Raw genomic sequence first — 115,343 nt, 5'->3', positions numbered from 1 at the left:
GCCTGGCCCTGGCTCGGCGAACACTTCAGCGTGTGGTGGCTGGCCGCATTCACCGGCGTCATCATCGTGATCACCTGTCTGTCACAGTACCTGGCACTGCGCCGCGCCTCGGTGCGGTAGCACGGGTTCCGCTGTGCAGGATGCCCTGGGCAGAGGCATCTTGCACAGCGGCGCACCTGCGCGGATTGGCCGAGACCGCCACTGTTTGGAGGAAAACGCCGATTCTCCCGCAAACGGTGGCGGCCTGGACCAATCCGCGCAGGTGGGTATTTGAGCAGCAGCGCTGGCAGATGATTCAGGAGCAGCGCAGCTGCACCAGCATCGGCACCAGCACCAGCACCAGCACCAGCACCAGCGGCACCGCCAGCAGCACCAGCACCACCAGCACCAGCATCGGCACCAGCACCAGCGGCACCACCAGCACCAGCGGCACCAGCGGCACCAGCACCAGCACCAGCACCAGCACCAGCGGCACCGCCAGCAGCACCAGCCGTCACACCAGCTTCAGCAGCTGCTCATGCACCGTGGTGTCACCCGTGAGCTCGGGATGAAACGCCACCCCGATGAGGTTCCCCTGTGTGACGGCGACGATCTCACCCCGATGACGCGCGGCCACGGTCGCTCCCCCGAGCTGCACAACCCTCGGAGCTCTGATGAACGCCGCGCGCACCGGCCCCCAGATCGTCTCGACCGTGGCCTCTTCAGACACCACCTGCGCCCCGAAGGCGTTGCGGTCGACCGTAACGTCCAGACCCCCGAGGGAACGCTGCCCCGGCGCCGGGTTCTCGATGCGATCGGCCAGCATGATCAGCCCCGCGCAGGTGCCGAGCGTCGGCAGTCCGGCGGCAATGACTTCACTCAGCGCATCCGTGAGGCCGAGCGCGCGAGTGAGCCGATCGAGCACCGACGATTCCCCGCCGGGCAGCACCATGGCATCCACCCGAGGGCCGTCTGGGCCGATGAGATCGGCCGAACGCCGAATCGGCACGGGCAGCACCTGCATCGATGCCAGCAGATCGACGTGTTCGCGCACGCCACCCTGCACCGCGAGCACGCCCACACGACGGATGCTCGGATCTGGTCTCGAGCGCACAGCCCGGTCTGCCGTGCGACGGATGCTCGGTTCAGGCCGCACGTGCACCTCCAGGTGGCTCCCGGTCAGGTGACTGCCCGTCGGGTCAGGCATTGTCACCATCCTCGTTCGGCGAGGCGGTGCGGCGCGGGCAGGTCGGCCACATTGATGCCGACCATCGCCTCGCCGAGACCGCGTGAGGCCTGGGCGATCGCCGCCGGATCGTCATACTGGGCGGTTGCGCGCACGATCGCGGCTGCGCGCTTTGCGGGCTCGCCCGACTTGAAGATGCCCGAGCCGACGAACACGCCGTCGGCACCGAGCTGCATCATCATCGCTGCGTCTGCGGGCGTGGCGATGCCGCCAGCGGTGAACAGCACGACCGGCAGTTCGCCGTGCTCCGCGACCCACTGCACCAGCGGCAGCGGCGCCGCCAGCTCTTTCGCCGCGACGTAGAGCTGCTCCGGCTCTGTGGCGGCGAGCGCCTGCAGTCGGGCGATGTCTCCCCTGATCGTGCGGATGTGCTTGGTCGCCTCTGACACATCCCCCGTGCCGGCCTCGCCCTTCGACCGGATCATCGCCGCCCCCTCGGCGATACGGCGCAGCGCCTCGCCCAGATTGGTGGCACCACACACGAAAGGCACGGTGAACCGCTGCTTGTCGATGTGATTCACGTAGTCGGCGGGGCTCAGCACTTCGGATTCGTCGATGTAGTCGACGCCGAGCTCCTGCAGCACCTGCGCTTCGACGAAGTGCCCGATGCGCGCCTTCGCCATCACCGGAATCGACACCGCCGCGATGATCGAATCGATCAGGTCGGGATCGCTCATGCGCGCCACACCGCCCTGCGCGCGGATGTCTGCCGGGACGCGTTCGAGCGCCATGACGGCGACGGCTCCGGCGTCTTCGGCGATGCGCGCCTGCTCGGCAGTCACGACGTCCATGATGACGCCGCCTTTGAGCATGTCGGCGAGCCCGCTCTTGACGAGGGGCGTGCCGAAGGCGGATGCGATGGTCGTGTCGGCAGCAGCGGTCTGGTCAGCGAGGGTCTGGTTCTCAGTCATGGCCTCAACTGTCGCCCGAGGAGTGGCATGCGACAAGATCCAGTATCCTGCGATTTCTCTGGACCACTTTGCCGATCATAGGTCACACTGGAGTGCATGCGCGCCGCTCAGCTTCTCGAACTGCCGATCGATCTGCGCCCCGAGCGCGCCGAGTCGCTGCCGGCGCAGCTGGCCTCGGCCGTTCGAGAGCTGATCGACACCGGCGTGCTCGATGCGGGCGACGCGCTGCCGTCGACGCGAGCCTGGGCCAGGCAGCTGAGCGTGTCTCGGGGAACGGTCGTGACCGCCTTCGAACAGCTCGGTGCCGAGGGGTATCTCGAAGCTCGGCGGGGGTCGGCCACGCGAGTCAACCCGCGTCTGGCCGTGACGCATCCGCGCCCGCCGGCGCCTGACCGCGCCCAGGTGTCACTGCCCTCGCAGCAACGGCCGACTCCGCCCTCGCCGCCAAGCGGCGCGCATGCACAGGCGCACACACAGACCTCGTCCCGGACGCCACGCATCGTTCACGACCTCACACCCGATCGACCATCGACCGAGCACCTGATCACGCCGGCGTGGCGCGCGGCCTGGCGAACGGCGACTGAGACGGTCCCGGCCCCCGTGCCACCAGCCGGACTGCCAGAACTGCGCAGGCAGATCGTCGAGCATCTGCGCCGCATGCGCGGGGTCAGGCGCGACGCCGATGCGGTCATCGTGACTGCGGGAGCACGCGAAGGGCTGGCCCTGCTGATGCTCGCGTCGTTCGGCAGCACCGCTGCCCCGGTCATCGGAGTCGAGTCGCCGGGCTACCCGTCGCTGCGACGCGTGGTGACCCGTCTGGGCGCGCGACTCCAGCGTCTGCAGGTCGATACGTCGGGGCTGCTCACCGACCGACTGCCGCGGCCTCCCGCGGCGATGCCAGACGCGGTGATCGTGACCCCCAGCCATCAGTATCCGTTGGGCGGGTCGCTGCCTGCCGACCGTCGCCGCGAACTGCTCGACTGGGCCCGCCGTCACGAGGTGATCGTCATCGAAGACGACTATGACTCCGAGCTGCGCTACGTCGGCCAGCCGCTGCCTGCGCTCGCCGCCCTGGACGATCCGCACGACGGGGTGGTCGTCACCCTTGGCACGTATTCGAAGACGGTCGCCCCCGAGGTCGCGACCGGTTTCGTGATCGCCGGCGATCGGCTGCGCAAACGGATGCTGCAGGTGCGCCGCGATCTCGGCTCACCGGTGTCGGCCATGACGCAGACCGCCTTCGCCGAGTATCTGTCGTCAGGCGAGCTGCGCCGGCACACCGCTCGGATGCGTCGCATCTATCGCCAGCGACGCAGCCGCGTTCTCACGCAGCTGCAGGGGCTCGCAGGCATCACGGTGTTTCCCATGGACGGCGGCCTGCACGCCGTCATCGAGGTGACATCTGACGGCGACACCACGGGTGCGTTGCGAACGAGGGATCCGGACGACGCGAGCGATCAGATCGACGCGAGCACGGCATCCCCCGACCGCGAAGCCGATCTCATGCGCCGCTGCACCGCAGCGGGCATCGCCGTGTCAGCACTGTCGACCTATTGGAGCGGAGGCGATCAGAGCGAGTCACGACACGGGCTGGTCATCGGCTACGGGCACCTCGACGACCGCGAGCTCGACGCCGCGCTGCGCGCTCTGGCGCGAGTGCTGGTCGAACGATCAGTGTGAGAAGCCGCCGATGACGATGTTCCACTCCTGCACGTGACGCTCGGCGACCAGACCGTTGGCGACCATCGGGTCGTCGTCGCTCAGTGCGGCGGCCTGCTCGATGCTGTCGGCCTGGAAGATCAGCAGCGCGGTGTTCGGGCCTGCTGTGGTCAGCGGCCCCGAGGCAAGGTTCTGCCCGTTCTCAAGCAGCCCGGTGAGGTAGGCGCGATGTGAGGGACGCACCTCGCCGAGCTTCTCCGCGTCGTCGACGTACTTGTAAGTGATCGCGTACAGCGCCATGCCTTGCTCCGTTCGATGGGGTGAGTCGGTCGGCTGCGGCAGCCGACCTGAAGACATTATGCCCCGCGTTTCGAAGAACCCGCACGATCAAGGCGCGACGGCCACCAGAGCACTCGACGCATCGAGATCGCGAGCGCAGGCACCAGCAGCGACCGCACCAGAATCGTGTCGAGCAGTACGCCGAAGCTCACGATGATGGCGAGCTGCAGCAGAAAGAGGATGGGGATCACGCCGAGTGCGGCGAACGTCGCTGCGAGCACGACGCCGGCCGAGGTGATCACCGAGCCGGTCTGCACCAGTCCCTCGTCGATGCCCCGTCGGGTGCTGAGATGTGCATCATGCTGCTGCCTTCTCGTCAGGTCTGCATCGGGCACGCCGTTCTCGGCGAAGAACCGGGTCTCTTCGCGCACCCGCGTCATCAAGAAGATGTTGTAGTCGACGCCGAGCGCGACCAGGAACACGAACCCGTAGAGCGGCACCGAGGGGTCGGCACCGGGCAGGTGCAGCACGTGGTCGAAGATCAGCGACGAGACGCCGAGAGCTGCCGCGAACGAGAGCACCGTGGCGCCCAGCAGCATGATCGGCGCCACAATCGAACGCAGCAGCAGCATGAGGATGATCGTGATCACCACCAACACGACCGGAATGATCAGGTTGCGGTCGTGCATGGCGGCGTCATTGGTGTCGACCGCCGTCGCAGTGACCCCTCCGACCAGCGCGCTCGGGGCGGCAGTGGCCAGGTCGGCGCGCAGCTCGCGCACGGCCTGTTCCGAGCTCGGGTCGTCGGCGCCGTGCTCAAGCGTCGCACGCAGCTGCACATGCCCGTCGACCTCGAGCGGCTGCGCCCCCGGAATAGGCGCCCCACTCGGACCGTCCGTCACCTGGTACGCACCGCTCATGCCGTCGGCCGCACGCAGAGCGTCCAAGGCAGCCGACGCATCCGTCGCGTCTGCGATCACGGTGACCGGGCTGCCTGTGCCGCCTGCGAAGTGCTGCTCAAGCAGCGCCTGACCTGTCGACGACTGATTCTCGGTGAGCACCAGGTCGCGCTGCTGCACGCCGTTCGCGTTCAGCCCGAACAGCCCGGTCGCACCAGCGGCGAGCAGCACGACGCTCGCGATCCACACCGTGCGATGACGACGGTCGACGAATCGGGCCACCGCGGGCCAGAGCCGACCGGTGCGCTCGTTCGAGACATGTGCGGCCCGCAGTCGCGGCACGTTCGGCCAGAAGCCGGCTCGGCCGACCAGCGCGAGCAGTGCCGGCAGCAACGTCATCGCGGCGAGGAACGCCCAGACGATGCCGATCGCGGTCACTGGGCCGAGGCTGCGATTCGAGTTCAGGTCGCTCAGCAGCAGACAGAGCAGCCCGGCGATGACGGTGCCGGCCGAAGCCGCCACCGGTTCGAGATTCGCGCGCAGGGCGGCGAGCACCGCCCTCCACACGCTCGGCTCTGTGGTGAGCAGCTCGCGATATCGGTGCACGATGAGCAGCGAATAGTCGGTGCACGCGCCGATCACCAGAATGCAGAGAATGCCCTGCGACTGCCCGTTCAGCTGCACGACACCCGCCTTGGCGAGCCAGAAGACAGTGAGGATCGAGGCGCAGAGAGCGAACACAGAAGTGAGCAGCACCAGCAAAGGCAGCAGCAGCGACCGGTAGACCAGCACGAGGATCACCAGCACGGCGCTCAGAGCCACGATCAGCAGCACTCCGTCGATGCCGGCGAAGGCTGCGCTGAGGTCTGCGGCGTAGCCGGCCGGCCCCGTCACGTGTGCCTCGATGTCGGTGGATGCCGGGCCAGCGTCGGCGAGAGCCTGCTGCAGCTGCTGCACGGGAGCCTTCGGTCCGTCGCCGCGGTCGAGCTCGATGACGACCTGCGCCGCCTGCCGGTCTTCGCTGGGGATCACCGGAGAGGCGGTGGCGCCGTCTGCGGCGGCGGCGACGCGATCAGTGATCTGCTGCAGGTCGCCGGCCGTGAGCTCGCGGTTGTCTTCAGTGGTGAAGACGACGACCGCAGGAATCACGTCGGGGTCGTCCGCGAAGCGCTGCTGCCACTGCTGCACCTGCGTCGACTGTGAGCTGGCAGGCAGAAATGTGGTCGCATCGGTCGAGGCGACCTGTGAGATCTTGCCGAAGGTCGGCCCGCCCAGCCCTCCCAACACCAGCCACAGCAGCGTGAGCACGACGGGCAGCCCGATGCGCAGCCAGCGGCTCGGCTGACGGCTCGGCCGACGCGAGTCGGTCTTTCCGCCCTGCAGAGTCGGCGAGCCGGTACGGTCAGAGCTGTCGGGCGAGGTGCGCATGAACTGATCGTAACACCGCATGCTTACCAAGTAAGCTACTTGCAGGTATGGTCGGTGAAACACAGGCATCACCAGTGAAACAGGCATCACCAGTGAAGAGGAGTGACTATGAAAGTGCTCATCGCGGGAGCCAGCGGACTCATCGGGTCCGAAATCCGTCGACAGCTGGCCCACACCGGCCACGAGGTCGGCATACTCACACGCCCCGGCTCGCACAGCGATTCAGGTTCGACCCCCACATGGCAGTGGCAGCCGACGACCGCTGAGATCGACCCCGAGTCCGTCGAATGGGCCGACGCCGTCATCTCTCTGAACGGAACCAGCATCGCGAAGCTGCCGTGGACCAAATCGCGTCGCCGCAGCATCCTTGAGAGCCGTGTCTCGAGCACTCGTACGCTCGCCCGGGCCATAGCGGCCTCGACAGAGCCCCCGGCCGCCTGGGTCTCGGCGTCGGCGGTCGGTTTCTACGGCAGCCGCCCCGGCGAACGGCTCACCGAGCAGGCCGCCCCCGGCGAAGGCTTTCTCGCTGCCGTCACACGCCGCTGGGAGGCCGCGACGCGTGCTGCGGCAGACAGCACACGCATCGCACATGCACGCACCGGAATCGTGCTCTCGACACGTGCCGCTCTCGGCCCGTTGGTCACCCTTGCGAAGTTCGGCCTCGCCGGCAGGCTCGGCTCGGGGCGACAGCACTGGCCATGGGTGTCACTGAGCGACGAGGCGGCTGCCTATGTGCATCTGGCCACCGAGAGCGAGATCGCCGGGCCGGCCAACATCGCAGCGCCCAGCGGTGCCACGAGCGAGCAGGTCACCCGTGCGGTCACCCGGGCGCTGCGACGCCCACATCTGCTGCCGGCGCCGGCATGGGCACTGCGCATGGCACTCGGCACCGCAGCCGACGACCTGCTGCTCGCCGATCAGCATGTGGTTCCCCAGCGACTCACCGAAGACGGCTTTGTCTTCGGCGACGACGATCTGGTTCGCGCCGTGGACGAGGCTGTGGCGGCCCGCGGGGAATAGGCTGCGCACAGCTGCGTTCTCTAGAATGTGTATGCGCCGCGGCACCGCTGCCGATCAGCGACATTGACAGCGCGGCTGACCACGACACGACAATGAGGAGGCCTTCGTGGCTCTGGACAACCCCGTTCTCTCGAGAAACCCCTATTTCAACGGCAAGACGCCGCAGGTGGGTGAGACCGCAACGGCAGATCAGCTGCGCCAGATGTACGATCGCCCGGCCGGGGCCGAACCCCAGACACAGCAGACGCAACAGGGACTTCCTCAGCAGACTCAGCCGCAGGCCTTCCCGGCCGCGGGCTCGGCGCTGCCAGCCTCGGAGCGCATGACCTACGACGGCGTCATCGTGAAGACCGCGATGCTCTTCGGCACGATTCTCGTCGGTGCCGTCGTCGGCTGGATGTTCCCGGTGCTGCTGCTTCCCGGCGTCATCGTGGGCCTGGTGCTCGGCCTGGTCAACTCGTTCAAGAAGCAGCCGTCCGTGCCGCTCATCCTCGCCTACGGCGTCTTCGAAGGGCTCTTCGTCGGAGCGATCTCGCAGGTGTTCGCGACGACGTACTACGGTGGCATCGTCGTTCAGGCGGTGCTGGCGACGCTCAGCGTGTTCGCCGTCACATTGGTGCTCTTCTGCAGCGGCAAGGTGCGCGCGTCGGCCAAGGGCGCCAAGATCCTGATGATCGCCATGGGCGGCTACCTGCTGTTCAGCCTGATCAACGTGGGCATGATGGTCTTCGGCGCGACGTCGAACCCCTTCGGCGTGTTGGGCATGCAGATCTTCGGCATCCCGGTCGGCGTCATTGTCGGCATTCTGGTGGTCATCATGGCCGCGTACTCACTCGTTCTCGACTTCGACATGGTCAAGACTGGTGTGCAGCAGGGAGCGCCGGCCAAGTTCGGCTGGACCGCAGCCTTCGGCATCGCCGTCACGGTCATCTGGCTCTACGTGGAGTTCCTGCGTCTGTTCGCGATTCTTGCCAGCAGCCGCGACTGACTCTGTTCAGCGCGACGCGCCTGTGACTTTGCGCCAGCCCTCGGCGGGTGTACAATCCTAGATACATCTTGTATCTATGTTGTATACCCGAAGGGGGCTGGTTGTGGCGGCGTTGGCGTCAGAACGCGTCTACAGCGATCTCAAAGAGCGCATCATCCTCGGCGACATTGCGGGGAACACACTGCTCAGCGAAGGCGAGATCGCCGAACAGCTCGGCGTCAGTCGCACTCCGGTGCGCGAGGCGTTCCTTCGGCTGCAGGCCGAAGGCTGGATGCATCTCTATCCCAAGCGCGGAGCCCTTGTCGAAGGCGTCGACAGCAGCGAGGGCAATGAGATTCTCGAGGCTCGTCGTCTGATCGAGTCGTGGGCGGCAAGCCGACTCGCCGCGTCTCCCGCCTTACTCAAAAAGGTGGCCGACGAGCTCGAGGCAACGCTGGTCAGCCAAGAGGCCGCACTCGCCGACGACCCCGACCTGCAGGCGTTCATCGTCGCCGATCTGCACTTTCACCAGGTTCTCGTCGAGTCGGCCGGCAATCGTATTCTGACTGCGGTATATCAGCAGCTCAGCGACCGCCAGCGTCGTATGACGGCCTATGCCGTCAAGACCGGCAGCGACCGCCCCTACCGCGTGCTCAAGCAGCATCACGATCTGCTCGAGGCGCTGCGCACCGGCGATCCACATCAGTTCGTCAAAGCGCTCGACCACCATTTCAGCGACATTCATGGAGCCAGCCCCCGTTGATCGCACGCTGAACTCAGCCCGCTTCGTCTCAGCTCGGCCGTATGCCGGGCCGACACATCCGCACTCCGCCGACTGCGACATCCGCCGCACCGGCATTCGCCACCTCAGTCGCTCGGCAGTGTCGCCGACGCAGCACCCCTGCAGCGTCGCAGAAGTCCACCAGCCATCAAGTTCGATTCGTCGAGTGAAAACGAGAAACACCACACGCATGTCTCAGCACAATCCGTCCAACGCATCCGCCGCAGCCGCACTACCGGGCCGGCACCCACGCTGGCAGCCGAAGCGCCCCGACTGGCTTGCCGCCGCCGGGGTGCTCTTCGCCGTGGCGTGGGGTGGCAACGAGTTCACCCCGCTGCTCGCGATGTATCGCATCCACGAGCACATGAGCGTGCAGAGTGTGAACGTACTGCTTGGGGCATATGTCGTGGGCATCATTCCCGCCCTGCTGATCGGCGGCCCGCTCTCTGATCTGCGCGGCCGTCGGCCGTTGATGCATCTCGCCCCTGCTCTGTCTATCGCGGGCAGCATCCTGCTGATGCTGGGCGGCGACGATCACGTGCTGCTCTTCGTCGGCCGCATCTTCTCGGGCCTCGCGCTCGGCTTGGTGATGGCAGTCGGGTCGAGCTGGATCAAAGAGCTGTCGACCAGGCCGTACTCGAATTCCGGGGATGCTGGCGCAGGTGCCCGCCGAGCCACTATGGCGCTGACGGTCGGGTTCGCTCTCGGCGCCGTCGTCGCTGCGCTGCTGGCACAGTTCACCCCGATTCCCGAGATCGCCCCCTATGCCGTGAACATCGTGCTGACCGCGGCGCTGTGGCTGATGCTGATCGGCACACCCGAGACCAACCCGACGGTCACCGGCGTGCCCCTGGGCGACGAGACCAAGGTGTCGACCAAGCACGAGTCGCTGGGGCAGGCGCTGAAGCTCAAAGAGGCGGTCTCACCGCGTTTTCTGCTCGTCGTGCTGCCGATGGCCCCGTGGGTGTTCGGCGCTGCCGCGAGTGCCTATGCCGTGCTGCCGTCGCTCGTGATGGATCAGGTGCCTGGCTTCGAGGTGGCCTTCGCCGGGATCCTCTGCTTCGTCGCACTGAGCTTCGGCGTGCTCAGCCAGCAGATGGCTCGCAAGTTCATCAAGCCGCACAGCCAGCGGGCCATCGCCTCGGCGATGTGCGCCGTGATCGTCGGTGTGCTGATCGCCGCGCTCTCGGCATTCACGCACAGCATGGTGATCACCGTCATCGCTGCCGCTGCCCTCGGCTTCGCATACGGCCTGCTGCTGATCGCCGGACTCCAGGAGACTCAGCGCAATGCCCGGCCGGAGCACCTCGGCGGCATGGTCGGCGTGTACTACTCGCTGACGTATCTGGGATTCTTCATTCCCGCCATTCTGTCGGCGCTGGCGCCGATGATCACCTACGGCGTCATGTTCGTGATCGGTGCGATCATCGCCGCACTGAGCGTCGTGCTCATCGTGTTCGGCACACGCAAGCACTGACTGCGCCTGAGAGGGCTCAGTCCTCCTGCTGCCCAGGCAGCGGCCGTTCGGAGTCACCGATGATTCGAGCGCGATGATCGATGCCGAGTCTCAGCAGCATGCGCTGCACGTGGCCTTCGACCGTGCGCGGTGACAGCACCAGATGTGCTGCGATCTCCCGGTTGGTGAGGTGCCGAGCCACCAGCGGAGCGATCTGCTGCTCTCGATGCGAGAACCGTGGATCGTTCCAACGCACTCTGTTCAGCAGCGGTGTGTTCACCGGCCCCGCCGCCAACAGCAGATCGTGCATTCGCCAGAGTTCTGCGTCGGATTCCGACCGCTGACCCTGCTCGCGCAGCAGCCCCGCCCGTGCTGCCAGTGCCTCGGCCTGCGGGACGATCCGCCCCACCGCCCCGAAGGCCTCGGCAGCACGCCCGATCATCGCTGCATCTCCGAGCGCCCTGCCCTGCACAAAGAGCACCATCGCGCGCGCCAGCTCGCCGTCGAGTTCGTCTGCCTGCCGCTCGGCCAGTTCAGCAGACTCGGTCGTGACCGGTCCCGGCAGCAGGCGAGCTCGATCGTGCAGCAGCTGCAGAGCCGCCCATGCGTGTCTGTGTGCAGTCTCGACCTCGATCGCCGCATCATAGGCTGCGCGCACCGCGTCCCAGTCTCCGAGCATGCTCTGCTGGCCGTCGCCGTCCGAACCCGCAATGCGATCGGCTCGCCACGTGCGCATGGCATGAGTGAGCAGATCTCGGCGCACGATGTCCATGCGAAACATCCGCGAGACGCCGTAAGACCGTGCGCCCTCCCGCTTCGGCACTCCTCGCCGGGGCTCAGCCGCATATGACAGGTCGTCAGCCGGTGGCGGTCCCTCATCGAGCTGCAGCTGCACGGCTTCGAGCGCAGACTCCGCGTAGGCGGCGAGCCCGGTCGGATCGGAGTCGTCGAGCAGCACCAACCCCTGTCGCAGCATCCGCCGCCCCGCGCGCAGATCACCCGTCTCGCTCGCGATCACCCCGAGTCCCAGCGACGCATTCGCATTGCTGACCGAGGTCACTGCCATCCCGTTGAGCACCATCGCTGCAGACTGCGCCGCCCAGGGGCGGCGGTGGCTGAGCAGCCCGAGCACGTGTGCGTGGGTCAGATCGTTCGCAATCCATCGGTCGATGCGGCTGGCCTGCACAGACATCTCGGCGATCGCCGATTCCACCCGTTCTACTCGTACGAGTGGCACGCCAGACTCGAGCCCGGCCAGAAGCGCATACGCACATGCGAGCCAACGCAGCCGTGAGGGGGCAGCAGGATCGGCTGCCAGCGCATCGAGCTGCGAGACGTCGACCATCTGTCCCTGTCGCACTCCACGCACCGCGTTCAGCAGCCGCACTGCGGCCGCGTCGACACCGGTATGCACCGTCTCCGACTCGTCGAACCACAGCCCGGCGAACGCCGCCGTCAACGGATCGCCCAACTGGCCGACCATCGCACGCGCGCCATCCTCATGGCCTGTGCGCAGCAGAGCGTAAGCCAGTTGGAACCGTGCCTCATCGAGCTCCGCACTGCTGAGCTCGTCACTGCCAATCACCTGCTGAAGCAGCGGCACCGAGGCATCGAGCGCCCCGCCTTCGACAAAGGCGCCGACAGCCGCGAGCAGCTCTGCGGCAGAGACCGTCTCAGGCTCGAGATCAAGGCGCTGCCTGATCACCTCGGCCTCGTTGTTCGGTCCCCACGCTGAGCGCAGCACCGCTGGCACATTGTCCAGATGCCGCAGCGCGCGATGTCGAGCGGCCCGCCCCGAGACGTCGAGCAGCGTCTGCCGAGTCACCTCGGGGCTCACCGACAGCCGTTGACCGCTCACGCCGAATCCGTCATGCTGCTGCAACAGGCCGTCGGCCAGACTGCGGTCGACCACGGCGGGTGCGCTGAGCACCTCGACGGAGCGCACCGGCAGGTCGCCGGCCATGGCGATCGCGAGCAGCAGCTCGACCTCGGCGTCGTCTCGACTGCGCAGCAGCCGTCGCAGGTGTTCCCGCAACCTGTGCCCGACCGACACCCCGTCGCGCAGCAGCCGGATGCCGCGAACGACCCGCCACCCGTCGGCGTCGTCGAGATCTGCGAGCACCGCATCGAGCAGCTCCGGGTTGCCCGCGGTGAGGGCGTGCAGCTGGGCCGCCGCCTGCCAATGCGTCTCGCCGCCGAGATGAGCATCGACGATCTCACGCGTCTCGTCGCCGTCGAGGGCCGCGAGCCGCCACGAAACGGCGTCCGACCGACGCGTTCGCTCGTAGAGCGGTTCAGGCAGCGCGGCGCGATCTCGTGTCGTGATGAGCAGCGCGATGGCAGCTGCGTCGGCGGCCTCCGCGATCAACGCGGCGGATGCCGGATCGAGCCCGTCCGCGTTCTCAAGTCGAAGCACAAGGCCGGGTTCGCTGAGCGCTTCCAGCGCATGGAGGATGGCACGGTCGTCCCCGCCTCGTTCGATGGTGGCGAGGTCGACCCGCTCGAGTCGAGCCTCGCGTGCTGCGCGCAGCAGCTGCCGTCGAAGCCATCTCCGGTCGGTCTGAGCGTCGCCAGATGAGACGACGCCTGGCGAGACTTGGAGCGTGAACACCCTCGAGTCGGGGTGGGCAGAGTCCTGTGTCCGCATCCGCCGCTGCACCTCGGCGGCGACCAGCGTCTTGCCGACGCCGGAGGCTCCGGTGATGAGCACTGTGCGATCAGGTGTCTGCAGCGCACGACGGGCGAGCTGATCGGCAAGTTCGGCTCGCCGTCGGGTGAGTGTCTGAATCGCCACAGTGCGAGGTTCCGTTCTGATCGAGGGTGTGCGAATGCGCCCTCTCCCCCAAGTGCATCTGCACAGGGATTGTAAACCCTCGACCAGAGCGAATGGCGACGATCACTGCGGCAGGTCCATCTTTCCCTCTCCGTGCCAGATGTCGAGCCGTCGAGAGAATTCGACCAGCAGGAACGACTTCAGGCGAAAGTCGACCACAGGAATGCGAATTTCGGCCGATCCCTGGGCACCGGCTGCCAGGTAGGCTGACGCCGAGTACTTCAGCCGGTTGAAGGGCTGGCCGTCCACGACCCCCTGCTCCCACGCTCCCTGTGCAGTCGCTCCCGCGGCAAGGCTCAGCTCGGCCTGCAGTCCGAGTGCCCCGTACAGCAGCACTCCCGCTTCGAGTGACGGCCCTGCCGAGGCGTCGATCTTGACCGACTTTGTCATGGTCACACCAGAACTGGTGGCTTTGACCGGGTCTCCGGACTTCTCCGTGACGGCGACCTTCGTCACTTTTCCATTTGCATAGGTGAAGCCGTACCTTGATTTGGTGGTGGTGGAGCCCGACATGATCAGGCTTCCCGTCAACGAGATCTGAGCGCCGACGTTGACATTCACATACGGTTTGAAAATGACCGGAACAGGGCCGGCCATCACGGTGATCGCCGAGATGGGCAGCTTCACGAGACGATACTTCGCCTTCGCCGAGGCACTCGCCTTCAGCCATGCTTTCAGTGAGTAGCTCACCTTCGTCTGATTCTCGATGATCGCATGCAGGTCTTTGACGAACGGCTTGGGCACCCACCCCCATCGGAGTCCGACTTTCAGCCCGACGTCGACACCGAGCGTCATTTCGCCAGTGAACCCGAGAGAGACTCCTCCGTCGAGCGCAGTCTTGGCCTCCCGTGAGGCTCGTTCCTGTGGAGCGAGCTGGGAGATGTCTTTCACGTCATCGACCAGTACGTCTCCCCCGAAGGGGTCTTTCTTGGTGTCCCAGGCAAGCTGGACGGTGGCCTTGAAGCCCTGTTCGACGTGCGCTCCGACGCCGTCACTCAGCGACCCGTGCTCGTCAGAAGACTCCGGACACACCGGAGCGGTCTGATCCTGTCGACCGGTCAGGTCGTCGTCCACGTTCTCAGTGACCGTGCAGTCGGTCGTCTCGTGGCCTTGGCTGCCCGACGACACGTCGACGGAGGGCACGACCTGCAGCGGCTGCACGCCCTCGCCAGACGCCGGTCGTTCAATGGTGACCGGGTCGCTGTCGGCAACTGGCTGCGACGCGGTCTCGGCTTTCACCTTCGCGGGGTCGACCAAGGGTGCCGTGTCGGTCTGCTGCGCGACATCCACCTGTTGGAAGACATCGGTCAGAGCAGCATCGGCAGTATGCACCCGCCAACCCTGTGGAGTGCGATCGATCGACTGCACCGTGCGCAGCACACCGCTCTGTTCTGCGTCGATCGAGCCAGTGACGAACACGTCGCCCGGCGCGAACGGCGGCTGGTCGGTGACCAGCACGCTGTCGGCCTGCACCTCGTCGATCTGCGCAGACGAGCTGCTCGGATTCTCCTCGAGCAGGCCGTTGCCCGGGGTCCCCCCAGTCTGGTCGGGCGCGGCCAGCGCATCCTCGGCCTTGACGAACGTGCCGCTGCGCAGCACCCAGGCGTCATTGGACACCATCGGCGTCGACGTATCGCTCTGCAGTTCGATGTGCAGGGTGATCTCCTGTGTGGCAAGCGTTCCGTCGGCGTCCTTGCCCACAGCGGTGAACACGTAGTCGCCGCCTTGGGGCGCACTCACCTCTGCCTGCCAGGCGAGCGTCTCGGGGTGATCGGGGTCAGGGGCGACCTCTGCCGTGGCGACCAGACTGGGAGCACCGCCAGACGCCTTGCGCGCATGGATCTCAATGCGGTCGAGCGAGCTCTGCCCCTGTGTATAGAGCCCCTGCATCGTGAACGTCGCGCTGTGCTCAAGGTGCTGCGTGCTGCCATTATCAGGGCTCGTGATGAGCATGCGATCGTTCTCGTCCGGGCGAACGTCTGAACCGTCGTGATCTCTGAGCACATACTGCCGCACGGTCAGAGTGACGTCGGCTGCGCCCTCTCGCATCGTGATGACTCCGCCGACGACGGGCACGATCATCAGCTCGCTCTCAGTCCTCTGCGGCTGTACGGCGAGCCCCCGCCCACGACCAAGGTAGAAGTCGCCGACCTCGAGCTGGCTGCGGGTCGTGACCCCTGTGACGTCGGCCTGCACGAACGCGAACGCCGCGTCGCTCGGAGCCCCGGTGAGGTCGATTGCCTGCGCATCTCCGGCCTCGACGTGATAGCTGCGAGGCTGACCGTCGCCCGGCTCGTCGCTGCGCACCGCAGCCGCGCCGAGGCTCATCAGCCCGGAGCCGGCGTTGAGCGTCTCGGCGTTCTGGCCGCCGTTGTCGACCCAGCCGCGCACGGCGGCGCGCACGCTGGTCGGCTGTTCGGTCTCGATCGTCACGTTGCCCTGTGCGTCGGGGTCTGCGAACACGTTGAGCACGTCCTCCCCCGGCGAGGTCTGCAGACGCTGGCCGGCGACGGTGACCGTCTGCCCGACGTTCGACTGCAGACGGATGCTCAGCGACACCGAGCGCACACCGGCGCTCGGCACCCCGCCCTGACCGGTGACGCCGAACGTCAGCGATCCGCCGAGCCCGGACGTCGGGGCGGACGCCCCCAGCATCCCCGGCTCGGTCTCGCCGGGCACGGCACGCAGCTGCGGCGCGCTTGTACCCACGGCCGCATCGGCGCGCACCACAGGCTGGTCGACCGCCTGAAGCCCGCCGGGTGTTCCGGTCTTGCTGCTGAACGTGGCCATCTTCTCGATGCGCAGATTCGTCTCGGTGGTCGTATGCAGCGCGATCGCCTTGTTCTGCACGGGCATGACGACCATCGTGCTGCGGCTCTCGCCTGCTGGCACAGACAAGAAGGCGTCGCCGCCGGCGAGCACTTGGGTCGGCGCACCGCCCGGTGCACCCGGTGCGGTGAGCACCGTCACGCGCACGACGGCATCCTGTGGGTCGGTCTCGGCGGGAGTGCCCTGGGCAGCGAGCTCCAGCGGCACGGACACGTCTGCGCCGGCGGTGTGAAAGCTGCGCACGGGAGCGGCACCGTCTGCCACTTTCGGCCATTTGCCGGCTTCGGTGTCGACCATCGGAATGTACGTTTCACCCGGCCCCATGGTTGAGACGCCCGTCGCCGGGGTCAGCGGCGTGTCGTTCGGGTTGGTCGAGGTGTCGGCCGCGGCGAGCGATGCCTGGCTGAGGCCGACTGCGAGGGCTACGCCCGCCGCGACCAGCGTCTGGGCCAGCGTGCGGATGCGATGTGTGCGAACGAGTGCAGAGGTATCGGTGCGGTGTCTCATCGGTCGTTCTCCTGATCGGTGTTCGTCGGATGTGACGCCGCGCTGGCCTCGATCGTGCGTCGGCGGTTTGCCCAGAGCAGTGCGAGCCCTGCGATCAGCAGGGCGGCGACGATGCCGAGGGTCCAGCCGATGGCGATGCCGGTGCGCGCGAGGGCTCCGTCGTTGGCGGTGTCTGCAGCAGAGTCATGCGCGGCATCGGAGTCGGAGTTCGAGCCGTCGGTGGCCTTCTCTGCCCCACCCGCGTTCTGGCCACCGCCGTGGTCGGGATCTTCGCATGCCCCGTCATCCGGCCCAGGTTCGTCAAGCGCGAGCGGCATCATGCGCTGTTGCGCATCGACCCAGACGCCGTTCTGGTCGAGTGTGGTCAGTGCGACGGTCGACTGCTCGAGATCCGTCTGCGGCGTGCTGACCCGAAGCTGGTAGTCGCCGACGGTCAGCGGAGTCACGATGGTCACACCCCACGTGGTGGCGTGCACTGATGCAGAGGCATCGCCCGAGCCGGAGCCCGCAGTGCCGTCGATCACGGTCGTCGCGGGAGCCCCATCCGCGCCCTCTTTCTCGAGCGTGATGTGCAGTTGTGCCGGATCGAGGTCGGAGCGCTCGATGTCGATCCATGCAGAGGTGACTTCCTGCCGATCGACGACCAGCGACGCTGTTCCTCGACGCAGAGAACTCACTGTTGCGGCATCCGCTGTTTCACTCTTCGAGAGCGCGCACAGCACCTGCTGCGTGCTCTGCGTCGTGAGCAGCTGATCGGGGTGTCTGCTGTCGTCTTCGGCAAATGCGGCAGGGGCGGTCGATGTCACTGCAGCCGGGCCGCAGAGCAGTGCCCCGGCGGCAAACAGGGCGATTCGATGAAGGTGTCTTCTCATAGGTGAACTCCTCGGAAGTCTCGACAGCCTGAAGTCGGCTGCCAAAGGCATTCGTGATCAAGTGAGTTCAGTGTGCCGGGCGATTCATCGGTTCTGACCCGGTTCAGGCCCGGTCACGTAGGGGTCTGCGGCAAATCGAGTACCCCATCAGCGCAGACAGCGACTGCTCAGCGCAGAAGCGGCGTCAGAAGTCACTTCTGCACTGAGCAGTCGCTCACGTGCGCCCGATACGCGCCCCGCGTGCTGTCAGGCGCTCACGCCTCGCGCTTTGCGCGTTCCGGGCAGAACCGCCAGCGAGATCACCACGAATGCGAGCACGAGCACGAATCCGTGCAGAATCCCGAAGTGCTCGGCCAGCATGCCCAAAGCGGGGGGCCCAGCGAGCGAAGCCGAGTACCCGAAGATCGAGACCATGCTCACCCGGCGGGTCGCATCCGTCGGATGGTCGGCGGCCAGCGACATGCCGACCGGGAACCCGAGCGACGCACCCAGCCCCCACAGCGCGGTCGCCACGAAGATCAGCGGCGTTCCCGCGCCGAAGATGAATGTGGCCAGCCCGATCGATGCGATCGTGGCGCAGCCGAGCAGCACTCGCGTCGTGCCCAAACGGTCGACGAGAGGGCCTCCCACGAGGCGGCCGAGCGTCATCGCCGAGACGAACGTCGCGTACACCAGTGCCGCAGCAGAGTGATCGAGGCCGTGCCCCTCGACCGCCGCGAGGCTGAGCCAGTCGTTGGCCGAGCCCTCGACGAATGACATGCCGACCATCATCACACCGATGAGCAGCAGCCGTCGGTCAGCCAGCAGCCCGAAGCGTGCGCGCAGTCGTGCCCGCATGCCGGTTGATGCCTCGCCCTCGCCCGAGTCCACAGACAGTCGCGCAGCGCTGCCGGCACCGTTCTGTGCCGCATGGGCGGTCGACGAACCACGTGCATCGGGGGCCTCGAAATGGATGCGCTGCGGAGCCGACGCGCCCGGCACTGTCCGCAGTGTGCCCAGGCCGGCGACGAGCAGGAACACCGCCGCCAGAGCGAGGTACGGCAGCAGGCCCGTGCCGCGCGAGGCGGCAAGCGCACCGACGAGTGCGCCGGTGATCGTGCCCGCGCTGTAGCAGGCGTGCATCATCGGCAGAATCGTGCGGCCGACGCGCTTCTCGACGGTAGTGCCTTCGAGGTTCATCGTGACCGATGCCGAGCTCAGGCTGAATCCGAAGAGCATCAGCGCCGCGAAGGCGAATCCGGTCTGCGCGAACACATCGACTGCCACGCCGATCGCGGTGAGGCCGAGCCCGATGCCGATGATCGCGGCGGTGAGCATGCGTCGCGCGCCGAGGCGGCCGATCAGCCCCGGTGCCACGGCGAGCCCGGTGATCGAACCGCTCGAGAGTCCGACGAGCAGAATCGCGACGCCGCCGCTGCCGATGCCGAGCTGTGCGCTCACTTCGGGGATGCGCGCGACCCAGACCGCCGTCGCCACCCCCGCGAGCGCGAAGATCACGCAGATCGCATTGCGCCAGGCTGCGAGTGTGCTGTGTCGTGTGGTGACGGCGAAGTCGAACAGGCGGTGTGCGGCGGATGCCGTGGCAGCGACCCCGCTCGCCACGCGCCGCGAGGGTGCGCCGGCACGGTCGGCGATGCGTGTGATGTCGATGGCGCGAGTGTCGACCGAGCGCTCGTGACTTATGGGAGAAGCAGCGACCGGGCGCGCGACATCGTTCGCATCGAACTCAGCGAGTTGCGACTCAGGATGCCGTGGCTCTGGGCGTCGTGACTCAGAGTGTCGTGACTCAGAGTGTCGTGGCTCAGAGCTTCTTGAGGGCGCGATCACGCGGATCGATCCGGTCAGCACGGGGATGGAGCTCGTCACGGCGGTCAGTTCGGTCACTGCTTTCCTTTCTGAATGTTCGGGTTGGGGCTGCTGCTGTCACTCCGGCGGGCGTGACGCTGTTCGGTTGTGGTGGTGGTCTGTTCGGTGTTCCGCACCCGTGGTGTTTTCGGGCGAGCGAGGGCGAGACCGAACACATCCGTGTGACCGGTTACTGCTCTGATGGATGCACAGCGCAACCCCGCGACGATGCGGTTGACTGCCTGTGAAAGAAATGACCACTGACGTTGTGATCGAGATGCCGAGCACATTCTCGGCGAATTGTTTTCGATGCTACGGCGAGGAATCCGATCGCTGCAACTGTCTACTCAGACTACTTTTTTGATCGGCGTGTCGCGCTCCGACCAGCTCGTTCACAACGCGCGCGGCGGCTCGTTTTTGTCGCTCGCTCGTCGCTCGCTCGCCTCACCGGCGCATGCCCCTCTGCACCAACGCACGCTCGACCTCGGCCACGAACTCCTGCCCTGCACGTGCATCGGTCAGCGTGCGCAGATCGGCCTGAACAACCTCGTACCCTTCGTTCCGAAGTGCCTTCAGCCGTTCCCGATCACGAGCATGCTGCGCACGCGACGTGCGGTGCTGATCCCCGTCGAATTCTGGAATCACCCTCTGCACCCGATACAGCAGATCGGCCCGCGCCAAGTGGCCTCCAGCCCGGTCGTAGATGTCGGCGTTGAGCTCAGGCTCCGGCAGCCCCGCTTCCAGCAGCAGCAGCCGAGTGAGCGATTCCATGGGCGACTGCGAGCCGTCATGCACGAGACGGGCGACCTGGCGCATCCTTCTGCAGCTTCGACCCGACAGCGACCCCGTCCACTCGACGAGCTCCCTCGGCCCGGCGAACGGCTGCCGGCCGTCTGCACGCAGCTCGGCGCGACAGACCAGAAAATCGCCGACGGCCACGAGATCAGCGTCGGAATAATGCGGCACATCGGCCAGCATCCTCCAAGTCGTCCGCACATCGCAGACCGGCAGATCGCCGAGTGTGTAGACATGAGCTGTCGGGGGCATGCGCCTGCTGCGGATGCCGCGGTGCCGCGGACGCGAAAGGGTCGCAGCCGCTGCAACGTCGAGTCCGTCGGGTTCGAGCGCCGAAGCAATCATGCTGAGAGGCAGCGGCAGGCCCCATATGATCGCCGCGGTCAGGTGGCTGAAGGCGAGCCCCGGCCTCATCAGAGGCAAATACTGCCGCGCGCGATGCGTCACTTCTGCGTAGAGGCGCTGGGATTTCGGGATCTCTGGCGGTGAACCCGCATGGTTCTGGGCCGATTCTGCTGTGCGCGTTTCGGTTCGTGCGCAGCGCACCCCTCGGTAGGGCTGTGCGAGGTCGTTTGCCCGCAGGCGAGACTGGGTGACTCCCAGGTCTCGTGCTTCTGCCACCGTGAAGGGTCGATGCCTGATCTGAATCGGCAGCGGCTGCGGTTTGGACGGTGACATGGCTTCAGCATGAGCGATCGGCCTGCCCCGGGTCTCCCCCGATCAACCCGATGTGGAGAACTTCGTGCTGCACCTGCAGCTATGCGTAACAGGTTCTGCGCACTCGGTGAGTCATCGCCAGGTTCTACACACTCGGTCAGCCATCAGCAGGGTGAGCCATCAGCAGGTTCTACGCACTCGGCGGGTCATCAACAGATTCTGCGCACTCACACCATCCAAAAGTGCCTCCACCCACCGAAAGCACAGAACACGCGACCAACAACAGCAAACACCCACAACAACTACACACTCAGTGAGCCATCAGCAGATTCTGCGCACTCAGTGGGTCATCAACAGATTCTGCGCACTCACACCATCCAAAAGTGCCTCCACCCACCGAAAGCACAGAACACGCGACCAACAACAGCAAACACCCACAACAACTACACACTCAGTGAGCCATCAGCAGATTCTGCGCACTCAGTGGGTCATCAACAGATTCTGCGCACTCACACCATCCAAAAGTGCCTCCACCCACCGAAAGCACAGAACACGCGACCAACAACAGCAAACACCCACAACAACTACACACTCAGTGAGCCATCGCCAGGTTCTACACACTCGGTGGGTCTTCAACAGATTCTGCACACTCGATCCCGCGCTTCAGGCGGCTTCTACACACTCGCACGCCGCCCCGCCCGGTTCAAGACAGAACTGCCCTGAGACACGACACCCACAAGACAAACGCACGACAGAACAGCCGAGAGACCAACAGCCCAAAACAGAAACAGACCCCGCCGCACACTGCGACGAGGCCTGCCTGACTCACTCCCACTCGATGGTGCCCGGCGGCTTGCTCGTGACATCGAGAACCACTCGGTTGATCTCACGCACCTCGTTCGTGATGCGGTTCGAGATCACTGACAGCACGTCGTACGGCAGCCGCGACCAGTCAGCCGTCATCGCGTCTTCGCTCGACACCGGGCGCAGCACGATCGGATGCCCATACGTGCGCCCGTCACCCTGCACACCCACCGAATGCACATCGGCCAGCAGCACCACCGGGCACTGCCAGATCTGATCGTCGAGCCCTGCCTTGGTGAGCTCCTCGCGCGCGATCGCGTCGGCCTCGCGCAGAATGTCGAGGCGCTCCTGCGTGATCTCGCCGATGATGCGGATGCCCAGGCCGGGCCCGGGGAACGGCTGACGGCTGACAATGACCTCGGGTACGCCCAGCTCGCGACCGATCGAGCGAACCTCGTCTTTGAACAGCGACCGCAGCGGCTCGACGAGTTTGAACTGCAGATCATCGGGCAGGCCGCCCACGTTGTGGTGGCTCTTGATGTTGGCCGCACCTTCGCCGCCGCCTGATTCGACAACATCGGGGTAGAGCGTGCCCTGCACCAGGAATTTGATCTCTTCGCCGTCGGCCGAGGCCTCATTCTGCAGGTCGCGAGCCGCACGCTCGAACGTGCGGATGAACTCGCGGCCGATGATCTTGCGCTTGCGCTCCGGCTCGCTGACGCCCTTCAGCGCAGTCAGGAACTGCTCCGACGCGTCGATCGTCACCAGACGGATGCCGGTCGCGGCGACGAAGTCCTCCTGAACCTGCTTGACCTCATCTTTGCGCAGCAGACCGTGGTCGACGAAGATGCAGGTCAGCTGATCGCCGACCGCACGCTGCACCAAAGCCGCGGCGACAGCCGAGTCGACGCCGCCCGACAGCCCGCAGATCACCTTGCTCGCACCGACCTGGGCACGAATCTTCGCGACCTCCTGGTCGATCACGTTCTCGCTGGTCCACTCCGGCTTCAGCCCGGCGCCGTGATACAGAAAGTTCTCGAGCGCCTGCTGGCCGAGCGGAGTGTGCTGCACCTCGGGATGCCACTGCACGCCGAAGAGTCGACGGCCGCGATCCTCGATCGCCGCCACGGGCGCGCCTACGGTCGACGCCAGCACGTCGAACCCCTCGGGCGCGGTCTTCACCGCGACGCCGTGGCTCATCCACACCGACTGCTTCGCAGGAGAGCCCTCGAGCAGCGTGCCTGCTTCGTGAATCTCAGACTCGGTGTGTCCGTACTCGCCCACCGCCGCCTGATCGACGATGCCGCCGAGCGCATACGACATGGCCTGAAAGCCGTAGCAGATGCCGAACACCGGCACGCCGGCTTCGAACAGCGCGCGGTCGACGTGCGGGGCGCCCTCTTCGAAGACGCTCGCGGGGCCGCCCGAGAGGATGATCGCCGCAGGCTTCTTCGCGAGGATCTTCTCGACGCTCCAAGTGTGCGGCACGACCTCGGAGTACACATGCGCCTCGCGCACGCGCCGTGCGATCAGCTGCGCATACTGCGCGCCGAAATCGATGACGAGCACCGTGGGTGTCGTCGCGTCAGCGCCTGCCTCGTTCGAGGCCGCTGCCGCAGTGGGGGTCTGCTGGGTCACTTCGTCTCGCTGCTTTCGTCGGTGTCGGTCGTGGTCTGTGCGGCGTCGCCTGAGGTCTGACGGATGCCGTGCTCGCCCGGCTGCGTCGCCGGATGACGGGCGTCGGCCGCGTTCTCAGCGGCTGCGCCAGGTGCAGCGGTCGTTGCCGCACGGGCCTCGTCATCGGCGACCTGCTTGCGCAGTGCCAGGATGGCCTCGTCGTGAGCCTCGGCACGGGCGTTGTGCTCGGCAAGATCTTTACGCGCAGCGCGCGACATGCGGTGCTCGACGAAGAACGAGAGGAACGGGACGATGCCGCCCAAGGCGATCGCGACGAAACGCCGCAGCGGCCACCGCAGCAGCGTCCACAGACGGAAGTCGCTGATCAGATAGACAACATACAGCCAGCCGTGCACGATCAGCACGCCGATCGAAAGGTTCAGACCGCCGGCGCTGTCGATGTACTCGGGCAGCGAGGGCACGAAGTTGAGCACGTGACCGCCGCCGGCGAAGACCTCGTAGCCGACGCCGAGCTCGTGATTCCACGGAATGTACTTGAGGATCATCTCGGCGCAGAGCAGCAGCAGGAACACACCGGTGATGTAGGCGAAGATGCTGTAGAACCTGATCGCACCGGGTATGCGCTGCCGATCGCGCTTCGGCAGAATCGGCTGACGGGTCATGGGTTCCATCCTAACGCGGGCGCTCATCGCACTGCGACACGACGCAGCAGCTCGAGCTGTTCGCGTTCCTGCGCGGCATATTCGAGACCGTGCTCGTACTCGTCACGGCCGAGACGCCACCACAGGAACAGAGAGAAGGCTGCGAAGACCACCCACTCGGCGGCGTAGAAGATGTTCATCCAGTTGATCTGCGCTTGAGTCGAGGGCGGCGGCGAGTAGATCGTCTGCAGGCCGCTGCCGACCACCGTGGGAACGCCGTCTGAGGCGACCAGGTACCCCTCGAACCATGGGCGGTCGTCGGTCTGCCACACGTTGATCAGTTCGGGTCCGGAGACCACCTGCGTCAGGTAGTCGGCGGCCGTGGTCTGCTGCTTCTCGACGCCTTCGAACGGCATGATGCGCCCGCTCAGCTGCAGCGGCCCTGCGCTCAGGGCCATCGCATCCCCGTCAGCGCCGGCTGCGCCGACCTCTCCTGGCGCGGCATTCGCCAAAGCCTCGGCGCGGTCACGTGTCGCTCGGGCCTGGTCGAGGTCGGGCGCCCACCCGAGGGCCACGGGCAGCACGGCTCCGGCGGGCGCTTGGGGAGCCTCCACCGAAAGGCCCACCACGACCCAGTAGCCGAGCGCGTTGCCCTCGCGGTCACGGGCCTCGCCGGTCTCACCCGACGCGTTCTGCTGGGTGCGGTTCGCAACGATCGTGGCCGTTCCCGGAAGCACCGTGCCCGACACGGTCGCACGCTGCTCGATGGCCTGCACGTTCATGGTCTGACCGGGCGTGAGCAGATCGGTGAGAGGCCGCGCGGTCTCGGTGTGACGACTGCCGTCGTCTCCCGGAGTCACCGCACGCATCGCCTGCCACCAGCCCAGCCCGAGAAACCCGGCCACGATCAGAAGCACGACGAACAGCGCGCCGAGCCACTTCGCCGTCAGCAGCACCGACAGCGTCGAGCGCGGCGGCTCTGAGAGCTCTGCCTCGAGCTCGTCGATCAGAAGATTGGCCTCGGCCGCCCCGATGCGTCGCGGCGTCTGGATGCCCGGCACAGCGGACTCCGACTGTGTGTTCGAGTCGGGCACAGATTCGGACACGTCTGGTTCAGGCCTCGTAGTGCGAGACGGTGACTGCGACCTTCTGGAACTCCTTGAGCTCGGTGTATCCGGTGGTCGACATCGACTTGCGCAGCGAGCCGATCAGGTTCGTCGTGCCGGTGGCATCGTGCGCCGGCCCAAAGAGCACCTGCTCGAGCGGCCCAACGCTGCCGACCTGCACGCGACGACCGCGGGGCAGCTCAGCGTGATGTGCCTCGGCACCCCAGTGGTAGCCGCCGCCGGGAGCCTCGTTCGCACGGGCGAGCGCCGTGCCGAGCATGACCGCGTCGGCACCGCAGGCGAAGGCCTTCGGAATGTCACCGCCGAAGCCCAGGCTGCCGTCACAGATGATGTGCACGTAACGACCGCCCGACTCGTCGAGGTAGTCGCGGCGGGCGCCGGCGACGTCGGCCACGGTGGTCGCCATCGGCGTGCGCAGGCCCAGCGTCTTCAAAGAGGATGACGTGGCGCCTCCGCCGAATCCGGCCAGCACGCCGGCCGCACCGGTGCGCATCAGATGCAGAGCAGTCGTATAGGTGCCTGCACCGCCCACGATGACCGGCACGTCGAGTTCGTAGATGAACTTCTTGAGGTTCAGCGGCTCAGTGGTCGCCGACACGTGCTCTGCCGAGACCGTCGTGCCGCGGATGACGAAGAGGTCGACGCCCGCATCGAGCACCGTCTGGTAGAACTGTTGCGTGCGCTGCGGCGAGAGCGCCCCGGCAACGGTCACGCCGGCGGCACGAATCTGCTCGAGCCGCTCAGTGATCAGCTCGGCCTTGACCGGCTCTGCGTAGACCTCCTGCAGCACCCGCCCGGCCTGATCGTCGTTGGCCTCGCGAATGCGACGGTAGGCATCGGTCGGGTCTTCGTAGCGCGTCCACAGGCCCTCGAGATCGAGCACGCCGAGCCCGCCGGCGCGCCCGAGGGCGATGACGGTCTCAGGCGAGGCGGCCGAGTCCATCGGCGCGCCGACGACAGGCAGATCGAAGTGGTAGGCGTCGATGCTCCAGTTCACCGACACGTCGCCGGCATCACGGGTGCGCCGATCGGGCACCACTGCGATGTCACTGAAGCCGTAGCCTCGCCGACCGGTTTTCGACACGCCGATCTGCACTGTCTCACTCATGATTCCTCGTTCATCCCTCGTCTGTTTGCTGCGACTGCGGCGTTCGGTCTACCGACCGTGGTAGTTCGGGGCCTCGATGACCATCTGCACATCGTGCGGGTGGCTCTCTTTGAGGCCGGCCGGCGTGATGCGCACGAACTTGCCGTTCTCTTTGAGCTGCTCGATGTTCTCGGCACCCACATAGAACATCGACTGGCGCAGACCGCCGATGAGCTGATAGGTGACGGCCTCGAGCGGGCCACGGTAGGGCACCTGCCCTTCGATGCCCTCGGGAATCAGTTTGTCGTCGCTGGGCACATCGGCCTGGAAGTAGCGGTCGCGTGCGTAGCTCGTGCGCTGGCCGCGCGTCTGCAGCGCACCCAGCGACCCCATGCCGCGGTACTGCTTGAACTGCTTGCCATGCTCGAACACGAGCTCTCCCGGGCTCTCATCGGTTCCGGCGAGCAGCGAGCCGAGCATCACAGTGTCGGCGCCGGCGACCAACGCCTTGGCGATGTCGCCCGAATGCTGCAGGCCACCATCGGCGATCAGCGGCACACCGGCCGGGATGGTCGCCTTCGACGCCTCGTAGATTGCCGACACCTGCGGCACGCCCACACCGGCGACGATGCGGGTGGTGCAGATCGAGCCGGGTCCGACGCCGACCTTGACGGCATCGACACCGGCGTCGACCAGCGCCTGCGCACCCTCGCGGGTCGCGATGTTGCCGCCCACGACCTGCACGTGTTTGGTCGCCGGGTCGGTCTTCAGACGTTTGACGATGTCGTGCTCGCCCTTCGAATCACCGTTGGCGGTGTCGGTGACGATGACGTCGACGCCGGCCTCGACCAGTGCGCAGGCGCGTTCCCAGGCATCGCCGAACACACCGATGGCCGCACCGACGAGCAGACGGCCCGAGCCGTCTTTGCTCGCGTGCGGGTACTTCTCGGCCTTGTCGAAGTCTTTGACGGTGATCAGGCCTTTGAGGTGGCCCTCGTCGTCGATCAGCGGCAGCTTCTCGATCTTGTGCGTGGCGAAGGTTCGGTAGGCCTCTTCGCGGCTGATGCCCACCTTGCCGGTGAACAGCTTGCCTTTGGTCATGACGTCTTTGACGAGGGTGTTCTCACGCTCGTCGACCGGCACCCAGCGGATGTCGCGGTTCGAGATGATGCCGACGAGCACGTTGTCCTCGTCGACCACAGGCAGGCCTGAGACCTTGAACTGGCCGCAGATGTCGTCGACCTCCTGCACCGTCGCCTCAGGAGAGGTCGACAGCGGATCGGTGATCATGCCCGACTCTGAACGCTTCACGAGGTCGACCTGGCGGGCCTGGTCTTCGATCGAGAGGTTGCGGTGCAACACGCCGATGCCGCCCTGGCGGGCCAGAGCGATCGCGAGACGTGCCTCAGTGACGGTGTCCATCGCTGATGACAGCAGGGGGATGTTGATCGACAGCTCACGGGTCAGGCGGGTCTTGGTGTTGACCTCGCTGGGAATGACGTTGGTGTGGCCGGGCAGCAGCAGCACATCGTCATAAGTGAGACCGGTGTAGGCAAAGGGGTCGTGTGCCATTTCTTCCTTCCAGACGCGGTGCGCTCAGTCTACCCCGACTCCTGTGTAACATTGGCGACACAAAAGCGAGGTAGCTTGTGTGCCACCCGTCGCAACCCCCTGAGGGTGGTGACGGTGACGCGTGCGGCATCCCACGCGTCCATCGCCAAACGGGGAGGCTCAGTTGACAACGGCCTTGACAGCAAGTGCGCTCGCTCACGCGGCGCCCACAGTCGTGCTCGCACAGGAGGGCGGCGGTTTTCTCGCCGACCAATTCGTGCCGAGCCTGATCAACGGGGTGATCTTCGGACTCATCCTCGCGCTCGCATCGATCGGGGTGTCGCTGATCTACGGAACGACGAAGCTCAACAACTTCGCACACGGTGAGCTGGTCACATTCGGCGGCTTCGTCGCCGTGACCGCGATGACCACGCTGGCGCTGCCGGCCTGGATCGCCGTGATCCTGGCCTTCGTGGTCGGCGGCGTCTTCGGCTGGGTGCAGGATGCCGCCCTCTGGAAGCCGCTGCGCAAGAAGCGAGTGGGTATCATCCCGCTGATGATCGTGAGCATCGGCCTCTCGCTCGCACTGCGCTACCTCTACGCCTTTCTCTTCGGCCCCGACCGCATCGTGATGCCGGTGTCGAGTGACGCGTGGCTCGTGCTGGGTTCGGTGCGGCTTCGCCAATGGGACGTGCTCGGTTCGCTGGTGGCCATCGTGCTACTCATCGTCACCGCGGCTCTGCTGACGAAATCCCGCATCGGCAAGGCCACGCGCGCCGTCGCCGACAACCCGGCGCTGGCATCCGCATCAGGCATCGACGTCAACCGGATCATTCGGGTGGTGTGGACGGGCGGCACCGCACTCGCGGCCGTCGCCGGCGTGCTGCTCGCGTTCTATCAGACGCAGCAGTGGGACACCGGCGCGTCGATTCTGCTGCTCATCTTCGCATCGGTCGTGCTCGGCGGTCTCGGCACCGCATACGGCGCTCTCGTCGGTGCCCTCATCATCGGCATCGCAGTGAATCTCTCCAGTCTGTTCCTGCCGGGCAGCCTCAAGTACGTCACGGCGCTCGTGATCATGATCGTGGTGCTGCTGGTTCGCCCGCAGGGCATCCTCGGTCGCAGAGAACGCATCGGATAAGGGGCAACCATGGATCTGTCGTTCATCTCACAGGCTCTCGGCGAGATCATCTCGCCGACCACGGCGGCCTACGCGCTCGCCGCACTCGGTCTTTCGATTCACTTCGGCTACACCGGGCTACTCAACTTCGGCCAGGCCGGCTTCATGGCCGTCGGCGGGTACTTCTTCGCCATCACGTCGAACACCTTCGGGGTGCCGTTCTTCGTCGGGCTGCTGTTCAGCATTCTCGGAGCCGTGCTCTTCGGGCTGCTGCTCGGCATACCGACGCTGCGCCTGCGCGCCGACTACCTCAGCATCGTGACGATCGCAGCCGCCGAGATCATCAGGCTGGTGGCCAAGACCCCGGAGCTCTCGTGGCTCACCGGCGGTTCGGCCGGCATGCAGAGCGGCTCCGACTCGTTCCAGTCGCTCAACCCGATTCCCGTCGGCCTCTATGAGATCGGCCCGCTGACCTACACCGAAGAGGATCTCTGGACGATCATCTTCGCGTGGGTCGTCGTCGCCCTCTCGATGCTCTTGGTCTGGCGTCTGGTGCGCAGCCCCTGGGGCCGCGTGGTCAAAGCCATCAGAGAAGACGAGGATGCCGTTCGCTCGCTCGGCAAGAACGTCTTCGCCTACAAGATGCAGGTGCTGATTCTCGGCGGCGTGCTGGGCGGCCTCGGAGGCATGATCTTCGTGCTGCCGCGGTCGGTGCAGCCGGACAACTTCGGCACGCAGACGACGTTCTTCCTCTGGACCATCATGCTGCTCGGCGGCGCCGCCACGGTCTTCGGCCCCATCGTCGGCTCGATGATCTTCTGGGTGGTCATCGTCGCGACCGACGGCATCGTGTCGCTGCTGGTCAGCGAAGAGATCCTGCCGATCACCGGCGTCCAAGGCGGCCAGGTGCGCTTCATCCTCGTGGGCGTCGCGCTCATGCTGCTCGTGATTTTCAGACCCCAGGGTCTGTTCGGAAAGAAGTCGGAGGTGTACTTCAATGCCTGACACTCCCCTCACACCAGTGCCCGAGCCGCAGCCGTCAGATGCCACGGTGCACGCCGTCGGCGAGACGTCGCAGGGCGGTTCGACTGTGGCAGCCTCCTCAGGTGGCGCACGCCCGATCGCAGCAGAGCCCGCCGCGCCAGGATGCAAGAAGACCGACCCGATCGTCGTCGCAGACGACATCACCCGCTCATTCGGCGGCAACACCGCCGTCGATGTGGAGCACGTCGAGATTCCGCGCGGCGTCATCACCGCACTGATCGGCCCGAACGGCGCCGGCAAGACCACGCTGTTCAACCTGCTCAGCGGCTTTGACAAGCCGAACACCGGCCGCTGGTCGTTCGACGGCACCACGCTGTCGGGCATCCCCTCGTTCAAAGTGTCGCGTCTGGGGCAGGTTCGCACCTTCCAGCTGACCAAGTCGCTGGCGATGCTGAGCGTGCTCGAGAACATGAAGCTGGGCGCCAAGGATCAGCGTGGCGAGCACTTCTGGAGCGCCTTGTGGCCGCCGGCGTGGAAGAGCCAGGAGAAGGCGATCGAGGCGAAGGCCATGGGCCTGCTCGAGAAGTTCCTGCTTGACAAGAAGAAGGACGACTACGCTGCGGCGCTCAGCGGTGGGCAGCGCAAACTGCTCGAGATGGCGCGTGCGCTGATGAGCGACCCGCAGTTCGTCATGCTCGACGAGCCGATGGCGGGTGTCAACCCGGCGCTGACGCAGTCTCTGCTCGGTCACATCGTGCGGCTGAAAGACGACGGCATGACCGTGCTCTTCGTTGAGCACGACATGCACATGGTGCAGGCGATCGCCGACTGGGTGATCGTGATGGCGGAGGGCCGCATCGTGGCCGAGGGCGAGCCAGGTGTGGTCATGCAGGATCCAGCTGTGATCGACGCATACTTGGGATCGAACAAAGATCGCGACCTCGGTGAGGTGGTGGCCGAGATCCGCGCCGAGCACCGTGCGACCGAACGGCCGCAGGACGGTGCGAGCACGGCATCCGGCGTTGACTCAGCACCGCACGCAACCGACGGTTCGCAGGTCGACGCGAGCACGGCATCCGGCGTTGACTCAGCAGACACCACCGAGGAGGACCCACGATGACCGAGCGCGTGCTTGAGACGAAGGATCTGGTCGCAGGTTACCTGCCCGGCGTGAACATTCTGAACGGGTGCAATACCTATGTCGAGCGGGGCGAACTCGTCGGCATCATCGGCCCGAACGGCGCTGGCAAGTCGACGTTGCTGAAGACAGTGTTCGGCATGGTGAGCGTGCGCTCGGGCAGCGTCGTGCTCGACGGGCGCGACATCACCGGTCTGAAGGCCGACAAGCTGGTGCGCGCCGGCGTCGGGTTCGTGCCGCAGACCGAGAATGTGTTTCCGAGTCTGACCATTCGCGAGAACCTCGAGATGGGGTGCTTTCAGAAGCCGAAGCTGTTCGGGCCGCGGCTGGAGTTCGTGACTTCGCTGTTCCCGGAGCTGTCGAAGCGTCTGGGGCAGCGTGCCGGCGGGCTCTCTGGCGGTGAGCGCCAGATGGTCGCGATGTCGCGGGCGCTGATGATGGATCCGAAGGTGCTGCTGCTCGACGAGCCCTCGGCGGGGCTGTCGCCGGTGCGGCAGGACGAGACGTTCCTGAATGTGGCGCGCATCAATGCCGCCGGGGTGTCGGTGATGTTGGTCGAGCAGAATGCGCGGCGCGCGCTGCAGATCTGCGACCGCGGATATGTACTCGATCAGGGCAAGGACGCCTACGTCGGACCTGGTCATATGCTGCTGAATGACCCGAAGGTGATCAAGCTGTACTTGGGCACCTTGGCCGAGGACCACACCGCGGGGTAGGCGTCGGGCGCGGTCGTCGCTGAATGTGTGCCGGACGGTAGCTGGGCGGTAGCCGGGCGGCAGCTGGGCGATAGCCGGACAAGCAGCTAGACGGCAGCTGGGCGGTAGCTGGGGGTGGTTGGGTACAGTCTGGCTGGCATCGGTCGGTGGTGGCTGTGCACGCAGTCGACTGAGCAGGTGCATACTTTGCACACAGTCGACTGAGCAGCTGCAGCTTTACACAGCCCCCTGAGCAGCTGCAGCTTTGCCCCCCCTGAGCAGCTGCATGCTTTGCCCACAGTACGCCGCACAGCAGCTGCGACTCCGCAGTCAGGAGTACCGGCCGGCCAAGCATCCTCACCCAACAGGAGCATTTCGCCAAACAGGAGCATTTGCACCAAGCAGGAGCAGATTGAGGCTTTCTCCAGGTCCTGTTTAGTGCATTTGCTCCTCTTCGACGCATTTGCTCCTGCTCGGCAGAGGCGATGTCGAGCACCATGCGCGAATGCTCCGAATCCGACGCATCTCTACGGGCAAATGCTGGCCTCAAGACGTGGCAGCCCGCAGTCAGCTTCGCGCTGCCTGCACAGACCTTCATGATGATGAGGTGAGAGAACGAAGATGTGAGGCCTTTGCATGCTCATCGCCCAGGCAGCAGTGCCGATGTCGTCAGTGCCGCAACACAGAAATGGGGCCGCCCCGAAGGACGACCCCATCAGATCAAGTGCCTGCCGAGAGTCAGCTGGCCGAGACCTCTTCCTGACGCTTGAACGTCGTGGTGTTGTTCGCATCAGTGACCCCGTAGAACGAGATCGTCGCCTTGGTCACATCACCGTTGCCATCGAAGTCGATTGGCCCTGAGAAGCCGTCGTAGTCGATGTCCTTGCCATCTTTGATGAGCGCCGCGCAGTCCTTGAACGACGTGCACTTCTCGCCGCCTTCTGAGACCGACTGCAGGTTGTCTTTGATGGTGGTGCCGTCGGTCTTGCCGCCCTGCAGCGCCGCAAGCGCCGCGAGCACCGTCGCGTCGTACATCTCGGGTGCGTAGACGGTCGAAGTCAGAGAGCCACCGGCCTGCTGCTTGACGCGGTTGATGAAGTCATCGAGGCCCTCGTACGGACCGGGCTGCGAGAAGGTCGCCCCCTGGATTGAGGTGTCGCCTGACTTCATGATGCCGTTGTTGCCGTCTGTGCCGTACAGCTTGGCAAAGTCGAAACCGTTCGTCTGCAGAGTCTGCACAACACCCTTGAACTGGTCGAACGAGATGGCCACGAGAGCATCGGGGTTGCCGCTGATCGCCTGTGAAACCTCGCTCGAGATGTCCTTGGCAGCAGGATCGAACGACTGCTCCTTCGACACGGTGCCGCCCTCGGCCTCGATCGACGCCTTGACCGCATCCTTCAGCCCCGAGCCGTAGTCGTCGTTCATGAACAGAATCGCCACGTTCTTCTTGCCGTCGGCGACAATCTGCTTGCCGAGGCTCTTGCCCTGCAGCAGGTCAGAGGGAGCAGTCCTCCAGTAGTATCCGCCGTTGTCATCGATGTTCGTGAAGCTGGGCGAGGTGTTCGAAGCCGAGATCTGCACGACCTGACGCTTCGAGACCGTCGGCAACACGTTCTTCGAGGCCGCCGAAGAGGCCGCGCCGAGAATCACGGAGTTCTTCTCGATGAGTGACTTCGCCGACGTCGTCGCGGTGTCGGTGGTCGAGTCGCCCTCGTCTTTGATGTCGGTCTTGACAGTCAGCCCGGCGTCTGCGGCATTGATGTCTGACGAGGCAAGCTCGATGGCTGCGGTAAGCGTCGGCCCCATGAACGACAACGAACCGGTCTGCGGCACCAGACCGCCGATGTTCAGGGTCGAGTCGTCACCACTGCCCGTCGAGCCTCCCGACTTCGCGCATCCGGTCAACGCGAGCGCTGCAACAGCGCCAATGGCGATGAACTGGGCTCCGCGTCGCATGAACGTCGACCCGAACTTCCGTGCGTTGGATTCTGTTGTCATATGTACTCCTGCTCCTTTGCATCGAGTTTTCCTCGTGCGCTCATGACGTTATGTGCGCAGAGTTACGCCAGTATATCCAAGTGTTTCGTCCTGATTTCGCCATGTCGTCGGCTACGCCCGAATGCGTTGGCGAGTCGTATATGTTCTGGGTCTGCGGATGCTTACCCGGCTAAGATTTCTTGCCTCACCCGCGAGGGCGAATCGGCACCCCAGAGGCACAGAACGCAGAAGCAGGCGGGGCGACGAGTACACAGCAGGGCGCATGCGCCAGCCGAGACACAGACGTGCAGACATACACGCAAGCAGGCAGGCGCAGGCACACAGGCCTCACAGACACACATGCTCACAGACACACATGCTCACAGACACACATGCTCACAGACACACAAAGGGCGGAGACGCCGAAGCATCTCCGCCCTCTGCACGGCGAGGCGCGCTCTGCACGCCTCAGCCGAAGAGTCTCAACCGTTCAGACTCGAGTGACCAGTCTCAGTCAACGATCGCGAGCAGATCGCGAGCCGACAGCACGAGGAAGTCCTCGCCGCCGAACTTGACCTCGGTGCCGCCGTACTTGCTGAAGAGCACCTTGTCGCCGACCTTGACGTCGACCGGGATGCGATTGCCCTTGTCGTCAACGCGGCCGGGACCCACAGCGACGACCTCAGCCGTGCTGGGCTTCTCTTTCGCGGTGTCGGGGATGACCAGACCTGAAGCAGTGGTCTGCTCCTGCTCGACCAGCTTGACAGCAACGCGATCTTCGAGTGGCTTGATGGAAACCGACACTTGTGACCTCTTCCTTTTCATCCATTTCATTGGACTGAATGAACACAACTGAGGCACCCTCCATGGGTGCAATTAGAACTGTAGCCACGTGTTAGCACTCGTGCAACCCGAGTGCTAATCGTCGTCACACGAACCCGTGTCAGCGGCTCGTGCCACAATTGCAGCGTGACTCCCGAAGACGCCCGCACCCTACTCACGCCAGAAGCGCTCGCGCTGCTCGACAGCCTCCCACCGCTCGAGTCGCCCGAAGACGTGCTGCGCATCTCGACCCGCCTGCATAAAGAGGGCATCGCTCCGGCGCTGATCGCCGCCGCGCTCACTCAGGCGAAGCTGCGCCGCCGTGCTCGGGCCAAGTTCGGCGAGTTCAGCGACCGCATGCTGCTCACCGAAGACGGCGTGCAGCAGGCTACGCGGCTGCCCGTCGCAGCAGCGCATGCCTCTCGACTGACACGAGCCGGCATCCGCCGAGTGGCTGACCTGGGGTGCGGCATCGGCGCTGATTCGCTTGCCTTCGCCGCCGCCGATGTGGATGTTCTGGCCGTCGACGCCGACCCGGTCACCGCCGCCTTCGCGGGCTTCAATCTCGCGCCCTGGCCGAACGTGCGGGTGCGACAGGCGCGGGCCGAAGACGTCGATCTCGCACGAGAGATCGGCGGCCTCAGTGACAACCACTCGCTCGATGAGACCTCGTCAGACGGTCGCGACGACAGCGCAGAGAGGTGCTCTGACAGCGGCCGCGCAGCAGATGACAGCAATGCACGCAGCAGCCGCGAGGCAGACGGCGGCACTGACATGAGACGCGATTCGGGCAGCAGTAATGCACGCAGCAGCGATGCACACAGCCGCACACAAGGTCAGTGCACTGGCGCAGTGTTTCTCGACCCGGCTCGGCGCGTCGCAGAGACCTCTGGCAGTACGTCGCACGAACACGCACACAACCGTGCCCCAGGGCGCGGGCGCGGATCGCACCGCACGTGGAACCCCGAGCAGTTCTCCCCCAGTCTCGACTGGGTGTTCGAGGTCGCACACCAGTGGCCGACCGGCGTCAAACTCGGGCCGGGTCTGCCCCACGAGCTGATCCCATACGACGCCGAGGCCGAGTGGGTCTCTGACAACGGCAATGTCGTCGAGGTGTCGCTCTGGTTCGGCGCCCTGACCGAGCAACCCGGAGCGCGCAGCGCGCTGCTGCACGACGACACCGGCTGGCACCGCATCGTCAGCGACGGCAGCGACCCACAGGTGGGGTCACTGCAGCGCTGGCTCTACGAGCCCGACGGAGCGGTCATCCGAGCGCGTGCATTGGGCACCCTCGCACAGCAGCACAACCTCTCGACGATCGACGAGACGATCGCCTATCTGACCGGCTCAGAGCGCGTTGAGAGTCCGTTCATGCGCGGGTTCGAGGTGCTCGACGACCTGCCGTTCGACGAGCGCAAGGTGAAGGCCCGACTCGTCGAGCTGGGAGTTCCCCGGGTGACGGTGAAGAAGCGCGGTGCCGATATCGACCCCGCCGCGCTGGCCAAACAGTGGAACAGACAGCTCGGCAAGGCACTGGGCAAGAGTGACTCCAACGCCACGATCATGACGGCAAACGAACAGGCCGACAGCGGCCCAGCAGACAGATCTGCCGGTGCTGACGCTGCAGACGAGTCAGGCACGACAACGACATCGGCGGGGCCGACGGATCGATCAGGCCGGACGACCGGCGAGGCCATCGTGTTCGTCACACGAGTGGCCGGCCGTCACCGGGCGATCATCGCTCGCCGCGCCTGAGCGTACGAGCAGAGAAGAGCACGACTGCTCCGCCGACCAGAGCCAGCGAACCGAAGACCGCGAGCGGCTGCAGAAGTGCAGCGGATGCTCCGGTCGCTGCGAGCGCGCCCTGGCCGTCGGTCGTCGCCTCTGTCTGCTGCTGAGTCTGCGACTGCTGCCGGTTCTGCGACAGGTCAGCGCCTGCTGCCGGCGTCTTCGCTTGGTCTTGACCGTCTGGCGCGGTGTCTTGGCCATCTGGCAGGAGCGTACCTGCGTCGGCACCCTCATCAGGTTTCTTACCCGAGACGGTGAGCTTCGCGCTGCCGACCAGACCGCTGTCTGCAGCCGTGGAGTCGAGGCCGCGCAGCCACGCCTGCAGCTCATGCTCCCCAGCGGCGAGCCCCTGCGGCAGGGTGACCTGCGCGGTGAAACGGCCCGCATCGTCAGTGACCACCGTGCCGAGCACGGTCGGGTCGGAGTGCACCTCGAGCGCCAGCGGCGAGTTCGTGACGAATCCGCTACCGGTGATCGTCACCGCAGCGCCCGACGCGAAGCCGGCAACGGCATCCGTCTGCGATGTCGTCGACTCAGCCGCACCTGCGGCACCCGCCACATGTCCAGCTGCACCGGAAGCCGCGCGGCTGGGCGTCGCCACGATCGTCAGCTTGCCGGTTACCTTGGTCTGGTCGGCGAGCGTCGCGGCCTGATCAGGATCAATTCCCTGCGTGCGCAGCGCGGCACGATGCTGCAGCATGTAGGCGATCTTGCCGGGCTTCTCTTCAGCGTAGGGCACACTCAGATCGCCGAAATCTCCCTTCGTAGCTTTCTTGCCGTTGTTCCACTGGCTCAGTCGTCCGAGGTCTTTCGCGGTGAATCCGCCCGGCATCGATTCGCTGTCGGCGAGCGCGACCTGTCGTTCAGTCATGGCTTTCACAGTCGTCAGCGCAGTATCGGCGTCAGCATCCCACCCGGTGAGGCTGCCTGTCTCGCCGCGCACCCCGAACTGGCCGTCACGCAGCCATTGTCCCCAGTAGAACTCCTGGAAAGGAATCGTGCCTGCCGTGTAGCCGATATCGCGGCCGAAGTAGAGCAGGCTGCGGTACTCGTCGTTCTCGAAGCTGCGCAGCCCGACCGTGGTCGGCAGCATCTTCGGCTCGATCGACCTGCCGTTCGCGTCCTGCAGCCACGTCCATTTGTTGGCCTTCATGACGTTCCAGAACTCGGCGGGCGTCTTGTCACTGAGGTTGCCGAGCACTTTGAGTCGGACGTGAATGTTCATGCCGCCGTCAGCCGTCAGCTCTGCGAACGAGGTGAGTGTGTGGTGCCCGTCGGTGAGGTACAGGCTGCCACCGGGGCCGATCACGACGGTCTTCATGGCTGCGGTGCTGTCTTCGGTCTCGGCTCCCAGTGCGATCTCGCAGGTGAAGCTCGTCGGGTCGTCAAGCCGGGCACCGGCGGGTGCCGCTTTGGCCTCGCCCTGTCCGTTGGTCTCGCACCAGTCGTCGAACTTCTTGTTGAGCTTGCCACGCGCTTCGTCTTTTCCCTGCGTGTAGCGGCCGAGCTTGTAGTACACCTCGTCGAAGCCCAGCGACGGCTGCGTCGGATGCACATCGCCGATGCGCACATCGACCAAATCGCCCGGCTTCGCGGCGAGGTAGCCGGTGCGATCCGGCGCCGACGAGACGATGTGCCCGCCCTGCACGTCTGCCGCAGGCTCAGCCGCCGCGGCGATGGTCGTGCCGATCACACCGGCAGCAGCGCCGCCAGAGATGAAAGCCGCCGCAGCCAGCGTGGCGAGCAGACGCCCGATCACAGAGCGTGCTGCCCGGCTCGGCCGGCGAGCGCCTGTCGCGTGGGTCGGCTGGGCGATGATGCCCGCATCGGGATGCGATGGTGCGGCTGGTGGGCGGATCGTCATTGCGCTCTCTCTGCCGCGCGTCACACACGCACCGGCTCCGAGAGCATAAGTTAGCCGAGTGAGCGCGGTTCAGCCGCGCAGTGAACGTTCCGTGAACACACGGCGATCCCGAATCTGCGTGCGGCGTCACACATTCAGATTGTCGAGCTCGTCTCGCAGCTGATTGAGCTGATCCGGTGGCACGACGCCGTTCAGCGACGAGGGGTCGTTCATCAGCATGATCACCAGGATGATGCCCAGAATCAGAAATAGCAGCCCCACGGCGACGGTGATGTAGCCCATGATGAGGCCCGCGAGCCCCATGCCGCGGCCTCGTTCGCCGCGCCGCTTGATCTGGCTCAGACCGATGTGCCCGGTGATGATCGCGACGATGCCCGGCAGACCGATCAGCTGAAAGAACGTGACGACAGAGAGCAGGCCGCAGATCAGGCTGATGATCGAGAGCACGTTGGTCTTCGCATTCGGCAGCACCGAGCTGCCTTGGGGTGAGAAGCGCTGGGCAGGCACCGGCGTGCCGTACGGGTTCTGCTGCCCGTACTGCCCCGGCTGCCCGTACGGGTTCTGCTGCCCCGGCTGGCTCTGACCAGGCTGCCCGTACTGCCCGTACTGTCCGTACTGCGGCTGCCCGACGGGCTGCTGCCGCGGATCCTGCTGCCACCCCTGCTGATCATTGCCAGCGGGCTGTGTCTCGGCGTCGTAGCCGGGCGCGTACTGCCCGTACTGCGGCGCCGGACGCGGGCGCGACAGCGCCTGATCGCCAGGCGTGCCCGATGCCGCCGCAGCGTCGTCTCGAGGTGAGCTGTTCGGGGTGTTCTCGCTCATGTGCATCCTTTCGAGGCCGATGCCTCGTCGGTTCTCTGGGTCAGTCTATGCGCGCTGCGATTCTGAGCGGCGCACATGGGCCGCGGGTGCTGATCTGTGCCAAGTGATGGTGACGCCAGCCTAGCCTCGCGGTGCGACGTAGGCGTCGGTCACCGGCAACGTCGAATCGGCCCCGAAGTCAAACCCGGTCGGCGGTTTTCCGGCCATCACCAGCTGCGCGCCGAGCGAGGCGATCATCGCGCCGTTGTCTGTGCAGAGCGACAGTGCCGGAATACGCAGACTCACGCCGGCATCCGCCGCACGCTCGGTCGCCACATGACGCAGACGGGCGTTCGCGACCACACCGCCGCCCAGCAGCAGTCGCGGCACGCCGTGGTCGGCGCAGGCCTTCAGCGCCTTGGTGACCAGCACGTCGACGACAGCCTCCTGAAAGCTCGCCGCGATGTCGGCGACCGGCAGTCCGGTCTCGGCCGCCGCGCGCGCGGCATCGTCGAGTTCGCCGCCCACCTGCTGCGCCTCCGCCTGCGAGACCCAGCGGGCCACGGCGGTCTTCAGCCCCGAGAACGAGAAATCGTACGGATGCCGACGCAGGTCTTTCGCCGTGCTCAGGCCGCGAGGAAAACGGATGGCCTTCGGGTCGCCCGCCTCGGCCGCTCGCTGGATGCGCGGGCCTCCTGGGTAGCCGAGACCCAGCAGGCGTGCGGTCTTGTCGAAGGCCTCGCCTGCCGCATCGTCGATGGTCTCGCCGAGCAGCTCGACGTCGTCGACCAGGTCGCGCACGAGCAGCAGCGACGTGTGCCCGCCCGAGACGAGCAGGGCGATCGTCGGAGTCTCGAGGTGACCGCTGTCGAGAATCTCGGCGCCGACATGGCCGACGAGGTGGTTCACCGCATAGAGCGGTTTGCCGCTGCCGAGCGCGAGGCCCTTGGCCGCCGAGACGCCGACCATGAGAGCGCCGGCGAGCCCCGGGCCGCTCGTGACGGCGATCGCATCGACGTCGTTCATGGTGATGCCTGCGGTCTCAAGCGCCTGACGCAGCGTCGGGCCGAAGGCCTGCACGTGCGCGCGAGCCGCGACCTCGGGCACCACGCCGCCGAAGCGTGCGTGCTCCTCCATCGACGAGGCGACGGTGTTGGCCAGCAGGGTCGTGCCCTGCACGATTCCCACGCCGGTCTCGTCGCATGAGCTCTCGATGCCGAGCACGATGGGAGCGTCTGCTGCAGGTTTCGCAGGAGGCACAGCTGCCCCCGCAGAAGCTGCAGAGAGTATGGGTTCAGTCATTCGAGACTCCAAGTCTGCTGACGGTCTGGTTCACTGCCTCGTCGCGATCTGTGGGCTGTGCGGCAGTCGGTCCTGCTGCGTGCGCATCTGCTGAGCTCAGAGCCCGAGCGGCGGACCAACGGTGCAGGTCGAGCCGCATCACGGTCGCATCCTCACCATCAGGCTGGTAGTAGCGCGGACGCGTACCGATCACGCCGAAGCCCTCGCTCTCATAGAGTCTGCGAGCGACGGAGTTGTCTGCGCGTACCTCGAGAAAGAGCTGGTGCGCTCCCCTGGCTCTGGCCGTGGTGGCGAGGGCGGTCAGCAGGCGGCGGCCGATTCCCAGCCCGCGTGCTGCGGCATCCACCGCGATGGTGAGCACGTCGGCGTCTGATGCCCCGCGAGCCGCGAGCACCGCTGCGAACCCGAGTATCTCGGTCTCGTGCGACTCCGCACGCCGCTCGGCCACCCACACGGGGCTGTCCGGGCTCGCGACTGTCTCGGCGAGCATCGTCGGAGTCCACGGGTCGTCGGGAAAGCTCGCCTGCTCGATGCGGCTGATCGAGGTGAGATCGGCCGTCATCGCCTCGCGCAGTGTCACGCCGTTCTGAGACGCTGCGGGCAGGGCGGTCTCGACCCGGGCCACCTCGTCCACGGTCAGAGCACCTGCTTGGGCTTCGCGCGGCCCACGTCAGGCTGGCGCACGTAGATGGGGTCGGTGCCGCGCTGGTCGAGGCCTGCCTCGTGCCGCAGCCAGGCGATACGGCCGAGGCCGGCAGCCGACACGTTCGGCGACATGACGACCTGTTCGCAGGTCTCTGGCCAGGTGTTGGGCTCGGTTCGGGCGGCACGGGTCTCATGCGGAATGCCATGCTGGTCAAGGCAGTCGTACTCGGTCACGAAGACCTCATGGCGACGCGCGTCGGTAGCCACCGAGATGGGGCAGGGCTCAGCTGGAGCGAGCGCATCGACGGCGACGGCGTCATGACTGGGCACGCCGACGACCGGGCAGCCGACGCCTGCGGCGAACCCGACCCCAGCGGCGATGCCGACGCGCAGACCGGTGAAGGGGCCCGGGCCGACGCCCACCACTACGAGGTCGATCTCTTCTGCGGCGACGTCTGCCTCGTCGAGAGCCTCAGTGACGAGCGCACCCACGGCCTCGGCGTGCCCGCGGGTGTTCTGGTCGTCGCGCACAGCGATCGGAGTGCCGTCGCGCAGCAGCGCGATGCTGGTGCCGGCAGAGGTGTCGAGGGCGAGGATGATCATACGGCCTTCGATTCTACCCGTGCGGCGAGGTCGTGCGCACTGCGAGGCCCACGCGCTGCGATGATCACGGTGCGGGTCTGCGGTGCGGCAAAGAGATCGTCGGCGTCGTTCGACGCTTCGGCGGATGCTGCCTCGCCATCGTCGCCGGGTGCGGCTGTGGGGTCGTCGGGTCCGTCCTCCTCAGGGATCAAGTCGATCGACACCCAGCTGTCGGCGAGCTGCCCGACCCAGTCTCGCCCCCACTCGATGACGGTGGCCGAGCCTTCGAGATCGAGGTCGAGATCGTCCAGCTCGATGCCGCTGGTGAGGCGGTAGGCGTCGACGTGTACGAGTGGCGCGCCGCCGACCTGTGAGGGATGCGTGCGAGCGAGCACGAACGTGGGACTGGTCACCGGACCGCGCACGCCGAGGCCTTCGCCGAGCGAACGGGTCAAGGTGGTCTTGCCTGCGCCGAGCGGGCCGTTCAGCACGAGCAGATCACCGCGCTGCATGATCGAGCCGATGCGGCGACCGAGGTCTGCGATGTGCTGCTCGTCGACGCCGTGCAGCGTCGCGATGATGTCACACACCGTGGGCCTGACTGCGGTCTGCGGTACCGAGACGACTTTCGGCATCGCCCTCGGCCGCACTGGCACGAGCCGTGTCGTTCTGATCCACACCGTCCTGGTCGACATACACACGCTGCGGACGATCGCCGATGCGGGTCACGATCTCGTAGTTGATCGTTCCAGCAGACTCGGCCCAGAGCGTCGCCGAGGGCTCGCCGCGTTCGGGGTCACCGAGAATGACCGCTTCGTCGCCGATGTGCACGTCGTCGTCGCCCACGTCGATCACGAACTGATCCATCGCGATGCGTCCGGCCACGGGATAGATCTTGCCTCCGACAAGCACGCCGCCACCCTCTGACGCCTGGCGCGGCAGACCGTCTGCATAGCCGAAGGGCACGAGAGCGAAGGTGGTCTCGCGCGGGGCCCGGTAGAGGTATCCGTACGATGCCGGAGTTCCCTCGGGCACACGTTTGATCTGCGCCACCTGCGTCGAGACGCGCATCACCGGTGTGAGCCCGAGGTCGGCACTCGTGCGCTCGTCGGGCGACAGCCCGTACGAGCCGATGCCGATGCGAACCATGTCATAGCGGGCCTCGGGGCGGTCGAGCGCGACGCCGGTTGCGGCGATGTGCCGCAGACGCGGGTGGATGCCGTACTCGGCTGCCGTTTGCAGGGCGTCGTCGAACACGCGCAGCTGGTCGGTGTCGTCGTCGACGCTGGTGTTCGACAGGTGCGACATCATGCCTTCGACGTCGATCTGACCGGCGGACTGGAGCCGGGCTGCGGTCTCGAAGAAGTGCGGCCACTGTGCACGCGTGGCACCGTTTCGGCCCAGGCCTGTGTCGATGGCGAGATGCACGGTGCGCGCCCCTGCGGCTGCCGCAGCCTCGATCTGATCAGCGGTCGAGAGACCAAGTGTGATGTTGTGGCGCGCGGCATCGGTGAAGTCGGTGCCGGGCAGGTGCAGCCAGGCGATGATCGGTTTGCCGATGCCTGCTTTGCGGAGTCGCAGCGCCTCTTCGAGCGAGACCACGCCCAGATACGAGACGTCTGTCTGGTCAGCGACCTTGGCGAGTTCGACGGCGCCGTGTCCGTATGCGTTGGCCTTGAGCACGGCGAGCACTTTCGCGGGCTGCACCCGCTGCAGAATGGTCTCGAGGTTATGCCGGTAGGCTGCGCGATCGACGCGCACCTCTTGCAGAGAAGTCATGAACTCTATTGTCGCACTGCCGTGGACTGGTGAAGACATTTTCTCTCCGTCTGCGACGACATCCTTCGCCCCGCAGCGGCCGACTCTCGGCGGGGTTAGCCCAATGGCTCCCCGACGCCTCAGCCCAGCGTCTCAGCGACCACGAACGCCTGGGCCACCGGTGCGTCGTGCGTCAGCGACACGTGCAGGTGCAGCCCCCGGCTTTGCACATGCGAGGCGATCGCCCCCGTCAGCTCGAACCGAGGGGCACCATGGGCATCATTCAGCACTGAGATGTCTGCGAAACGAAAACCTCGCACACCGCCGCCCAGCGCTTTGATCAGGGCCTCTTTCGCGGCAAAGCGAGCCGCCAGCTGCTCGGGACGCAGGCCCCTCTTCACCTGCGGAGGATGCAGCCCGACCGTTCCAGCATCCGTCGTCTCTTGATCTCGGTCGCCGCTCTGGCCGTCTGCACCACGAGGCTCGCCTGAACCAAGAGGCTCACCTGTGCCAAGAGGCTCGCCTGAACTCCGAAGCTCGAGAGGCGAGAACAGACGCTCACGCAGCCTTGGGGTGCGCTGCAGATGCTCGGCAAACCGATCGAGGTTGACCGTGTCGATGCCGATGCCTGCGATCATGGCGTATGCCTGCAGCCGTTACTCGACCGTGACCGACTTCGCGAGGTTGCGCGGCTGGTCGACGTCGAGCCCCTTTGCCTCGGCGAGCTCCATGGCGAACACCTGCAACGGCACCACTGCCACAAAGGGCTGCATTAGCGCGGGCACCAGCGGCAGTGCGATGACCTCGTCGGCAAAGGGCAGCACCGCTGTGTCGCCCTTCTCGGCGATCGCCAACACGCGAGCGCCGCGAGCGCGGATCTCCTGAATGTTCGAGATGACCTTGGCGTGCAGCACAGGCGACTCGCGCGGGCTCGGCACCACGACGAACACCGGCAGGCCGGGCTCGACCAGCGCGATCGGCCCGTGCTTGAGCTCACCCGCGGCGAACCCCTCGGCGTGAATGTAGGCGAGTTCCTTGAGCTTGAGCGCGCCTTCGAGCGCAACCGGGTAGTCCACATGGCGGCCCAAGAAGAGCACCGCACGGGTGTCTGCCATCCAGTGGGCCAGGTTCGGAATGACCTTGCTGGCCTCAACCGCCTCGGCGATCGCCGGCTGCAGCTGTGCGAGCTGCTCGGTGATCTCGGCGACATCATCGCCGGTCAGCGTGCCGCGCACCGCAGCCAGGTGCAGCCCGAAGACATAGAGCGCCGCGATCTGAGCCACGAACGCCTTGGTCGAGGCGACGGCGACCTCGGGGCCGGCATAGGTGTAGATGACGCCGTCAGACTCACGTGGAATCGTCGCCCCCTGGGTGTTGCAGATCGAGAGCGTCTTGGCCCCCTGCTCGCTGGCCCAGCGAATGGCCATCAGTGTGTCCATAGTCTCGCCCGACTGCGAGATCGAGATGACCAGCACACGGTCGTCGAGAATCGGGTCGCGGTAGCGGAACTCATGCGAGAGTTCGACGCTGACCGGCACGCGGGTCCACTGCTGCAGAGCATAGGCCGCGGTCTGGCCGGCGTACGACGCAGTGCCGCAGGCCACGATGATGATGCGGTCGATGTGTCTCAGCAGGTCGGCATCCACCCCACCCAGCTGGTCGACGACCACGTGCCCGTCGGCGATGCGGCCGAGCAGCGTGTTGGCGACGGCCTCGGGCTGCTCGGAGATCTCTTTCGCCATGAAGCTCTTCCAGCCGCCCTTCTCGGCTGCCGTGGCATCCCACTCGACCTCGAAGGGTTCGGGCTCGACTGAGTTGCCCTCGAAGTCGGTCACGTCGATCGAGTCGGCGGTGATGATCGCGATCTGATCCTGGCCGATCGCATAGGCGTGTGTCGTGAACTCGACGAACGCGGCGACGTCTGAGGCGAGGAAGTTCTCGCCGGTGCCGCGGCCGATCACCAGCGGCGAATTTCGACGGGCGCCGATCACGGTGCCCGGCTGGTCTTGGTGCACGGCGAGCAGTGTGAAGGCGCCTTCGAGACGCTGCACTGTGGCGAGAAATGCCTGGTACAGATCGCCCGTGCGACGGTACTCGCGGCCGAGCAGCACGGCTGCGACCTCGGTGTCGGTCTCTGAGATGAACTCGTACCCCTCGTCGACGAGCTCCTGCTTGAGCTGCGCAAAGTTCTCGATGATGCCGTTGTGAATCACGGCGAGGCGGCCGTCGTCACCCAGGTGCGGGTGTGCGTTCACGTCTGTGGGGCCGCCGTGGGTCGCCCACCGAGTGTGACCGATGCCGGTGCTGCCAGCCTCCAGCGGAGCATCCTCGATCGAGTCGACCAGATTCTGCAGCTTGCCGGCGCGCTTGCGCACACCGAGCGTGCCGTCTTCGGCGACGATCGCGACGCCTGCCGAGTCGTAGCCGCGATACTCGAGCCGGCGCAGGCCGTTGAGCAGAACGTCAAGGGTGTTTCCGGGGCCGACATAGCCGATGATTCCGCACATGGTGCAAATCTTACGGCATGGCCGAGAGGCATCTGCGCAGTCTGATGTCGGCCCCACCCTGCCGCGGTGGCGGTGGGGATGCGATCGCGCCTGGCAGCGGAGGCTGCGGTCGAAGAATGCTGAGATGTGCGGGAACGCTCGCAGGTGAGGCATGATGGAGGTCATGCCAGCCAATGACGCCAAGACGGCTGCGGCCGTCGAAGAGCGTGTCTCGCCTGCCGCTGCCACCGAAGAGCGGCCTTCGCCGTTCTGGCAGATTCCACGCCACTCGTGGTCAGAACTCGCTCCGAAAGTGTCGAACCCGCTGACAGCAAGCGAGGTACAGGCGCTGCGCGGGCTGGGCGATCCGCTCGATCTGCGTGAGGTCGCCGAGGTCTACCTGCCGGTGAGCCTGTTGCTGAAGAACTTCGTGGTGAACCGGCAGGGGCTCAATAACCGACTGCAGAACTTTCTGCGCACCCGTGGCAGCGGAACGCCCTTCGTCATCGGCGTCGCCGGCTCAGTCGCCGTCGGCAAGTCGACGGTGGCCCGCCTGCTGCGCGAGCTGCTGTCACGTTGGGGCGAGATCGACAGCGTCGATCTGGTCACCACCGACGGATTCCTGATGCCCAACGCCGAGCTCGAACGCCGTGGGCTGCTCGCACGCAAGGGCTTTCCCGAATCGTACGACCGCCGTGCGCTGCTGCGCTTTCTCAGCCAGGTGAAGAGCGGTGCCCCCGAGGTGCGTGCGCCGCAGTACTCACATGTGAAGTACGACATCGTGCCCGGCGAAGAGATCGTCGTGCGCCGCCCCCAGGTGCTCGTTTTCGAGGGGTTGAACGTGCTGCAGACGCCGAGCGACAGCGCGCAGGCCGCAGTGAGCGACTACCTCGACTTCGGCGTCTACGTCGATGCGCGCACCAACGACATCGAGCGGTGGTACATCGACCGGTTTCTCAAGCTGCAGGCGAACGCCTTTGACAGCCCCGACGCCTATTTCAAGAAGTATGCCGGGCTCAGCCCTGACGAGGCGACCGAGGTCGCCGACCGCATCTGGCGCACGGTGAACCTGCCGAATCTGCGGCAGAACATCGCGCGCACGAGGTCTCGCGCCGACCTGATTCTCGAGAAGGCGGCCGATCACACGGTGAATCGGGTACTGCTGCGCAAGCTGTAGTCGGTGCGGGTGCGGGTGCGGGTGCGGGTGCGGGTGCGGGTGCGGGTGCGGGCTGCCGGGCAACGCATCAGGCGAGGCCGTAGCTGCGAGGCAGCGCGTCGGCCCACTGCGCACGCATACGAGTTCGGATCTCTTCATCAGGCTGCGGCTCGAAACGGCGACCGAGCTCGGTCAGCTCACGCAGCTCGTCAAGGTCATGCCACATCCCCACAGCGAGGCCTGCGGCATAAGCCGCGCCGAGCGCCGTCGTCTCGAAGGTCGTGAGCCTCTGCACAGGCACACCGAGCAGATCGGCCTGCATCTGCATGAGCAGGTCGTTCGTGCTTGCTCCTCCGTCAACGCGCAGCTCGCTGATCTCACGCCCCGATGCCTCGACCACGTCGGCGCTCTGATGCGCGATCGCTTCGAGTGCGGCACGCGCGATGTGCGCCTTGGTGACATAGCGTGTCAGCCCGACGATCACGCCGCGCGCGTCGGGCCTCCAGTACGGAGCGAACAGCCCGCTGAACGCCGGCACGATCACCACCCCGCCGTTGTCGTCGACCTCTTTCGCGAGCGCCTCGATGTCGGCGGCGTCGTCGAAGAAGTCAAGGTTGTCGCGCAGCCACTGCACCAGTGAGCCGGTCACCGCGATCGATCCCTCAAGTGCATAGCTGGGCGCCTGCCCGTCGAGCTGGTAGGCGATGGTGGTGAGCAGACCGGCAGCCGAGTCGATCACCGGTTCGTCACCCGTGTTGACCAGCAGAAAGCTGCCGGTGCCGTACGTGTTCTTCGCGTCTCCCGGGCGGGTCGCCGTCTGCCCGAAGGCCGCTGCCTGCTGGTCGCCGAGGATGCCTGCGATCGGCACCCCGTCGAGTGCAGGCGGCAGCCCGGCCGCGGCGGCGTCGACGCTGCCGAAGACATGCGACGAGGGGTGCACCTCGGGCAGCATGCGCCGAGGCACGTCAAAGCCGGCGAGCGCATCGTCGCTCCAGTCGAGGTCGAGCGCATCGAAGAGCAGCGTCCGCGAAGCATTCGTCACATCAGTGGCATGCACCGTGCTCTCGCCGTGCGCTCCACCGGTGAGGTTCCAGAGCACCCAAGTGTCCATCGTGCCGAAGAGTGCATGACCGGCCTCGGCGGCTTCGCGCAGCCCTCTGACGTGTTGGAAGAGCCACAGCAGTTTGGTCGCTGAGAAGTACGGATGCACCGGCAGCCCGGTGATCTCGCGCAGCCCGTCGACGCCGATTCGGTCGATGATGCGATCGACCAGCGGCTGCGAGCGAGTGTCCTGCCACACGATCGCATCGTGCAGCGGTTCGCCGGTCTCCGGGTTCCAGACCAACGTCGTCTCACGCTGATTCGTGATGCCGATCGCCGCAGGAGGGCGACCGCTCATCGCCTCGACGACCTCGCCGACCACCGTGCACGTGTTGTGCCAGATCTGCCTGGCATCCTGCTGCACCCAGCCTGGTTCGGGAAAGACCTGATCATGCTCGCGCTGCGCGACGGCCAGCGTATGTCCGGCCGCGTCGAAGGCGATCGCTCGGGTGCTCGTAGTGCCCTGATCGATCGCCAGCAGATACTGCTGTGCATTGCCGGTCACTCGGGCCTCGCAGATCGTCGTGGGCCTTTGGCAACGGCCTCACCTGCAGAGTCGTGCCTCACTGCGTCTGTTTCCTGTGCCGGGCCAGAGGATGGAACGTCTGCCTCAGATGCAGAGAAGTCTTCGTCTTCGCCGATACCGGTGTGGGCGGTGGCCTCAAGGTAGCCAGAGACCTCGCGCAGACGCTGCTTCTCGCTCCAGCCGAGCTGCGCGGCCATCAGCCGGGAGACCTGACCGACCGCAGCAGCACCGCGATCGGGGTACTCGATGCTGAGGCGGGTGCGGCGTTCCATCACATCGTCAAGGTGCAGCGCCCCTTCGTTCGTCACCGCATAGACGACCTCTGCCTGCAGGTACCCGGGAGCACCCTCAAGCTCGTCCGAGAGCTCGGGTTCGACACCGATGAGCTCGAGCACGTCGTAGAGCAGCGTGCCGTACCGGTTGATCAGCCGGTTGACCCGCCACATGGGCCAGCCGTGAATGCGCGAGATCTCGGCCCGCTTCGCGGTGATCGCATCGAGTCCGCGAGCGCCGAGCAGTGGCGTCTGCTTCGTTCTTGACGGCTTCTTGCGCGCCTTGCTCGGCCCGAGTGCGAAGTTCACCGCGTCTTCGGCCATCACCCGATAGGTGGTCAGCTTGCCACCCGCGATCACGGTGAGTCCGGGCGCCGGCGAGGCCACCGTATGCTCGCGCGAGACCTTGGTCGACGCAGTTCCGGCTTTGGTGCCGGGCTGCAGCAGCGGTCGCAGACCGGCATACGTGCCCACGACATCCTCACGGGAGATCGGATCGACGAGCAGCTCGTTGACATGACCGATCAGATAGGCGATGTCGTCTTCGGTGGCGACCGGACTCGCATAGTCACCGGTGTACGGGGTGTCGGTCGTGCCGATGATCCAGCGGTCTTTCCACGGAATCACGAAGAGCACGCTCTTCTCAGTCTGCGAGATGATGCCGGCGTGCCCGGGAATGCGTTCGCGCGGCACGACGATGTGCACGCCCTTCGACGCGAGCACTTTGAGCCCGCCGCTGGTGCCGCTCAACGCCTCGGTCTGCTCGGTCCAGACTCCGGTGGCGTTGATCACGTTCTTCGCACGCACGCTGAAGGTCTGACCGCTCTCACGATCGAGCACTTCGGCGCCACGCACGCGATCGAACTCGTCAGTGGTCAGTGCGGTGACCTGGGCCCGGTTAATGGCCCGCGCCCCGAAGTGCGCAGCGGTGCGCACCAGCGTCGAGACCAGTCTGGCGTCGTCGATGCGGGCGTCATAGTAGCGGATGCCGCCGGCGAGTTGGGTCTCGTCCAGTCCGGGAAACAGATCGTGCAGACCGCGCCTCGTGAGATGTCTGTGGCCAGGCACGGCCGGAGTGCCGCCCAGCCAGGCCATGCTGTCGTAGAGGGTGATGCCGCTGCCTACGTAGGCACGCTCGGTGACGGCTTTGTGCAGTGGATAGATGAACGGCACCGGCACCGACAGATGCGGAGCGATGACACGCAGCAGCAGATTTCGTTCGAGAATCGCCTCGTGCACCAGCGCGAAGTCGAGCATCTCAAGATAGCGAAGCCCGCCGTGCAGCAGTTTGCTCGACCAGCTCGACGTGCCCGATGCCCAGTCGTCCGCCTCGACGATGCCGACTTTCAGCCCACGCGTCGCAGCATCCAGTGCGATGCCTGCTCCGGTGACGCCTCCCCCGATCACGAGCACGTCCAGAGTCGAGTCGCTGACGGTCTCGATTGCCTGCTGTCTGGTCTGCGCGTTCAGGATGCTGCTCACCGTGCTCCCCTCGTCGTACGGCCACAGCTGCGACCGTCTCGGTGCTGCCGAGTTGGAGTGGTTGGCGGCACCCTTTCCAGTGTAGGGTTCCCCTCTCACACCTGCGCACATTGTTGTGGCAGCCGTGACCAGCCTCATCTCTTCCAGCATGCCGTCCGTCGTCATGTTGTGACAGGCCAGAGCATCTTGTGCTCACCCTCGTCGGCCCTCGAGACGACCGCCGACACGCCGACGGCCGTCTGTTTTGACTTTGCAGAGTCTGCAAGTTTACAGTTACTGCATTGATGCGCGCGACGCTGCCGTGATCACGCCGGCCGTCGGTACAACACTCACCCCTACGAAGAAGGCTCCGCTATGCCCGAACTCACCCAAGAGCACACCTCTGGCGTGCTCCCGAAACGACAGATCAATCTGATCTTCGTCGCACTGATCGTCGTGATGCTGCTGAGCTCGCTCGACCAGATGATCTTCTCGACAGCACTGCCGACGATCGTCGGCGAGCTCAACGGCGTCGAGCACATGCTCTGGGTCGCAACCGCCTACATCCTCTGCGCGACCGTGATGATGCCGGTCTACGGCAAACTCGGCGACCTCTACGGCCGCAAAGCGATCACGATCGGCGCGGTGGCCGCTTTTCTGATCGGCTCGATCGTCGGCGGTCTGGCACAGGACATGACCTGGCTGATCATCGCCCGAGGCATTCAGGGTCTCGGCGGCGGCGGCCTGATGATTCTCTCGCAGGCGATCATCGCCGATATCGTGCCGCCGAAGGATCGCGGCAAGTACATGGGCCCGATGGGTGCCGTGTTCGGCCTCTCATCGGTCGCCGGCCCGCTGCTCGGCGGCTGGTTCACCGATTCCATCGGCTGGCGCTGGGCCTTCTGGATGAACATTCCTCTTGCCGTCATCGCCATCGTCGCCCTCACCGTACTGCTCCATCTGCCGAAACGTACGGCCAGCAAAGTGCGTCTCGACGTGCTCGGCACCGTGCTGCTCGCAATCTGGGTATCGTGCCTGGTGCTGTTCACCTCATGGGGAGGCAACACCTATGAGTGGGACTCTCCCCAGATCATCGGGCTGATCGTCGCCACAGTCGTCTTCGCCGGACTGTTTCTGTGGGCTGAGGCCAAAGCAGCCGACCCGCTGCTGCCGCTCGCGCTGTTCCGCAACCGCAACTTCAACCTGACCACCGCCGCCGGCCTCGCCGTCGGCATCGCGATGTTCGGAACGCTCGGCTACATGCCGACCTATCTGCAGATCGTGCACGACACCGGCGCGACCGAGTCAGGCCTGCTCATGGTGCCCATGGTGATCGGGCTGATGCTCACAGCCATCGCCTCTGGCCAGCTCGCCAGCCGCACCTCGCACTACAAGTGGATGCCACTGGCCAGCATGCTGCTCGTCGCAGCCTCGCTGGTGCTGCTCTCGACGCTGCACGCCGACACTTCGCTGTGGGTGCTGTGCTCGTACATCTTTCTGCTGGGCGCCGGCATCGGTCTCGGCATGCAGATTCTGGTGTTGGTCGTGCAGAACGAGTTCCCCATCACGCAGGTCGGCACTGCGACCGGTGCGAACAACTTCTTTCGCGAGATCGGCGCCACGCTCGGGTCGGCCATCGTGGGCAGCGTGTTCACTTCGAGCCTGACTCGTCTGCTGACCGACCGCATGCCGCAGACCGGCGCAGCAGGTGGTGCGGCAACCGGCATCGACTCGCTCACCCCGGCCGTGGTCAGAGATCTGCCCGCACCGATTCGCGATGTCATCGTGAACTCGTACAACGACGCGCTCACCCCGATCTTCATGTGGCTGATGCCGCTGCTGCTGATCGCCTTCGTGCTGCTGCTCTTCGTGCAGGAGCATCCGCTCGCCACCTCGGTCGACCAGTCGGGCAAGACGGCCATCGACGACTCTGGCGTCATGCCTGCCGACGTCGAGGCCACGCGCCGACCAGGCGAGCCTCGTCAGCACGGCGCACATGCGGCATCCGCCGCCCCGACGCACGATCACTCGCAGGTTCGTGACGATGGCTGATCAGCCCGAGGAGGCACCAGCCTCATGCGCTCATGAGGGACTGCGCCAGCGCAAGCTGCGCCAGACCCGTGAGCACGTCGAGCAGGTGACGGTCGATCTCGTCGACCGTCTGGGGTACGACGAGGTCTCGGTCGAGATGATCTGCGATCAGGCCGAGATCTCGCCGCGCACGTTCTACAACTACTTCGGCACGAAGGATGCTGCGATTCTCGGGTACATTCCGGCGAGCGTAGACGCAGACCGGCTGCAGGAATTCGTTGACGACCCAGGCGACGACATCATCGACGCGCTGTTGCAGGTGATCGCGTCAGCCGAGAACAGCCCGCTGCGGCGATCGTCGCTGCAGGCTCAGCGGCACCGGATTCTGCATCAGCACCCCCATCTGCTGACTGAGATGGCGAGTCGCGTCGAGCGACTGCAGAGTCGGCTGAACGGGGCGATCGCTGAACGCGTCGGGCGTGAACTTGGCGCATCGACGACGGATGCCACGGTGCAGCAGCGAGCGCGTCTGCTGTTCGCTGTCGTGACCGCGGTGATCAAGATCTCGCTCGTGGCCGGCCCCGAGCCGCTGACGCAGGATCTGACGGTAAGTGAGGCCGCCGTGCTCGAACGGCTGCGCAGTGCTCGCAGGCTTGCGGTCGAGATGCTGCAGTGAGCATGGGGCCGTGCTCTGGGCACGGCCCCATGTCGAGCGGCGCAGACTACTGAACGGGGCCCTCTGCCAGCGTCACGGTCTGAGTGTGCGTGGTGCCCTGTGCATCGACCCAGGTGACAGAGACCTGATCGCCGACGGCATGCTTCGCGATGATCGTGCTCAGGTCGTCGGCGCTGCTCACCGTCTGCCCGTCGATTGCGGTGATCGTGGAGCCGGCGCTGATGCCTGCCGTTGCCGCCGGAGTGTCATTGACGACCCCGGCGACAGACGCGCCACTGGTCTGAGCAGATGAGCCGCTGCGAGAGCCGCGATTCGACGACGAACCCGTCGAGCTGCTCGAGCTCTGCATCGAGACGCCCAAGAACGGGGCGCCACCGATGCGCACGCTGCCTGACGCATCCTTGTTCTCGATCTGCTGCACCACACTCGTCACGGTCTGAATCGGAATCGCATACCCGACCACCGTTCCGCCGGTGCTCGCAGCCACCGTCATCGCAGCGACCTCGCCCTCTGCGTCGAGCACCGGCCCGCCCGAGTCGCCCGACACGACGTCGGCGCCGAACTCGATGAGCCCGCTCAGGCTCTCGCCGGTCGTGCCGGCACCCGTTTCGGTGCCTGAGCCACTCCCCGAGCGCGCCGCTGCGCCCTGCGTGGTGATCGACTTGTTCGTCGCGGTGACTTGCCCCGCGGCAGCCACCAATGATCCACGACCCTGCGCATTGCCGATCGCCGTGAGTGTGTCACCGGCGTTCACACCGTCGTCGTCGACCGGCGCGACCTCGAGGCCGGATGCATCCTGCAGCTGCAGCAGTGCGACATCCTTCGTCGAGTCGCTGCCGAGCACCTTCGCACTGTAGCTCGCGCCCGTCGACGCAACCGTCACCTTGATCTGCGTCGCGCCCTCGACGACGTGGTGGTTCGTCGCGATGAGGCCGTCGCTCGTGAGTACGAATCCGCTGCCGGCCGCTTCGCCGCTGCCGTAGTCGAGCACTGTCTCGATGATCACGGCGCCACGCTGCTGATCGGCGGATGCTGCGGTCGCGCCCGCGTTTGAGGTGCCTGACCGCCCCGAGTCGTCGATCGTGCTGTCGCCGCTGTTGGACTGGCCCGAGCCGTTGACGCCGTAGCCGTTGCCGAACGCAGGCAGAGCCTGGCTGCTTCCAGAGCCGGTCTGGGCGGAGTGAAAACCGCCGGAGAGCGTGGTGATGCCGAGCGTCAGTCCCGCGCCGATGGCCATTGCGCCGCCGAGAGCGAGGGCTTTGCGCCAGACGGCGGAGCCGCCGCGCGGCGACGCGACCGGGCCGTCGGGCTGCTGCTGCGCGGCATATGCAGTGTCTGTCGTGAACGCCCAGTTCGGCACATACCGATCATCGGCGTTCGTCTTCTGTCCGTGCGCGTTCTGGTCGTTCTGCCCGCCGTGCACCTGCTGCTGGCGGGGCACCGCCTGGGTGTCGTCGTCGTCGTACATGAAGTGCCTCCTCGTTCGTACTGTCAGTACAGACCGCGAAGCTGAGTGCTGCTTGGCGCTTGCCGGTGCGCGGTCTTTTCAGTTACTGAGAAAGACCTGTCAAAGAAGGTACCCCGCTGTCATCCGCCCCAAGTCCGCGACACCTGCCCCCTCAGGCTCGTCTGCACGCTTGTCTGCGGGTTCACCGCTTCAGGGCACCTCGACGAGCGCCTAGAATGAATCGAGCGGTCACATGCAGCGCCGTCTCGCACTCTTGATCATCTCTTTTCACTGGCTTTCGAAGGTGCCCATGTCTCAGCCGACTGACGAAGCCCCTGACGCCGATCGGCCCGTGCCCCCTCCCCCGGCAGACAGACGAGCAAGCCCGGCTACGCTTCGAGACGTCGCTGCGGCCGCCGGGGTCTCTGTGGCGTTGGTCAGCTATGCGCTCAACGGCACCGGGCGCGTCTCAGCAACGACTGAGGCTCGAATTCTGCAGATCGCCGACCAGCTCGGCTACCGGGCGAATCGACTGGCTCGTGCTCTGCGAACCGGCCGCTATTCAACGATCGGCGTGATCATTCGCAACCTCCGCAACCCGCTCTTCGCCGACGTGCTGAGCGCGATGGAAGACGAGGCCCGCGTGCAGGGCCTCGCCCTGACGATTCGCAACTCACGATACGACCTCGAGGATCAGCAGCGTCTGCTCGACTCGCTGGTCGACGACGGCGTACGTGCGATCGTGATCGCGCCCGTCGGCACAGGTGACGAGCTCACCGCCTGGCAACGTCAGCATGCTCACATTCCGCTTGTCGCGCTGAACATGTCGATGCCGAGGACGACATCCCTGTCGACGATCAACCCGGATCATCAGGAGGCCGTTCGACTCGCGGTCGAGCACCTCGCCGCGCGGGGGCACCGCACGATCACCTTCGTGGCTGCGCCACGGCATCTCGCAGCCGATCTGACGCGGGAGATCGCCTTCGTCGAGCAGTGTGCCCGTCTCGGCGTCACGCCGCGCACTCTGCGCACAAAGCTGACGGTCGAAGCGGTGCAGAGGGCCGTCGCAGCAGATCTTGCCGATCGTGACCGCCGCGAGGCGCCGGCATTCCTCCTGAACAGCGACCACCTGGCTGCAGGCGTCTATCATGCCGCTCGCGGGGCTGACCTGGAGCTCGGGCACGACCTGAGCGTCGTCGGCCACGACGATCTGCCTTCTTCTGATCTGCTGGCGCCCGGGCTGACCACGATCGCATTCGACAGAGATCAACTGGGCCGAGACGCGGTTCGTCTGGCGCTGTCGCCCGGCTCTCAAGAGCACATCGCACTGCCGGTACGGCTCGTCGTGCGTGAATCGGTGCGCTGAGACCGCACCGAGTTCACTGCCTGTTCACCTCGCTTTCCACTTCTCGAAAGGCTGATTCAGACCCGCGTTCACCAAGCGCTGAAACCTTTAAGCAGTCGGAGCTCGCGACGTCGACAAGGGTCGCTGCGAGAGCGGAATACAGCATCCAGAGGAGTCAGAATTGCGTAAGTATCAAGGAATCGCCGCCGTCGGCATGACGGCCGCGCTGCTGGTCGGCCTGGCCGGCTGCTCGGGATCGTCGAGTTCATCAGCAGACGGCGAGCAGGATGGCGACAGCGTCATCACCTACAACAGCCCGAAGGAATGGGGCAACTACGGCGAGGTGCTCTCGTCGTTCACCCAAGAGACCGGCATCCAGGCGCCGAACGACCCCAAGAACTCGGGACAGGCGCTCGCTGCCATGCAGTCGGAACGCGACGCACCAGTGGCAGACGTCGCCTATGTGGGCATCGCGTTCGCGCAGCAGCTGACCGATGCCGGCCTGCTGCAGCCCTACGCACCGAAGGGCACCGAGAACGAGACGGCAGACCTCAAGTCTTCCGATGACCTGTGGCACACCGTGCACACTGGCACCGTCGCGTTCATCGTGAACAAAGACGCATTGGGCGACCTGCCGACGCCGACGTCGTGGGCCGATCTGCTCAAGAGCGAATACCACGGGAAGGTCGGCTATCTGGATCCTTCGCAGGCAGCGGTCGGCTACTCGGTCGCCACCGCGGCGAACCTCGCCATGGGCGGTGACCTCGACAACTGGCAGCCCGGCCTCGACTACCTCGGAAAGCTCAAAGACAACGGTGCGGTCACTCCCGCTCAGACTGCGACGGCCAAGGTCTCTCAGGGAGAGATTCCCATTCTCATCGACACCGATTTCAACGGCTACAACCTCAAAGACAAGGGCAGCAACGTCGACGTGGTGATTCCGCAGGAGGGCAGTCTGCAGATGCCGTATGTCGTGGGGCTGGTCAAAGACGCCCCGCACCCGAACAACGGCAAGCGGCTGCTCGACTTCTACTTCTCTGAGCAGGGGCAGTCACTCTTCGCCAAGGGCTACATGCGCCCGGCTCTCGGCTCCATGCCCGACGACGTCAAGTCGAAGGTGCTGCCCGACGCTGACTATGAGCGCGCCAAGACCGTCGACTTCATCAAGATGGGCAGTGAGCAGAAGTCGTTCATCGACCTGTACACGGCTCAAGTCGCCAACCGCTGACATGAGCATTCAGCACTCCCCACGGGCCGCCCGAAGACAGTCGACAGCCGGCTGGCTTCTGGCGGCCCTGCCCGGAACGATTCTGCTGGTCTTCTTCGGCATCGTTCCCCTCGCCTTTCTGCTGATGTCGTCGCTGGGGCTCGGAAGACTCGGCACCGGGGAGAGCGCCGGGCCGACGTTCTCGTACCTCACGCAGGCGTTCACGAATGGCTCGCTGCTCTCAGAGCTCTGCAACTCGCTGCTGATCGCCGGCGGCGCAGCCGCCATCACGACCCTCGCCGCCGTTCCGATCTGCATCGCCCTCAGCCGACGGGCACGCACAGGGCATCCGACGTCGCTGAGCGAAGCGATTCTGACGCTGCCCATGTCACTGCCCGGAACGATCATGGGCTTCTTCGCGATCATCCTGATCGGTCGCACCGGCATCCTCGGTGCAATGATTCCGGCGCTGAACGGCATGGCCTACATGCCGCTCGGCATTCTGATCGCCTACATCTCGTTCTCACTGCCACGGGCCGTGTCACCTCTGAGGGCGGCAGTCGAAGGTCTCGACAGCGACGCGATCGACACGTCACGGGTGCTTGGCGCCTCGGCCACCCAGTCGTGGTTCACCGTCACGCTACCCACGCTGCTGCCGGCCATGGTCAGCGTGTTCGGCACCGTCGCCGCCGTCGCACTGGGCGGGTACGGCACGATCGCCACGCTTTCGGAAGGCAGCATGCGTCTGCTGCCGCTGTCGGTGTCTGACGCGCTGACGAATCACTACGCGATTGCACAGGCCTCGGCTCTCGCCATCGTTCTCGCCCTGACTGCGACCGGCATTCTCATCGTCTCTCGTCTGCTCACCTCACGATTGGAGCGTTCCCGTTGAATCGCACTTCCTGGAGTGACCGTCTGACCGTCTGGCTGGCACTCGCATTCACCCTCATTCCCATCGGCGCCTGCTTCGTCGCTGCCACCAGCGTGAACTTCGCCCAGGGACCGTGGGGCGCAGGCATCACCTTCGAGTGGCTTGCCCAAGCCGTGTCGCAGCTCGGCCCCATGCTCACCCGCAGCCTCGCTCTGGCGGCGGTCATCGCGGTCGCCAACCTCGTGTTCGGCTACGGCCTGAGCGGTTGGATCGCGCGCAGCGGCTCCTGGCTGTCGAAGCTCGTCGGCCAGGTGGTGAACCTTCCGCTCGCGGTGCCGGGCATCGCCTTGGGCATCGCTCTCGTCACGCTGTACCCCAAGCTGCGTGCCAGTGGTCTGCTGCTGGCATGCGGGCACTTGGTCTTCACGCTCCCATTCACCCTCGCGACGCTGATTCCAGCCCTGCGCGATCCCGCAGTGCAAGAGGCCGAGATCGTCGCTCGCACACTCGGAGCGCGAACACTCACCCGCGCACGCACCGTGACCCTCCCAGCAATACGAATCGCTCTGGGACAGGCGGCCATCACGGCTTTCGCCCTGTCGTTCGGCGAGTTCAACATCAGCTTCTTCGTCAACCCTCCGGCCTCAACCTTCGCTCCGTTCGCGCTGTTCGACGCCTATGCGACGCAGCGCCTCGAAGTGGCCTCAGCCGAGACCATTCTCTTTCTACTCTGCCTACTGCCGGTGCTGCTCGTCGTCGTTCTGCTGACCCGGCGTCAGAGCTCTTCTGCCACAATCACACGAAAGGCCTGACTCTTGTCCGAACCCAAGCGCACCGCAGAGAGCCGCGACCGCGGTCTGCGCATCGAAAGCCTGCACGTCTCGTACGGCAGTCAGACGGTGCTCTCTGACATCACCCTCGACGTGCCCGCCGGCCGCACCCTCGCGATCGTGGGGCCGTCAGGCTGTGGCAAGAGCACGCTGCTCAAGACGATCTGCGGGCTGCTCACACCTGACTCGGGAACGATCACACTTGCCGGGCGAGACATCACCTCGCTGCCTTCAGAACGGCGAAACATCGGCCTCGTGCCGCAGAACTACGCGCTCTTCCCACACCTCAATGTGCAGCGCAACGTCGAGTACGGGCTGCGCGTGCGGCACGTGCCACGTGACGAACGCTCTCTTCGCGTGCAAGAGGCAATCTCGTTCGTGCAGCTCGAAGACCTTGCCCGTCGTCGCACCAATGAGCTCTCTGGCGGTCAGCGACAGCGTGTGGCTCTGGCCCGGGCACTGGTCATCAGTCCTGATGCGCTGTTGCTCGACGAACCCCTCTCGGCGCTCGACCCGCAGCTGCGGGTGAGCATGCGACGCCAGCTGCGCAGCATTCTGCAGTCGGTGACCGACAGTGTGCAGGTCATCGTCACCCATGATCAGCAGGAGGCCATGACCATGGCCGACCTCGTGGCCGTCATGCGCGACGGTCACGTGGTGCAGGTCGGTTCGCCCCAAGAGATCTGGGCGCACCCGGCAGACGCATTCGTCGCCGACTTTCTCTGCAATGCGGCTCTGCTCGACGTGACCGTCACCGATGAGGCGGTGCACGCCTTCGACGGTGCCTGGCGCATCCCCAATGTGGCCTTCGACGAGGTTCCCGCCGCCGGCTCTGCGCACATGCTGGTACGCCGCGACAGCCTCGAGGCGAGCCCGTCGCTCGTCTCGCCGGGCGCACCCTCGCAACGGGCGGCGCTGCACGACCATGCCTCAGCATCCGTCATCGGTCTCGTGCTCGCTTCTGAGTACACCGGTGAGCGACACCTGCTGACAGTCGACGTCTCAGGCACTCGGCTTCCCGTCACGATGTCGCCCGGAGACGGCCGTCAGATTCAGGTCGGGGCTCACGTCGCCCTGTCGCTGCGACCAGGTGGGGCCGCGCTCTTCGCCGAGGAGGCCGCACGATGACGCTGCGCATTGAGATTCTCGGCGCCAACGCCACCGCGCCAACGAAGTGCGGCCCCGCTTCGGGGTCGCTGGTTCTGGCAGGCGACGCCTGCGTCTTGGTCGACGCCGGCCCCGGCGTCATGGGTGAGTTCTGCCGCCGACATGAGCTCTCTGAGATCGCTGCGATCACGCTGACCCATCTGCATGCGGATCACTGCCTAGATCTGATGGCCCTCGCCTACCGGTGGACGTTCCCCGAGGTGCTCCCTCGCATTCCCCTGTACGTTCCCGCCGGCGAGACGCATCGGGTGCGCGACTTCGACGCGCTCTTCGGCATTCCGACCCTGCCCACGATGCACAGCCCGATCGAGGGCAGCTTTCAGCTCGCCGAGACGCCGATCGGAAGCACACCTGCCGCTGTGACTCCGGCCCTGCCGCCGCGGCTGGGCGAGCTCAGGCTTACGACGGCTGCCGCCCACCACGCCGTGCCGACCGCCTGCCAGCGTTTCGAACTCGACGGCCGCGTCGTGTCGTTCACCGGAGACACCAGTGACTGTCCCAGTCTCAGAAGCGGCATTGCCGGCAGTGACGTTCTCGTCTGCGAGTGCACCTATCTCGACGGCGATCCAGCGGTGCTCAGCGGCCACGGGCATCTGACCGCCGCGCAGGCCGGCAGGCTTGCCGCTGAGACCGGCGTGCGTCATCTCGTGCTGAATCATTTCAGCACCGATGACATGCATGACGAGGCGCATCGACGCGCGGCCGAGCATTTCGACGGCCCGATCACAGTCGCCGAGCCCGGTCTGCGCATTCAGGTGTGAGGGCCAACTCGGGAACACCACGTGGACGCCCAGACCAGCACGGGGTAGAACGAGCAAGGCAGCGTGTTCGCCGGCGCCGTTGAATCGCCGCCATACTGCTCGCCTGCTACGTCATCGGGCTCGCATTCGTCGCACTGTGGCTCACGCCGGTCGACAGTGACGTCAGCCCGCAGCTCGCGCACGTTCTGAAGTGGCTGCATCAGCACAGCATCCCCGCATTCTTCGACTACTCATTCGTCGAGCGATCGGCCAACGTGCTGCTCTTCGTGCCCGCAGGCCTGCTGCTCGCACTGCTCATGGCGCGGCACCGGTGGTGGCTGGCCTGGGCGATCTGCGTCACTGGGTCATGCATGATCGAGCTGGGGCAGCTGGTGCTGCTCCCCGCGCGCTACGCCACGCTCGACGACGTCGTAATGAACAGTCTCGGCGCACTCATCGGCGTCGGCATCGCAGCACGCGTCACGCGCCGCAGCCGACCGTCTCACCGCTTGTCACCGCGTGTCACCGCACGAGTCGGTACCGATGCTCCGGGCGTCCGGCCTGCCCGTACTGCAGCTGCACCTGCACGATGCCCTCGCCCGCCAGCGTGGTCAGATACCGCTGCGCCGTCGACCTCGACACTCCGATCGAGTCGGCGACCTGCTGGGCCGACACCACATCCTGTGCCTCTTCGAGCGCGGTCACGACCGCACGCTCCGTCTCGGAGCGCGACCGCGGAGCTGCCGCATCGCCGCTGTGCAGAATGCGCTGGGCGCGCTCGACCGCCTCTTGATCGATCTGAGTGCCCTCGCGCAGCACGCGTCGATAGCGCAGATAGGCCTCAAGCCGCGCGGTGAGCAGCGTGCGCGCAAACGGTTTGATCAGCATGCCCAGTGCACCGCTGCGCAGCACCTGCCGCACGGTCACAGCGTCATTCGCCGCGCTCAGGACAAAGGCGTCGACGTCGATCTCACGCAGCAGCGAGATCCCGCTGGCATCCGGAAGATACAGGTCGAGAAGCAGCAGATCGGGCTGCTCTTGACGCACTGCCTCGATCGCCGCACGCCCTGAGTGAACCGGCTCCAGAGCACTGAACCCCTCCACAGCGTCGACGTATCGCGCATGCAGGTCGGCCACGCGAAAGTCGTCGTCGACGATGAGCACCCGATGATCGGTCATCATTCCTCGTTCTCTGCATCGTTCACGGTGGCACACTGCTGAACCTCGACCTCGACCGTGTTGGGCAGGCGTGCGCAGAACACCGCGCCGCCGTTCTCTGTTCGCGCGGAGGCCACCCACACGTCGCCTCCCATTCGCCGGGCGATCTCACGACTGAGCGGCAGCCCGATGCCTCGGCCGTGGGCGCCGGCCAGCAGACCTCCGTGCTGTGTGCGGATGCCGCCCGACAGCCCGCCTGCGGTCTCGCCGAACTCACCGGCTCGGGTTTCGACAGACGGTACGGCATCGAGCGTGTACAGCTGTTCCGTGGTCGTGACGAACGGATCGATGCCGTCAGGCACGCCGTCACCGGAGTCGGCGACGACCAACACACATTCGTCTCCGTCATTCATGATCTCGACCTCGACCCAAGGCTGTGCGGCGACGTCGTCGTTCCTCTCGGCATCGATCGCCGCACGCAACGCGTTGTCGACCAGGTTGCCGAGCACGGTGGCGATCGTCTCGGCGTCGTGCACCCGACCGTTCAACGCCGTCTCTGAGCCGACGGTGAGCAGCACGCCATGTTCTGCGGACTGCGTGCCCTTGGCACCGAGGAACGCCTGCAGATACGGATCGCTGACACGGTCGAGATGCCGCACCGGGTATCGCAGCGGCCCGTGTTCGAGCAGCCTGCCCAGATACCGCCGTGCCTCGTCGACCTGCCCGACCTCGAGCAGACCGTGCACCGCATGCAGACGGTTCGCGAACTCGTGACGCTGCACGCGCAGGGCCTGACTCATCGCATCCACCGCCTGCAGGCGTTCGGTCATCTGCAGCACGTCGGTCTTGTCTCGCAGAATGACCACGCAGCCCACATCGTGACCGCCGCGGCCCACAGGTCGCACGTCTGCGAGCACGACGCGACTCGCCACGACGGTTTCGAGCGCGCATCCACGTCGATCGGCCAGCGTTCGGCGCACGGCGCGATGCAGGTCCTCGGGCAGTGGGAGGTCATTCCATCGGCGTCCGGCCAGCGCTCCGTCGCCGATCAGGCGAATCGCGACGTCGTTCGCCGTGGTGACGGCACCGTCGTCGCCCACACCGATCACGCCTTCGTCCACGCTCTCCAGCGTTGCCTCCTGGTTCTGCGCGAAGCTCACGAAGTCTTCGGGCCTGACCCCCAGAGTGAGCCGCCGCAGTCGCCGCCAGACCAAGATCGATGCGACGACGCCGAGCAGCACTGTGCCGAGTGCGGCGAGCGCAACCGGCCAGAGAGCAGCGGGGAGCCCGGACCAGATCAGATCGCGAGACAGTCCGACGCTCACCTCGCCGATCACCGAACCGTCAGACGGTGAGCGCAGAGGAACCTTCGCACGTGCGGATTGGCCGAGCGTTCCGCGCTCTTCGATCTGAACTTCTTCTCCCTGCAGCACGGGCCCCATGTCGGTGCTCACCGGCCGCCCGATCTCGTCCGGGTTCGGGTGCGAGAGACGAATGCCGTCGCGGCCTGCCACCACGACGAAGAGGGCTCCCGTTCGCTCCCGCACGGCCTCCGCAGTGCGGGCCACGTCGGTGCGAGCAGAGACGGCTTCGGCCGCCTCAGCGTCTGAATGATGGATGTCGTCTCGGCTGAGTTCGACGGCGCGCTGCACCTGAGGGTCGCTCGCGACGCTGCGCGCGATCGCAGTCGACTCGGCCTGCGCCTGGTCGAGACGCTGCTGCCAGGTGATCCAGCTGAACGCGCCGGAGAGCACAAGGGCGACGCCGAGCATCATGACCAGCTGCAGCACGATGATCTGGCCGGTGAACGACCAATGGCGGCGGGGCGTGCGGGTCATGAGCTCCTTTTCTCGGCCGATAGGCATTCAGCCTAGCGACACCTCGATCATGACACCTCGGTGACCACACAGTGTCGTGCACAGAATGCACACAATAGGTTTTTCGCGACTTTCGCAGTCCAATGCGTACAACCGCGCCCGAAGCCCCGGGCCCGGCCTACTCTGACGTCGGCACGCCGCTTCTGTTTCCCCGCAGGGCGGAGTGCTGCTTTCTCGACAGCGCTGACAAAGGAGTCACTATGCTCGTCATTCTCGGGTTCGGGATGATCCTCACCTTCATGGTGCTGATCATGACAAAACGTCTCTCGCCCGCCGTGGCACTGATCGCGGTGCCCACGATCTTCGCCCTGTTCACCGGCATCGGCTGGGGCCTCGGCGATGCGATCACGCCGGCGGTCAAAAGTCTGGCACCGACCATGGCGCTGCTCACTTTCGCCATCGTGTTCTTCGGCACCATGCTCGACGTCGGCCTCTTCGACCCGCTTGTGCGCGGCATCACCAAGGTGTGCGGCACCGACCCGGTGAAGATCGTGGTCGGCACCGCCGTGCTGGCGGCCGTCGTGTCGCTCGACGGCGACGGGTCGACCACATTCATCGTCGTCACCTCTGCACTGCTGCCGATCTACCTCAAAATGGGCCTGAGCCCTGTGGTGCTGACCTGCGTCGCCGGTCTGGCCAACGGCACGATGAACATCATTCCGTGGGGCGGCCCCACAGTGCGAGCCGCTGCGGCGCTGCAGGTCAGCGCGACAGACGTCTTCGTGCCGATGCTCCCCTCGCTCGGCGTCGGGCTGCTGGTGATGCTCGCGTTCGCCTGGCACCTCGGCGTGCTCGAGCGGCGGCGTCTGGCAGCGGCCAACGGCTTCTCAGGCTCGGTGAACACCGAAGTGCTCACGACCGTCTCACAGGACAGCCTGGTCAGCGGCATGCTCGACCCCGACCGCGAGAAGCGTCGCCCGAAGCTGTTCTGGTTCAACGCCGTGCTGACCCTGGCCGTGCTGGTGCTGCTCGTCGTCGACGTGCTGCCGCTCTACTACGTCTTCATGCTTGGCACGGCGCTGGCCCTCATCGTGAACTTTCCCAAGCCGAGCGCGCAGTTCGAGCAGCTCGTCGCCCACGCATCCAGCGTGCTCTCGGTGGTCTCGATGGTCATGGCCGCAGCCGTGCTGATCGGTGTGCTCGACGGCACGGGCATGGTCGACGCGATGTCGAACTGGCTGGTCTCGATCATCCCGAGCTCACTCGGCCCGTACTTGGCGGTCATCACCGGCGTGCTCAGCATTCCGATGACCTTCTTCATCAGCAACGACGCGTTCTACTACGGCATGCTGCCGGTGCTGGCGCAGAGCGCCCAGCAGTTCGGCATCGAGCCCGTCGAGATGGCCCGGGCCTCGATCATCGGGCAGCCGTTCCATCTGCAGTCGCCGCTGGTGCCCGCCATCCTGCTGCTGGTCACCCTGGCCAAGGTCGACTTGGGCGATCATCACAAGAAGGTGCTGTGGCGGGCGGCGGCCGTGTCGATCGTGATGCTCGTCGTCGGCGTGCTGGTCGGAGTCATCCCCTTCGGCTGATCGGCCTGGGGCTGCCACCTACCATGCCTCCGCAAGCAGGCGCATGCTGCGCAGCCGATCTTCCGGATCGTGCGCGTACGTCACCGTGATGAGCTCGTCGGCCCCGGTCGCGGCCGCGAGCGCGCGCAGTTCCGCAACCACGACATCCGCCGAACCGACCGCACGCACCCGCAGCATCGCGTCGCTGAGCCGCTGCACCTCGGGCGGCAGCGATTCGGGGTCGACCGCGGGCTGAAGCGGCAGGCGCGCACCGGTGCGCACGCTGACCATCATCTGCTGCACGGTCGTCCACAGGCGCCGAGCCTCCGCGTCGGTCGGTGCGACCATCACGTTCACGCCCACCATCACGCGCGGGCGGTCGACCTGGGCAGTGGGAGCGTCCGCGTTGAACTCAGCGCGGTAGGTCTCGAGCACCTGCTGCATGCCGTCGGGCGCGAAGTGCGACGCGACCGCGAACGGCAGGCCCATCGCGCCGGCGATCGACGCGCCGACCGGGCTCGATCCGAGCACCCAGATCGGCACGTTCGTTCCGGCCGAGACGCCCGAGACCACTGGTGCGCTGAGCGCTCGGCCTTCGGGGCCGAACCAGCCGATCAGATCGGCGATGTTGCGCATGACCGCCTGCGGAGCCGACCCCGAACGCGCGAGCAGCGACGAGGTGGTCGGGTCGGTGCCCGGGGCCCGCCCGATGCCGAGGTCGATGCGCCCGGGGTGCAGCCGCGCGAGCGTGCCGAACGCCTCGGCGACCATGAGGGGCGGGTGGTTCGGCAGCATGACTCCGCCCGAGCCCACGCGGATGCGGTGGGTGTTCGCCGCCGCCCGCTCGATTAACAGGTCGGTTGCGCTCGCTCCCAGCTGCTGGGTGTTGTGGTGCTCGGCGTACCAGTACCGTTCGTAGCCGAGCTCGTCGGCCAGCTTCGCCGCGTCGAGTGACGCGTCGAACGCTGCGTTCATGTCGCTGCCGGCGCTGACCGGCACGAGGTCGAGCACGTTCAGGGGAATGTCGTTGCGCATGAGGCTCCTTTTGCCGTGGACCGTTGTTGGCGCAGCTGCCCGCAGCGGCTCCTGCCGCAGACGACTGTGGACTGCGGCAGCTTGCGGTCTGCTGCCGAGAACTCGCCTTGAGTCGCAACGCATCTGGGCCCGGGGTTCTTCCCTGTGCCGGCATCCCCCTCCCGGTTCCTCCCTGTGCCGGCATCACCGGGTCTTCGGCGCGCGGGCTCCTCTCCCCTGCTCAAAGCACAGAACGTGTGACCTTCGACCGAGCAAGGCCACACCTGCTACGCACTCACGCCGCATTCGACAAATCCTGCGCACTCAGCGCCGCACACACCTCCGAACCCCACCGAAAGTACAGAAGGCGCGACCATCAGCAAGCGACGCCCGCACCTTCTGCGCACTCACGCCGGGCAGACCGCCCTGCCGCATCCAGACATGACAAATGCCGCCCCACACCTTCCAGACATGCCAAATTCCATGTCTCGATGTCAGGGGGGCGGCATTTGCCATGACTCGATGGAGTTGAACCTTCACCTACATGGTCGGCACGGGCCAAGGCGCCATTTACCCTAGCCCGATGCCCTCAGACTCGGCGAATCGCCCGCGCCCTGTTCGCACGCGCGACCTGCGCCAACTCCGTCTCCGGCGCAAGCAGCTCCCAGGCGTGCGGCACGCCTGGATAGACGCACAGCTCCACCTGCACACCCGCGTGCAGCAGTCGCTTCGCATAGTCGATGTCTTCATCGCGAAAGATATCGAGCGTACCCACATCGATGAACGCATCGGGCAGCCCGGAGAGGTCAGAGGCCCGACCGGGCACAGCGTAGGGCGAAGCCGGCTCCAACGCTCCGGCGCTGTCTCCGAGCAGCGCCTGCCACCCGGTGATGTTGTCTTCGAACGTCCACGTCAGAAACGGCGCAATCGCGGGGTCGGTCACCACGGTGCGGTCATCGAGCATCGGGTAGATGAGAATCTGCTTCGCAAGCTTCGGGCCGCGCCGATCACGTGCCATCAGCGCGAGCCCGGCGGCGAGATTGCCACCGGCGCTGTCCCCGATCACGAAGAACCGATCTGGGTCGCCGCCGCCGAGCTCGTCGAGGTGCTCCCACGCCCAGACCAGGCCTGCGTAGGAATCCTCGCTCGGCGTCGGGTGCGGATGCTCGGGCGCCAGCCGATAGTCGGGGGCGAACAGCGGCACACCAGCCTGAGCTGCGTAGCCGGCGATGATCGGAGTGTACTGCTCGATCGTGCCCAGGATCATGCCTCCGCCATGTGTGTAGACCCCGAACGCGTCCGACTGTCGCTCCCGTGGGGTGAAGAGTCGACCGCGGATGCTCTGGCCGTCCCCGACCGGAATCTCGTGATCCGAGATGGTCACCTCAGTCTCGTCGAAAGGCTCCTCTCCGGTGCCCAGCAGCCCTTTGAAGGCCTCACGACGACCTTCGATGTCGCCGACGGCGGGCAGTTCAGTGTCTGCGGTCGGTTCGCCCCCAGTGTGTTGAGCCGCAAGAAATGCGGCGTATTCAGGATCAACAGCCAGTTGGGTCATGAGCAGCTCCTCTGTTATCGGCACCCTGTGCGGGTGCATCGCTATGGGACAGCGTGTTCCTGTGTCCCTGTGTTCTGGCAATGCGTGTTCCCAGTGTTCTGAAAATGCGAGTCGCCAGTGTTCTGAAAGTGCGAGCCGCCAGGCTTCTGAGCCTGTGTGCTCATGGTTCTCGCATTGCGCACACACGAGTGAGTCTGCTCTCACTCAGGGCAGCCGCACCAATCAAATACGACAACCGACCATTTCAACGGCGAGAGCGCAGAACCTGCGACCACCAGACACGGGTCCCGCACCTTCTACATTCTCGACGCCGCCTTCAACAGGTTCTGCACGCTTGACACCGCGTGCCACAGGTTCGACGCACTCGCGCCACGTTCAACAGTTTCTACACACTCGCGCCGCACAAACAGAAGAGGCCGGGCACAATGCCCGGCCCCATCCGGCCAAAATCCATCAGCTCGAGCCCGTCCGGCCGAGACGCGTCACCCGCAGCAGACCTACTTCGTCTGTGCAGCAACCTCATCCCGAGTCAACACCACGTCGTCGGGCTTCACGTCGTCTGTGAAGAACTGCTTCAGCTGGTCGTTGTAATCCTGCTCGAAGAATCCCTCGTCGGTCAGCGACGAGATACGCTCATTGACCCACTTCAACAGGTCGGCGTTGCCCTTGGCCACGGCCGGCGCGATGAACGACTGGTCGCCCAGCTGCTTGATTCCCACGGTGAACCCAGGGTTGTCCTTCGCCCACGAGTACAGATACGTGTTGTCGTCGGCCAGCGCCGCCGCACGCCCGTCTTTGAACGCCTGGAACTGCTGCGTCTTCGAGTCAAACTTCGTCTGCTCGATCTGCGGAAAGTTCTCAGTGAAGTACTGCTCGGCCGTTGTCCCCTTGTTCACCGCGAGGGTCTTGCCCTCCAGCTGCGAGGGGTCGGTGATTGCAGCGCTCTCTGGCGACGCCACCCCGATCGAGACCTTCATGTACGGCGTTCCGAAGTCGACGACCTCTTTGCGTTCGTCGGTGACGGTGAAGTTCGCGAGCACCAGGTCAGCTTTGTCAGACCGCAGCGAGTCGACCCGCGCATCCGCATTCACCGGCACCCACTCGACCTTGACGCCCAAGTCTTTGGCCAGCCGCTCGCCCAGCTCGACGTCGAAGCCGGTGTTCGTGCCGTCGTCTTTGGTGTAGCCGTATGGCTTCAGATCGGTGAACGTCGCAATGCGGATCGTTCCCTTGTCTTTGATCTGCTGCACGGTCGCACCGGTCTGCGCGCCGTCAGAGCTGTCTGAGCCGCTGCCAGAGCAGCCTGCGAGCGCGAGGGCCGCGATGCCTACGGTGGCGAGGGCGGCAATGGTCTTGCGAATCTTCATCTGTGTCTCCTGTGTCTGGTTGTCAGTCGTTCGTCTTCTGGTGGGTCGAAATTCATGCGGATGTCATGGTCGCGCCCGACGTGACCTCGCGTCGCGACCCGAGCGACGACGTGGGCCTCAGAGGTGTTCGAGAGGTCGACCGGTCGCCCGGCATCACTCGAGCGGGGCCATGCTGGCCAGGAAGCGCTGGGCGCGTTCAGTGCGCGGATGCTGGAAAAACTCCGCTCCGGAGGCACGCTCTGCGATGACCCCGCCGTCGAGAAAGAGCACGGTGTCGGCGACACGACGAGCGAACTCCATCTCGTGAGTGACGACGATCATGGTCATCTCGCGTTTGGCGAGGCCGAGCAGAATCTCGAGCACCCCGCGCACCATCTCGGGGTCGAGCGAGGCGGTGACTTCGTCGAAGAGCATCAGGTCGGGCTGCATTGCTAGGGCGCGTACGATCGCGACGCGCTGCTTCTGCCCGCCGCTGAGCTGCCGCGGGTATGAGTCGCGGTAGTCGCTCATCTGCACCTGGGCCAGCAGTCGGTCGATCTCGACGTCGACCTCGGTACGATCGCGGTGCTGCACCCTCGTCGGGGCCAGCCTGATGTTCTCGGCGACGGTCAGATTCGGGAAGAGATCGTAGCTCTGAAAGACCATGCCGATACGGCTGCGCAGCGGCTGCCAGGCCTTTTCCTGCGCACGGCCGGTGCGCTTCGAGCCGGTGCCCGAAGCCATGTCAACGACCACGTCGCCATCGAACTCGATGCGCCCGCCGTCGATCGTCTCGAGCCCGTTCAGGCAACGGATCAACGTGGACTTGCCCGACCCCGACGGGCCGAGCAGCACCTGCACGCTGCCCTTCGGCACCTCGAGAGACACCTCTTTGAGCACGTGCCGGTCACCGTACGACTTGGCCAGGTCGCGCACCTCCAGCAGCGATCGTTCAGCGGATTCACCCATGAGTGCGCTCCTTCGTTCTGCGCTCGAGTCGGCTCGCGAACATCGCCAGCGGCCAGCAGACGACGAAGTAGAGCACGAAGATGAAGAGGTAGATCCAGAATGGCGCGTCGGGGGCGGTGTCGCGGTTGGCCTCCATGATCTGCTGACCGACGCTGACCACGTCGAGCACACTGATGAGCAGCAGCAGCGAGGTGGTTTTGATCACGCGGGTGGCCAGGTTGATCGTGGCCGGCACCATCAGCACGATCGACTGCGGAATGCGCACGTATCGCAGCTGCTGCACCGCGTTCAGTCCCAGCGCACGCCCGGCATCCACTTGATGGACCGGCACCGACACTAATGCACCACGCACCACGTCGCTGATTTCTGCCGCAACCCACAGCGCGAACGCGACCACCGCGATGGTCTCGCCGCCAACCTGCACACCGAGCTCACGCGGCAGAATGTAGTAGAAGAGGAAGAGCAACACCAGCGTCGGGATGATGCGAAAGAACTCGAGGTAGAGCCGCAGCACAGTGCGCACAATGCGACTCGGCAGCAAGCGCAGCGCGCCCAGCACGATGCCGAGCGGAATGCCCACCAGCAGCGAGAGCGCAGCGATGCGCACCGACACCCACAGCCCGCCGAGCAGCCGCCCGAGAATGGTGGGGTCGAGCAGCAGCTCAATGCCCGAAGGAACCACGGCGCACCCTCCTCTCGAGCAGCGTCAAACCGATCGACAGCGGCACCAAGATGATCGCATATGCCACAACAAGCATGAGCAGGTACTCGTCGGTGCGGTAGTACATGCCGATCAGGTAACGCGCGGTGTTCGTCAGCTCGGGCACCGCGATCACGGTGAAGATCGAGGTTTCTTTGACGAGAAAGATCATGTTCGCGGCGACGGCGGGCACGCTGAGCCCCAGCCCCTGCGGCAGGGTGACATATCGGGCACGCTGCCGGCGTGTGAGACCGAGTGCGCGCGCCGACTCTTGCTGAATGGCGGGGATGCCGCTGAAGCCACCGCGAAACGCCCCGGCCATGTATGCCCCGCCCATCAGCGCGAGACCGATGATGGCACAGGCCTGAGCCGGCAGTTTGATGCCGACGACTGGCAGAGCATAGTAGAGAAAGAAGAGGTGAATCAGCAGCGGGGTGTTGCGCAGCAGCTCTTCATACGTCGCGGCGACCTTGGCGGCGACCGGCACGTCGAATTCACGCACCAGCGCGGCGATCGCCCCGATCACGACGGCGAGCGCAATGCCGACCGCCGACAGCCACAGGGTCGTCCAGAACGCGTCGGCGAACAGCGGCAGCGCCTTCTCGATGACCGACCACTTCACTGTCGATCACCTCCGGCCTCTCTGTGTCTGCTCGCGTCGTGGTGAGGCATCCCTCATTGTGCGGATGCCGTGTGCACGCGACGCGATCGACTTGCGCCGTCAGTCTGCGTGGGCACAACCTGTATAGGCTACGGGTTTGCTGGCAGGCACGGAAGTCAGCCTGCAACACTGTGTAACAGTGGGTGCGACGCCGGCGCTGGGCTCGCCGAAAGTGCAGAGGCTGAGGCCGTGCACCACCAGCACCCGCGCTCGGTGGGCCATGATCACTGAGACGACGCCGTTCGCCCAATCCCGCAGAGTCGGGTTTTGCGGCATCGCATCAACGAAGGCTTTGACAGTCTCTTCATAACACTAGGTGAGCAGCTCTTCAAACAGATCCGGTAGCGATGGAAAATGGTGCATCTGGCCAAGCGGGCTCATGCAGCACCACTTCGCAACTGAGTGCACGCTCAGATTCTCGGGGCCTTCTTCTCGGATCAGCGCGTGCGTTCGATGATCTCGGCTTTGCGCTGGGCTGGTTCAATTCGGCGTGCCAGTGAACACTCCGCACGGCTCTGATGGGCACCATTGCTCCTGTCTGTTCGAACTCGGCAACGAGTCGTCAAAGGCCCCACCAACATCGCTTCATCAGCCACGCTGTTGCTGTAGCGCGAGTCGATGCGCAGGACCTGATTTCGCGGACACCTGGAGTTCATCACCTCGCTAGCCACCCCCGCGCATCAGCCGACAGCACCCTGCTTCAGAGCAAGCGAATCGGCATGAAGGCTGTTATCAGGGCCAGACCAGCACCAATCGCCATGTGGGGCCCAAAGGGGATGCTGGAGTTGCGCCGCGCCCGCCCGCTCAGCAGCAGCATTGTGGCGAACGCTCCGCCTAGGCAAAACGGCAGAGCGAAACCGAGCAGTGCGGTCTGCCACCCGTGCCAGCCCAGTACGAGCCCGATCAGCCCAGCGTACTTCACGTCTCCAAGCCCGAGCGCACGAGTCGTAACAACGGCTACAAACAGATAGAACATGAGCATGATGACTGAGCCAAGCAGCGCGGCGCCAAGCCGCTCCCAGCTACCGGGCTGTGCGTCTGCGGCCATGTCGGCCGCGGCAGCGACGTACAGCACGACGATGACTGCACCGCTCGGGTACACAACACAGTTGGGAATGCGTCGCGTACGCACGTCGCTCACACTGAGCGCCACGCTGGCTAGCACGAAGAAGGCCGCCGCCGACCACGTCAGAGTCTCAAACATGCTCCACGGTAGTCAGAGCCGCGGCTTCTGCTCCTACCCTTCAGACGAGCTGTGGACTCTCGCTGCCAAGAAACCACTCTGTGTAATACCGTCCAAGCGCACTTGCACGCGTATTGATCATCAAGCACACCGCGCGGCTCACGCGCGGCTGCCGCGAACGGCCGCCTGGGCGTTCAACACGAAGGCATTGGCCTACGTGTCAGCATGACTGCGGGGGCGGCTCGATCGCAACGGCGCTGCTCAGGAGACAGTGATCGAATCGACGCGCGGCGCTGCGTCAGAGCCGGAGACATGGCACTCAACGACCTGGTCTTTGCGCTTGGTTCCGTATGCGTTCTTGATCGTGGTCGTCGCTTTCACGACTCGGCTGTCGCCCACGACGCGATCGTCCAGCATCCCGATGATCCAGTGCGCTTTGACCCCATAGGGGAACTGTGCTTTGCCCGCCTGTGTGCACGCTACTGAAGCCCCGCCAAAGGTCAGCCCGCTGGGTGTGGCATCTAACCTCTCCGATACCGCAGGTTCAGGTGCCTCAGGCGCGTCTTCATCCGTCGCATTCGGTGCAGCAGGGTCCGTGCTGACAACCGTCCAGTTCTCGGGAGCGAGAACGGTCTTGTCCCCACCGTCCCACTTGATGCGCAGCCCGACCGACTCGATAGTCTGCTTCGCAGAATTACCCTTCTGCCCCGACAAGTCAGGAATTGTCACGCCCACAGCGGATGGCGAGGCGGCGGCATCGTTCTTTTTCTCCTCGCCGCAGCCGACGACTCCTGCAGCAGCAACCATGAGTGCCATGGCGGCCGCATCGAGTCGACCATATTTCTGCGTCATACCTGTGGTCCTACCGTGCGTCTACACAGCGAGAATCGGCCGCAGTCCACCTCGTCACTGCCCACCCACTACGCTCGAATCATGTGCGGACGCATCGTTCAGACCAAGACCTCAGACTATGTCGCTCTGTTCGACGTCGACCAGGACGACACCGCCAACTTCACCCCGACATGGAATCTCAAGCCGACCCAAAGCGCACTGGTCGTCGCAGACGGAGACAAAGACGGCATCCGCCGGCTCACGCCAGCACGCTGGTCACTGGTGCCGACCTGGTCGACAGAGCTGAGACTCACGTTTCCGACGTTCAACGCACGCATCGAGACTGCCGGGCAGAAGCCGACCTTTCGGGCGTCGATGAAGCGCCGGCGCTGCGTCTTTCCGATCGATGGGTATTACGAGTGGCAGACCGTCGGCAAGACCAAGACGCCGTACTTCGTGCATGCCGGCTCGGAAACGACGCCACTCGCGCTGGCCGGGTTGTACAGCTGGTGGCGCGACCCGAGCGCGCACGCCTCACACGATGCGCCCACAACGGGAGGCAGGGGCGGTTCTGCGGCGAGCGCTGCGCCAGACTCGGCGGCGGATGCTTCACGCGAGCCCGGCGCACACGGTGACGGCTGGGTGCTCACCGCGACGGTGCTCACACAGCCCGCGGCGCCGGAACTCGATTGGCTGCACGATCGCATGCCGGTTGTGCTCGATCCTCATGTGTCGGGCAGAGGGCTCCTCGATGCGTGGCTCGACCCCAACGTCGACGGCAGTGACCTCGCACACGACGTGGAGGCCGCGAGCGCAGCAGCGGCTGAGTCGATCGTCTGGCACCAGGTCTCTCCGCTACGTGGTGATGGGCCCGAGCTGATAGCACCCATTTGACCAGGAGCAAGCCCCGCAGAACAGCCCAATTAACCTCGGGGCCCCGCTGGCCTCGGAGTGCACCACTCTGCGGGCTGGAGTGCCCTGCGGTGGCGGAAGCCCCTATCCGATCTACAGTTCTTGTGGCAAAAGCCGACGCAAACCACGAAAAGTGCCCACCACGCTGGCTGGTCAGTGAACGGCGCGGCCGACGCGACAACGGGGGAGCAACCCCCGCAAATCTCGCAATGTGATCCGCAGTGGTTCTCAGCAGATCCGCAGACAGCACGCAAGGCGGCAGATTCAGCGCAGATTCATAGATACGTTGTCGATGAGCCTCCGGTCGGGTTCGCTGCACAGTGCACCGCCCCTTTGCATTGCACAGCGGCCCGACCGGCGTTCAGAAGATGACCGGGACCGCCCCTAAGTGGACAGACCGCGAGGCTCGCGCGGTCGGAAGCCGAACTGGTCGCGGACAAGACCGAGCGAAACACCCTCAAGACGAAACGGGACGTTCTCCGTCAGGCGGCGAGGCGTTCCACCGGGGGCGGGCAAACTGATGCACCGTGTCCAGTCCATCCAGACTACTCATCCACTCACAGCACGAAGCAGCAGTGTGAGGTGTCCAGATCGCCAGGCCGTTAGACTTGAAGGGATGGCGACGCCCCTGGGCAGGTGGCCAGAATCCCGGTGAGTCAGTCCCAGACAGTGCGGATCCACCGGGCGCAGCACTCTGAACAGGGCGGCGATCACGCCTGCATAGCACCGCGCCTCGAGAGAATGTTGCTGCAGCCCGAACGGGTGCACCATCAGCGGGTCGCGCGGCGATGCGTGAGCATCAGCTCGCGGGGATCCTGTTGCGCCGCAGTGCAGACTCGACGTTCCCGGCGCAGTCATGGCACCGGTGTCCCTATCTCACCGAGGATGCTCTCCGCTGTCATCCGCATCAGCAAGACGCTGCAGCCACGCCCTAAACAGGGCCGTCTCCGGGGCCCCCAAGACGCCTGGGTGCGCAGCGGCATACTCCATCAACAAGTGCGCAGAGCGCTGCCTGGCATGACCGGCGGCTTCTTCATGCACTCCAGTAATCGCAGCGATAGCACCTTCGCGTACGGCAGCACTCAGATCAGGGTCAGGTCGTGCGTAGATGATCTGTCTGAGCGTGACTCCGATGTTCGTCGCGAGGATGTGCGCGGCGGCCTGATCGGCTGGCACGACGAGCCTGTGTTGTGCTTCGGCTCGTCGCATCAGCTCGAGCAGAATCTGACTCGGACGTGCGTTCGCCGGAGAAGGATCCCCCGGACGAATCTTGCCGTACATCAGCGTGTAGAACCCTGGGTTCGCGAGGCCGAACGCCACGTGTGCATCCCAGCCCGCGCGGATGTCCTGAATCGGATCACCCGAGCTTTCATGCGATTGCTTCTCGGAAACATACAGGTCGAATCCATAGGCGACGACGGCATCCAACAGACCTTGTTTGCTGCCGAAGAAATGATAGAGCGTCGGCATCTTCACGCCCACGCGATCACAGATCTCACGTAGAACGACATCTTCGCCAGGAGAAGCCGCTATCAGCTCGGCCGCGGCTTCGATGAGCCGGGTCCTTGTCGTCCCTTTGCCTCCTTGTATCATGTTGATATATTAACCCATATCAGAGATATACAGTCGCGCAGTCAAGACAGACAGGTATGCCCATGCCCAGCCAACAGATTCCAGAACCAGTAGCGTCGTTTATCGACGCGGTGAACCGACACGACGCTGGCGCGTTCCTCGACGCCTTTGTCCCAGATGGCGAGGTGGACGACTGGGGTCGCGTGTTCTCCGGGCGCGCGGCGATCAAGACATGGAGCGACAAAGAGTTCATTGGCGCCACAGGCACATTGACCCCGACCGAAGTCACGCAGCGAGGCACCACAGTGACCGTCGTGGGCGATTGGTCGAGCACGTTCGCCAACGGTCTCAGCCGCTTCGATTTCACAGTCACTGACGGCAAGATCTCCCGCATGACGATTCGCGAAGGCTGACCTGTGGCAGTGACCTCGAGTTCACACCTGTTTCCATTGCACCCACGCGACCCAGCACAGGCGCATCGCGCAGCCAGCCCGCTCGAGCTCTTCTTCGATCTGGTCTTCGTCGTCGCCGTCTCGTTCTCGTCGCAGCAGCTGCATCACCAGGCAGCCGAAGGGCATCTGGGTTCGGGCGTGCTCGGTTACCTCATGGTCTTCTTCGCCATCTGGTGGGCGTGGATGAATTTCACCTGGTTCGCCTCGGCCTTCGACACCGACGACTGGCTCTACCGAGTGCTGACCATCGTGCAGATGGCCGGAGTGCTCGTGCTCGCCGCCGGAGCCGCAGACGCGATGCATCAGCACGACTTCACCCTCGTGACCATCGGCTACATCGTGATGCGTCTGGCGCTCGTCGTGCAGTGGCTGCGCGCGGCGTCTGGCGACCCTGCGCTGCGTCAGACCGCCGCACGCTACGCCGCGGGCATCACCTTCGTGCAGATCCTCTGGGTCGCGCGCCTGTTTCTTCCTGAGCAGATCAACTTCATCGCATTCTTCGTGCTGGTCGCCGCCGAGATCGCCGTGCCGATCTGGGCCGAGGCTCATCGACGCACACCGTGGCATCCCCAGCACATCGCCGAACGCTACAGCCTCTTCACCCTGATTCTGCTCGGCGAGTCGATTCTGGCGTCGGCCAACGCGGTCGTGACTGCAGTCGACGAGCATCAGCACATTCCCGACCTGCTCACCGTCTCGGCAGCCGGCCTCGCCATCGCGGCTGGCATGTGGTGGGTCTACTTCTCACGCGAACAACACGACCAGCTCACCGGCCTGCACTCGGGCCTGGTCTTCGGATACTCGCACTACTTCATCTTCGCCGCAGCTGGAGCCTTCTCTGCCGGAATCGAACTCATCATCGACAGCGCTGCCGGCCATGCTGAGGCCTCGCCACTTGCCGCGACGGGTCTGCTGACAGTCCCGGTGGCCGTCTTCATCTTCGGCATCTGGATGCTGGCGTTGCGTCGGCGGATGCGACCCGCAGCGAGTGGCACGCTGCTCGTTGGCGTGGTGGTCATTCTCGCCGGCATGCTGCTGCCTCCACTTGCAGCCGTTGTTGTCGCCGCGGTGGGAAGCGTTGTGGCCGTGGTGGCGGTGCAGCTTCGAGCGCCTTCCACAGAAGCCGTCACTGCCTGAGAACTTGCGAACGGTCTGAGCATTCACGACCCGAAACGGTTCACAGGCTCACTCGTTTCAGCCCGTCACAGCGGCTGCCGATGCGCCGCCAGAACCTTTCGATAGATCGAGACATGTGAAATGTCGGCCCAGCCGATCGAAACATGCAAAGTTACATGCCTGGATGCTCTCAGCCCACATTTGCCATGACTGGGTGAGACACTCTTGATCTCTGTTGCACTTCGAAAGATTCAGGCCCAGACGTCTCGAACGACACCGCCTACTGAGGCGTAACCTTCGCTGCGAACGCCGAGGAATCCGGCGTCGACAGTGACCTGGGAACGTCTGACCATTCTGGATTGGGCCTACATCGGGGGGGGGGGAGAGACAGCACGGAGACGCTGACCGTCACCGGCATGCCCCAGCAAATCGTCGCCTCCGTATGAGCCGAGCGAACCGGTGACACCGACGGCCTGACTCCGGGACAAAGTAACTGCGCTTCAAATGGCGGCAGGCCCAGAAGTACCATTGTCTCATGCCCGACCAGAGACAGCTGCCCACCACCGCGACGGTACGCCTCGACTCAGGCATGATCCGAGGGGTCTACGATGACGGAGTCTGGCAGTTTCTCGGCGTCCCCTATGCCGCTTCACTGGTGGGGAAAGCCCGGTTCGCGTATCCCGCAGAGGCATCGTGGAGCGGCATCCGCAATTGCCGCCGCTTCGGTGACATCGCGTTCCAGACGGCGACCGGTGGACACGTCGGTAGGTCTGTCGTCTCACAGCTTCGACAAGGTCCCGAGTGCCTGAACCTCAATGTGCGCGTCGACGCGTTGCACCCAGGTGAGAAGAAGCCCGTACTCGTCTGGTTTCACGGCGGCGGCCTGTTCGCAGGGTCGAACGCTGAGCCGAATATCACCACTGCGGCCTTCGCCCGCGAGGGCATCGTCGAAGTCACCGCGAACTCGCGACTCGGCATCTTCGGATACTTCGACTTTGGCGACGGTTCTGACCCGAACCGTGGTCTCCTCGACCAAGTGGCCGCACTCAAATGGGTGCAGCGCAATATCCATCTGTTCGGCGGCGACCCGGCGAACGTGACGATTGCGGGGCACTCCGCCGGCGGCTTCTCTGCGGCAGAGCTCATGGTGTCACCGGCGTCACAGGGACTCTTCACGAAGGTCTTTCTCGGCAGTGGCGCTTCGTCTGCCCGGCACCCCAGGTCGACCGCCGAGATGGTGCGGCGTGTCGTGGTCGATTCTGCCGACGTCCGGTCGCCCGCTCAGCTCACCGAGATGACGACGGAACGGCTGCTCGACGTTCAGGCACGTGGGATTGAAGAGTGCTATACACAGATGCCGCCTCAGTACGGCCGGGCCAGTGTGCTCGGGCTGCCGTTCGAGCACACGATAGCCGCAGGCACTGTGGTCACAGACGTGCCAGAGTCTCTGTCTGGTGGTGCCAGGCCAGACGTTCCTCTGATGATCGGCACCACAACAGGAGAGTGTGTGTTCCACGTCTCTCAGTTCGCCGAGAATCTCTCTTCGGCGGATGCCGCAGCGGCCTACGAGGGCATGGTGCGCCCGCTCGGGCTCAGTGGACGAGAAGTTGTTCACGCCTACTCCACGATGATGCCCTCTGCACGCCCTCGCGACCTCCTTGCGACGATCAACGCCGACCTGCGTTTCAACCTCGACAGCCTGCGTATGGCTCGCGCTCAGCAGCGATTCGCCCCGACGTATCGATTCGTGATCGGCACGTTTGACGAGCACGGGGTGGGCACTACGCCTCATGGAGCTGTCCAAGGCCACGCCTGGAGACAGAGTACTGGCAGACCCGTCGCTCTGAAACCGAAACAAGTGCCGTTCAACGATCAGACCGCGCAGTTCGTCCATTCGGCAGTGACCTCGTTCGTCATGACGGGCGCGCCCCGCTCGCAGACTCTGCAGGCTGGCGATTCGTCATATTCGTGGCCGAAGGCGAGCACCGCTGACGAGGTGATGCTGGTGACCCCGATCGGTCACGATATCGTCCACGACAGTGTGGCTGATCGACTGGCCTGGTGGGATCAGGCCGCGCACTGACCGGCTACCGTGCTGCACCCTCGATGCCGCGCAGCATCTTGACCCGCACCCCAAGAGGCGCCGGGCGCCCGGCGAAGACACGACCGCGAGCGAACACGCTCACCGGACGACGCAACGCTTCGAGATCCTGGGTCGGGTCGCCGTCGACCAACAGCAGATCTGCTCGGTGGCCCGAACGGATACGTCCGATCGGCTGCCCGAGGATGTCTGCCGCCACGTCGGTCGCGGCCCCCAAGGCTCGTTCCGGAGCCCAACCTGTCGCCTGCGCGATCAGCTCGAGTTCTTCAACGATCTCGCCACTCGTGTCTGTGCCCGTGGCGAGAGGAATCCCGTGGTCTGCTGACATACGCACGCTTTCGAGCAGGCGCGCGATGACATCGTCGAGAATCTGCCTTCCCAGCACCTCCTGCCCGATCAGCTGCAGCTGGTAGCCGATCGCGATCAGTCCGCTGATCGTCGGTACGTGAGCCGTGCCACGCTCGACCATGAGCTGCTGCGCTTCTTCATTCATGAAGGCGCCATGCTCGACCGTGTCGATGCCTGCCTGTACAGCGTTCAGAATCGCCTGTGTCGAGTAGGCGTGGGCTGCGGTGGGGCGATGGAACTGATGCGCAGTGCTGATCCCCGCAGCGAGTTCTTCGTATGTGAGCTCGGGGACACCGGGGTCTTCTTCGGGGTAGGTGCCGAGGCCACCGCTCGCCATGAACTTCACCACGTCGACTTTGTCTGTGAGGATGCTCCGTCGTACCGCGCGAACGACATCTTCCGTTCCGTCAGCGGCCTGGGCACCCCAGTTTGTGGCGTGTCCCCCAGTGATCGCAATCGGATCTCCACCGGTGAAGATGCGAGGCCCTGCGATGACCTCTTGTTCGACCGCTTTGCGCGCCGCGAGCGCTGTCGCCCCGGGAAGCCCGAAGTCTCGGACCGTCGTGACTCCGGAATGCAGGTGATCCGCCAGGTTGCGCGCAGTATGCAAAGCGAGATACTCGTTCGGCTCACGCATCAAGCGGTCGCTCTGGTCTTTGTAGCGCACCCCGGGCTCGTTCAGACGCAGTCGCTTTCGCGCGATGTGATCATGCATGTTGATCAGCCCTGGCAACAGCACAAGACCGTGTGCGTCGACGACGTCATCACCCGATTCTCTGTGCATCTGAGCCGTATCGTTCACCGCAGTGATGATGCCGTGCTCGATACTGACGTCTCCGCGCTCGATCACCCGATCGTCGACACGAGTGATCACGGTGGCGCCGTGAATGATGGTGCGCATTAGTGGCCTTTCAGGCTGTTGCGGATGTCTGCAGCGAGTTCTGCGGCAGAGGTGAAGATCGGATGATCGCCATCGCTGATCGGGCCGGCAACGGTGTTCCAATATGTGCCCTCTGTCGGAATGCCGAATGCGTAGAGCCCGCCCTGTCGAACGCCGTTCGGCCTGAGCACGGCACCGGTCGGCACCTCGACGCTGAGCCCGTGCAGGCTGCAGCCGTCGACTTCGTGGATACCGATGAGCCGTCGATCGATGAGGTCGCGCAGCAGCGGGCTCGCCGTGCTCTCGGGCGAGGAATCGGGCACACGAGCCTCGATGAGCATGTCAATGGCATGGGTGTGCACGACGGTGCTGTCACGAGTCACGACTGCTGGGGGCGCGAGCTGAACGGTGGGTGCTCCGACAAAGGTCAGCAGGCCCGCATCAGCCACGGCCAGAGTCTGTCTGATGCGCAGCATCGGTGGCCCCGTGGCGATGAATGACGCCAGACTGCGAAATCCGCCGTCGAGGTCGCGCAGGTACGATTCGCCGCGCAGTCGCAGCCCTGGCACCATTGCTCGCAGGCGGTTGCGAATGGGAGCGATTCGCTCGGCCACGCGTTGTCGGGGGTCAAGGCTGTGGCCGATCTCGACTGAGAGGTCGTCAAGACGCACCTCATCGGCAAGAAAGTCGCGAATGCGCTGATGAACGTCGGCACCCTCATAGACGCCCTCGAGTGTGCGCAGATCGTGCCATTCCTCGAACGGTCGCCGCACGAGGCGAGCGACCCGAACAGCTGCAGCCCGGTCGTCGGGTGACCACTGCGTACTGCGCCTGTCGAGTTCGCCGACTGCCTCGTCGAGTTCGCGTTCCAGCACCCCTCGAATAGCGGGCATCAGATCCCGTGCGAAGTCGGCCGACGTGCACTGACGAACGTCTTCGAAGGCATCAGTCAAACTCGCGCTCTCACTGGGTCGACCGCGAAACGTCCGCCCCCTCCCTAAAAAGGGCAGGCCGTGTCGCGAGCCGGCGAAGAGTCTGGGTTCTTTCCCGCTCGCCTGGTAGCCGTCACAGAAGCGACCGCCTCGCCGGGCGGTGACGAGGGCAAGCACGTCGAAGAAGCTCAGCCCCAGCCCCTCGAGATAGACCCGGGTACCAGCCGGGATCGAATCGAAGTGCTCCTGCGATGCATTCGCCGCCGCCACATAGCGGCGCCCGAGCGCTTGTCGACGTCGTCGTTGTTCGGGAGTCATCAGGCTCGGCGTATGACCGGTCGCCAACACGACGCATCGTGCATACTCTGCGTTCGTGGGCGAGCCGCTCAGCGTCACCCGCCAGCCCTGCTCACCCACCGGTTCGAGCCGCCTGGCGTCTGCCTGTGCGAAGGTGATCTCAAGCGTTCCGGCAAGGTCGCGTTCGATGCGCGCCAAGGACTGCTCCAGATACCGACCGAAATCACGCCGACGAGCGTAGCCGTCATAGGCGATCAGCTCGTCGTTCTGGCCTTGTGCCATCATCCACTGCGCCAGTGTCGGGCCTGCAGTGGGGTCGTGGGGATGTCGTGGATCGCAACGAGGAAAGATGCTCGTCACCGAGGCCGGCCCGTTCATGAGCAGTTCGGAAGCCTGTCGCGTACCCCAGACGGATCCAGAACCAGGGCTGCACGAGTCTATGACCAGCACGCGCAACGGTCCGCCCGTCTCCGTTCGCTGCCATAGGTCTCCGAGCTGCTGGAGCACGATCACCCCCCGTGGCCCGGCACCAATCACTGCGACGTCGTACGAAGAGGTCATGCTCGCAGCACCTTTCGCACATCGAGAATCCGATTGACCACGACCATCACGATGATCGACAAGAGAACAAGCAGCACGGAAAGCGCAGCCACCGTCGGATCGGCTTTCACTTCGACATAGTTGAGCAGTTCGACCGGCAGGGTCGTCGTATGACGGCCAGAGATGAACAGTGAGATCACGCTCTCGTCAAACGACACAAGAAAGCCGAAAATCAGTGCCGCAGTCACCCCGGGACGAAGAAGTGGCAAGGTGACGCGTCGCACGACGGTGAGTGGCCCTGCCCCAAGAACTCGTGCCGCATTCTCACTCGACACATCGGCGGTTTCGAGGCTGGCCATCACCGACCTGAACGTATAGGGCAGTGTAATGACCGCGTGCGCCAGCACGATGCCCCAGACCGAGTCAGTCAGCCTCCATTGCGAGAAGACCATGAGCAGCGCCAGTCCAAGCACGACGTGCGGCACGACGAGCGGCGAGGTCAGAAGGGCAATGACCGCACCGCTGCCCCGAGGGCGCCGCCGCAGGGCGAGAGCGGCAAGTGTGCCACATGCCGTCGCCGCGACAGCGACGATGGCTCCGACCAGCAGACTTGTGAGAAAACCCGAGAGGAAATCGCCTTCGGCAAACACCTTGGCATAGTTGGCAAAAGTGAACCCTTGCGCGGGAAACGCAAGAAAGCGTGAGGTGTCAAAGGAAATGATGACGACCACGATCAGCGGCGACCACAGAAAAAGGTAGCCGATCAGGGCTAGGACCCGCAGCGTCCACCCGGGCCGCATTCGGTCTGCGCCTGCTCTCGTGCGCCTCATCTGCGACATCAGCGTTCCTCCTCTGCGACGTGGCTCCCTGAAAGGCTGAGCACACGGCGTACCAGCGCAATCAGCAGCGTGAGCACGCCGAACAGTGCGAAGAGCAAAACGGACAACGACGCCGCCATCGGCCAGTTCACCGTGACCGTCGCCTCGTTGTAGATCTCGGTGGCGAGCACGAAAATGCGTCCACCGCCCATGATGCGCGGCGTGACGTATGCGCTGAGGCTCAGCACGAAGACGAGCATGAACGCCACTGCGACGCCCGGCATGCTCAGCGGCAGGGTGATGCGGCGAAAGGCGGTCCACGGTCTGGCTCCAAGCGTCTGTGCCGCCACTTTCAGCTGCCCGGACACTCGTCCGAACCCTGACGTCATCGTGAGCACGGCGTACGGCACATAAATCTCGACCAGAGCGATGACAATGCCACCGATCGATCCCATGAAGGGAATCGGCCCGAGCCCGAAAACCCCGAGCAGTGCATTGACCACGCCCTTGTTGCCCAGCATGATTGTCCATCCGAAGGTGCGCGCAACCGATGAGGTGAGCATAGGAGCAATCGCGAGAGCCATGAGCAGGTTGCTCGTCGCTGGTCGCACAGAGACGAGCAGCAACGCGATCGGGTAGGCCACCACAGTCGTGAACAGCGCGACCAAGACGCTGATGAGCAGTGTCGTGCCGATGACCTGCCAATAGTAGGGATCGGTGAAGGCCTGCGTCATGCTCCCGAGCGTGAATCCGCCATGCGGCAGCCCACTGGCACTCGGCACAGAGAACGCCATTCGAATCACGACAACCAACGGAATCAGGTAGGCGATGACGAGCAGAACCAGCGAGGGCAGCAACAGCCAGAGAGCCGTGCCTCTGCCCTGACGCACCGTGCCTGTTCGGGCAGTGAGAGCCGTCATCGAATCACCCACGCGTCATTCGGACGCCAGGTCACGCCGATGTGATCGCCCACACGCGGGTGATCAGTGCCGGGCACACTGAACTGTTCCGTGCGCAGCTCCACTCGATGCGGGTCTTCGCCCACAGCCATCACGGTCTGCACCAGCGATCCGGTGAAGGTGACCCGCGTCACCGTGCCATTGAGCCTGCCTGCATCAGCCGCGGTGACCTGCAGTCGGTGCGGGTGCACGGTGAAGACACCGGCCTTCCCCACGACGCCAGCCTCCCGACCCGCCTGTCCCGTGCCCGTCGCGCCGGGCAGCCGCCCGACACCAGGTACCGATACCTCGGCGATGCCACCGCGAGTGTCAACCAATGTGCCGTCAAGCACGTTGGTCTGACCAATGAACGTTGCGACGAAACGTGTCGTCGGGCGGTCGAACACGTCGTTTGGAGTGCCCACCTGTTCGACGTGCCCGTCAGACAGCACAGCGATTCGGTCTGAGACAGCCAGCGCCTCTTGCTGATCATGGGTGACGAACACCGCAGTGGTTCCAGACCGCAGCTGAGCGGCGCGAATCTCATCGCGCAGCTGGGTGCGCAGCGTCGCGTCCAGGTTCGAGAGTGGCTCGTCGAGCAAAAGGATGCTGGGGTCGATGACGAGAGCGCGAGCGAGTGCGACTCGCTGTCGTTGACCGCCTGAAAGCTCTGCGACCCCACGCCGCTCGACCGAGTCGAGACCGACGAGCGCCAGCACGTCATTCACCCGGCGTGCCCGTTCACTGGCCGTGATCCCGCGCATCTCCAAACCAAACGACACATTGCGGCCGACGCTCAAGTGAGGAAAGAGCGCATAGTCCTGAAACACCACGCCCATGTTGCGACGATGCACGGGCACCGGCGTGATATCACGGCCACCGACCAGAACGCGACCGCTGCTCGGCTGCAGCAGACCGGCGATCATTTGCAGGGTCGTCGTCTTCCCGCATCCTGAGGGCCCAAGCAGTGTGAGCATCTGTCCGTCTTCGACACAGAGATTGATGCCATCGACGGCGTGCCTTCCTGTTCGGCCGTAGGTGTATCGCAGGTCTTGCAATTCAAGCGCAGACGAGGTGCGTCCGAGCGCATGCACAGTCTCGCCAGAGGCGCGTTTCATCATGCTCAACGAGCCAGGACTTCTCGTTTGATGCGCTGAATCCAGTCGCTCTGCACAGTGCTGATGTAGGCCCAGTCCGGGAAGACGCCGCCATCAAGCTGACCGCCTTCAGGAGAAGCCGAGGCGGCACGCTCTTCAGCGCTCAGAGAGACGTTGCGATTCACCGAGCCGTAGTGCCCTTCACGGGCGAGTGCCGTCTGTGCCTCTGAACCGATCGCATAGTTCAGAAAGTCGAGCGCCTCTTCTTTCTGGGGTGCGTTCGACACCAGGTTGATGGTCGGTGTCAGCGCAACACCCGCGTTCTTCGGCACGACGACGCCGAGTGACGGGTTGTCGTTCGAGAATGCCTTGGCTCGGGCGTACCAGCCCAGTCCCAGCTGGGCAGATCCCGAGGCGACGGCCGAATACACGTCCGGCGTCGGCTGGAAGGTCTGCACCTGGCCTGCTGCGAGCTCCTTCAACTTGGCGATTTCCGGGTCGATGCTCTGCCGATAGTCATTGCCGTTTTCTTTGGCCAGGGCAGTGATCAGGCTGAGGCCAAAGGCGTTGTCGATGCTCATTGCGACCTGCCCCTGGTACTGGCTGTCCCAGAAGTCCTGCCACCCAGTCGGTGCGGGTGTACCGCTCTGCGTGTTGTACACGAGAGCCAACGAGTCAATGTAGATTGACGGGCCGAAGCCATCGGCGTTCTTCGCGAGATCAATCAGATCTGCCGTGTTCGGCACCTCGTCAGCGGGCAGCTTCTCGAAAATCCCCTGCTTGTTGGCGTCGCCCTGGGCCGATTTGTCGACAAGCGCAAGGTCGTAGGTCTGGTTGGCAGCGGCACCAGAGACCTGCCCGATTGTCTCTGCCGACGTCGACTTCTGCTCATAGTCAATCTTGACGTTCGGGTGCGCGTCTTCATACGGCTTGATCACCAGGTCTTGGAACTGGTCTGAGAACAGTCCGGGAAAGCCGATCACAGTAACCGTGGTCTGGTCGGTATTCGCGCTGCAGCCGGCCAGCAGACCGGTAGCAAGAGCAGCTGTCACCCCAAGGGCGAGAATTCTGGTGATTTTCACGGTGATGCTTTCTATTGAGTGACGTCTGTGATGCTTCATGCCGCGCCGCGCAACCTCGCTGGGCGACTTCCGGAGCCACCCTAATCGACGAACGGCGAGGTGACGAGTGATCTCACTGGGCCATGATCTGCGTGCGACTCGACCGAGACGCAGACGCAGAAATGCGCGGGAAACGTCAGAGCACTCGGACTGCGCGGCAGCGACCGGAGCGGCAATGCGCGGTATTTCTCTCTGTGTCGTCACCCGCCGACTTCACACGTGCAGACAGGTAACATAGCGTCACATTGTCTGGCCACATCGTTCAGGAGGGTCATGTCTCGCCCACTCGCATTGCGCCACGCCTATGCGATTCTTCGCGCGGCCGTCAACAGCTATCGCTTTCCGCAGCATCGCGGCAACTCGTTCTCAGAAGAAGAAGTCATGCACTATCTGCAGGCCAGCCGCACCGAGACCCGTGAAGCCCTTGACCGCCTCACAGCCGAAGCCATTCTGAAACGAGCGCCGCGCCGTGGAACGACAGTGGAACAGCGGCCTGTGGCCTGGTCGCTGACCGACGGTCTCAATGCGGGAGGCCGCCCACCCGTGCGCATCGAGAAACTCCAGTCGGGCCTCATCGATGCCACGCCAGCGTTGCAGGATGTGTTCTCCGGTGCTCTGCAGATCAATACCCGTGACGAAGTCTTCTTCGTGAATGATCTTCGCATCTGTCTGCGCACGACGTATTGGCCTGACGGTCTGTCTGAGAGACCCGTCATTCTGCCGTACAACAATCGGCGCCTCACAGAGAGCTTCGAGACTTCGTACCGACGGAGTTTCGGACATCTCGAGTCAACGCTCACAGCCATCGCTGCCGACCGACGTCAGGCGCACGTTCTCGACACCGACATTGGCGAGCCCCTGCTCTGGCGTCAGACGACTCTGTACGATCGGGCAAACGTCATCTGCGAGCTCAGTCATTCCTTCTATCTCGCCCACAGCATGTACTTCGACCTGGTCGACACGCAAAACCCGTAGCACTCACACACACCGCGAGCCGCACAGAGCCAGGTGAGGCTGCACGGTGAGTCGTTCTCCCGCCCGATGGTTCGAGCAGAGTCTGGTGAATCCCTGGTGCTCGCCGGTCATTCGAGAGTCACTTCTCACACGCAATGCCGTCGCGATCGCGATCGAGCTGGTACGAGTACCCGGGCTGCCCCTCATACAACGGAGCTTTGCCCGCTTGCTTCACCGCTGTGCAGTTCGCATAAGAGACGTCGCCACCGCCCGACGATGACCCTGTGCCCGCGAACCCGCGCGGCTGAGCCGCTTGCTCGGCTTTTGCTCGCTCCTCAGCCTGCCGCTGCTCTTCGGCAACGCGGGCCGACTCAGCTTCGCGGGCCTGACGCACCCGCTCTGCCTCTGCAGCCTCCGCGTCTTTGCGCTGCTGCTCTTCGGCCTGTTTGCGCTCATTTTCAACCCGCTGATCGTGAGCTTCCTGCTCTTGGCGCACGCGTTCAGCCTCGGCTGCCTGCGATGCCTCGGCATCCTTGCGTGCTTTCTCATCGGCCTTCTGCTGTTCCTGCTCAGCCTTCTGCGAAGCCTTCACCTCTGCCTGGTCTGCATCATCAGATGACTCGAGACACCCTGAGAGCAGCGTGCCCGACAGCAGCAAGGCGAGTACCATGCCCGCGACTCGTGTGCTTCGGCTCTTCGTTGCGCCTGGCTTCGCCATGGTTCTCCCCTATTGGTTCGCTGTGAACACCTTGGCAATCAAACCATATGGGGGCAGAGCACGGCAATGCGGGTTCGTCTCGGTTTGGGCACTACCCGAGCGGCAGTCTCAGCAGCTGGCCCGCCTACATGCCTCAGGGCGACCCCGGTCAGCGCAGCAGACCACGTTCAGCAGCCACCGTCAACAGCTCTTCCCTGTTGTGCACGTCAAGCGCCCGGTAGAGCCGCTGAACATTGCTTTTGACGGTATTCGTCGACACATGCAGCTCTTTCGCTATCTCGCTGTTGGGCCGACCCTGCGCCATGAGGTGTACCAGATGCAACAGCGTCGGCGGCAGCTTCGGCCGAGGCCGCGCATCGGGAATCAACGAGTTCGGGGCTGCCATCTCACACGCCGCATAGAGCGGTGCCATGAGGTTGCCCGGAACGACGGCCAGCGAGCGTCGCCCGCCCTGCAGATCTGCGATGGCGGCAGCCTCCCGCAGCATCGACTGCGCCTCTGCGCTGCGCCCTGTGTACCATGCTGCGCATGCGGCAAGCGTCATCGCTTCAGCACGAGCGAGCGGGCCGAGCAAGTCGAAGGCCAGAATCTTCGCAGACAGATCAGCAGCCTCATGAAACTCTCCGGCGTACAACGCCAGGCGGGCACGCGTCGGCAGGGCGATCAGAGCGTCAGGCGCAATGAGGCGGCCGGCCAACGCATGTGCCGCCCCCAGATGACGAGCAGAGATCATCGTCTCGATCTGACAGATCATGACGATCTGAGCCGGCATTTCGTCGGCTGCGGGCAGCAGGGGGCGAATCTCCTCGAGAATCGCCGTCAGCAGGCTCGGCACGCCAAGCACCTGTGCCGCGCGACGATAGGCCAGCAGCAGGAACGGCCAGAGTTCGTCATGCCAATAGGCTGGAGCCTGGGTGAGACCGATCAGCCGTTCGACTTCATCCCGGTCCAGACGTTCGGCGGCGATGAAGAGCGCCGCCGTATACTCACCGCAGCGCACCATCTCGCGAATGCGTCCGGTCGGCTCGGGCAGCGTGCGCAGACGACGCAGATGTCGGTCGGCGGCCACCAAATCGCCCATGAGCACACGCGTGACGGCGAGTTTGCTCTCGGCATCGCGACACAGCATGCGGTCACCGGCACAAGTGGCGATCTGCCGTGCAGCTTCGAAGTCTCGGGCGGCCGTCGCATAGCGCCCGGCGAGCAGAGCAGACAGACCGGCATGCAGCCGAGATATCGCGGTCGTGCTGGTTCGCAGGGGTTCAGCGACGCGGTCGCTCTCGGCGAAGCTCTGCTGCAGGCGCAGAACCAGGATGCTGCTGAGCACACGAAGTTCTCGTGACGGCGAGCGGGTGAACTCTTCGAGTTCGCTCACCACAGTGCTGTCTGCATTCGTGACGGGCACTTTCGCCTGTACAGCGAGAAAGGCTCGACAGAACATCAGATCGGGGTGAGTGGTCTGCACCTCAGTCGGCAGGGCTCCGAGTGCGCGGTACATCAGACTGGGCACTTCACTGGTCAGGGAATAGAGGTTCGGCCGCAGCACCTCGATCATGCCGGCGATGTCTTCGTCTTCGAAGGCCTGCTGCAGCCGTGTTGCGGGAGGTTGCTCCGTCTTCTTCATCGCCTCGCGGATGCGCTGCATGTTGTGCTCGTACGTCTCGGGATGACGTCGCAGGCATTCCTGTCGGGTGACTCTTCGCAGCGCCGCAGGAATCCGGCCGATGACAGTGACGTCGTCGTCATCGGCCAGAATCAGCCCGTTGGAGATCATGCCTGCGAGCAGATCAGGAAAGTCGTTGTCGGGCCAGAGTTCGACGGCCAGACTGTGTGTCAGCGCGACCGGCAGGGTCATGGCGGCGAAGAAGTCGATCTCACGCTCAGAGAGATGCAGATTGGTGAGCACGCCCAGTGCCGCGTCATCGACAGTACCGGCGGCACGACTGCGACCGAGCACGACTTCGACGACTGGCCTCAGCAGACCGGCCTCATCTGTCACACGCTGGGCGAGCTCAGAGTCATTGTCTACGAGGGCCAGCAGCTCTGCAGCATCAAGCAGTGGCGCTCGCGGGGGATCAATGCCTGCCGAAATCGCCACGCAACCACCCATCCGCATCGCTTGAGGCCGAAGCTCCCCGCATACTCACATCGTTCACCGAGAAAGACGAATTCCGGCCGCACAAAACCGAGCGCACACCGGAGATACAACCAGTATCATCCCCATCCCCCGTCGGCGCAAATTCACCCTACAGTTCACCCCCAGTGACGCAAAGTTCCAGCGCTGTTGACGGTTTCGTGCGTTTGGTCGCAGACGCATGGCCCGCTCCGTGCTGCGCGTGCAGCCGGCAACGGACGTCTGCCGTCTCAAAGGATGAAGAGGGTGACTACTCAGTCGTTCGTTCAGTGTGTTGACGCCCGCGTGTCGACGGCAATGCCCCATCGCGAACCTCTGCCCCCCCCCACCGCGAACCTCAGAACGAGCTGAAATCGAGCTGCGGTGTGCCGTCTGCGCCGATCGACACCGGCACGACCGTGGTGTAGTCGAACACCCCGGTGTTCACCCGGGAGTCATCGCGCCAGTCGTCCTCGTCTTCAAAGCGCCACTTATAGTCGATGTGCATGTCGCCGCCGGTCAGCACGACCGATCCAGCGGTCGAGCCATTGGCCTTGTCAGCGCTGCTCTGGCCGCCCTGGCCGCTCTGGCCGCCCTGGCTACTCTGGCCGCCCTGGCCGCCCGGCACCTGCCCCGAGCTCGACGAGCCGGCCCAGCCGCCAGATCGGGAAGACTGCTGCCCCGTTTCGTCTGTGAAGGTGATCGTCGGCTGGCCCGACCAGGATCGGCGTATGCCAGTGACGGCATACGAACCCGGGTCACTCATCTTGAGATGCTTGCAGCCCTCTGGCTCGAACTTGTCAGACTGCATGCATTCGGCGATGCGGCTCTTCACCTGATTGATCGCATAGTCGCGCCCCTGCTGCGACCAGGTCTCCGTGAACGCCACCGAACCGGCGTCCCCATCACCGGAAGTGAACGCTTTGACCGTTACCGGGTCGCCGAAAGTCACATACTGGCTGTTCTGCCTCGGGGCGAAGGTGTACGCCCCCGGCAGCACCGAGATCTCGTCAGCGCTGCCGAGCTCCACTTTCACACCGTTGACCGTGTCGACTGCCTCTGGCGAGCTCACAGTGATCTTCTGCATGCCTCCATCGGCGAATGCCCAGTCGTCGAAGATGACGGCCTGATTCCCGCGCTTCTGCAACGTGATCGTGACCGGGTAGCTCTTGGAATCGATGGTGAGGTCGGCGCTCACCGTTGCGGTATCGCCTGAGATGGCCGTGCCGTCGATTGTGAACGCTGTCGGCCTGGCCGAGGATGCGCCGAAGACCTCTGAGGTCAGCAGCGCACGCTGATCGGTGCTCAAGTTGGGCCGGTACAGTTCGAGCGCGTGATCGACGTCGCCGTCGACCACGGCCTGCAGGTATGCCTTAGCACGTGCCTCGGGGCCGTAGGTGGAGCTGTTGCCGACCGCACGTGTGATGAAGCCGGCGGCGACCAACAGGCCGATGCAGACCATGGCAATGATGATGACGATCCAGCGACGCTTCTGCCTGCGGCTCTGCTGCTGCAGCTCACTGGAGCTCAGCGCGCCAACGACTTCGCCCTGGCTCCACGCGCCGTTCCCGTTCCAGCCTGCGCCCTCGGGCGCCACGGGTGCCTGCGGCAGCCGTGGCGGCGGCGCGCTCTGCGGTCGGGCAGTGTTCAGTCGTTCGTTCTCGGGCATCATGTGTCACTCCCCTTTTTGCGCATACATACAAGCGGCGCTCGAGCAGCGACGCTCGGCTGCCGAATACCGACGTCGCCAGCCTACTCAACAGCGCACACAGCGCCGACCGACGCCTTGTCGCGACTGATCAGCTGTCGCGTCCGGCGACCACCACAGTGGCGTGCCCCTGCTCCGGAGCCACGATATGCAGCTCGCGGGCGTCTACCAGCGCTGCAGCCTGCCCCTCGCCCACCGTCAGCTGCGCACCGTCTGCGTCGCGAATGAGCAGCCGCCCGTCGCCGTGGTGGTGCATCACATAGGCGATGTCTCCGTCGTGGAACGGTACGCGTGCGCGCTGCCCGTCGCTCACATGCGTGAATGTGAGCCGCAGCCCGGCCCCTTCGGCCTGCACCTCGACGACGTCGTTCTTGTGGTACTCATACAGGTGCTTGGGCGCAGACGGCTCGAAGTCCAACACCTTGAGAAACTCGTGGTCGTCGACGTGTTTCGAGGTGAGACCGGCACGCAGCACGTTGTCGCTCGGCCCCATGAGTTCGAGACCGGTGCCGTGCAGGTAGCAGTGCGGCGTGCGCGGTCGAAGATAGATCGACTGGCCGCGTTCGAGGGTCTCGTGGCGCAGCAAGAGCCCGAACGGCACGCCGCGGTCTCCCGGGTAGTGCTCGTCGAGCCGACGCAGCACCTCGTCGCGTTCGTTCGCGCAGACTCCGAACCCGCCCATGAAGCGAATATGCATCTGATTCGCCAACGCACGTCCGAACGCCGCGTCGTCCTGCAGCATCCACCGCACGGCAGCCTCGATGGGGTCGGCTTCGACCAGCGCATGCAGCAGCTCAAGCCAGATGATCTCTTCGGCGCGAGACTGGCAGCTGCGCAGAATCAGCTCGACGTCGGCGATCACGGCTTCGGGGTCTCGAAAGCCTGCGAGCAGATCGAACGACTCGCTCAGGGCGTAGACCATCTCAGGCTTGGCGTTCGGGTCACGGTAGTTGCGCACAGCGGCCGTGAGCGGCACGTTCATCGCATTCTCAAGCACGAACCCCTCGTTCGCCTGTTCGGCGTCTGGGTGCACCTGCACGCTCAGCGGGCGATCAACCGCGAGCAGTTTGAAGAGGTAGCCGATGTCGGCAGGGCGCCCGAGCTGCTGCAGCGCCTCAGAAAGCGTCTCACCCTCATGCGGGCCGTCCACGACGACAGACGGCCAAGTGGGGTGTGTGCCCAGCCAGAGCTCGGCTTCGGGCTCAGCCACGACCGGCATCGGCGCGGAAGACTCTGCTGCCGATGCTGTCGGCGCCGCCGAGACCTCGCTGGCCACGAAGGCGCCTGCGCTGTGGAATCGCCGAGAGGGAACACCTCGCAGACGCGCTATGCCGCCGGGCGTGCCCCAGTCATAGTCGCGTGGCTCGTTGTCGATCAGCAGTGACATCAGAAGTCATCGTATCGTGCATGCCCGTATGACGCTCGCCGCTGTCGGCGATGCCCGTCCGAACGGTCGATCACATGCATGCCGACGATTGGGGTGAACATGCCGGGCGCGCCGAGGTGAGAATGCCGAGCGCGCTCAGGTGATTTCTCAGGGTGAAATTACTCTGAGGCTGCCGAGCATGAAGAGGCCCGAGACTCCGGTCGGGGGGGGTGACACAGAATCTCGGGCTGCTCATTATGGTAGCGGGTTCCGGGCAATACGTCTTCCTCAGAGCCTCATTTCTTATGAATCTGATAGAAAAATAGCCTGAGCTCCGCAGAATTCTCACCATATGCGGAATTTCGGCCAAGCCCCGATCTGATTCTCGCCCCCTGTAGCCGCCACGCCCCAGCTGCCGCCCGGCCGAGATGGCGTTCGAAGATCAGAAGCGCAGGAAGGTAGGGGTGCCACCCATGAACGACAGCGGCGTTACACGAACCACATCGCCCGGCTGAACTGCGTGAATGATCTTGCCGCCACCGAGATAGATGGCGACGTGCCCCGGCCACCAGATGATGTCACCGGGCTGGGCCTGCCCCTGTGAGATGACCCGACCGGCTGAACGCTGCGCACCGGAGCTGTGCGGAACTGATATTCCCGCTGCTGCATAGGCGAGCATCGTCAGCCCCGAGCAGTCCATGCCAGAACGCGAGGCGGCGCCCCAGACGTAGGGCACACCTTGGTACGCCAGCGCCGCACTGACGATCGTTGCGCCTCTTGACCCGCTGCTGCTCGGAGCAGGAGAGGTCTGTGAGGGCTGTGGGGTAGCTGCAGGCTGTGAAGGCTGTGGGGTGACTGCAGGCCGTGCAGCCGGAGTCGGAGCAGGTGCTGCAGCCGCCGGAGTCTGAGCAGGTGCTGCAGACGCCTGAGTCGGAGTAGACGGTGCCGCCTGCTGACGAACCGGGGCCGCAGCTTTACTCTCTTCAGCCGACTGATCGCCTGCCTGCACCGGGGCGAGTTTCGCGGCCTGAGCCTGGCGCTGCTGGATCAGCGCCTGTCGCTCTTGTTCGACGCGCTCTTCGCGCTCACCGCGAAGCGTCGCCTGTTGAGCGGTCAGATCGGCCACCAATGACGTCTGCGAGGTGAATCGGCTGTAGGCGTCGTTCTGCGCCTGGAGTAGCGCAGTCGAACGCTGCTGATACTCGTCTGAGAGACTCTGGAGTGCATCCTGCTGCGCCTGCACCTGCGCCGCCAGCGACTCGGCCTGCTGCGCATCAGCCTGCGCCTGCGCCATCGCGTCGTTGTATCGGTCACCGAGCTGCCCAAGACTCGAAACGCGAGACAACGCCGAGTCAACATCTTGCACACCCGAGATCGCGCTCATGCTCCCCAGGCCGAACCCTCCGGTACGTGACAGCTGCACTGAAATCGTGCCCACATATGACTTGGACTGCTCTGCCTTCTCACGTGCGGCATCCGCCTGAAACTGCAGATCGACAAACCGATTGACGACATCTGCGAGCTTGGTCTGTACTTCGCCTGCAGCGCTTTGCGCCTGCGTTGCCTGAGCCTGAGCATCTTGGAACTGCGCATCGAGCGCAGAGAGGCTCGCCTGCACACGCTGTGCGAGGTCTGCCGTTTTGCTCTCGTCACCTTTGGCGGCATTGATCTCATCCCATGAGGGAGTCTGCACGCTGTTTTCATCTGCATAAGCGGGAGTGATCACACCAAATGCCGAAGTCTCAGGAATGGGGGTCAGCGACAGAGTCGCGAACAGACCGACTGACAGAACACCGACAACAAGCTGGTTCTTCATGTACCCTGACAAACCTCTCATTACGTGTACGTACGTCAACCAACCGCTGCACACAGTCTGCATTCAACTGCTTCGAGCGCCTGAAAATGACTACAACGCCATTAGTCTAGACAGTCCCGAACGACAAGCTCAAAGGCGGCGTGTCGAAAAAGTTTCACGTTGAGATTGAGGGTTAACGGTTCTGAAGAGGTGCTTTCGCCGCCTGGACGCACAGACCACTCGCGCGCCGATGGCGGACGCGCGGCGCCGTCACTGTCACATTGCCACCATCACCGTCACCGCTCCAGAAGCGAGATCTCGCCGCGAAGTGGCGTGCACAGGCACTTCTATGCGAACAGAGTTACCACGTGCACGATGCCCACCACGACCGCGACGGCCGCAGTGGAGTATCCGACGCACAGCGAGGCGAGCAGGGTGCGCGATGCCCCGCTGGCCACATGAAGATGCTGCGAAACCACAGCACCCGTCGACTCCGCCGCGGCCAGCGCCACCCGCTCATCATGGTTCTTCTCAGCACGGTGCAGCGCCACGTGCGAGACGACCAGCCCCGGAATGGCCGACAGCAGCACCGCCCAGACGAGCACTCCGGTCATGCCTGCCGCAGTCAGCATCCCGGTAAAGAGCCCCACTACGATGACGAGCACGAGCGCAGCGGCGAGCCAGGTGAGCACAGCGCCGGCTGCGGTGATTGCGCTCGAGCTCGCCTTGTCATCGGCGGATGCAGCAGCCGAGTCCGCCTCCCCCGTCGCATCCGCGGCCGCGCGCGTGCGGTCGGCGACATCACCGGCATCCGCCGCATCTGACTCGGCCGACTCTTCGACGGGCAGCGCCGAGGCAGGCGCGAGCAGAGCATTCTCAGCATGGCGCAGGGAGCCGAGGCCGCCCTCGAGACGCACGCGGGAGTGCCTGTAGCTGTACCCGAAGTAGAGCGCGAGGCCGACCAGCAGCCACACCACGAAACGCAGCCAGGTCTCGATCGCGAGGTTCATCATGAGCCAGATGCACAGAACACCCGAGATGATCGGCAGAGTCGGCGACCAGGGCACGCGGAATCCACGAGGCACATCGGGGTAGCGCTTGCGCAGCACCGGCACGGCGAAGCTCACCAGTACGAACGCGCTCAGCGTGCCGATGTTGATCATCTCGCTCAGCTCGTTCACGTCGCCGAGGCTCGCGATGACGGCGACGATGATTCCGCAGCCGATCTGCAGCCGGGCCGGCGTGCCGCGCTTCGAAGTGTGCGAGATGGCGCGAGGCAGCAGACCGTCGCGACTCATCGCGAAGACGATGCGGGCTAGGCCGAGCAGCAGCACCATGATGACCGTGGTGAGCCCGACCAGGATGCCGATTGTGATGAACGTGCCCACCCAGTTCGCACCCACGATCTGGAACGCGGTCGCGAGACTCGGCTCAGGCTGCTCGGCCATTTCACGAAAGCTGACCATGCCGGTGACGACGATGGTGACCGCGATGTAGAGCAGCGACACGAGACCGAGACCGCCGAAGATGCCGCGCGGCAGGTTGCGTTGCGGGTCTTTGGTCTCTTCGGCCGTGGTCGCGACGATGTCAAATCCGATGAACGCGAAGAATACGAGTGCGGCGGCGCCAAGCAGACCGTAGGCCCCATAACGGGTGGGGTCGGCACCGATCATGAAGCTGAAGAGCGACTGATGCATGACGTCTGCGGCTCCGCTGCCGCCGGCGGTGGGCTCGCTCGGTGGCAGGAACGGCACGAAGTTTGCGGCTTTGACGTAGAACGCCCCGGCAAGCACGATGAAGATCGTGATGCCGACTTTGATGACGGTGAAGATGTTGTTGACTCGTGTGGTGAGCTTCGTGCCGACCACGAGCAGCGTGGTGAAGATCGCGACGATGACGATCGGCGGCCAGGATGCGGTGAACGGGCCGACCTGCACATCCGTGGGAATATCCCAGCCGACGAACTCGAACACGTTTCGCACGTAGATGCCCCAGTACTTCGAGATGACCGAGGCGGCCATCAGCATCTCCAGGATCAGATCCCAGCCGATGATCCAGGCGATCAGTTCGCCCATGGTGAGATACGAGAAGGTATAGGCCGAACCCGAGACGGGCACAGCCGAGGCGAACTCGGCGTAGTTCATCACGGCCAGGCCGCAGATCGCCGCAGCGATCACGAACGAGATGATGACCGCCGGGCCCGCGTAGTTGGCCGCCGCCTGCGCACCGACCGAGAAGATGCCCGCACCGACCGCGACCGCGACGCCCATGACCGCGATGTCCCAAGCGGTGAGCTCGCGTTTGAGCTGCCGTTCCGGATCTGCGAGATCCTCGTTGACCTGTGTGATCGTCTTGCGCGCGAAAAGACTCATTGCTGAGTCACATCCTCTCTTTGTGCCGGTGGCGGGCTGGGGCCCGGGCGGCTGTGGTGCTGTGGTGCGCTGCAGTGTGCTGGTGCGCTGCAGTGTGCTGGTGCGCTGCAGTCGTGATTCGGGCGATTCCTCCTGCGATCGAACGCAGGGGTCGGTGTCGCTGCTCCGCAGGTCGCTGGATCTTCTCGGATCGTGACCCGCACATCCGTATTTCTTCTGCCTTGTGGGCTGCCGACGCCGCACCTTTCAACCGCCGACTGTATGCCTTATGAGCCGCTGGTCGGGGTGGATGCGTGCCAATGCCGCCAATAGTTTAGTCATGCTGTGGTTTTCGTGTGGAGTTTGCACAGATTCAGCCGCAGTTCGGCCGCCTCGCTCGGGGCTGTCTGTGCGGTCCTGTACGGATCGCCCGAGCTCGGAGCCCGAGGTTGAAACTGAATCGACAGAAGCGGGGCAGTCGAGTACTCAGGAACCGCTCACGCCCCCGCAGACACGGTTCTGATAAGCGATTTTTGTGGTTCTGCGCGCCGATTCCCACAAAAGGTGCAGATCGTGCATCGATAGCCGCAGGCTGCGACGAACAGATCGCAGACGTCGCGCGAGACGCCGACAGCCGTCAGGCCTCCGCAGCACCTACACGCACGCATCCGCACGCACCCGACTACTGTTAAGGCGATGAGACCCAAGAAGACCAGCGCTGCCGGCCAGAGCATCACTGTCTACACCGACGCCTCATTCGATCCGAACGAGAAGCGCGGCGTGTACGGCTGGGTCAGCCCATGCTCCGACAACCAACAGCCCGATCACTGGGTCGGCATGCGCAAGGCTCCGTCGGTGAACCAGCTTGAAGTGCTCGCAGCGATCGCTGCAGTGATGGCGCACCCAGATGCGCACGACGTCACTCTCTATACCGACAGCCACGCTGTGATCGTTGCGTTCGAGAAGGCCTCGCGCTCTGAGACGGTCAAAGGTGTGCCGTCTGCGCGCGTGGAAGCTCTGCACGAAGTGCTGCAGCATGTCAGCGTCGACGTGCGCAAAGTGGCCGCGCACACCACTGACTACTGGAACAACGTCATCGACCGCGTCGTGCGCGCAGTGATGCGCCGGCTCGAGGTCGAGGCCGATCAGGTACACCTTCCCAAGCAGGATGTCGTGCAGGCGGCCCTCGACGAAGCACGCCGCACCTCGAACGAGACCGCACGCAAGGCCGAGCGGGATGCTGCCGAACAGGCTGCGAAATCCGCCGCCGCCGAGGCTCAGCAGCATGAGGATGAGAAGGCCGATCGGTTCGTCAGGTCGGGGCTGGAGTCCCAGCCAGGTCTGGCCCCGGTGTCGGCTGCGGCCGACTCAGCCACGCACCTCACCGCCGCCTTGTCAGCCGAGCTGCTTGCGGCATCCGCTGCCGAGCGTGCAGTGCCCGACTACCTGGCCCCCACATCGGCTGGCGCACTCAGTCCGCTGTTCGGGGCCGGTGCCGAAGTCGCAGCCGAACTCGCCGCTGCCGGCCTGGGCGAGGGTCACGGCGATGGTGACGCCGATTCGACGGATGCTGCAGACGAGACCGAAGAGACTTGGTCGGATCCGTTCGCGGTTCCAGTTCAGACCAGACGCTCGGTCGATGCGCGGTCTGCACGTCAACGACCTGCGAGCGCACCTATCGCCTCGGATCTGGCTTCGACCCCAGCTGCGGCACCCATCAACTCGATCTTCGACTTGGTCGCCGAGGCGAGCTCGGCCGCAGATTCTGCCGAGGCTGCTGCATCGCACGTCGACGAGGCTGACGTCGCACTCTTCGACACCGCAGATGCCGACGGAGGGTCGTTCGGCCCAGGACAGTTCGGCACGGGACAGTTCGACACGGGTCAGTTCGACGCGGGCCAGTTCGACGCCAGATCGTTCGACATCGGCGCCGCAGCAGCCGCACCGCTCGATTCTGCGGACTCACAGGCGGCACGATTCGCATCCGGTGAATTCGAGACCACTGATTTCGGGATCTTCTCTTCAGAGGCCTCTGCAGAGCCGACCATGACCTACTCGAGTGCGGCTCCGGCGACTCGGGAGGACGACCTGCTTCAGCATCCTGCGTCAGCTCGTTCGAACGATCTGGGCCGCCCGACCGACGCCGATGTCTTCAGCGTGCCGAGGTCGAGCGACCCGTTCGTGCTGCTCGATCAGCTGCAACTCGAGAATCAGCAGCTGCGGCACGAGCATGCGGTGCTTCGTGAGGCGCTCGAGATCATGCTGCGCGACCGGCGCGCGTGACGATGCGGCACCGAACCAGAATCACCCAGCCATAAACAGTCCGCCATTGACGTGCAAAGTCTCGCCAGTGATGAAACTCGCCGCATCGCTGGCCAAAAAGGCCACAGCTCGAGCGACTTCCATCGGCTCGCCGTTTCGTCGCAACGGGGTGTCGCGCAGCATCGCTTCTCCACGGTCTTTGACGAGATCCCCTACCATCGGTGTCATGATCGTGCCCGGGGAGACCGCGTTCACTCGCACCTCTGGGCCGAGTTCCAACGCCAGACTGCGCGTCAAAGCGATGATTCCGGCCTTGCTCGCCGCGTAATGGGCGTGAAGTCGGCTGCCTCTATGCCCAGCGACAGAGGCGAAGAGCACGATCGCAGCACGATCGCCCAACGATGGCAAGGCGCGGCGCACAAGAGTGAACACGCCGTCGAGATTGATCGACATCACCTGTCGCCATTCTTCATCGGTCATCTCGGCGACGGCCCGGCGCGGGTAGATTCCCGCGGCAGGTACAAGCACGTCAATACCTCCGAACTGCTCGGTGACGACGTCGACCAAGTGCTGAGCTGACTCCGGATCCGCCCCGTTGTAGGGCACCGTCAGCACTGTCCCGCTGCCCTGAGGCAGCGCGCTGACTGCAGCGTCGAGCGCCTCGACGCTGAGATCGGCAAGTGCCAGGTCAGCCCCTGCCTGACGAAAGAGCTTCGCCAGCTCCCGCCCGATACCTCCAGCGGCACCGGTGATGATCACACGACGCCCGGTGAAGTCGAACGTCACCTCACGCGAGTTCTCACCCGAAGAGTCGTCCTGAGCGGTGCGTCTTCCATGAGCCTGCGCCGAGGCTGGCATTTCATCGACGAGTCTTGGCTCAGGTGCAGTACTGCGGTCGTCTGAACCGCTCGGTGCGCCGACGCCGCCTGTTGGGTCTTGGAAGTTCTCGTTGTCCTGATCTGCAGAATCATGCATAATGCGTCTCGTCTCTCATCTCATTGTTCTCATTCGTCACGGCCCGCGGTGATCCCACCGGAGCAAGCCACTGACTTCGATCGTTTGTTTCGAGTTATTGGTGCTCAGCGCAGCAGCTCAGTACCAGTCGCCATCGACGGTCAGCCCGCCATCGGCGACGATGCTCTGGCCGGTGATGAAGGAGGCACGCGGCGACAGAAGAAAATCGATGACCTCGCAGATCTCAGAGGGCTCACCGAGACGTCCCATGGGTGTGCGGGCCACAATGCGATCAACCCGCAGTTTGCCCTGCTCGATCAGCCCGTCTGTGAGCGCGGTTCGGATGTACCCCGGTGCCACTGCATTGACGCGAATGCCAGCGCGCGCCCATTCGACGGCAAGGGCTCGCGTCAGTCCCTCGATGCCGGCTTTACCTGCACAGTATGCGGCGCGCTGCGGCATTCCCGTCTGCGCGGCAACCGAAGAAAGGTTGACGATCGCAGCCCGCGGAGACTCCGAGAGCAGTCGGTACGCGGCACGTGAAGAACGCTGAGACCCATTGATATGAATGTCGATCAGTGAGCAGAACTGGGTGTCCGAGATCTCATCGCTGGGCGCGGGGCGAGAGACTCCAGCGCAGTTGACTACAGCGTCCAGCCGACCCTCGATGTGAGCGATGGAGTCGTACGCTGCGGTGATCGATGCGTCATCGGTGACGTCAGTCTGCACGCCACGAGCAGCCTCACCGAGTTCGGCACAGGCTTGCTTCAGCCCGTCCGGGTTCAGGTCCAACAGCACTGCCCGACCGCCTTCAGCCGCCCAACGCTGAGCGACGGCGAAGCCGATACCGGATGCTCCCCCAGTAATCGCCACCACCGGCGCTTCATCCGAGGCGTGTGTGGTGCTTGTGTCCTGGCTGTTCTCGTTCATATCGTTTCTCCTATCGTCTTCATTCTGAGAAGCTGTCAGCATCCGCATCGACGAGCCATGACCTCGCTGACGAGACGGTCAGGCAGTTTCGACCTGCCGCCCGGTGGCGTGCGATCAAAGCTCGACCGACTCATCGGATAAGCTGCTGAAATGCCATCGCCTGATTCGACGCACGATGACCTTGCGTCTGCCGCCGAACGTGAGACTCTCGCACCCGTTACGAGCGTGCGCGCAGTCGACGCGCTGCGCACGGCGATTCTCGACGGACAGTTCATCCCCGGTGAGCGGCTCACTCAAGAGCGACTCGCCGACTTCATCGGATCGAGCCGCGTGCCTGTCCGGGAGGCGCTGAAGACTCTGTCCACCGAAGGCCTCATCACTCTCGTCGAGCACACCGGGGCATGGGTGACGGCGCTGTCGCGCGAGGAATGCACCGAGGTCTACCGTGTGCGCGAGCGCATCGAACCGCTGCTGCTCGAAGCCTCGATGCTTCACCTCAGCGACGAGGACGTCCACACGCTCGACGATATGCGTCGAGACATCGACGCCGAACCCGATCTCAACAAGGTGGTCATCAAAGATCGAGCATTTCACTTCATGACGTATTCGCGCGGAGGCGGCACGTTTCTGCGCGAGACCGTACAGCGGCTGTGGAACACCACCCAGTTCTATCGGCGCCGGTTCATCGAGCAGCAGTCGAACCCCGGGCGTGACATGATCTCTCATGAGCACACTTTGCTGCTCGACGCGATCCGACGCCGTGACGTGCACAGCGCCTCACAGCTGCTTGAGCTGCACATTCGTCGCACACGACTCGCGTTGCAGGTCGCCGACGACATCTTTGAGGCGTGAGCAGGCGTTCCCCGGCGGTATGCCTCCCGCGGAACGCCTGCCCTCACCAACGTGTTCACGCTCGCTCAGGCCTCTTTCGCTGCCCCGGCAGCCTCCAGACCGCCTTCGGCCTGGATTACATCGTCATCGGCAAGATTAATGCCCTTGGTCTCAGGCATGATCCAAGCGGCGAAGAAAGCGAGCACACACAGTGCCGCGACATAGATCTGGAAGATCCAAGGCTGACCGACTGAGGTGAACCATGTGTTCAGGTACGGAGCCGTACCGCCGAAGAGCGCCACCGACAGAGAGGTGGCGAATCCGACGCCCGCCGCACGCGTACGTGTGCTGACCAGTTCCGACATCAGCGCCGGGTACATCCCCGCTGCACATGCCCACAGCAGCATGCCGATCGCCTGCGAGACGAAGAGAGTCCACGACGCCTGACCAAGCAGTGCATGTATCGGGAAGACGAGCGCTGCTGACCCGAGCCCGAACGTCATCATCATTGGGCGACGACCGATGCGGTCTGAGAGACGGCCCGCGAAGGGCAGGAAGCAGACGGTAACCAGCTGTGCCAGAAGGCTTGCGATGAACGCACCGTTGGCATCCATGCCGTGTGAAGAGATCGCGTACGACGAAGCGAAGGTACCCCACGTGTAGTACCAGGCATTCTGTCCGGCGGACAGCATCAGCACCAGACCGCCGAAACGCAGGATCAGACGACGACGCCTGCGCCGCTCGGCGTCGCTGACCTGCTCGGTTTCGACGGCGGCTGACTCAGCTGTGTCGGGCTCGAGTTCGATCGTCTCCGCGGCGTTGCGTCGCAGGAACAACGCATACACACCAAGCAGCGCCCCGATCACGAATGCGACTCGCCACCCCCACGCACCCACTGCATCCTTCGGCAGGATGCCGGTGATGAGCGCAGCGAGCAGCGTCGCAGTCATCACTCCCACGGTGACCGCGGTGAAGACTGAACTCGCCCAGAAGCCGCGCTTCTCGCGTGGAGCGATCTCGGCGATGTAGGCATACGAGGTACCTGCCTCACCTCCGTGCGCAAGCCCCTGCATCAGACGAGCTGCCAGCAGCAGCACCGACGACCAGACGCCAATAGCGGTATAAGAGGGAATCAGAGCGATGACCAGACTGCCTGCAGCCATCGTCATCATCGTGGCGACCAGCGAGAACTTGCGCCCCTTGCGGTCGGCAAGGCGTCCGAAGACCAACCCGCCGATGGGCCGGGCCAAGAACCCGCCTGCGAACACCAGCAGCGTCGACAGCAATGCCGAGGTCGGATCACCGGAGTCGAAGAACGACGCAGCGATGTATGTCGAGAAAAGCGCGTAGAGCGTCCAGTCGAACCATTCGAGCAGGTTACCGACGATGGCAGCGCGCAGCGAGCGCAGTTTGCCTGCGCGATCGAGATCGCGAATGCCGACGTGGTCAGCCTGAGACGAAGGCGAGTCACTGTCCGTCTGATCGAGGGATGTCATCAGAGTTCCTGTCTTTCTGTGTGGGGGATTGACGAGACCGGCACGATACCGGCCTGCAGTCAGGAGTGATTAGAGCTTGAGTTTGTTGAGATCGGCACCCTTGGTCTCTGGGAAGAACAGGGTCGCGACGAACGACACGACGCACAGCGTCATGACGTACACCGAGAACATCCATCCTGCGCCGAGAGACACAAAGAGCTGGTTCAGGTAGGGTGCGGTGCCGCCGAACAGGGCGACCGAGATCGAATAGGCGAATCCAATGCCGCGGCTGCGCACGTAGGTGGGAAAGTTCTCGGCTTGAATAGCGGGATAGATCGACTGGCACATCGCCCACATCACCAGTGAGGCGGCGACCGGCAATGCCAGCGTCCAAGGCGCAGCCCCGACCATGAGCGTCAGCGGAATCGTGGTGACGAACGCGAGCACGGCGAAGCCGAACATCATCGGTTTGCGGCCGATGCGGTCTGAGAGCTTCCCCATCAGCGGCATCGACGCCAAGCACACGAGCTGGCCGACCATCGTCGCCCAGAAGGCGGCGTCTGCCTGCATCCCTCGCTCTTTAATGGCGAACGTCGTCATATACGTCATCCAGACGTAGTTCACGCAGGTCAGCCCTGAGGTGAATGCGATCATGCGCAACGTGATCAGAGTGATCTTCTTGCGACTGAGCTTCTGCGGGGCATCGGCATTCTGGTGAGCGTCGAAGACATCACTCTCATGCATACTGCGTCGCATCCACAAGACCACGATGGCCATGGCACCGCCCAGCAGGAACGGAATGCGCCAGCCGTACGTCGCCATCGCTTCCTCCCCCAGCCACGTCGTCAGCACGGCACTGATGAGGAAGGCGAGCACGCTGCCACCGATGATCGAGACTCCCGACACCGACCCCCATTGGCCGCGCTTTCCGGCTGGAGCGATCTCGGCCACATAGGTCGTCGACGCACTCGACTCACCGCCATGCGCGAACCCCTGCAGACACCGCAGCAGCAGCAGGAGCACTGAGGCGGCCACACCGATCGTGGCAAACCCCGGAGTGAGCCCGATGGCGAAGCACGCCGCCGCCATCAGCAGCATGGTGATCAGCAGAATCGCCTTGCGCCCGATGCGATCGCCGAGCCATCCGAAAAAGATCCCCCCGACCGGGCGCATGAGAAACCCGACGGCAAACACGGCGAAGACGGCGAGAAGTCCCGATGCGGGGTTGCTCGAGTCGAACATCGCAGCCGCGATGAACGGCGACATCACCGAATAGGCGCTCCACTCGTACCACTCCAGGATGTTGCCTGCCGTGCTCGAGACCAGCGAGCGACGCCGCTGCTGGTGACTGACCGCAGGCGTGTCGATAGCGATTCCTGGTCCAGGTGGCGTATCTGCACTCTGGGAAAGCGAGGTATTCATCGTTGAATGTTCCTTTTTATTCTGGAGGGGGATGCTGTGGGGGCACAGACATCCGTTCTGAAGCCCGATCCGGTCGAGCATCGCTTGAGAATTTAAGACTTCGAACGCTCAGCGCTCTGGATGACGGGTATCCCACAGCAGCGTCTCGCTGGAGCGCTCATACGCTTTGCCCTGAGGAAAGCTCACCAGTTCGAATTGCATGCCCCAGGGTGAGAGAAAGTAAACCCATCGCTGGCCGGTGCTCGCACCGGAGCTTGCGGTGGGTTCGTCAAGCACACGCACGCCCCGACCATGCAGATACGCGACGGCATCATCGAGGTCATCGACGTAGAACGCCAAGTGATGGCCGCCGATGTCGCTGTTCATCGGCTGTCGCTGCGGCGGTTCAGCAGGTTCGTATTCGAATACCTCAAAGTTCGTTCCGAAGCCGCAGCGGTAGAAGCGCAGTTCGCGCATGACTGTTCGCGGGTGCACATTCAAGTGCGTCTGCATCCAGTCATCATCGCTCTGGAACGGACCCAGGGTATAGACGTGCTCGCAGCCGATCACGTCGACGAAGAACTCATGGGCCTGTTCGAGGTCGGGCACGGTGAAACCGATGTGATCGGTTCCCCGCAGTCGTGGAAGCGCCATTGCCTTCACCTTTCTCTCGCTCGGCTAGCGTAATGGATACAACTCTCGTGTCAATTCCTCAAATAAAGCGAATATGATTCACATTCAGGTTGCATTGGATCCAATCAGGTCTCTACAGTGAGTTTCCAGTTCTGATTCGCAACGGTCGAGAATTCATCGACCACACCACGCATGCACTGTCAAAGGAGAAAGTGACGATGCCCAAGACTGTCAATCTCAGACCCGCCGTGCCATGGGTCGAGCTGCGCGCGACCGCGAAAGACTGGGACGAAGCCGACCCACAGCTGCTGCGCGACATGCTCGCACAGATGCATCTCATCCGCGCGTTCGAAGAGAGCGTGCTCGACCTCGCCAGTCAGGGCCTCGTCCACGGCCCCGCACACTCCAGCATCGGCCAGGAGGGCGGTGCCGTCGGTTCGATCACCGGCCTGCGCTCGAGTGACGGCATCAACGGCTCGCACCGCGGCCACCACCAGTTTCTCGCCAAGGCTCTGCGTCACGTGCATCGCGGCGCGTACGACCTCGGCGCCATCGTCGACGACACGACGCAGGACGTACTGCAGCGCACGCTCGCCGAGATCCTCGGTCTGGCGCAGGGGTACTGCAAAGGCCGCGGAGGCTCCATGCACCTGCAGTGGCACGAGGCCGGGGCGCTCGGCACCAATGCGATCGTCGGCGGCGGGGTGCCGCTGGGCGCGGGCAACGCCTGGGCGCAGCGACATGCAGGCACCGACGATGTGACGTTCACCTACTTCGGCGATGGAGCCACGAACATCGGCTCGGTCCTCGAGTCGATGAACCTCACCGCCGCCTGGGACATCCCCCTCGCGTTCTTCATCGAGAACAACGGCTACGCCGTGTCGACCAACGTCGACGAGGTCACCGGCGAGTCGCGACTCAGCGGACGTGGCCCGGGCTTCGGCATTCCCTCATGGCGCGTCGACGGCATGGATCCGCTCGCCGTGCACCTCGCGACCGAAGCCGCCCTCGACCACATGCGCGCGGGCAAAGGGCCGGTCGTCATCGAAGCGCTCGTCTATCGGTTCTTCCATCAGAACGGCCCCTACCCCGGCAGCGCGTTCGGCTACCGCACCAAAGCCGAAGAGGCCGAATGGCGCGAGCGCGACCCGCTTGAGAAGGTCGCTCTCGAAGCGATCAAGCGCGACGTCTTCACTCGTGAGCAGGTTGATCAGGTGCGCGCACAGGCGCAGGATGCGATGCGTGCGGCCGTCTCAGCTCTCACCGAGGCCGATCCCGAGTCGCAGACGGGAGCGCTTCGAATTCGTCCGGAGCTCTGGCCCGAGCCCGGCTTCGTCGACGTCGGCGTGCGCGGAGACCTCAGCGAGATCGCCGACGCACGCACGCTCGATCCGGTGGCGCTCGGCGTTCCCGCGACGGGCATCCGCACCAATGCAGATGCCGACACCGCAGCGACCAGCCCGGCCGACGCAGCGCAGCCGGAGACCAAGACGATGAAGTTCGTCGACGCAGTGGCCAAGGTCATGGAGCGGCGCATGGAGACCGATGACCGCATCATCGTGCTCGGCGAAGACGTGCATCGGCTCAACGGCGGCACCAACGGCGCGACCAAAGGGCTCACGAAGCGCTTCGACGGCCGTGTGCTCGGCACTCCGATCTCAGAGAACGCATTCGCAGGCCTCGCCGGCGGCGTCGCCCTCGACGGGCGCTTTCGACCGGTCGTCGAGTTCATGTACCCGGACTTTCTGTGGGTGGCGGCCGACCAGGTGTTCAACCAGATCGGCAAGGCGCGCCACATGTTCGGCGGGCACAGCGCAGTGCCGCTCGTGCTGCGCACCAAGATCGCGATGGGGTCGGGGTACGGCTCACAGCATCTGATGGATCCGGCAGGCATCTTCGCCACCGCACCCGGCTGGCGCGTGATCGCCGCATCGACGCCTGCGGACTACGTGGGGCTGATGAACGCAGCCCTCGCGATCGACGACCCGGTCGTCGTGATCGAGCACGTCGACCTCTATGCGCAGAAGGGCGAGGTGCTGGTCGACGACTGGGACTACCAGCTGCCCTTCGGCAAGGCCGCAGTGCGCCGCGAAGGCTCAGAGGTCACCGTGCTGTCGTACCTCTCCATGGTGCAGCACTGCCTCGACGCAGTCGACGAGACCGGGATCGACGGCGAGGTCATCGACCTGCGCTGGCTCGACCGAGCGAGCATCGACTGGCAGACCATCGAGGCCAGCGTGAAGAAGACCGGTGCCGTGCTCATCGTCGAGCAGGGCGCTCAGGGCACCTCGTACGGCGGCTGGCTGGCCGACGAGATTCAGCGCCGTCTGTTCGACTGGCTCGATCAGCCGGTGCAGCGCGTGACCGGCAGCGAGGCGAGCCCGAGCATCTCCAAGGTGCTCGAGCGCGCGGCGATCGCCGGACACGAAGAAGTCGTCGCCGGCCTCGAACAGGTGCGCGCGCAGTTCGGAGGTCGATGATGCCGACGACCGTGAACATGCCCGAGGTGCTCGCCGGAGCAGCCGAGGCGTCGATCAACGAGTGGTTCAAGCAGGTCGGAGACACCGTCGAGGTCGGGCAGCCGCTCGCCGAGATCGAGACCGAGAAGGCCGTCGTCGAGTACGAGGCAGAAGAGGCCGGCACGGTCGCACGGCTCCTGGTCGAGCCCGGTGAGACGGTGACCGTGGGCACCCCCATGCTGCTGCTCGCCCTGCCCGGCGAAGATGTTGATGCAGTGGGCGGTGGCGCTGATGAGGCAGACGGCGCAGATGCAGAGGCACAGGCCGATGCACCTGCACCTGCACCTGCTGATGCTGATGCTGATGCTGATGCTGATGCTGATGCTGATGCTGATGCTGACGGTGCCGCAGACGCAGACCTCTCCGAGACACCGTCGAGCGCTCAGGCCCCAGCGGTTCGCGAGCCTGCGGCGGCAGCGCCGAGCGACCGGGCCCACGAGGCCGATGCGCACACGAACGGCTCGCGCCGATTCGCGAGCCCGTTGGCTCGCAGACTGGCCCGCGAGCGCGGCATCGACCTGAACCGCGTCGAGCCGACCGGCCCAGGCGGACGCATCGTGCGTCGCGACATCGATCGCGCTCATGCAGCTGCCGCTCCGACGCATCCCGAGACGTCCGCAGGCGATGCCGCGGGCGCGACCCAGCATCCCCACGCTGTGCCTGCACCACCGGTAGTCACGAACCCGGTGCAGCGCACATCTCCGTCAGCCGGAGAGGTGCCGGACGGCGCCACGGCCATTCCCCTCACCGGGATGCGCCGCGCCATCGCCCGTCGCCTCACCGAGAGCAAGACGCAGGTGCCCCACTTCTACATCGATGTGGAATGTCGGGTCGACCGGCTGCTCGCGCTGCGCGCCGAACTCAACGAGACGATCGCAGGTGACGACCGTGCGCGACGCGTCTCGGTCAACGACTTGATCGTCAAGGCGGCGGCGCTCGCGCTGCGCGACGTTCCAGAGGCACACGTGCTGTGGGACGGCGACCGGCTGCTCACCTTCGATCGGGTGGATGTCGCAGTTGCGGTGGCGATCGACGGCGGCCTGGTGACTCCGGTCGTTCGCGGTGTCGACCAGCTGAGCGTCGGAGCCGTGCACGAGCAGGTGCGCGGGTTCGCGGAGCAGGCGCGAGCCGGCCGCACCTCACCCGCTGATCTGGTCGGCGGCACGCTCGCCGTGTCGAACCTCGGCATGTACGGCACCAAGCGGTTCAGTGCGATTCTGAACCCCCCGCAGTCGGCGATCATCGCTGTCGGCGCCGCGTACCGCAAGCCCCTGATCGTCGACGATCAGATCGAGATCGGCACCGTCATCGAGTGCACGTTCTCAATAGACCACCGCGCCATCGACGGCGCGGTTGCAGCCCAGCTGAGCGCCGCCTTCCAGCGGCGGATCGAATCCCCCCTATCGATTCTGGGCTGAAAGGTCGATGGCACCGAGCTGCTGATTCCCCTCCGGCTCGGTGCCGTCGATCGCCCCTGCTGTGCATGGTTTTACCCCGTGCGCACGGTTTTGCACAAATGCGTACGGTTCTACCCGAATGTGCACCGTTCCGCCCGAATGCGCACCGTTCCGCTCTGATCAGGGTGATCTCGACGGAACTGTGTACATCTGAGCGGAACCGTGTGCGCGCCACCCACGACGACGCCCCGCCATCCTCAGCGCAGCATCCCCGCTATCCCGGCAGCCCCACGATCAGGCTGAGCGCGAAGGTCACGACCAGGCCGATCAGTCCCACGATCGTCTGCACCACGGTGATCGTCTTGAACGTCTCGCCCATGGTCATGCCGAACGACTCTTTCACCAGCCAGAAGCCAGCGTGGTTCGCATAGTTGAAGAAGATCGAGCCCGAGCCGATGGCAACCACGAGCAGCGCCAGGTTGACGGTCGGGTCAGCCGCGGCGAGCGGTGCCACCAGACCGGAGGCACCGACGATTCCCACGGTCGCCGAACCAGTCGACACCGAGAGCAGCGCGGCAATCACCCACCCCAATACGACCGCCGACAGCGCCCAGTTCGACGCCATATGCATGATCGCGTCGCCCACTCCTGAGGCGATGAGCACCTTGTTGAAGGCTCCGCCGCCGGCGATGATCAGCAGGATGCCTGCGATCGGCTTCAGCGACGAACCGAGCCACTTGCGCAGCTGCTCTGGCTTTGTGCCTCGACCGTAGCCGAGCATCACCAGTGCGACGAGCACCCCGATCAGCATTGCGACCACCGGGTTGCCGACGAAGCCGGCGACCTTGCCGGTCACAGAGTCGTTGCTCAGCAGCGTCGCAGTGAGCGTGCGAAACAGCATGAGCACCACAGGGATGAGCGTCGCTACGATCGCGACCACGAACGAGACCGGATGCTGCTCGGGTTGCGCGACCGGCGCATCCTCATGATCTTTGGTGACGTTCGCCACGCCACCGGCCGCGTCACCAGTCGCACGTTTCGACGCGCTGGCTGACCCACCGACATGCGCTTCGACGGTCTGGGCTGCGGAGGTCTGGGCGGTGCCGGTGAACTGCTCGACGAGGGCGGCATCCGGGCGGATGTGCAGCCGAGGAGCGACGAACCGCGCGTAGACCGGACCGGCGAGAATCACAGCGGGCACAGCGGCGATGAGCCCGTAGATCATGGTGAGCCCGAGATCTGCGCCGATGGTCGAGATCGCGGTCAGCGGGCCGGGATGCGGCGGAACCATTCCGTGCAGCGCAGACAGGGATGCGATGGCCGGGATGGCCACCCAGGCGAACCCCGAGCCTTTGAGCCGCCCGGCGCGCTCGATGCGCAGCGCGATCGAGAACAGCAGCGGCAGCAGCATGACCAGTCCGACTTCGAAGAACATCGGGATGCCGATGACGAACGCTGCGATCGCCACGAGCCACGGAGCTGCGCGGCCGGTGTGTTCTCCGATCACGATCTGCGCGATGCGGTCGGTGGCGCCCGAGTCAGAGAGCAGGCGACCGAGCATCGCGCCTAGAGCAACTACGAGCCCCACGTTGCCGAAGGTGTTGCCTGCGCCATCTTCGATCGCGTCGATCAGGTCACCGGTGCTGAGCCCGGCGACGAGTCCAACGGCGACTGAAGTGACCAGCAGGGCAAGGAACGGGTGCATTCGCAGTTTGCTGGTGATGAGCGCGATCAGCATCAGCACGCCGCCGAGCGCGGTGCACAGCAGCAGGATGTCGTGGCCTGACATGTGTCTCCTCATTGAGTCTGAAACCGGTGAACACGCACCGGCCAGTCACGAGGTCGTGCGGCCCACGGCCAAAGATACTCCCGTTTCTTCGCTCAGGGTAGGGTCACGGCCGGTGCGCTCGGCGATCGGCGCGCGGACAGCATCCTCCATATTCAGCACAGCACAGCACAGCACAGCACAGCACAGGGCACGGTTGCAGCAGCGCATGGTTGCTGCAGCGCACGGTTCCGCTGAATGTGTACGGTTCCGCCGAGATCACCTCGATCTGAGCAGAACCCCGGACATCTGAGCGGAACCTCGTACATCTCAGTAGAACCGTGTACGCCTGTGCGCAACCGTGCACATGTGGGCAGAACAGGAAGCCCTCGCAGTCAACGTGATCGGCACAGGCAGAACCGTGATCGGCACCGGCGGAACCGCGTACATCTCAGTAGAACCGTGCACATCTGAGCGGAACCGTGCACATCTGAGCGGAACCGTGTACACCTGAGCGGAACCGTGCACAGGCGCCCCCGGCCCGCTCTCAGTCGTTCTGCGGGAACCCCAGGTTGATCCCGCCGTGGCTCGGGTCAAGCCACCGCGACGTCACGGCCTTAGTCTGCGTGTAGAACCGCACGCCCTCGGCGCCATGCGCCTTGGTATCGCCGAAGAGCGACTGCTTCCACCCGCCGAACGAGAAGGTCGCCACCGGCACCGGAATCGGCACGTTGATGCCGATCATGCCGACCTGCACCTCGCGCTGGAAGCGCCGCGCCGCACCTCCGTCGTTGGTGAACACCGCCGTGCCGTTGCCGAAGGCTCCCGAGTTGATCAGCTCGATGCCCTCTTCGAACGATGACACCCGCACGATCGCCAGCACCGGCCCGAAGATCTCTTCGGTGTAGGCGCGCGAGGAGGTCGGCACCTTGTCGAGCAGCGTCGGCCCGAGCCAGAACCCGTTCGCATCGCCGTCAGGATTCACGTCGCGACCGTCCACCTCGACGACCGCGCCGTCGCCCGCCGCGATGTCGATGTACGACGCCACCTTGTCGCGGTGTGCTTTGGTCACCAGCGGCCCCATGTCGCAGCCGCGTCTGCCGTCGCCGATGCGCAGCTTCGCAATGCGCTCTTTGATGCGGCTCACCACGTCGTCACCGACCGGGTCAACGGCGACCAGCACCGAGATCGCCATGCAGCGCTCGCCGGCCGAGCCGAACCCGGCGTTGATGGCAGCATCCGCGACCAGGTCGAGGTCGGCGTCGGGCAGCACCAGCATGTGGTTCTTGGCCCCGCCGAGCGCCTGCACACGCTTGCCGTGCGCCGTGCCGGTCTCGTAGACGTACTGCGCGATCGGCGTCGAGCCGACGAATGAGATCGCCTTCACGTCAGGGTGCGTGAGCAGGCCGTCGACCGACACCTTGTCGCCGTGCAGCACGTTGAACACACCGTCGGGCAGGCCGGCCTCCTTCCACAGCTCGGCCATCCAGATCGACGCCGAGGGATCTTTCTCGCTCGGCTTCACCACGACCGTGTTGCCAGCCGCGATCGCGATCGGGAAGAACCACGACGGCACCATCGCGGGAAAGTTGAACGGGCTGATGATGCCGACCACGCCGAGCGGCTCGCGAATCGAGTACACGTCGATGCCGGACGACACCTGGTCAGAGAACTCGCCCTTCAGGTGGTGCGCGAGGCCCGTGGCGAACTCCACCACCTCCTGCCCGCGGCTGATCTCGCCGAGGGCGTCGTCGATCACCTTGCCGTGCTCGCTGGTGATGATCTCGGCCAGTTCGCCCTTGCGCTCGTTCAGCAGCTCGCGAAAGCGAAAGAGCACGGCCTGCCGACGCGCGAGCGACAGCTGGCTCCAGGCGGGGAACGCCGTCTGCGCCGAAGCCACCGCAGCGTCGATCTCGGTCTGCGTGGCGAGCGGCACCTGCTTCGTCGCGACGCCCAGCGCGGGGTCGTAGACAGGAGACGTGCGCGCGCCGGGCTGCTCGACTGCGTGGCCGTCGTACCAGTGCGGCACGGTGGGCAGGTCGGTGTGGGTCTCGGTCTGTGCATTCATCGGTGGATGCCTTTCTCTTTCGATCGTTGTGTGTCGGCCCGCGATGAACGAGCCAGGCGAAGACGTGCGATGTTCGTGTCAGGGTGGCGCTGAAAACTCATGCGGATGCCGTGTCGAGGGCGCCCGCACGCAGCGGCAGGCCGGTGGCGCGGTACACCTCGTCGATCAGACGCATCACCTCGCGCGAGCGGGCGAGCTCGTCGCCGTCACGCCGATTCGCCGCGTGCTCGACACGCACCGTATCGAGCTGGAACGCGTAGGTGTGTCTCGTGCCCGCGTGCGTGATGTGCTCGCCGGCATCATCGGTGATGATGACTCGGTCGTCGACCTCGGGCATCAGAAAGCGGGGCACGCGCGCGGTGCCGCGCTCGCCGTGCACCGTGATGCTGAAGTCGAATCCGTCGCCATGCTCGCCGCCGCCCGCGTTGAGCACGTCGTCGGCCATGCTGGCCTCGATGTGCACGGGCAGCTCGCCGAATGAGAGCTCTGCCGTCACCCGCTGATCGACCCTGGGGTCGAGTCTCCAGACGTCGGCGCTCGCACGCCGCACCCGTCCATGTGCGAGCCCGTCGCTGTCGAGGCCCTGCCCGAGCGCCTCGGCCAGCCGCTGCGAGGCGTGCAGCGCGTAGCATCCGACGTCCATGAGTGCGCCGCCTGCGAGATCGAAGCTCCAGCGTGGGTCGTCTTCGGCAGGCTCGGGCATGTGCATATGCACGTCGAGTCCGGTGACTCGCCCAAGACGACCTGCGCCGACCTGCGCCAGCAGGTCGCCGAAGAGCGGATGGAACCGATAGTGCCATGCCTCCCAGAGCCATCCGGAGGAGTCTCTGAGCACCTCGGCCACCTGATCGAACTCGTCGAGATTCGCGGCGAACGGCTTCTCGAGCAGCACGCTCTTGCCCGCTTTGAGCGCGCGAACGGCCCATTGCGCGTGCAAAGCGTTCGGCAGGCCGATGTAGACGAGATCGACGTCGGGCCGAGCGAGCAGCTCGTCATAGGTCGCAGCCACATCCTGCCACCCGTGCGTGTCTGCGTACGCCCGCGCACGCTCCGGGTCGCGGGCGGCGACGGCGACCAGCGCATCCCCGGTCTCTTGGGCCGGATCGCTCACAGCGGTGACCGTGATCCGAGCCGCGCCGATCGACCCTATGCGCAGCGGCTTCGCACTCATGGTCGATCCAGGCTGCGCAGGAACTCGATGCTCTCGGCGACGTCGGCGACCGCTGCGTGAACGGCTTCGACGTCTGGCAGCACAGTGTCCTGCTCCATCGTGTACCACCCCTGATAGCCCTGGTCTTCGAGCACGTGCACGATGTCGCCGATGCGTGCATCGCCCTGCCCGAGCGGCCGGTACATGCCCTGCACGACGGCCTCATAGTAGGTCAGATCGCCATCGCGCACGCGCTGCGCCATCGCGTTGTCGACGTCTTTGAGATGCGTGTGGCGAATGCGGTCACCATGCTCACGAGCCAGCTGCAGCGGGTCGGTGCCGCCGATGAACAGGTGCCCGGTGTCGAGAGTGAGCCCGATCGTCGACCGTTCGAGCACACGCTCGACGTCGTCGCGGT

General features: G+C 64.9%; 91 protein-coding genes and 1 pseudogene (2 of these 92 only partly in view). 31 read left to right on the top strand and 61 right to left on the bottom strand.

Annotated elements, in window-relative coordinates; genetic code table 11:
- A protein-coding gene (locus F8O08_RS02230; RefSeq protein ID WP_225733536.1) for a hypothetical protein crosses the window boundary here: on the top strand, positions 1–120 show its 3' portion. It extends 684 nt beyond the left edge of the window; the window shows 120 of its 804 coding nt (coding positions 685–804); the start codon falls outside the window, past its left edge; its stop codon occupies positions 118–120.
- A 175-nt stretch (positions 121–295) separates the two neighbouring features.
- On the opposite strand, the gene F8O08_RS10780 is transcribed toward F8O08_RS02230, so the two are convergent.
- From F8O08_RS10780 to pdxS, 3 genes are read right to left on the bottom strand one after another with little or no spacing between them, the layout of a single operon-like run.
- The gene (locus tag F8O08_RS10780; protein ID WP_192497690.1) at positions 296–487 is read right to left on the bottom strand and encodes a hypothetical protein; all 192 of its coding nucleotides are present in this window, start codon (positions 485–487) and stop codon (positions 296–298) included.
- A 6-nt stretch (positions 488–493) separates the two neighbouring features.
- Entirely contained in the window at positions 494–1,186 is a 693-nt protein-coding gene (gene pdxT / locus F8O08_RS02220; protein WP_158038749.1) for a pyridoxal 5'-phosphate synthase glutaminase subunit PdxT, read from the bottom strand.
- A 2-nt stretch (positions 1,187–1,188) separates the two neighbouring features.
- On the bottom strand, positions 1,189–2,136 hold the full coding sequence (gene pdxS, locus F8O08_RS02215) for a pyridoxal 5'-phosphate synthase lyase subunit PdxS (RefSeq protein WP_158042433.1): 948 nt from the start codon (positions 2,134–2,136) through the stop codon (positions 1,189–1,191).
- A gap of 96 nt (positions 2,137–2,232) precedes the next feature.
- Here pdxS and F8O08_RS02210 point away from each other — a divergent pair, with 96 nt between their 5' ends.
- The gene (locus tag F8O08_RS02210; RefSeq protein WP_158042432.1) at positions 2,233–3,816 is read left to right on the top strand and encodes a PLP-dependent aminotransferase family protein; all 1,584 of its coding nucleotides are present in this window, start codon (positions 2,233–2,235) and stop codon (positions 3,814–3,816) included.
- Here the strand turns inward: F8O08_RS02210 and F8O08_RS02205 are convergent.
- Positions 3,808–4,095, bottom strand: a complete 288-nt coding sequence (locus F8O08_RS02205; RefSeq protein ID WP_158042431.1) for a YciI family protein — start codon at positions 4,093–4,095, stop codon at positions 3,808–3,810. The two genes, F8O08_RS02210 and F8O08_RS02205, sit on opposite strands and share 9 nt — an antisense overlap.
- 56 nt (positions 4,096–4,151) lie before the next feature.
- Positions 4,152–6,401 (bottom strand): MMPL family transporter, encoded by a 2,250-nt coding sequence (locus tag F8O08_RS02200; protein ID WP_158042430.1) that lies wholly within the window; start codon positions 6,399–6,401, stop codon positions 4,152–4,154.
- Positions 6,402–6,509: 108 nt separating this feature from the next.
- On the opposite strand from F8O08_RS02200, the gene F8O08_RS02195 reads away from it, so the two are divergent.
- The 4 genes from F8O08_RS02195 to F8O08_RS02180 all read left to right on the top strand — a co-directional run bounded on the left by F8O08_RS02195 (position 6,510) and on the right by F8O08_RS02180 (position 10,646).
- Complete coding sequence (locus F8O08_RS02195) at positions 6,510–7,421, top strand: TIGR01777 family oxidoreductase (RefSeq protein ID WP_158042429.1); 912 nt, start codon at positions 6,510–6,512, stop codon at positions 7,419–7,421.
- 112 nt (positions 7,422–7,533) lie between these two features.
- Complete coding sequence (locus F8O08_RS02190; RefSeq protein ID WP_158038805.1) at positions 7,534–8,409, top strand: Bax inhibitor-1/YccA family membrane protein; 876 nt, start codon at positions 7,534–7,536, stop codon at positions 8,407–8,409.
- A 103-nt stretch (positions 8,410–8,512) separates the two neighbouring features.
- Positions 8,513–9,151: a GntR family transcriptional regulator gene (locus tag F8O08_RS02185; RefSeq protein ID WP_192497689.1), complete on the top strand. Its 639-nt coding sequence runs from the start codon at positions 8,513–8,515 to the stop codon at positions 9,149–9,151.
- 208 nt (positions 9,152–9,359) lie between these two features.
- Complete coding sequence (locus F8O08_RS02180) at positions 9,360–10,646, top strand: MFS transporter (protein ID WP_192497688.1); 1,287 nt, start codon at positions 9,360–9,362, stop codon at positions 10,644–10,646.
- 16 nt (positions 10,647–10,662) lie between these two features.
- Here F8O08_RS02180 and F8O08_RS02175 read toward each other — a convergent pair whose 3' ends face one another.
- The 10 genes from F8O08_RS02175 to guaB form a co-directional block, all read right to left on the bottom strand.
- Positions 10,663–13,419 carry a LuxR C-terminal-related transcriptional regulator gene (locus tag F8O08_RS02175; RefSeq protein ID WP_158042428.1) on the bottom strand — a complete coding sequence of 919 codons (2,757 nt, stop codon included), beginning with the start codon at positions 13,417–13,419 and terminating at the stop codon, positions 10,663–10,665.
- Between the two features lie 102 nt (positions 13,420–13,521).
- Positions 13,522–16,794, bottom strand: a complete 3,273-nt coding sequence (locus F8O08_RS02170) for a hypothetical protein (protein WP_158042427.1) — start codon at positions 16,792–16,794, stop codon at positions 13,522–13,524.
- The gene (locus F8O08_RS02165; RefSeq protein ID WP_158042426.1) at positions 16,791–17,666 is read right to left on the bottom strand and encodes a hypothetical protein; all 876 of its coding nucleotides are present in this window, start codon (positions 17,664–17,666) and stop codon (positions 16,791–16,793) included. The genes F8O08_RS02170 and F8O08_RS02165 overlap by 4 nt, the downstream gene beginning before the upstream one ends.
- Before the next feature lie 246 nt (positions 17,667–17,912).
- The gene (locus F8O08_RS02160; RefSeq protein ID WP_158042425.1) at positions 17,913–19,550 is read right to left on the bottom strand and encodes an MFS transporter; all 1,638 of its coding nucleotides are present in this window, start codon (positions 19,548–19,550) and stop codon (positions 17,913–17,915) included.
- Positions 19,551–19,955: 405 nt separating this feature from the next.
- Positions 19,956–20,558, bottom strand: coding sequence for a hypothetical protein (locus F8O08_RS02155; RefSeq protein WP_158042424.1), 603 nt, complete (start codon positions 20,556–20,558; stop codon positions 19,956–19,958).
- A 1,230-nt stretch (positions 20,559–21,788) separates the two neighbouring features.
- Positions 21,789–23,336, bottom strand: coding sequence for a glutamine-hydrolyzing GMP synthase (gene guaA, locus F8O08_RS02150; RefSeq protein WP_225733511.1), 1,548 nt, complete (start codon positions 23,334–23,336; stop codon positions 21,789–21,791).
- Positions 23,337–23,401: 65 nt separating this feature from the next.
- Entirely contained in the window at positions 23,402–24,067 is a 666-nt protein-coding gene (locus F8O08_RS02145) for a DUF3817 domain-containing protein (protein ID WP_158038762.1), read from the bottom strand.
- A gap of 23 nt (positions 24,068–24,090) precedes the next feature.
- Positions 24,091–25,152 carry an SURF1 family cytochrome oxidase biogenesis protein gene (locus tag F8O08_RS02140; protein ID WP_158042423.1) on the bottom strand — a complete coding sequence of 354 codons (1,062 nt, stop codon included), beginning with the start codon at positions 25,150–25,152 and terminating at the stop codon, positions 24,091–24,093.
- A gap of 7 nt (positions 25,153–25,159) precedes the next feature.
- On the bottom strand, positions 25,160–26,281 hold the full coding sequence (locus F8O08_RS02135) for a GuaB3 family IMP dehydrogenase-related protein (RefSeq protein ID WP_158030861.1): 1,122 nt from the start codon (positions 26,279–26,281) through the stop codon (positions 25,160–25,162).
- Between the two features lie 48 nt (positions 26,282–26,329).
- Positions 26,330–27,832 carry an IMP dehydrogenase gene (guaB, locus tag F8O08_RS02130; RefSeq protein ID WP_158030860.1) on the bottom strand — a complete coding sequence of 501 codons (1,503 nt, stop codon included), beginning with the start codon at positions 27,830–27,832 and terminating at the stop codon, positions 26,330–26,332.
- Between the two features lie 175 nt (positions 27,833–28,007).
- Here guaB and F8O08_RS02125 point away from each other — a divergent pair, with 175 nt between their 5' ends.
- The 4 genes from F8O08_RS02125 to F8O08_RS02110 are packed head-to-tail and all read left to right on the top strand — an operon-like array spanning position 28,008 to position 31,769.
- Positions 28,008–28,952 carry a branched-chain amino acid ABC transporter permease gene (locus tag F8O08_RS02125; RefSeq protein ID WP_225733506.1) on the top strand — a complete coding sequence of 315 codons (945 nt, stop codon included), beginning with the start codon at positions 28,008–28,010 and terminating at the stop codon, positions 28,950–28,952.
- A 9-nt stretch (positions 28,953–28,961) separates the two neighbouring features.
- Positions 28,962–29,936, top strand: a complete 975-nt coding sequence (locus tag F8O08_RS02120; protein WP_158030858.1) for a branched-chain amino acid ABC transporter permease — start codon at positions 28,962–28,964, stop codon at positions 29,934–29,936.
- Entirely contained in the window at positions 29,929–31,035 is a 1,107-nt protein-coding gene (locus F8O08_RS02115) for an ABC transporter ATP-binding protein (RefSeq protein WP_158042422.1), read from the top strand. The genes F8O08_RS02120 and F8O08_RS02115 overlap by 8 nt, the downstream gene beginning before the upstream one ends.
- Positions 31,032–31,769, top strand: a complete 738-nt coding sequence (locus F8O08_RS02110) for an ABC transporter ATP-binding protein (RefSeq protein WP_158030856.1) — start codon at positions 31,032–31,034, stop codon at positions 31,767–31,769. The genes F8O08_RS02115 and F8O08_RS02110 overlap by 4 nt, the downstream gene beginning before the upstream one ends.
- Before the next feature lie 717 nt (positions 31,770–32,486).
- Here the strand turns inward: F8O08_RS02110 and F8O08_RS02105 are convergent.
- On the bottom strand, positions 32,487–33,749 hold the full coding sequence (locus F8O08_RS02105) for an ABC transporter substrate-binding protein (RefSeq protein WP_158030855.1): 1,263 nt from the start codon (positions 33,747–33,749) through the stop codon (positions 32,487–32,489).
- A 489-nt stretch (positions 33,750–34,238) separates the two neighbouring features.
- Positions 34,239–34,532: a co-chaperone GroES gene (gene groES, locus F8O08_RS02100; protein ID WP_158030854.1), complete on the bottom strand. Its 294-nt coding sequence runs from the start codon at positions 34,530–34,532 to the stop codon at positions 34,239–34,241.
- Between the two features lie 165 nt (positions 34,533–34,697).
- Between groES and F8O08_RS02095 the strand changes: the two genes are divergently transcribed.
- A complete protein-coding gene (locus tag F8O08_RS02095; RefSeq protein WP_158038767.1) occupies positions 34,698–36,305 on the top strand; it encodes a class I SAM-dependent methyltransferase in 1,608 nt (535 codons plus the stop codon).
- Here F8O08_RS02095 and F8O08_RS02090 read toward each other — a convergent pair.
- The 9 genes from F8O08_RS02090 to glmS all read right to left on the bottom strand — a co-directional run bounded on the left by F8O08_RS02090 (position 36,286) and on the right by glmS (position 45,797).
- On the bottom strand, positions 36,286–38,202 hold the full coding sequence (locus tag F8O08_RS02090; protein WP_158042421.1) for a ParB/Srx family N-terminal domain-containing protein: 1,917 nt from the start codon (positions 38,200–38,202) through the stop codon (positions 36,286–36,288). The two genes, F8O08_RS02095 and F8O08_RS02090, sit on opposite strands and share 20 nt — an antisense overlap.
- Before the next feature lie 126 nt (positions 38,203–38,328).
- Positions 38,329–39,024 (bottom strand): DUF4190 domain-containing protein, encoded by a 696-nt coding sequence (locus F8O08_RS02085; protein ID WP_158038769.1) that lies wholly within the window; start codon positions 39,022–39,024, stop codon positions 38,329–38,331.
- A 120-nt stretch (positions 39,025–39,144) separates the two neighbouring features.
- Entirely contained in the window at positions 39,145–40,305 is a 1,161-nt protein-coding gene (gene tsaD, locus F8O08_RS02080; protein WP_158042420.1) for a tRNA (adenosine(37)-N6)-threonylcarbamoyltransferase complex transferase subunit TsaD, read from the bottom strand.
- On the bottom strand, positions 40,298–40,939 hold the full coding sequence (rimI, locus tag F8O08_RS02075; protein ID WP_225733507.1) for a ribosomal protein S18-alanine N-acetyltransferase: 642 nt from the start codon (positions 40,937–40,939) through the stop codon (positions 40,298–40,300). Before rimI ends, tsaD begins: the two co-directional genes overlap by 8 nt.
- A gap of 2 nt (positions 40,940–40,941) precedes the next feature.
- Complete coding sequence (gene tsaB, locus F8O08_RS02070) at positions 40,942–41,553, bottom strand: tRNA (adenosine(37)-N6)-threonylcarbamoyltransferase complex dimerization subunit type 1 TsaB (RefSeq protein ID WP_158030850.1); 612 nt, start codon at positions 41,551–41,553, stop codon at positions 40,942–40,944.
- Entirely contained in the window at positions 41,550–42,122 is a 573-nt protein-coding gene (gene tsaE, locus F8O08_RS02065) for a tRNA (adenosine(37)-N6)-threonylcarbamoyltransferase complex ATPase subunit type 1 TsaE (protein WP_225733508.1), read from the bottom strand. Before tsaE ends, tsaB begins: the two co-directional genes overlap by 4 nt.
- Complete coding sequence (gene alr / locus F8O08_RS02060; RefSeq protein WP_158038772.1) at positions 42,115–43,311, bottom strand: alanine racemase; 1,197 nt, start codon at positions 43,309–43,311, stop codon at positions 42,115–42,117. Before alr ends, tsaE begins: the two co-directional genes overlap by 8 nt.
- Positions 43,312–43,430: 119 nt before the next feature.
- On the bottom strand, positions 43,431–43,928 hold the full coding sequence (locus F8O08_RS02055) for a holo-ACP synthase (protein WP_158042419.1): 498 nt from the start codon (positions 43,926–43,928) through the stop codon (positions 43,431–43,433).
- 18 nt (positions 43,929–43,946) lie between these two features.
- Positions 43,947–45,797 carry a glutamine--fructose-6-phosphate transaminase (isomerizing) gene (glmS, locus tag F8O08_RS02050; protein ID WP_158038774.1) on the bottom strand — a complete coding sequence of 617 codons (1,851 nt, stop codon included), beginning with the start codon at positions 45,795–45,797 and terminating at the stop codon, positions 43,947–43,949.
- Positions 45,798–45,960: 163 nt separating this feature from the next.
- On the opposite strand from glmS, the gene coaA reads away from it, so the two are divergent.
- The gene (gene coaA, locus F8O08_RS02045) at positions 45,961–46,953 is read left to right on the top strand and encodes a type I pantothenate kinase (RefSeq protein WP_158042418.1); all 993 of its coding nucleotides are present in this window, start codon (positions 45,961–45,963) and stop codon (positions 46,951–46,953) included.
- 67 nt (positions 46,954–47,020) lie between these two features.
- On the opposite strand, the gene glpK is transcribed toward coaA, so the two are convergent.
- Both glpK and F8O08_RS02035 read right to left on the bottom strand, forming a co-directional pair.
- Positions 47,021–48,538, bottom strand: coding sequence for a glycerol kinase GlpK (gene glpK / locus F8O08_RS02040; RefSeq protein WP_158042417.1), 1,518 nt, complete (start codon positions 48,536–48,538; stop codon positions 47,021–47,023).
- Entirely contained in the window at positions 48,535–50,313 is a 1,779-nt protein-coding gene (locus F8O08_RS02035) for a glycerol-3-phosphate dehydrogenase/oxidase (protein ID WP_225733535.1), read from the bottom strand. The genes glpK and F8O08_RS02035 overlap by 4 nt, the downstream gene beginning before the upstream one ends.
- Before the next feature lie 354 nt (positions 50,314–50,667).
- Here F8O08_RS02035 and F8O08_RS02030 point away from each other — a divergent pair, with 354 nt between their 5' ends.
- Positions 50,668–52,344: an MDR family MFS transporter gene (locus F8O08_RS02030; protein WP_225733534.1), complete on the top strand. Its 1,677-nt coding sequence runs from the start codon at positions 50,668–50,670 to the stop codon at positions 52,342–52,344.
- Positions 52,337–52,999: a TetR/AcrR family transcriptional regulator gene (locus F8O08_RS02025; RefSeq protein WP_192497687.1), complete on the top strand. Its 663-nt coding sequence runs from the start codon at positions 52,337–52,339 to the stop codon at positions 52,997–52,999. The genes F8O08_RS02030 and F8O08_RS02025 overlap by 8 nt, the downstream gene beginning before the upstream one ends.
- 46 nt (positions 53,000–53,045) lie before the next feature.
- On the opposite strand, the gene F8O08_RS02020 is transcribed toward F8O08_RS02025, so the two are convergent.
- Entirely contained in the window at positions 53,046–54,467 is a 1,422-nt protein-coding gene (locus F8O08_RS02020; protein WP_158042415.1) for a S1C family serine protease, read from the bottom strand.
- 289 nt (positions 54,468–54,756) lie between these two features.
- Here F8O08_RS02020 and F8O08_RS02015 point away from each other — a divergent pair, with 289 nt between their 5' ends.
- The 7 genes and pseudogenes from F8O08_RS02015 to F8O08_RS01985 form a co-directional block, all read left to right on the top strand.
- On the top strand, positions 54,757–55,812 hold the full coding sequence (locus tag F8O08_RS02015; RefSeq protein ID WP_158042414.1) for a LacI family DNA-binding transcriptional regulator: 1,056 nt from the start codon (positions 54,757–54,759) through the stop codon (positions 55,810–55,812).
- Positions 55,813–55,972: 160 nt separating this feature from the next.
- Positions 55,973–57,019 (top strand): extracellular solute-binding protein, encoded by a 1,047-nt coding sequence (locus F8O08_RS02010; protein ID WP_225733533.1) that lies wholly within the window; start codon positions 55,973–55,975, stop codon positions 57,017–57,019.
- A 1-nt stretch (position 57,020) separates the two neighbouring features.
- Positions 57,021–57,890 carry an ABC transporter permease gene (locus F8O08_RS02005; protein ID WP_192497686.1) on the top strand — a complete coding sequence of 290 codons (870 nt, stop codon included), beginning with the start codon at positions 57,021–57,023 and terminating at the stop codon, positions 57,888–57,890.
- Positions 57,887–58,681, top strand: a complete 795-nt coding sequence (locus F8O08_RS02000; RefSeq protein ID WP_225733532.1) for an ABC transporter permease — start codon at positions 57,887–57,889, stop codon at positions 58,679–58,681. The genes F8O08_RS02005 and F8O08_RS02000 overlap by 4 nt, the downstream gene beginning before the upstream one ends.
- A gap of 3 nt (positions 58,682–58,684) precedes the next feature.
- Positions 58,685–59,827 carry an ABC transporter ATP-binding protein gene (locus F8O08_RS01995; protein ID WP_158042412.1) on the top strand — a complete coding sequence of 381 codons (1,143 nt, stop codon included), beginning with the start codon at positions 58,685–58,687 and terminating at the stop codon, positions 59,825–59,827.
- Positions 59,824–60,627: an MBL fold metallo-hydrolase gene (locus F8O08_RS01990; protein ID WP_158042411.1), complete on the top strand. Its 804-nt coding sequence runs from the start codon at positions 59,824–59,826 to the stop codon at positions 60,625–60,627. The genes F8O08_RS01995 and F8O08_RS01990 overlap by 4 nt, the downstream gene beginning before the upstream one ends.
- An 83-nt stretch (positions 60,628–60,710) precedes the next feature.
- Positions 60,711–61,070: pseudogene (locus tag F8O08_RS01985) on the top strand (VanZ family protein); the annotation flags it as partial.
- Between the two features lie 58 nt (positions 61,071–61,128).
- On the opposite strand, the gene F8O08_RS01980 reads toward F8O08_RS01985, so the two are convergent.
- Together F8O08_RS01980 and F8O08_RS01975 are read right to left on the bottom strand one after the other, a co-directional pair.
- Positions 61,129–61,788 carry a response regulator gene (locus tag F8O08_RS01980; protein WP_158038783.1) on the bottom strand — a complete coding sequence of 220 codons (660 nt, stop codon included), beginning with the start codon at positions 61,786–61,788 and terminating at the stop codon, positions 61,129–61,131.
- Positions 61,785–63,602, bottom strand: coding sequence for a sensor histidine kinase (locus F8O08_RS01975; RefSeq protein ID WP_192497685.1), 1,818 nt, complete (start codon positions 63,600–63,602; stop codon positions 61,785–61,787). The genes F8O08_RS01980 and F8O08_RS01975 overlap by 4 nt, the downstream gene beginning before the upstream one ends.
- Positions 63,603–63,841: 239 nt before the next feature.
- Here F8O08_RS01975 and F8O08_RS01970 point away from each other — a divergent pair, with 239 nt between their 5' ends.
- Positions 63,842–65,173, top strand: a complete 1,332-nt coding sequence (locus F8O08_RS01970) for a CitMHS family transporter (protein ID WP_158038785.1) — start codon at positions 63,842–63,844, stop codon at positions 65,171–65,173.
- 18 nt (positions 65,174–65,191) lie between these two features.
- On the opposite strand, the gene F8O08_RS01965 is transcribed toward F8O08_RS01970, so the two are convergent.
- From F8O08_RS01965 to F8O08_RS01930, 8 genes are all read right to left on the bottom strand, one after another.
- Entirely contained in the window at positions 65,192–66,187 is a 996-nt protein-coding gene (locus F8O08_RS01965) for an LLM class flavin-dependent oxidoreductase (protein WP_158042409.1), read from the bottom strand.
- Positions 66,188–66,755: 568 nt separating this feature from the next.
- The gene (locus F8O08_RS01960; RefSeq protein WP_158042408.1) at positions 66,756–67,721 is read right to left on the bottom strand and encodes an alpha/beta hydrolase; all 966 of its coding nucleotides are present in this window, start codon (positions 67,719–67,721) and stop codon (positions 66,756–66,758) included.
- A 497-nt stretch (positions 67,722–68,218) separates the two neighbouring features.
- Positions 68,219–69,088, bottom strand: a complete 870-nt coding sequence (locus F8O08_RS01955; RefSeq protein WP_158042407.1) for a transporter substrate-binding domain-containing protein — start codon at positions 69,086–69,088, stop codon at positions 68,219–68,221.
- Positions 69,089–69,241: 153 nt separating this feature from the next.
- Entirely contained in the window at positions 69,242–70,036 is a 795-nt protein-coding gene (locus tag F8O08_RS01950; protein ID WP_158038789.1) for an amino acid ABC transporter ATP-binding protein, read from the bottom strand.
- Positions 70,029–70,718 carry an amino acid ABC transporter permease gene (locus F8O08_RS01945; protein WP_158038790.1) on the bottom strand — a complete coding sequence of 230 codons (690 nt, stop codon included), beginning with the start codon at positions 70,716–70,718 and terminating at the stop codon, positions 70,029–70,031. Before F8O08_RS01945 ends, F8O08_RS01950 begins: the two co-directional genes overlap by 8 nt.
- On the bottom strand, positions 70,699–71,358 hold the full coding sequence (locus F8O08_RS01940; RefSeq protein WP_158042406.1) for an amino acid ABC transporter permease: 660 nt from the start codon (positions 71,356–71,358) through the stop codon (positions 70,699–70,701). The genes F8O08_RS01945 and F8O08_RS01940 overlap by 20 nt, the downstream gene beginning before the upstream one ends.
- 739 nt (positions 71,359–72,097) lie before the next feature.
- Complete coding sequence (locus tag F8O08_RS01935; RefSeq protein ID WP_158042405.1) at positions 72,098–72,601, bottom strand: prepilin peptidase; 504 nt, start codon at positions 72,599–72,601, stop codon at positions 72,098–72,100.
- A gap of 240 nt (positions 72,602–72,841) precedes the next feature.
- A complete protein-coding gene (locus F8O08_RS01930) occupies positions 72,842–73,387 on the bottom strand; it encodes a PASTA domain-containing protein (RefSeq protein ID WP_192497684.1) in 546 nt (181 codons plus the stop codon).
- Positions 73,388–73,513: 126 nt separating this feature from the next.
- On the opposite strand from F8O08_RS01930, the gene F8O08_RS01925 reads away from it, so the two are divergent.
- Complete coding sequence (locus tag F8O08_RS01925; RefSeq protein WP_158042403.1) at positions 73,514–74,305, top strand: SOS response-associated peptidase; 792 nt, start codon at positions 73,514–73,516, stop codon at positions 74,303–74,305.
- Positions 74,306–75,199: 894 nt separating this feature from the next.
- Here the strand turns inward: F8O08_RS01925 and F8O08_RS01920 are convergent.
- Positions 75,200–75,916 carry a TetR/AcrR family transcriptional regulator gene (locus tag F8O08_RS01920; protein ID WP_158042402.1) on the bottom strand — a complete coding sequence of 239 codons (717 nt, stop codon included), beginning with the start codon at positions 75,914–75,916 and terminating at the stop codon, positions 75,200–75,202.
- 62 nt (positions 75,917–75,978) lie between these two features.
- Between F8O08_RS01920 and F8O08_RS01915 the strand changes: the two genes are divergently transcribed.
- From F8O08_RS01915 to F8O08_RS01905, 3 genes are all read left to right on the top strand, one after another.
- Positions 75,979–76,308, top strand: a complete 330-nt coding sequence (locus F8O08_RS01915; protein WP_158042401.1) for a nuclear transport factor 2 family protein — start codon at positions 75,979–75,981, stop codon at positions 76,306–76,308.
- Positions 76,309–76,317: 9 nt separating this feature from the next.
- Complete coding sequence (locus tag F8O08_RS01910; RefSeq protein WP_225733531.1) at positions 76,318–77,484, top strand: low temperature requirement protein A; 1,167 nt, start codon at positions 76,318–76,320, stop codon at positions 77,482–77,484.
- A 514-nt stretch (positions 77,485–77,998) separates the two neighbouring features.
- A complete protein-coding gene (locus F8O08_RS01905) occupies positions 77,999–79,546 on the top strand; it encodes a carboxylesterase family protein (RefSeq protein ID WP_158042400.1) in 1,548 nt (515 codons plus the stop codon).
- Positions 79,547–79,550: 4 nt separating this feature from the next.
- Here F8O08_RS01905 and F8O08_RS01900 read toward each other — a convergent pair whose 3' ends face one another.
- From F8O08_RS01900 to F8O08_RS01875, 6 genes are read right to left on the bottom strand one after another with little or no spacing between them, the layout of a single operon-like run.
- Positions 79,551–80,813, bottom strand: a complete 1,263-nt coding sequence (locus tag F8O08_RS01900) for an amidohydrolase family protein (RefSeq protein ID WP_158042399.1) — start codon at positions 80,811–80,813, stop codon at positions 79,551–79,553.
- Entirely contained in the window at positions 80,813–82,582 is a 1,770-nt protein-coding gene (locus F8O08_RS01895) for an FAD/NAD(P)-binding protein (RefSeq protein ID WP_158042398.1), read from the bottom strand. Before F8O08_RS01895 ends, F8O08_RS01900 begins: the two co-directional genes overlap by 1 nt.
- Entirely contained in the window at positions 82,579–83,400 is an 822-nt protein-coding gene (locus F8O08_RS01890; RefSeq protein WP_225733530.1) for an ABC transporter permease, read from the bottom strand. The genes F8O08_RS01895 and F8O08_RS01890 overlap by 4 nt, the downstream gene beginning before the upstream one ends.
- Entirely contained in the window at positions 83,400–84,299 is a 900-nt protein-coding gene (locus F8O08_RS01885) for an ABC transporter permease (protein WP_158042397.1), read from the bottom strand. The genes F8O08_RS01890 and F8O08_RS01885 overlap by 1 nt, the downstream gene beginning before the upstream one ends.
- Positions 84,296–85,435: an ABC transporter ATP-binding protein gene (locus F8O08_RS01880; protein WP_225733564.1), complete on the bottom strand. Its 1,140-nt coding sequence runs from the start codon at positions 85,433–85,435 to the stop codon at positions 84,296–84,298. Before F8O08_RS01880 ends, F8O08_RS01885 begins: the two co-directional genes overlap by 4 nt.
- Before the next feature lie 5 nt (positions 85,436–85,440).
- Positions 85,441–86,496, bottom strand: coding sequence for an extracellular solute-binding protein (locus F8O08_RS01875; protein ID WP_192497682.1), 1,056 nt, complete (start codon positions 86,494–86,496; stop codon positions 85,441–85,443).
- 312 nt (positions 86,497–86,808) lie between these two features.
- Between F8O08_RS01875 and F8O08_RS01870 the strand changes: the two genes are divergently transcribed.
- Positions 86,809–87,510, top strand: coding sequence for a GntR family transcriptional regulator (locus F8O08_RS01870; RefSeq protein ID WP_158042394.1), 702 nt, complete (start codon positions 86,809–86,811; stop codon positions 87,508–87,510).
- A 118-nt stretch (positions 87,511–87,628) separates the two neighbouring features.
- Here F8O08_RS01870 and F8O08_RS01865 read toward each other — a convergent pair whose 3' ends face one another.
- The 6 genes from F8O08_RS01865 to F8O08_RS01840 form a co-directional block, all read right to left on the bottom strand.
- A complete protein-coding gene (locus tag F8O08_RS01865) occupies positions 87,629–88,207 on the bottom strand; it encodes an excalibur calcium-binding domain-containing protein (protein WP_158042393.1) in 579 nt (192 codons plus the stop codon).
- Between the two features lie 148 nt (positions 88,208–88,355).
- Positions 88,356–90,305, bottom strand: a complete 1,950-nt coding sequence (locus tag F8O08_RS01860) for a helix-turn-helix transcriptional regulator (RefSeq protein ID WP_192497681.1) — start codon at positions 90,303–90,305, stop codon at positions 88,356–88,358.
- A 373-nt stretch (positions 90,306–90,678) separates the two neighbouring features.
- Complete coding sequence (locus F8O08_RS10775; protein WP_192496915.1) at positions 90,679–91,992, bottom strand: hypothetical protein; 1,314 nt, start codon at positions 91,990–91,992, stop codon at positions 90,679–90,681.
- A 127-nt stretch (positions 91,993–92,119) separates the two neighbouring features.
- The gene (gene manA / locus F8O08_RS01850; protein ID WP_158038402.1) at positions 92,120–93,415 is read right to left on the bottom strand and encodes a mannose-6-phosphate isomerase, class I; all 1,296 of its coding nucleotides are present in this window, start codon (positions 93,413–93,415) and stop codon (positions 92,120–92,122) included.
- Between the two features lie 421 nt (positions 93,416–93,836).
- The gene (locus tag F8O08_RS01845) at positions 93,837–95,087 is read right to left on the bottom strand and encodes a C40 family peptidase (protein ID WP_192496916.1); all 1,251 of its coding nucleotides are present in this window, start codon (positions 95,085–95,087) and stop codon (positions 93,837–93,839) included.
- Positions 95,088–95,536: 449 nt separating this feature from the next.
- Positions 95,537–97,561 carry an amino acid permease gene (locus F8O08_RS01840; RefSeq protein WP_158038404.1) on the bottom strand — a complete coding sequence of 675 codons (2,025 nt, stop codon included), beginning with the start codon at positions 97,559–97,561 and terminating at the stop codon, positions 95,537–95,539.
- A gap of 675 nt (positions 97,562–98,236) precedes the next feature.
- Between F8O08_RS01840 and F8O08_RS01835 the strand changes: the two genes are divergently transcribed.
- A complete protein-coding gene (locus tag F8O08_RS01835) occupies positions 98,237–99,823 on the top strand; it encodes an RNase H family protein (protein ID WP_158042391.1) in 1,587 nt (528 codons plus the stop codon).
- Positions 99,824–99,844: 21 nt separating this feature from the next.
- On the opposite strand, the gene F8O08_RS01830 is transcribed toward F8O08_RS01835, so the two are convergent.
- Together F8O08_RS01830 and F8O08_RS01825 are read right to left on the bottom strand one after the other, a co-directional pair.
- Positions 99,845–100,588, bottom strand: a complete 744-nt coding sequence (locus F8O08_RS01830) for an SDR family NAD(P)-dependent oxidoreductase (protein WP_263970012.1) — start codon at positions 100,586–100,588, stop codon at positions 99,845–99,847.
- Between the two features lie 306 nt (positions 100,589–100,894).
- Positions 100,895–101,686 carry an SDR family NAD(P)-dependent oxidoreductase gene (locus F8O08_RS01825; protein ID WP_158042389.1) on the bottom strand — a complete coding sequence of 264 codons (792 nt, stop codon included), beginning with the start codon at positions 101,684–101,686 and terminating at the stop codon, positions 100,895–100,897.
- A gap of 150 nt (positions 101,687–101,836) precedes the next feature.
- Here F8O08_RS01825 and F8O08_RS01820 point away from each other — a divergent pair, with 150 nt between their 5' ends.
- A complete protein-coding gene (locus F8O08_RS01820; RefSeq protein ID WP_158042388.1) occupies positions 101,837–102,538 on the top strand; it encodes a GntR family transcriptional regulator in 702 nt (233 codons plus the stop codon).
- A 65-nt stretch (positions 102,539–102,603) separates the two neighbouring features.
- Here the strand turns inward: F8O08_RS01820 and F8O08_RS01815 are convergent, their stop codons facing one another.
- From F8O08_RS01815 to F8O08_RS01805, 3 genes are all read right to left on the bottom strand, one after another.
- Positions 102,604–104,013 carry an MFS transporter gene (locus F8O08_RS01815; RefSeq protein ID WP_158042387.1) on the bottom strand — a complete coding sequence of 470 codons (1,410 nt, stop codon included), beginning with the start codon at positions 104,011–104,013 and terminating at the stop codon, positions 102,604–102,606.
- 69 nt (positions 104,014–104,082) lie between these two features.
- Positions 104,083–105,414 (bottom strand): MFS transporter, encoded by a 1,332-nt coding sequence (locus F8O08_RS01810; RefSeq protein WP_158042386.1) that lies wholly within the window; start codon positions 105,412–105,414, stop codon positions 104,083–104,085.
- Between the two features lie 108 nt (positions 105,415–105,522).
- Positions 105,523–106,047 (bottom strand): VOC family protein, encoded by a 525-nt coding sequence (locus F8O08_RS01805; protein ID WP_158042385.1) that lies wholly within the window; start codon positions 106,045–106,047, stop codon positions 105,523–105,525.
- A gap of 197 nt (positions 106,048–106,244) precedes the next feature.
- Here F8O08_RS01805 and F8O08_RS01800 point away from each other — a divergent pair, with 197 nt between their 5' ends.
- Together F8O08_RS01800 and F8O08_RS01795 are read left to right on the top strand one after the other, a co-directional pair.
- Positions 106,245–108,506 carry a thiamine pyrophosphate-dependent enzyme gene (locus F8O08_RS01800; RefSeq protein WP_158042384.1) on the top strand — a complete coding sequence of 754 codons (2,262 nt, stop codon included), beginning with the start codon at positions 106,245–106,247 and terminating at the stop codon, positions 108,504–108,506.
- The gene (locus F8O08_RS01795) at positions 108,503–109,963 is read left to right on the top strand and encodes a dihydrolipoamide acetyltransferase family protein (protein WP_225733529.1); all 1,461 of its coding nucleotides are present in this window, start codon (positions 108,503–108,505) and stop codon (positions 109,961–109,963) included. Before F8O08_RS01800 ends, F8O08_RS01795 begins: the two co-directional genes overlap by 4 nt.
- Before the next feature lie 253 nt (positions 109,964–110,216).
- On the opposite strand, the gene F8O08_RS01790 is transcribed toward F8O08_RS01795, so the two are convergent.
- The 4 genes from F8O08_RS01790 to F8O08_RS01775 all read right to left on the bottom strand — a co-directional run.
- The gene (locus tag F8O08_RS01790; RefSeq protein WP_158042383.1) at positions 110,217–111,731 is read right to left on the bottom strand and encodes a GntP family permease; all 1,515 of its coding nucleotides are present in this window, start codon (positions 111,729–111,731) and stop codon (positions 110,217–110,219) included.
- A 523-nt stretch (positions 111,732–112,254) separates the two neighbouring features.
- The gene (locus F8O08_RS01785; protein ID WP_158042382.1) at positions 112,255–113,775 is read right to left on the bottom strand and encodes a CoA-acylating methylmalonate-semialdehyde dehydrogenase; all 1,521 of its coding nucleotides are present in this window, start codon (positions 113,773–113,775) and stop codon (positions 112,255–112,257) included.
- 97 nt (positions 113,776–113,872) lie between these two features.
- Positions 113,873–114,946, bottom strand: coding sequence for a Gfo/Idh/MocA family protein (locus F8O08_RS01780; RefSeq protein ID WP_158042381.1), 1,074 nt, complete (start codon positions 114,944–114,946; stop codon positions 113,873–113,875).
- Positions 114,943–115,343: the final stretch of a sugar phosphate isomerase/epimerase family protein gene (locus F8O08_RS01775; RefSeq protein ID WP_158042380.1), read on the bottom strand. The gene runs 478 nt beyond the window's last position; 401 of the gene's 879 nt are visible here — the last part of the coding sequence; the start codon falls outside the window, past its right edge; its stop codon occupies positions 114,943–114,945. Before F8O08_RS01775 ends, F8O08_RS01780 begins: the two co-directional genes overlap by 4 nt.

Source organism: Pseudoclavibacter sp. CFCC 13611, from assembly GCF_008831225.1.
Taxonomy (GTDB): Bacteria; Actinomycetota; Actinomycetes; order Actinomycetales; family Microbacteriaceae; genus Pseudoclavibacter_A.
This window is presented reverse-complemented; position numbering and strand designations above follow the sequence as displayed.

What these genes read in the sequence shown, in the direction of transcription:
- pdxT (WP_158038749.1), bottom strand. Translation starts at nt 1,186, where the DNA reads ATGCCTGACCCGACGGGCAGTCACCTGACCGGGAGCCACCTGGAGGTG.
- pdxS (WP_158042433.1), bottom strand. Translation starts at nt 2,136, where the DNA reads ATGACTGAGAACCAGACCCTCGCTGACCAGACCGCTGCTGCCGACACG.
- F8O08_RS02210 (WP_158042432.1), top strand. Translation starts at nt 2,233, where the DNA reads ATGCGCGCCGCTCAGCTTCTCGAACTGCCGATCGATCTGCGCCCCGAG.
- F8O08_RS02205 (WP_158042431.1), bottom strand. Translation starts at nt 4,095, where the DNA reads ATGGCGCTGTACGCGATCACTTACAAGTACGTCGACGACGCGGAGAAG.
- F8O08_RS02200 (WP_158042430.1), bottom strand. Translation starts at nt 6,401, where the DNA reads ATGCGCACCTCGCCCGACAGCTCTGACCGTACCGGCTCGCCGACTCTG.
- F8O08_RS02195 (WP_158042429.1), top strand. Translation starts at nt 6,510, where the DNA reads ATGAAAGTGCTCATCGCGGGAGCCAGCGGACTCATCGGGTCCGAAATC.
- F8O08_RS02180 (WP_192497688.1), top strand. Translation starts at nt 9,360, where the DNA reads ATGTCTCAGCACAATCCGTCCAACGCATCCGCCGCAGCCGCACTACCG.
- F8O08_RS02170 (WP_158042427.1), bottom strand. Translation starts at nt 16,794, where the DNA reads ATGAGACACCGCACCGATACCTCTGCACTCGTTCGCACACATCGCATC.
- F8O08_RS02165 (WP_158042426.1), bottom strand. Translation starts at nt 17,666, where the DNA reads ATGAGAAGACACCTTCATCGAATCGCCCTGTTTGCCGCCGGGGCACTG.
- F8O08_RS02155 (WP_158042424.1), bottom strand. Translation starts at nt 20,558, where the DNA reads ATGCCCCCGACAGCTCATGTCTACACACTCGGCGATCTGCCGGTCTGC.
- F8O08_RS02145 (WP_158038762.1), bottom strand. Translation starts at nt 24,067, where the DNA reads ATGACCCGTCAGCCGATTCTGCCGAAGCGCGATCGGCAGCGCATACCC.
- F8O08_RS02135 (WP_158030861.1), bottom strand. Translation starts at nt 26,281, where the DNA reads ATGAGTGAGACAGTGCAGATCGGCGTGTCGAAAACCGGTCGGCGAGGC.
- guaB (WP_158030860.1), bottom strand. Translation starts at nt 27,832, where the DNA reads ATGGCACACGACCCCTTTGCCTACACCGGTCTCACTTATGACGATGTG.
- F8O08_RS02120 (WP_158030858.1), top strand. Translation starts at nt 28,962, where the DNA reads ATGGATCTGTCGTTCATCTCACAGGCTCTCGGCGAGATCATCTCGCCG.
- F8O08_RS02115 (WP_158042422.1), top strand. Translation starts at nt 29,929, where the DNA reads ATGCCTGACACTCCCCTCACACCAGTGCCCGAGCCGCAGCCGTCAGAT.
- F8O08_RS02110 (WP_158030856.1), top strand. Translation starts at nt 31,032, where the DNA reads ATGACCGAGCGCGTGCTTGAGACGAAGGATCTGGTCGCAGGTTACCTG.
- F8O08_RS02105 (WP_158030855.1), bottom strand. Translation starts at nt 33,749, where the DNA reads ATGACAACAGAATCCAACGCACGGAAGTTCGGGTCGACGTTCATGCGA.
- F8O08_RS02090 (WP_158042421.1), bottom strand. Translation starts at nt 38,202, where the DNA reads ATGACGATCCGCCCACCAGCCGCACCATCGCATCCCGATGCGGGCATC.
- F8O08_RS02085 (WP_158038769.1), bottom strand. Translation starts at nt 39,024, where the DNA reads ATGAGCGAGAACACCCCGAACAGCTCACCTCGAGACGACGCTGCGGCG.
- tsaD (WP_158042420.1), bottom strand. Translation starts at nt 40,305, where the DNA reads ATGACTGAACCCATACTCTCTGCAGCTTCTGCGGGGGCAGCTGTGCCT.
- tsaB (WP_158030850.1), bottom strand. Translation starts at nt 41,553, where the DNA reads ATGATCATCCTCGCCCTCGACACCTCTGCCGGCACCAGCATCGCGCTG.
- alr (WP_158038772.1), bottom strand. Translation starts at nt 43,311, where the DNA reads ATGACTTCTCTGCAAGAGGTGCGCGTCGATCGCGCAGCCTACCGGCAT.
- F8O08_RS02055 (WP_158042419.1), bottom strand. Translation starts at nt 43,928, where the DNA reads ATGATCGCAGGCATCGGCATCGACACGGTCAACCTCGATCGGTTTGCC.
- glmS (WP_158038774.1), bottom strand. Translation starts at nt 45,797, where the DNA reads ATGTGCGGAATCATCGGCTATGTCGGCCCCGGAAACACCCTTGACGTT.
- coaA (WP_158042418.1), top strand. Translation starts at nt 45,961, where the DNA reads ATGCCAGCCAATGACGCCAAGACGGCTGCGGCCGTCGAAGAGCGTGTC.
- F8O08_RS02030 (WP_225733534.1), top strand. Translation starts at nt 50,668, where the DNA reads ATGCCCGAACTCACCCAAGAGCACACCTCTGGCGTGCTCCCGAAACGA.
- F8O08_RS02025 (WP_192497687.1), top strand. Translation starts at nt 52,337, where the DNA reads ATGGCTGATCAGCCCGAGGAGGCACCAGCCTCATGCGCTCATGAGGGA.
- F8O08_RS02020 (WP_158042415.1), bottom strand. Translation starts at nt 54,467, where the DNA reads ATGTACGACGACGACGACACCCAGGCGGTGCCCCGCCAGCAGCAGGTG.
- F8O08_RS02015 (WP_158042414.1), top strand. Translation starts at nt 54,757, where the DNA reads ATGTCTCAGCCGACTGACGAAGCCCCTGACGCCGATCGGCCCGTGCCC.
- F8O08_RS02005 (WP_192497686.1), top strand. Translation starts at nt 57,021, where the DNA reads ATGAGCATTCAGCACTCCCCACGGGCCGCCCGAAGACAGTCGACAGCC.
- F8O08_RS01990 (WP_158042411.1), top strand. Translation starts at nt 59,824, where the DNA reads ATGACGCTGCGCATTGAGATTCTCGGCGCCAACGCCACCGCGCCAACG.
- F8O08_RS01980 (WP_158038783.1), bottom strand. Translation starts at nt 61,788, where the DNA reads ATGATGACCGATCATCGGGTGCTCATCGTCGACGACGACTTTCGCGTG.
- F8O08_RS01975 (WP_192497685.1), bottom strand. Translation starts at nt 63,602, where the DNA reads ATGACCCGCACGCCCCGCCGCCATTGGTCGTTCACCGGCCAGATCATC.
- F8O08_RS01970 (WP_158038785.1), top strand. Translation starts at nt 63,842, where the DNA reads ATGCTCGTCATTCTCGGGTTCGGGATGATCCTCACCTTCATGGTGCTG.
- F8O08_RS01965 (WP_158042409.1), bottom strand. Translation starts at nt 66,187, where the DNA reads ATGCGCAACGACATTCCCCTGAACGTGCTCGACCTCGTGCCGGTCAGC.
- F8O08_RS01960 (WP_158042408.1), bottom strand. Translation starts at nt 67,721, where the DNA reads ATGACCCAACTGGCTGTTGATCCTGAATACGCCGCATTTCTTGCGGCT.
- F8O08_RS01955 (WP_158042407.1), bottom strand. Translation starts at nt 69,088, where the DNA reads ATGAAGATTCGCAAGACCATTGCCGCCCTCGCCACCGTAGGCATCGCG.
- F8O08_RS01950 (WP_158038789.1), bottom strand. Translation starts at nt 70,036, where the DNA reads ATGGGTGAATCCGCTGAACGATCGCTGCTGGAGGTGCGCGACCTGGCC.
- F8O08_RS01935 (WP_158042405.1), bottom strand. Translation starts at nt 72,601, where the DNA reads ATGTTTGAGACTCTGACGTGGTCGGCGGCGGCCTTCTTCGTGCTAGCC.
- F8O08_RS01930 (WP_192497684.1), bottom strand. Translation starts at nt 73,387, where the DNA reads ATGGTTGCTGCTGCAGGAGTCGTCGGCTGCGGCGAGGAGAAAAAGAAC.
- F8O08_RS01925 (WP_158042403.1), top strand. Translation starts at nt 73,514, where the DNA reads ATGTGCGGACGCATCGTTCAGACCAAGACCTCAGACTATGTCGCTCTG.
- F8O08_RS01920 (WP_158042402.1), bottom strand. Translation starts at nt 75,916, where the DNA reads ATGATACAAGGAGGCAAAGGGACGACAAGGACCCGGCTCATCGAAGCC.
- F8O08_RS01915 (WP_158042401.1), top strand. Translation starts at nt 75,979, where the DNA reads ATGCCCAGCCAACAGATTCCAGAACCAGTAGCGTCGTTTATCGACGCG.
- F8O08_RS01905 (WP_158042400.1), top strand. Translation starts at nt 77,999, where the DNA reads ATGCCCGACCAGAGACAGCTGCCCACCACCGCGACGGTACGCCTCGAC.
- F8O08_RS01900 (WP_158042399.1), bottom strand. Translation starts at nt 80,813, where the DNA reads ATGCGCACCATCATTCACGGCGCCACCGTGATCACTCGTGTCGACGAT.
- F8O08_RS01895 (WP_158042398.1), bottom strand. Translation starts at nt 82,582, where the DNA reads ATGACCTCTTCGTACGACGTCGCAGTGATTGGTGCCGGGCCACGGGGG.
- F8O08_RS01890 (WP_225733530.1), bottom strand. Translation starts at nt 83,400, where the DNA reads ATGTCGCAGATGAGGCGCACGAGAGCAGGCGCAGACCGAATGCGGCCC.
- F8O08_RS01885 (WP_158042397.1), bottom strand. Translation starts at nt 84,299, where the DNA reads ATGACGGCTCTCACTGCCCGAACAGGCACGGTGCGTCAGGGCAGAGGC.
- F8O08_RS01880 (WP_225733564.1), bottom strand. Translation starts at nt 85,435, where the DNA reads ATGAAACGCGCCTCTGGCGAGACTGTGCATGCGCTCGGACGCACCTCG.
- F8O08_RS01870 (WP_158042394.1), top strand. Translation starts at nt 86,809, where the DNA reads ATGTCTCGCCCACTCGCATTGCGCCACGCCTATGCGATTCTTCGCGCG.
- F8O08_RS01865 (WP_158042393.1), bottom strand. Translation starts at nt 88,207, where the DNA reads ATGGCGAAGCCAGGCGCAACGAAGAGCCGAAGCACACGAGTCGCGGGC.
- F8O08_RS10775 (WP_192496915.1), bottom strand. Translation starts at nt 91,992, where the DNA reads ATGATGCCCGAGAACGAACGACTGAACACTGCCCGACCGCAGAGCGCG.
- manA (WP_158038402.1), bottom strand. Translation starts at nt 93,415, where the DNA reads ATGTCACTGCTGATCGACAACGAGCCACGCGACTATGACTGGGGCACG.
- F8O08_RS01840 (WP_158038404.1), bottom strand. Translation starts at nt 97,561, where the DNA reads ATGAGTCTTTTCGCGCGCAAGACGATCACACAGGTCAACGAGGATCTC.
- F8O08_RS01835 (WP_158042391.1), top strand. Translation starts at nt 98,237, where the DNA reads ATGAGACCCAAGAAGACCAGCGCTGCCGGCCAGAGCATCACTGTCTAC.
- F8O08_RS01825 (WP_158042389.1), bottom strand. Translation starts at nt 101,686, where the DNA reads ATGAACGAGAACAGCCAGGACACAAGCACCACACACGCCTCGGATGAA.
- F8O08_RS01820 (WP_158042388.1), top strand. Translation starts at nt 101,837, where the DNA reads ATGCCATCGCCTGATTCGACGCACGATGACCTTGCGTCTGCCGCCGAA.
- F8O08_RS01815 (WP_158042387.1), bottom strand. Translation starts at nt 104,013, where the DNA reads ATGACATCCCTCGATCAGACGGACAGTGACTCGCCTTCGTCTCAGGCT.
- F8O08_RS01810 (WP_158042386.1), bottom strand. Translation starts at nt 105,414, where the DNA reads ATGAATACCTCGCTTTCCCAGAGTGCAGATACGCCACCTGGACCAGGA.
- F8O08_RS01805 (WP_158042385.1), bottom strand. Translation starts at nt 106,047, where the DNA reads ATGGCGCTTCCACGACTGCGGGGAACCGATCACATCGGTTTCACCGTG.
- F8O08_RS01800 (WP_158042384.1), top strand. Translation starts at nt 106,245, where the DNA reads ATGCCCAAGACTGTCAATCTCAGACCCGCCGTGCCATGGGTCGAGCTG.
- F8O08_RS01795 (WP_225733529.1), top strand. Translation starts at nt 108,503, where the DNA reads ATGATGCCGACGACCGTGAACATGCCCGAGGTGCTCGCCGGAGCAGCC.
- F8O08_RS01790 (WP_158042383.1), bottom strand. Translation starts at nt 111,731, where the DNA reads ATGTCAGGCCACGACATCCTGCTGCTGTGCACCGCGCTCGGCGGCGTG.
- F8O08_RS01785 (WP_158042382.1), bottom strand. Translation starts at nt 113,775, where the DNA reads ATGAATGCACAGACCGAGACCCACACCGACCTGCCCACCGTGCCGCAC.
- F8O08_RS01780 (WP_158042381.1), bottom strand. Translation starts at nt 114,946, where the DNA reads ATGAGTGCGAAGCCGCTGCGCATAGGGTCGATCGGCGCGGCTCGGATC.